This is a genomic window from Colwellia sp. KS18-150, assembly GCF_057551365.1.
This window is the reverse complement of sequence record NZ_BAAJMC010000010.1, coordinates 1-113,153: the sequence shown is the minus strand read 5'-3', so window position 1 is coordinate 113,153 and position 113,153 is coordinate 1. Positions and strand designations below refer to the sequence as shown.

Below are 113,153 nucleotides of genomic sequence, written 5' to 3'. Positions count from 1 at the left end.
AAATATGCCTCCAGATTTTCTTAAGGCTATTTGCTTTAATTATTATTTTTTCAAAGGTTAAAATTTATGTGGTATCAAGAGTCTTATGATGTAATTGTTGTTGGTGGTGGCCATGCAGGCACCGAAGCGGCGCTTGCTTCAGCACGAATGGGTTGCAAAACCTTGCTATTGACTCACAACATAGACACCTTAGGGCAAATGTCCTGTAACCCTGCAATAGGTGGTATTGGTAAAGGTCATTTAGTTAAAGAAATTGATGCCTTGGGTGGCTTAATGGCAACCGCAATTGATCATAGTGCAATTCAATTTAGAACTTTAAATGCCAGTAAAGGTCCTGCGGTACAAGCAACAAGAGCTCAAGCAGATCGTGCTTTGTATAGATCTTATGTACGTCAATTCTTAGAAAACCAAGAAAATCTAACCATATTTCAACAACCCTGTGATGATTTGATCTTAGAAAATGATCGAGTTGTCGGTGTTTCTACCCAAATGGGCCTTAAGTTTAAAGGTACTACGGTAGTGTTAACAGTAGGAACTTTCCTTGCAGGCCAGATACATATTGGCTTAAATAATTACCAAGGTGGCCGAGCAGGTGATCCTGCTAGTGTAAATTTAGCCACTAAAATGCGTGATATGCCATTTAGAATAGATCGTTTAAAAACGGGTACTCCACCTCGATTAGATGCACGCTCATTAGATTTTTCAGTAATGGAAGAGCAACCAGGTGATACACCCTCCCCTGTTTTTTCATTTATGGGATCTGTTAAAGATCATCCTCAACAAATATCTTGTTTTATTACTCACACTAATGAACAGACTCACCAACATATTCGTGACGGCTTAGATCGTTCACCAATGTACACTGGTGTCATTGAAGGTATTGGTCCACGTTATTGTCCTTCTATTGAAGATAAGATCACACGCTTTGCAGATAAAACATCCCACCAAATATTTGTTGAGCCTGAAGGGTTAACTACCCATGAAGTTTACCCTAATGGTATTTCAACCAGTTTACCTTTTGATGTGCAAATGAACTTAGTACGCTCAATTAAAGGCTTTGAAAATGCATTTATTACTCGTCCTGGTTATGCCATTGAATATGATTACTTTGATCCTCGAGATTTAAAACAATCACTAGAAAGTAAGTTTGTTGAAAACTTATATTTTGCCGGACAAATTAATGGTACCACGGGTTATGAAGAAGCGGGTGCACAAGGATTAATTGCATCAACCAATGCTGCATGTCGAGTTAAAGGACTTGGTGAGTTTACTTTAGGTCGTGATCAAGCTTATATGGGCGTACTGATTGATGATTTAGCCACTTTAGGCACCAAAGAACCATATCGTATGTTTACTTCTCGCGCTGAATACCGATTATTATTACGTGAAGATAATGCTGATATCCGTTTAACTGAAAAAGGCCGTGAAGTTGGTTTAGTTGATGATCTTCGTTGGCAGCGTTTTAATGAAAAAATGGAAAATATAGCCCTTGAACGTCAACGCTTAAAAGATACTTGGGTACAAAAGGATCAAAGTAATGTTGAGCAAGTAAATGCGTTACTTAAAAATCCAATGAGTAAAGAAGCTAGCCTTGAAGATCTTATTCGTCGTCCTGAAGTGCGTTATGAAGATCTTATGAAAATTGAAGGATTAGGCCCCGCGATTACTGATAAGCAAGCAGCAGAGCAAATTGAGATTCAAACTAAATATGCTGGCTATATTGATCGACAGCTTGATGAAATAGCAAAGAAAAAGCGAAATGAAGATACTTTGATCCCGCTTGATTTTGATTATCAACAAATATCTGGGCTTTCAAATGAAGTCGTTGCTAAATTAAAAGATGCCCTTCCTGAAACTATTGGTAAAGCTTCTCGAATTTCTGGTATTACTCCTGCGGCAATTTCGTTATTATTAGTGTACTTAAAGAAACATGGCTTATTGCGTAAAAAAAGTGCGTAAATTAGTTGTTTAGGTTTAAGCCAAAAATTTAAAAATAATGAAAGCATTAACATGACGCTAACTGTAGACCTAGAAAAACTCATTGCTAAAACATCATTAAAAGTAACAGATGAACAAGTACAATTACTTGTTCAATATGTTGAGTTACTACATAAATGGAATAAAGCTTATAATTTAACTTCGGTAAGAGATCCTCAAGATATGTTAGTTAAACATATTATGGATAGCTTAATGGTGGGTGAGGTTTTAGAGGGAAACTCATTTATTGATGTTGGTACTGGGCCTGGATTACCAGGAATCCCACTTGCTATTTTGTATCCAGAGCGAAATTTTGTATTATTAGATAGTTTAGGAAAACGGATTACGTTTTTAAGGCAAGTGGTATATCAATTAAAGTTATCTAATGTACAGCCTATTAAATCACGTGTTGAAGATTTTCAAGGGGAAGCACCGTTTGATGGTGTGCTCAGTAGAGCCTTTTCATCCCTAAATGATATGGTAAGCTGGTGTTCTCATTTAATAACTCAGCAGCAAGGTTACTTTTTTGCACTAAAAGGACAATACCCTGCGGATGAAATTGCAGATTTACCTGAAAATATTAGTTTAGTATCAAGTCATGAGATATCAGTACCTGAATTAGTAGGTGATCGTCATGTGCTTATCTTAAGAAAATTAAATTAATTGTAGGTGAGGCTTTAGTCTTGCTCGTTGTCAGCCTAGGGCTAACCTACGAAATAATAAAAAATAGAGGCGCTTGTGGGAAAAATTATAGCTGTTGCGAATCAAAAAGGTGGTGTAGGTAAAACTACTACTGCCGTTAATTTAGCTGCCTCGTTAGCCGCGACAAAACGTAAAATATTATTAATAGACCTTGACCCTCAAGGTAATGCCACTATGGCTAGTGGTATTGATAAGTACGAAGTACCTGCAACCTGTTATGAGTTACTTATCGAAGAAAAGCCAGTATCAGAAGTTGTACAAACAGAAACTTCAGGCTTATATGATTTAATTGCGGCGAATACAGATGTAACGGCTGCAGAAATTAAACTCATGGAAGTTTATGCACGAGAACAACGCTTAAAAACTGCATTGGCACCGGTAAAAAGTTATTACGATTTCATTATCATTGACTGCCCTCCCTCATTAAACATGCTTACAGTCAATGCGATGACAGCTGCTGATTCTGTACTAGTACCTATGCAATGTGAATATTATGCCTTAGAAGGGTTAACGGCATTGATGGATACCATTTCAAAGTTAACTTCTGTGGTGAATGGCGATCTTCATATTGAAGGTATTTTACGTACTATGTATGATCCTCGTAATCGTTTAGCGAATGATGTATCTGAACAATTGAAACGTCATTTTGGCGATAAAGTCTATCGTAGCGTTATTCCTCGAAATGTTCGTTTAGCTGAAGCGCCTAGTTTTGGAGCACCTGCAATGTATTATGATAAATCAGCAACAGGCTCTAAAGCTTATTTAGCCTTAGCTGGTGAAGTATTACGCAAGAATGCACCAATTAAAAATGATCAAAACACCAGCAGTAATCAAGAACCTAAACAAAAACAAAGTACTGTAGAGTAACTTCAAGGAATATTATGAGCCCAGCAAAAAAAAGAGGTTTAGGCAGAGGTCTTGACGCACTACTTACTCCACAAGTTAGAGATTCAGTACCAGAAGAAAATATAGAAGATGGCGATGTAAAACCTAAAGATGGTGACTTAAGAAAAATTGCTATCGACAGTTTATCGCCAGGTAAATATCAACCGCGTAAAGATATGTCTGATGCGGCACTTGAAGAATTATCATTATCTATTCAATCACAAGGTATTATTCAACCAATCGTTGTTAGGTTAATTGACACCAATGATAAAGAAAATTATGAAATTATCGCTGGTGAACGTCGATGGCGTGCAGCACAGTTAGCACAACTAACCGAAGTTCCTTGTTTAATCAAAGATGTACCTGATGAATCAGCCGTCGCTATCGCTTTAATTGAGAATATTCAACGTGAAGACTTAAATGCGATGGAAGAAGCGGTAGCATTAGAGCGTTTGTTAACTGAATTTGATCTAACGCACCAAGAAGTTGCTTTAGCAGTAGGGAAGTCACGCACCACAGTAACAAACCTATTACGGTTGAATAATCTAAACGAAGAAGTAAAAACCTTTCTAGAAAATGGTGATATAGAAATGGGGCATGCTCGTGCATTATTAGCACTTGCTGATGGTTTGCAAGCTAGTGCAGCTCGAACTATAGCTGCCAAAGAGCTTACAGTTAGAGAAACAGAAGCTTTAATTAAAAAAATCCAAAACCCAAGTGAAGACAAGCCAGCAAAAGAGAAAGATCAAATAAGTGTTAACATTGAATCGGATCTGAGCGATAAAATAGGGATGAAAGTTGCTGTAAGCCATAATAAAAAAGGTAAAGGTAAATTAGTCATCTCTTACGCAAATTTAGCTGAGCTTAATGAGTTTATTGCAAAAATAAACTAAAACTAAAGGCTTTAACCTAAGTTTACTTCCTACAAATACTTTTATGTAATAAGAGCTGAACGCGTACAAATTAATACCTTATTCAACTTGTATTAGCTCTTTAATAGTATTGATAAAAAAAATATTAAATATTCGCACAAATAAAGGGCGTTCGTTGCCCTATTTTCTTGCAAAAAAAGCCAAGTTAAGTATACTTGCGCAAACTTTTTAGTGTTAAAGTTTTTACTTTAAAAAAGAACACAGACTACGATTTTATTCGTATTCAGAGCAATTAACTTTAGCTTATAATTTTAAAAGTAATATTTAACTAATAATAATGAATAATAAATTAACTCATGCGGGGCGAAAGTTTGCCCTTTACCAAATATTATTCACACTGTTTATTGTATTGTTAGTAACACTTGTAACTTATTTTATATGGGGTGCAATTCATGCAAAATCAACTTTAGTTGGTGGCATTGTTGCTGTTGTGCCCAATATTGTTTTTGCTCTTAAAGCATTTAAATATGCAGGAGCACAGTCATCAAAAAAAGTGGTTGAATCTTTTTTTAGTGGCGTGAAATTGAAGATGGTTTTAACGGCTTTATTATTTGCACTCGCCTTTAAATTTTTAGTGCTACTGCCGGTACCGTTTTTTGTAATGTTTACTTTAGTTATGGTTATGCCATTAATAGCTCCGCTTTTATTAAGCAAAGTTATTAACAGTAAACCTTAACTCGAAAATTTTATTTTTAAACTTTAATCATTGGGATAATTAATATGGCTTCAGGTGTTGAAATTACTAGCCAAGAATATATTAAGCATCACCTTCAGAATCTAACCATTGGAGAAGGCTTTTGGGCTCTTCATATAGATACTTTAGGCTGGTCAATATTTTTAGGCTTAGTTTTCATTTTTTCATTTCGTGCAGTAGCAAAGAAAGCAACTACTGGTGTACCCGGTAAGTGGCAATGTGCTGTTGAAATGATTGTAGAGTTTGTTGATGATAGTGTTAAAAGCACTTTTCATGGAAAAAACCCAGTTATCGCACCATTAGCATTAACAATATTCGTTTGGGTATTATTAATGAACGCTATGGATTGGGTACCTGTCGATCTTATTCCTCGAATTTTTGAGTTGTTTGGTGTTCATTATATGAAAGCAGTACCAACAACCGATCCAAATATGACTTTCGCATTAGCGCTTGGTGTATTTGTTCTTATTATTTACTATTCAATTAAAGTTAAAGGTGTTGGTGGCTTTATTAAAGAGCTTACTACTCAACCTTTCGGTCACTGGTCTTTATACCCAGTAAACTTTATTTTAGAAATGGTTACCTTATTAGCACGCCCTCTATCTTTAGCCTTACGTTTGTTCGGTAACTTATATGCGGGTGAGTTGATATTTTTACTTATTGCGACAATTGGCTTGTTCCAATTGCCAGTACATTTTTTATGGGCAGCTTTCCATTTGCTGGTTATCCCATTACAGGCGTTTATCTTTATGATGCTTACTATTTTATATTTGAGTTTAGCACACGAAGATCACTAATTTGCATGGAGCAAATTAGCACGAATTTATTCGGCCCGTAGGGTGGAGGGCAGGAAGCCCAAAATACTAAATTTATAGGTTGGATTTATCCAGTCTAAAATAAGAGTTTTTGTACAAATTTTTAATTTTTTTTAACTTTATAACTTTAAATAATCGGAGATAAATATGTTATATATCGCTGTTGCGTTACTAATCGGTCTAGGTGCTTTAGGTACTGCGATTGGTTTTGGTTTATTAGGTGGCAAGTTCTTAGAATCTGCTGCTCGTCAACCTGAATTAGCACCACAACTTCAAGTAAAAATGTTCATCGTAGCGGGTCTTATCGATGCTATCGCGATGATCGGTGTTGCGATTGGCTTATACCTATTATTCGCAGTTGGTGCTTAATTCTAAGTCCATTGTTTAACCGCGAATTTAAATAGGAGGTACTATAAATGAATCTTAATATGACCTTAATTGGTGAATTAATTGCATTTATCGTATTTGTAATATTCTGTATGAAGTATGTTTGGCCACCAATTATTGGTGCCATCGAAGCCCGTCAAGCAACTATTGCTGATGGACTTGCTGCTACAGACCGTGCTGCGAAAGATCTTGAGTTAGCTCAAGAGAAAGCCAAAGCTCAACTAAAAGAAGCTAAATCTCAAGCTGCGTCTATTGTAGATGCTGCTAAAAAGCATGAAGCTAAAATTGTTGAAGAAGCTGCTGGTAAAGCACAAGCTGAGAAAGAAAAAATCTTAGCTTCAGGTCACGCAGAAATCGAAACTGAACGTAACCGTGCTAAAGAAGAACTACGCCAACAAGTGGCTGTTCTTGCTGTAGCGGGTGCCGAGAAAATTCTTGAGCGTTCAATAGATGCTGCTGATCACAGTGACATCTTAGACAAACTCGTCGCTGAGCTTTAAGGGGAGTACGCGTATGTCAGATTTGACAACTATCGCTCGTCCTTACGCTAAAGCTGCGTTTGATTTTGCTGTTGAAGCAAATGCTGTTGACAGTTGGTTAGAACAACTAACTTTTGCAGCACAAGTTTCACAAGACGACACAATCCAAACTTACCTTAATGGTGGTGTTTCGGTTGAGCAAGCGACAACATTATTTTTAAATGTTTGTGGTGAGCAAGTTGAAAGCAAAGGTCAAAACTTTTTAAAGTTATTGGCTGAAAATCATCGTTTGCTGGCGCTACCAGAAGTTTTAGAACAGTTTTGCGAATTAAAAGCAGACTATGAAAAAACGGTAAATGTTGATGTTACTTCTGCTATTAAATTAAAAGCAGCTGAAACTAAAGCATTAAGCGCCGCGCTTGAAAAGCGCTTGGCACGTAAAGTAAAGCTCAATTGTAAAGTTAGCAAAAAGATCATCTCAGGTTTGATTATTCAAGCTGGAGACATGGTTATTGACGGTTCTGTACAAGGTAAATTGAACCGTTTATCGCAAACATTACAATCCTAGCACTGATTAAATAAGGGAACAGAGCATGCAACTGAATTCCACTGAAATCGCTGAACTGATCAAAAATCGTATTGAACAGTTTGACGTTGTCAGCGAAGCTCGCAACGAAGGTACTATCGTTTCTGTAACAGATGGTATCGTTCGTATCCATGGCCTTGCCGATGTAATGCAAGGTGAAATGATCGAACTTCCTGGCAGCCGTTTTGCTATCGCATTGAACTTAGACCGTGATTCGGTCGGCGCGGTAGTTATGGGTCCGTACGCGGATCTAGCTGAAGGACAAAAAGTAAAAGGTACTGGACGTATTTTAGAAGTACCAGTAGGTCGCGGTTTATTAGGCCGTGTAGTAAACACTTTAGGTGAACCAATTGATGGCAAAGGCCCAATTGACAACGATGGCTTCTCTCCTGTAGAAGTTGTTGCACCAGGTGTTATCGATCGTAAATCAGTTGACCAACCAGTACAAACTGGTATCAAATCAATTGATGCTATGATTCCAATTGGTCGTGGCCAACGTGAATTAATCATTGGTGACCGTCAAATCGGTAAATCAGCGATTGCACTTGATGCCATTATTAACCAAAAGAACACAGGTATTAAAAGTATTTATGTAGCGATTGGCCAAAAAGCCTCTACTGTTGCAAACGTTGTACGTAGCTTAGAAGAGCACGGCGCGTTATCAAATACTATTGTTGTTGTTGCCTCAGCTTCTGAAGCTGCTGCACTACAATACCTAGCTCCATACGCTGGTTGTTCAATGGGTGAATACTTCCGTGACCGCGGTGAAGATGCGTTGATCGTATATGATGATTTGTCTAAGCAAGCTGTTGCTTACCGTCAAATTTCATTACTACTACGTCGTCCACCAGGTCGTGAAGCTTACCCAGGTGACGTTTTCTATCTTCACAGTCGTTTATTAGAACGTGCTGCTCGTGTAAACGAAGCATACGTTGAAAAATTCACTAACGGTGAAGTAAAAGGTAAAACTGGTTCTTTAACTGCCTTACCTATTATTGAAACACAAGCGGGTGATGTATCTGCATTCGTACCAACGAACGTAATCTCAATTACTGATGGTCAAATTTTCCTAGAGTCTGATTTATTCAACTCAGGTATTCGTCCTGCGGTAAATGCTGGTTTATCAGTATCTCGTGTTGGTGGTGCAGCGCAAACGAAAATCATCAAGAAACTTGGTGGTGGTATTCGTTTAGCACTTGCTCAATACCGTGAATTAGCAGCATTTGCTCAATTTGCCTCAGATTTAGATGACGCAACTCGCGCTCAATTAGAGCATGGTCAGCGTGTAACTGAATTGATGAAGCAAAAGCAATACAGCCCACTATCAGTAGCTGAAACTGCCGTATCATTATTTGCTGCGGAAAAAGGTTTCTTAAACGACGTTGCTATTAACAAAGTTAATGACTTTGAAGACGCGTTACAAGCCTACATGAATAGTGATCAAGCTGAGCTTATGGCTACTATTAACGAATCAGGTAACTACGATAAAGACATCGAAGCAGGTTTGACGAAAGCACTTGAAACTTTCAAGTCTACGCAAACTTGGTAAGACGTTTTTAATTAAGTAATCTTTTCGGAGAAGAGTCATGGCCGTTGGTAAAGAAATAAAAACCAAGATTGCGAGTGTTCAAAACACTCAAAAGATCACAAACGCTATGGAAATGGTTGCCGCTTCTAAAATGCGCAAAGCGCAAGAAGGTATGGCAGCCTCTCGTCCATATGCGACAAATATACGTAACGTGATCGGTCATATTGCGCTTGGTAACTTGGAATATCGTCATCCATATATGGAAGAACGTCCAGTTAAGCGCGTTGGCTATATTGTTGTATCGACAGACCGTGGTTTGTGTGGTGGTTTAAATATTAACTTATTTAAACAAGTGCTAGCTGATGCTGCTAAATGGCAGGGTCAAGAAGCTGAAGTTGAATTTGCGGTAGTGGGCTCTAAAGCTACTTCGTTCTTCAACAACATGGGCGCTAAAGTATCTGCACAAATATCTGGTTTAGGCGATAACCCGTCACTTACTGACTTAGTTGGTAGTGTACAGGTTATGCTTAAAGCTTATGATGACGGTGAAATTGATAAGTTGTTCATTGTATATAACAAGTTTGTTAATACTATGACACAAGCACCAACAATCGATCAGTTATTACCTTTACCTAAATCTGACGATGAAGAAATTAAACATCGTTGGGATTACATATACGAACCAGATGCTAACGTATTGTTAGATCAATTATTGGTTCGTTATGTTGAATCGCAAGTATACCAAGGTGTGGTTGAAAACCTAGCCTGTGAACAAGCTGCCCGTATGGTAGCCATGAAAGCTGCAACAGATAATGCTGGCGAGCTGATTGATGATTTACAACTGGTATACAACAAAGCGCGTCAAGCGGCAATCACTCAAGAATTGGGTGAAATTGTTGCTGGTGCAGCTGCGGTTGGTTAAAGAGTAACTAGCTTTACTTTATAAGTGAAGCAGATAACGTTTTCGTAATTTAACGACAAGCTAGTCTCGCAAAGCGATGGTTAGCTTAAATTAAGAGGAATAAACATGAGTACAGGTAAAGTCGTCCAAATCATTGGCGCAGTTGTGGATGTTGAATTTCCACAAGATGCCGTACCTCAGGTATATGACGCATTAAATGTAACCGAAGGTGACCTTGAAGGTTTAGTACTAGAAGTACAGCAGCAGCTTGGTGGCGGCGTTGTACGTACTATTGCAATGGGTACCTCAGACGGTTTGCGTCGTGGTCTGAATGTAGTAAATACAGGTAATAATATTCAAGTTCCTGTTGGTGTTGAGACTTTAGGTCGCATCATGAACGTACTTGGTGAGCCTATCGATGAAGCGGGCCCAATTGGCGAAAAAGACCGTTGGTCTATTCACCGTGAAGCACCAGCTTACGCAGAACAAGCCATGTCTAACGAATTGTTAGAAACAGGTATCAAAGTAATCGATCTAGTTTGTCCATTCGCTAAGGGTGGTAAAGTTGGTTTATTCGGTGGTGCTGGTGTTGGTAAAACCGTAAACATGATGGAACTTATCCGTAACATCGCAATCGAGCACAGTGGTTACTCAGTATTTGCTGGTGTTGGTGAGCGTACACGTGAAGGTAACGATTTCTATCACGAAATGAACGATTCTAACGTACTTGATAAAGTATCGTTAGTATACGGTCAGATGAACGAGCCTCCAGGAAACCGTTTACGTGTTGCCATGACAGGTTTGACTATGGCAGAAAAATTCCGTGACGAAGGTCGTGACGTATTATTCTTCGTAGATAACATCTATCGTTATACACTTGCAGGTACTGAAGTATCAGCACTTCTTGGTCGTATGCCATCAGCGGTTGGTTATCAACCAACACTTGCTGAAGAAATGGGTGTATTACAAGAGCGTATTACTTCAACTAACAAGGGTTCAATCACTTCAATCCAAGCGGTATACGTACCTGCGGATGATTTGACCGATCCAAGCCCAGCAACTACCTTTGCTCACTTAGATGCAACGGTTGTACTTTCTCGTTCTATTGCTGAGCTAGGTATATACCCAGCGATTGACCCATTAGATTCAACTTCTCGTCAGTTAGACCCATTAGTGGTTGGTGCTGAGCATTATGAAGTAGCTCGTGGCGTACAATCAGTATTACAACGTTACAAAGAACTTAAAGATATCATCGCCATCTTAGGTATGGATGAGTTATCTGAAGAAGATAAGCAAACAGTATCTCGCGCACGTAAGATACAACGTTACTTATCTCAGCCGTTCTTCGTTGCTGAAGTATTTACCGGTTCTCCAGGTAAGTATGTATCATTAAAAGACACCATCTCAGGCTTTAAAGGCATTTTAGCTGGTGAATATGATGATATGCCTGAGCAAGCATTCTACATGGTTGGTTCTATTGAAGAAGCCGTAGAGAAAGCTAACAAGATGTAATCATCGGGTAGGCGCTTAAACTTTTAAGTGCTTACCGTATAAGAGGTCGAGTCAAATGGCATTATTTACTGTAAATCTAAATGTTGTTAGTGCACACGAAAGTTTATTTTCGGGTAGTATTAAATCATTACAGATCACAGGTAGTGAAGGTGAGCTAGGTATTATGCCTGGTCATGCACCTTTATTGACCTCACTAAAACCTGGTATGGCATTAATCACTAAAGAAGATGATAGCGAAGAAGTTATTTATCTTTCAGGTGGTATGTTAGAAGTTCAACCTAATCAAGTTATTGTACTTGCTGATGTAGCTTGTCGTGCTGATGAATTGAACGAAGAAGCTGCTTTAGAAGCGAAACAACGTGCAGAAGAAAATATGAGTGGTAATACCGCTGATGTTGACTATGCCGCTGTTGCTGAAGAGTTAGCTCGTGCTGTAGCACAATTACGTGTTATTCAAGCGTCTAACAAAAAAGCTAATTAATTTCTGTCTTTAAGAAATTAATCAAGGTTTAGTGTATTAAAAAAAAGCCCTGTCACAAATATAGTGACAGGGCTTTTTTGTTGCTGAGTATATAGTTATTTACTAACACTATAACCCTTAGCGTCTAAGCAAACAGCACGGGCTTTATTATAATTTTCTAATTCATCATTAGATAACTGTTGAACTTGTGTTGCTTGTTGCTTTGCAGCTGCTTGTGCCTCAGCCTGTTGTTCTGCCGCTTGCGCTGCAGCTTTCCTACTTTGTCTTCTACCTGCAATCGCACCGACAGCAGCTCCTTTAGCAGCGCCATTACTAGCATCATTATCTCCAATTTCAGCGATAATAGCCCCGGCAGCAGCACCACCAATGGCTCCTCTCATACCTGATCCTGGTTTTGGACCTTGCGGAGGTGGAGTAGTAGCCGTTGAAGGGGGCTGTGTACTTACCTCTTGGGTTTTAGTTGGATCGACACCTGTTTGGGTGACTGCCCAAGAATGACAGCTATATTCATCTTGTTGCTGCTGCTCTATGCTTTGCCCATTTTGTGGGAAAACGAACTGCTGTGCTTGTACATTGGCGATGAACAATGATGTAACTAATACCAGTAGACTCTTTGTTGATGAAGTTAACATGAAATATCTCCTTAATAATTGAATGTATCCAAATCGAATAAGCAAACTATAGTTATGAGTAGTTATGAAAACAAATGAAGAAATATCATGTTTGTTATGCGTTTGGTGCATTTATGTATGGGAGTTATAAACGACAAGGCTATGCACATAGTGCATAGATGTTATGCTTAATAGTCGCTTTAGTAATAAGTGAACAACCTATAAAGTAGCTGCAATGACGTGATGTAGAGGATTATATACCCTGCACATCAGCCTTAAATTAAATACACCATAGAAGGAAAGATAAAATGAAGAATATATTAATACTAATGATGCTATTAACTAGTGCTACCATTTCAGCTGAAACATTAAGTAAATCACAAAGTAACGAGATTGAATCATTACTAGCTGAATCAGCAAGTAAATTAATATACTTAGAACGTGATTGCGGGAAAGATATGGATGTAGATAAATTTAAAGAAATAGCAAAATTAAAAGCTTTTTCAGAAGGCTATACAACATTAAACGGAATTAGCTGGACTGATGTTAAGGAGCAGGCACATCAAGATTATGGTGTATTAAGAGCTGAAGCGCCGGCAGGTGAGTTATGCCATGCTTATGAAGAGCAGATTAAAGGAACTTATAGGTTTTTAAAAGCCAGTTAAGCTAACTAATAGTAAAATAAAAGAGCCTGGCGACAGGCTCTTTTAAGTATATGCATTACCAAGCAGATCCTGCTTGAATGTAAAAGACAGTGTCTTCGGGCCCTTTAGCAATATCAATACCCATATTAAAACCATAACGGCGAGCGATTAAGTATCTAAATCCAACCCCTTTACTTATACGACTGGCTGTAGAGCCTAACTCTGAAAATGTATTACTGGCTTTACCAAGACCTGCAAATATATTGGCAGCCCATCGTAGATTAAACTGATAAGTTAATTCTACTTCGCCCATGGCAACAGACTGACCTTGATAACGTGCAGCAGGAATACCTCTTAAACTGATAGAAGGAGTGGCATAAGGGGGTAATAAAGCATCTGAGTCAGCATAATTAACCTCAAATCTATACGCACTACGCCAGTGTTTACCATGTTCAAAATAGTGTAAGCCAGTTAATTCTGTTAATTGGTAATCAATATCAGAGCCGACACTTTCGTCGAACCAAAGGTAATTGAGTTGGTAGTCAATTCCTTGAGAAGGAGAAAATATATTGTTGCGCGAATCATACTCTAGGGTGAAACCTACACCTGACGTTGTTACATCAATAGTAAGCAATTTAGTCAATTCTTCTTGCCAGTTAGGAGGAAGATTGCCGACTAAATCGCTAAGTTTATGAGGAGATAATTCAGCGTTAATATATCGATGTGTTGGCCCTAGATAAAAATTACTTTGTGCAAGTTTAAATTTAACTGTCTGCATAACCATACTAGCTTTAGTTTTTAACTGCAGTGGCTTATTTAACGTTATATCTCCAAAACCGAAGAAGTCGAGGTTGATATCACCGTAACCGGCCCCGCCCATATAGCGGATTTTACCCTTGTTAAAAAAACCTAAATGGCCACCACCGGCAAAATAAGAGTCATTACCCGTGTAAGCACCTGCTAATGCAGAAACACTTGGCGGTAGTAGATGCTTAGCTGCATCTTCAGAAGTCCCCATTGCTTTAAGTCGCGCAGCTTTTTCTTGTTCGGTTTCATGAAAAAAAAGCCCCATTACTCCGAGACCACCATCAACAGCAGGATCAGTGATAATGATAGGTACAGGTAAAAAACCATATGCATTTTCAGATAAATATTTAGACGCATCCAACATGCCATCGAGTGGGTCGATAAACTGGCTGGCGCTAACGGTTATGGGATAAAAACAGAATTGAAATATGGCAACAGTGAAAAATCTTTTTATGGTGAACATCTAAATTTCCTAAAACCTATAAGTTGCTGAAGCAATGAAACTTTCTCTACTACCACCAAATCCTGCCTCGCTATGAAAAGACCAGCTTTTAGTGACATCCCAATTAAAACCAATCAAATAGTTATATTTATCAGCGTTTTCTTGGTTAATAACAAAATCTAATGTTGTTGTGTCACTGGCGGTTGGTACATCGGCAGTGTTAAAGCTAAGTTTGCCGCTAACATCAAGCTCAGCATCTAAGTAGGTGATACCAAAAAATGTCGATATTGTTCCCCATTCACCAGCATCTGCAGAGATACCAATGCGAGGTGAAATTTGTAATGCCTTAATCGTATCATCTAAAATATTAAGATCTGTCATTACGTATGTGACCGGAAGTGTGACAAAAAATCTATCCCATCCCATCGCTAAATTAAAGCCTAATGATAAGTTATTGCCTTTATATTCAGGATTAGCTATAGCGTTGAAAGAACGGTGACAAGCGTCTGGTTCAAATATTCCGCCATTGCATTCAACGCCGATAAATTCGAGTAAATCTTTTCCTTCTATAGCAATAGGAGCATCCGCTTCTCCTCGCATTTTCCCGTAAGTAACATAGAGGTTTAAAAAAGGAAACAACCAAACATCTGCTTTAATCTGCAGGTTGTTATTATGTGCTCTTGCACTACCAAACTGAACGAAATCAATTGCGACCATTTCAGAATCATTAATACCCACCTTTAAGTTTTTCAGCGTCAAATCTTGGCTAATGGTATTAGGGATAATAGCGATACCAAAGGTTTTGGGTAAATCAAAGCCTAAGTCCAATACTTCTTGAGCAAAAAAAGGTAATGCCCGAGGCCATATTTCCTTTTCTCCTTCCTTATTAAGTAATGCTTCGCCAATTTCTCTGCCTTGTAAAGAAGGGTACTGCTTGGTTACATTAATTATTTCTTCTAAAGAGCATTGGCATTTATCTTGTGCATCTTCAGTTTGTTTATTTTGTTCTTTAGTATGAGCGAAGGAGGTAGATAGAACTAAAAATATAGCAATATTAATAATGTGTTTAAATGCGCGTATAACTGAAAACATATTTATATCCTTATATTGCACAGACTAAAAGTTTTGCTTGATTACTTTGTCTTTAAGCCATTGGTGAGCTTTACTATTTTCTATTCTTTGGTGCTCAAGTAAATATAAATTAATGTTGTTTATTTCGGTTTGCTCAAAGCTATAAATAACATCAAAATTATCTTGGTATTCTTTAGTATTTAAAAAGAAGTGAGGAGCAATTAATAAATGGTCAGTACTTTTTAACACTTGGGTTAATATGCTTAGTTGGCTACTTTTTAGGTGAATATCTCGTTTAAAGCCTTGCTTAGAAAGTAAAATATCAATTGGGTTGGTAAATAATATATTTGTGTCATTTTCAATATGCAAATCAAGGTAACTATAATTAAAGCAATCTTGTAACTCGACTTTTTTACTATTAGATAAAGGGTGTCCTTTTCTAGCATAAATAACTGGGGTAACCACGCCTAAATGTATGGAATTAAAGCTATTATCTGAAGAGGCTTCGACATGTATTGCAAAGTCTAAACTACCTGATTCTAAATATGAATATGGGTTGATCTTAGCCGGGTGCTCAGTAAGTTTTATCTTTGGCGCTTCATTTTCTAATTGCTGTAATAAAGGCAATAGAAAGGCATGGCTCATTAAAGCAGGCACGGATAGATTAAAATGCTGCTGACAACTTGCTGGATCAAACTCATCATCTTGAAATACTGACTCTAATTTTTGAATTAAATCTGGCAATAAGGCTTCAATATTTTGAGCTTTGACTGTTGGAATAATGCCTGTAGCTGTTCTATGAAAAAGCGGGTCATCAAATAAATCACGTAGTCGCTGCAGGGTACGACTCATAGCTGACTGCGAAAGATATAATCTCTCTGCAGCGCGACTAACGCTTTTTTCCTTTAGCAGCACACTCAGTGAAACAAGGAGATTTAAATCAACTCTAGAAAGCTTTTGCTCTGATATTTGCATTAAATGACTCGCTATGTGTTTAGGTCATATTGATAATAACGAATAAGAAACTAAATGCATAACCTTATTAATATTAGACAAATTAATATCCTTTAAACTCTTCTCCAGGCTTAATATTTCTATATTTTGCCATACTTGTTTTCAGGGCGACTATTTTTTTCATAATAGGCTCCATTACCCAGCCGTGCGTATAACCTTTGTTTCCCCATAATTCATAAGCTTCTTTTGGATCGTTTTTAATATCAAATAATTGTGGGAAGGTGAATCTCTTAATAACCGGTGAGTGTGTAGATTCTGTGGCCATAAAGTGCATTTTCATATTTCGCCATTTTACTGCGAATAGATCATCACCTACAAAAACGATGAAATGTTCACGGTTGGATGTTTTTTGTTTTCCTAAGAAAAAGTTCTTTTGGTTTATACCGTCAATAGGCCTATCTGAGGGAACTAGATTATCAGCGTTAGCAAAGCTTGCAATAGTGGTATACATATCTATATCGCCAATGATTTCGTCAGAAACGCGTCCTGCAGTTATTTTCTCAGGATATCTAATCATAGCTGGCGTTCGAAGGCCACCTTCATAGGCGGTACTTAACCCACCACGCCATGGACCATTAGAGCCGCCGCCACCATCTTCACCTGAAGCTAGCGATGAACCCTGTGGAAAATTACCTGCGCCATTATCACCAGTTAAAATAACCAGAGTATTATCTGCGATACCGGCTTTATCTATTGCTGATAAAATTTGGCCTATATTGTGGTCCACTTCCATTTGCGTATCAGCATAAATACCTGCTTTAGATTTGTTATCAAAATCAGGATGTACAGTAAAAGGAGGGTGAAAATGAGTAAAAGCAATATAACTAAAAAAAGTGTTGCCAGACTTTGCTTGTTTTTTGATGTTTGCAATAGCTCTTTCGGTTATTTCATTATCAAGGGTTACTTTGGCTGGAATATCGAAAACTTTCACCTTTTTTGCATCACTACCTTTTATTCCCTCATAAATATAGGGGGTTGTAGCTACTGTTGGGTCCCATTGAGGAGTGGCAGTATAACCGGCTGCATTAGTACCTTCTTGTGTACCCCAAAAGTAATCATAACCTTGATAATTAGGAAGCTTTTTAATATTGGCGCCTATATGCCACTTACCAAAGAGTGATGTGTGATAACCCGCATCAGATAAAAGTTCAGGTAGTGTATATTCCCAATATGCCATGCCATCAGGCTCACCAGGTGCAGGTACTTTTTGATTGCCTGTTCGTATAGGTAGTCGACCTGTGTGTAAGGCAGAACGTGTTGGAGTACACTGATTTTGTACATTAAAATTTGTTAGTCGCAAACCTTGTTGTGCAAATTCATCTATGTTCGGGGTTTGTATTGTACTGCCTTGAATGCTTAAGTCTCCCCAGCCCCAGTTGTCCACCAAAATATAAACGATATTAGGTTTGCTACTTGCGTAGGATGAAAATGAGCACAGCGTAACAATAATAAATATAACTCTGTAAAGGTTGTTCATTTTAAATCCTTTCTAATGTAATCAATCGGTAGATGTAACTCATCTTATCTACATTCTTAAATAAACAGAAGAAAAACAAAACATGCCTAGTTGCTCAATATCAATTCATTTATAAAGATATGTGTTTTGTGCATATATTAAATGAATTTAAGTTGTTTGAATGCATAATGTTGTGAGGATATTATTATTCCAACAAATAAATACACAGTAATCAAAGCAGAGGTAATGATGAAAAATTCAATAAATAATACCGTAAAAACAATAGCTAAATTAATTATTATTCCAGTCACATTAATTCTTGGTGCGTGTTCTACAACTTACACACCGGAAACCGATCAAAGTAATAGTTATGACTTTGCTGCAGTAAACAGTTATTACGTTGTTGGAGATGAACAATTAAAAAACCCAATGTTCAGTGATATTGATAGAAAGCGTTTAGAAACGGCAATTGATAGCCAAATGCAACAAAAAGGTAAAGTAGAAGTATCAGAAAACAAAGCCGATATACTGATTAGCTACTTCATTGTCACTAAGGATAAAGTTAAAGTAAACACTCACTATAGTGGTGGCTATTATGGAAGTGGATGCTACCGTTGTGGCTATGGGTATGGCGGTGGAGTAAGCCATGTTAGCACTAGAGATTATATCGAAGGTACCTTGGTGATGGATATTATTGATAATGATACTAAACAAAGCGTTTATAGAAGCGTATTAACTAAGCCAATGAAGTCTTTTGATACCGTACAAGAACGTGAAGAGGCGTTAAACAAAGTCGTAACCGATATGATTAAACCGTTACCGTTAAGTTAACAAATGAGTCAATTGTATGGCTCGAATTGGACGAAAACCACTGAGAACAAAACGTGGTTTGATAAAGCTTGGGTGCCAAGTGACTTTGAACTAATTAAGTAATAAGCTAAATCAACTGTAAAAAATATACCCCAGTAAGTTATGCTTATTGGGGTATATTGTTTTAGTCATTTTTAAATAAATACTTAATAAATAACAAACTGAAAGCAAAAGGAAAGAGAATGAAAAGAAATATATTCATAGCGCTTATTATTGCTAACACAACCAGTATCGCTGCAAATGCTGATGATTGGTCATTTGAAGTAGAGCCGTACCTCATGGCAACGAGTATAGTTGGCGATGCGAGCATTGGTCGAGTATCAGGAGCCGATGTTGATGTTGATTTTAAAACCATATTAGACAACTTAGATATGGCAGCCATGGTTCATTTTGAAGCACACCATAAAAGTGGCTGGGGTCTTGCAATGGACTATGGGTTTATGGATTTAAGTCAGAAACATACCAATAACCGTGATGGATTCTTAAAGGTAGGACTTAGGCAGGGGGTTTTAGAAACTCTTGGTCTATATCGAGTTAAATATGGACATTCGAAAGTCGATTATTTTGCAGGTGTTCGTTGGTGGGACAATGATATGAGTTTGACTTTAGATCCTGCCGTTGTTTCCGGTAGTACGGATATTAAAGTGAAAGAAGACTGGGTTGATGTTGTGGCGGGCGTTCGGTGGAATAGCAAAATTAATCGCCAATGGAATTTTATTACTCGGGCTGATATTGGTGGCTTTGGTTTAAGCGCTGATTTTACTTCAACACTCGAGGCAGGATTCACTTATAAAATTAGTAAGCTAATGACCTTAGACATGAAATACAAAGCTTCTTGGGTTGATTATGAAAATGATGAAGAGGCAGGCGAGGTGGGACATTTTATTTATGACACCATTACTCACGGGCCAATTATAGGGTTAAATTTTACTTTTTAACCAGCGCCATTTGAAATAGAGTTGTAGCTAACTCTAGTATACAACTCTATTTCTCCCAGCACTTTTTGCTTTATATAAGTTTACATCGGCTTGTTTAATTATTTTTTCTATATCGATTTGCTCACCTACAAAGCTAGATATACCGATACTAATGCTCATATTTAATTCGATATTATTGAAAATAGCAGGTGTTTGTTGGATATGTTTACATAGGTTTTTAGCTATTTCTTTAGCTTTTTGTAGATCAGTATTGGTTAATGCTACTAAGAACTCTTCACCACCCCAACGGGCAATTAAATCGGTTCTCCTTATCTTTTGTTTAATACTGCTACTGATATGCACTAGTGCTAGATCACCAATATCATGCCCATAAAGATCATTTACATCTTTAAATTTATCTATATCGATGAGCATTACCACAACTAATTCACCAGTATATCCTTCTCTTCTATCAATGCTTTGTAGCGCTTCTTTTATAAATCGTCGATTACCAAGCCCGGTTAATTCGTCGGTTAAACTGGCTTTTTGAAGCGCTTTTCTTGCTTGGTTTAGTGATTGAACTAATAACTCTTCGGCGTAGATGATAATGAAAACAAAAATATTTAAGAGAATAAAAGTAAATATAAAGCGGGTTTGTTGTGTGTAGGTGTAATCGGCAATTACCACATCTAAAGGGTTAAGCATAAAGATGAGCGTTGCAAAAAAGACTAATAACATATTGAGGGTGATGCCAATTTTAGCACCATAAAACATGTATAAAATAATACTAAGGGGATAACACCATAAAGCGCCGGTCTCATTTAAACCGCCGCCTATCATTAAATATAAAGCGAGCAATACAATGGTAAATACCAATAACTCTTTAATGAAAGGGATTTGCTTATTGCGCTTTTCTAAAATAAGTACAATTAAACATAAAGCAAAAACAATCAGTAATACAAAGCTGCGTTCTATGTTGCCAGCTAACCATGAAGAAAAAGCCATTGTTGGTAAAATTATGACAGCAAATAAAAGCACTAAAAGTATGCAGTGGTGGCTTTTATGGCTCAATAACGAAGAAATATTGTCTTCATTTAGAAGCAATGAAAATAGATGCTTTTGAAAACGCCTAAACCAGGCAGTTATAGTCGACACAAAAGCCCTCGAAGCGTAAAGAATGTACTATTAAAGTAGAACAAAAGGATAATTAGATCAATTAATCAACCAAAGTGTTATGCGCCTTTATTATAATCATTACTTTTTACATTCAGCCTTTAATATGTTGACTCGCTTACAATTAATGCTAAATTTAATAGGTGTCTATTTTTACAACTTTAATACAGGGATAAACAAATGACTATAAAACATTTGGCGTTAGCAGTTGTTACTTCAAGCTTTTTGCTTGGTTGCGCTACGGGAAATACTCCAGCGGCTAAAAAAGCCAATGCCCAAAAAGAAACGGCTGCCGCTTTACAGCAAATATATGATGATCACCCAGCAGCAAAAAACAAAATACCAAAAAGCTTGGCTTATTTAGTTTGCACCGGTAGTGATAGCTATTTATTTGCAGCCTCTACAGGTGGTGGTGTTTGTGTATTAAAGGGGGGAGGGAAAACTGATTATTACCGCTTTGCTTCTCTTGGTGTCGGAGCAGGAATTGGCTTTAAAAAAGTAGCTTTTGTTTATGCATATAATGATGCTAAAGCACTTCGTCGCTTTAAAGAAGAAGGCTGGGATGCTGGAGCACGCGCAGAAGCAAGTGCCAAGCATGAAGAAGAAGGTGGGCAAGCAGCCGCGAATACATCCTATGATGTTGAAGGAGTTACTATCTATCAATCTGCTTTATGGGGAGCTGCGGCACAAGCGACGGTTCAAGGTTATAAATTTTGGCCAACAGACTTCACTGATGATGTGATGCAAAATTCTGAGTAAATTATTAACCGCCATGCATTAAACATGGTGGTTAAGTCGTCCTATTTAGTGGGGTTTAAAAAGAATGAATACAATTTACGTTAGGTCTTTGTTCATTCTTTTTGTTTTTTTGTTAGCACCTAAAGTGTTAGCACAAAAGGAGCCTGTCATTAATATTGCTAAGACGAAAGAAGTCACAAATAACATACTTATCAATCATGTTACTTTAGTTGATCCAGATGGCGACAAAAAGAACATTGTTGCCAATATTTTAATTAAAAATAGCTTATTAGAATTGATCTCTCAGGATGATCTTGAAGATGAATCAATTACTCAAGTCATTGACGCACAAGAAGGCGTTTTACTCGGTACTCTAGAGCCAGGTAAAGCGCCTAATTTTTTAGTGTTAAGTAAAAACCCACATAAAGACTTTAACGTTTTGCTAGACACGAAAAAGTACGCTGTTCTAGCAATACATGAAGGTAAAGTTGTTAAAAATACAATTAAAATAGCCTCCGTCGCCATCCCTTTAGCTAGAGAGAAATCAAAGCCTAAGCCTAAACGTGCTGCTTGGCTCGCCTACTCACCACCTTCTTTTATCTTGCCTTCAAGCTATAAAAATAAACAATGGAACTTTTATAAAAATAAGCATTTTTCAACACTATTTACTGGCGTGGTCGCATTTGATCGGCAAAAATGGCTTAATCAAGATAGTCATAGCCGAGTACAAGTAGGTGATTTGTCTGAGTACGATGGTAGTGAGATACGTGCATTTCGTTTTGGTATTGCAGGAACACTGAACGACTTTGAAAAGCCTTGGGTTTATAGCATAAGTGCAGCAACAGCAACTTTTGATAAAGGATATGACTCTGATGAGACCGATAGTTTAAACTTCCTTGATTGGCGCTTAGATATTCCTATTTTTTCAAACAGTACCTTAAGTATTGGCAAACAAAAAGAGCCGATATCAATGGAGCGATTAATGACATTGGTGCACGTACCCATGCAAGAGAGAAGTGTTGGGGCAGACACTCTACTTCCCTCTAGAAATATTGGCATGGTTTTCAGCACACAAGCATTTGATCAGCGATTTACTGTCGCCGGTGGTGTTTTTAATAATTGGTTAGATACAGATAATAATTTTGGTGATAATGCCACACAAGTTATCGGTAGGACTACTTGGCTACCCTATTTAACTGAAGATGAACATGAGTTAGTGCATTTAGGCTTTGGTTTGCGCTATTCAAATACTCAAGCAGAATTAGCCTATTCATCTTCACCTGAATTTAATAATTCACCAGATTTTATCGATTCAGGTAATATTAGTGCCAATGACAGCTTAACCTATAATTTGGAGGCCTCGTGGCGGAAAGGCCCATTGTGGCTATCAAGTGAGTATATACAATCAAATATAGACTCAACTGAGCAGGGTAATCCAACATTATCAGGATATTACCTTAGCGCTGCTCTTTCACTAACGGGTGAAATGCGTAGTTATAATAAGCGCAATGGCACTTTTGCTCCGCTAGCCGTTTCTCAATCTGTAGAGCAAGGCGGTATTGGTGCGTGGGAGTTAACGAGTCGTTGGTCTGAGTTTGATGGTAATAATGCCGCACTATCCAGTGGTGAAACAGGTATATTTTCATTGGGTTTATTTTGGTGGTTAAATCCTAAATTTAATATCAGTGCTAACTATCGTTGGATAAACTTAGAGCGTTGCAGCCTTATTGTTAATACCTGCCAATTTGAGAATGAATATTTACAAGGCAAAAGTAGTGGTATTAACTTTCGCCTAATGCTTATGCTTTGATATGTATACTCGCGTAACCATCGTTTTTGATCTACCTAACCATTAGTCATTGAATTAACATCAGGTAACCTCAACTTTTAATGCACAATTTTTGCACATTGCTTTGATATGCTTAGTGAGTATTAAAATTAAACCATAATAGCTTTATTTGGAACTGTAGCGATTAAATGAAAATTCAAAATAAACTATTTTTGATCTTATTCGGCTTTAGCCTTTTTCTAGTGGGCTTTTTGGTTGTGCTTATGCAATGGAGCATAGACAAGGGCATGATCGAATACGTAAACACCAAAGAAATAGAAATGTTACAGCCCGTGGTGGTTGAGTTAGCGCAAGAATATGGCTACGAAAATAGCTGGCGAGGTATTAAGGGTAAACACAAGAAGTTTCGCCGTATAATTGATAAAACAATGTCTACAAGTGACTTTTCACCTTTATCTCTGCGGAATCCCCCTGCAAAACTTACTAGAGAAAATAATAAGCGACCACCACATGAAGGCCGGCCGCCTCCAAACACTAGGCCTCCACGAGAGAGTCGTCCACCACCAAGGGGGCATGATGCACATTTAGCGTTGCTTGATAGTAATGAAAACTTGGTTGTGGGTGATTACCCTAAAGCATTTGAATACAATAAAACCCCGATAAAAGCTAATAATGAAATAGTGGGTTTTTTAGCTGTCTCTATGCGTAACCGCTTAACTCAAGGGTATGAAGTTGACTTTATTAATCAACAACAAAACTATTTATGGTTAATTGCTCTCTCGTCGTTAGGTTTTGTTGCACTAGTAACATTTCCCCTAGCTCAACATGTTGTAAAGCCAATTAAGCTGATTACTCAAGGCATGCATGCATTAACTCAAGGGGATTATCTTCAATCTATCAACTTAAAAAGACGTGACGAGCTAGGACAATTAAGTCGAGATTATAATGAATTGGCATTAACGCTGGCGGAAAATGAAACAGCAAGGAAGCGTTGGTTGGCTAATATTTCTCACGAGCTGCGCACCCCTGTGGCTATTTTACGAGGAGAGTTAGAGGCCATGCTGGATGACGTTAGACCGCTAAGTAAAAATAATATCACTTCTGCAAATGATGAGGTCAAACACTTACAACGGCTGATTGATGATTTACATCAGTTAACTAGTGCCGATATCGGAGGTATGCATTACCGCAAGCAACAATATTGTTTAAGTGAGCTTATTCAGGGGGAATTAGATAAGTATCGAAGCTATTTATCTGACGCAGGTATTGCTCTTAGTGCCGATATTGATAGTAACAAAGTTAATATTTATGGTGATAAAACTCGTTTATGCCAATTGTTTGAAAATATTATTAATAACTCTGTTAAATACTCGAAAGCTACGGCGATGAATATTTCACTCACAATAGATGAAAGCAAGAGCAAATCTATTGCCGTAATTAAATTTGAGGATAATGGAATTGGTGTTGATAAAAAGCACCTAGATAACCTCTTTGAATACCTGTATCGAGTTGATGACTCTCGTAATCGTAAATATGGTGGCGCGGGTCTTGGATTATCTATTTGCCGTCAAATTGTTAATGCTCACCAAGGTGAAATTTCGGCGCAGAAAGCAAGTTTGGGTGGCTTAGCTATTATTATAACGCTTCCGATCAGTTAAACACTTGAGTAACACATATTGAAAATGATGAGAATTTGAAAATTATGATAAACACTATTTTGGTTGTCGAGGATGAAATTAAGTTAGCTAAGTTATTGGTAGATTACTTTACGCAGGCAGAATATGACACTCATATGATTCACCATGGCGATGAAGTTGTTGCCTGGGTGAAAACTCATCAGCCAACAGCTATTTTGCTCGATATCATGTTACCAGGTAAAAACGGCATCGAACTTTGCAAAGAAATTCGTCAATTTTCCAATGTTCCCATTTTAATGGTGACCGCTAAAGTGGATGAAATTGATAGATTATTAGGGTTAGAGTTAGGGGCAGATGATTATATTTGTAAACCCTTTAGCCCAAGAGAAGTTGTTGCTAGAGTGAATGCCGTACTTAGGCGAACTCAAACTACCGTAAATACTGTCGATGGATTGCAACTTGATGAACACCGTTTTACCGTAGCCTTTAATCACCAAGAAGTCTCTTTGACTTCAGTGGAGTTTCAACTGTTGAAACCGCTGGCGGACAAACCCGAGCGGATTTTTACCCGTGAACAGCTGATGCAGAATATGTATTCCGATCACCGTATTGTTAATTATCGAACTATAGATAGCCATATTAAAAAATTACGTAAAAAGCTGGCGGATATTAGTGAAGATAAAGACTGGATCCAGTCTGTATATGGCACAGGTTATAGGTTAGTTCTTTAATTTAACAATTTTTATTCACTTCCTCTTTTCTTGCACAATGTTTGCAATTTCTATTGTTATGCTCAGATGACTACTTTGATTAACGATAGGAATCACGATGAATACTCAATCAAAATTGATACTCGCACTTATATTATTGTTTGCGATAACAACTCAAGTTCAGGCCTATAAAAGGCCTCCTGGTGATGGCGAGCGCCCTGAGCGACCAAGCTTTTCGTCAATGGACAGTAACTCTGATGGTGAAGTTAGCTTTGAAGAGTTTTCATCACAAGAAATACCTTTTGGCGACTACCAAACTGTCTTTGATAGTATTGATGCCAATAGTGATGGCATCATAAGTGAAGAAGAATTTAGCAGCCATAAACCTCCTCGCCCACAAAGAGGTAAAAAAGATGATTAATTCTATAGATGCGGGCATGTCAATGCCACCACCAAGAGTAGAGCAAAGTTTAACGGATGAGCAGCAATCTTTGATCAGCGAAATTTTATCAGAGTTTGATGCGGATAATTTGAGTGAATCAGATGCAACAAGTATTGTTGAAGCATTTTCTCAAGCCGGAATACAGCCTGGAATAGCATTAGAAGGAGCTATGTCTGAGCTAGGCTTTAACGCTAAAAGTGTTGGTGAACTGGCTGGTGTTAGTGAGCAAGGAAATCGACCGCCTCCACCACCGGTACAAACATCTGAAGAAATTTCTACTATGGTTGAGTATTTAACTGAGCTGATGGAAGAAAAGTTTGCCGCTAGTAATAGTAATGAGCTTAGCGATGAAGATAAGCAGTCTATTTTACAGCAAGTTTTTGAAAAGTTTTCAATTGAAGAGAGTGATTCAATTATTGATATCAACGCATAATTGTTTATTCATTGAAACCACAAGCTAACTTTATAGTTAATTTTGAAGTTTGCAGGCTACATAGAAACAAAAAGCACTGATAAAATTTATCAGTGCTTTTCAATGTCACTACTTAAAGAATTGAGTAGATTTATTTTTTTAAGCGACGAGCAGCTAAACCAAACACACCTAATGCAAAAATAGCAATGGTTGATGGCTCAGGGATATCGTTATATTCAACAATTGAACCAATAGCAACGTTGTACTGAGGAGTACCATAGTCATTCCATTGGCCAGATGCATTCCAGTTCATTGCCGCAAAATCTTCACCACCTCTGTGGTCATTTGGTTCACCTGATGCCCAGTAATCAAAACTTAATACTTGACCGCTTTCTGGACCGTCTAACCAAACCCAAACGCCTTCATTGGCAGTATCGCTTGCGCCGATCCATGCTTGTGCGTTAGTTAATGTTTCAACAAAATCTTGCTCTTCTTGAGAAGTAATTGTTACTAAGTAACCAGACTCACCATTATGTGAACTAGCTAAAGCATTCGTTCTAGCGTCAAACTCATTAGTAGCTGTTGCAACAAACTCGTACCAATGACCATTACCACCATCAGCAATTTCCCATTGAATAGGTGTTGCGTTAGCAACATTGCTGAATAATAAAACTAAAACTAGGCTAAAAAATGATTTTTTCATCGAATATTTCCTACATCTATATTTGAAAGTTACTTGTATTTAGCAAAAGTCGGACCAGTTTTGGTAATTCGTTTATTTTCAACTGTTTATGGTGTCTTTCGGGAGGAGGTAAATAAAGGGCTGTAAAGTATTCTGACATTAAATCATTGTATTATATTCAATTGTTCTTACTTTATAAAAGCGGTTCCTTTAAACTTTTCACATTTGGTGCACATTGTTTGCACTGTCTTCTCATATGTTTACATTTCGAATAATAAACAACGAGACAAAAAATGAAATGTAATCCCTTATTGTTGTGTTCATTACTGTTAAGTAGCAGCCTATTAGTTGCTTGTGGTGGCTCTAATGAAAGTAGTGATGCCGCTGATGATACAACAGGCTCTGATAGTGATACCACAACTCCCACTTCTGCATCATTAGTCATTAATGAGGTTGTTGCTGATGCGGAGGATGATGGTAATGACTGGATTGAGCTTTATGCTGTAGAAGGCACAATAACATTAGCCGATTACACCATTGTAGATGATAGCAGTGATCATACGCCGCAAGCACTACCCGATATCTCTCTAGCACAAGGAGAGTTTATTGTTATTCAAGCTATAGATGAGGAAGATACGCCGCCTGAAGAGGGCTATTACGTTACCTTTAAATTAGGTAGTGATGATGCGGTCACCTTATACAAAGATGATGAGCAAGTTCATCAACTTGACTGGTTAGAGGGGGATGCTGATGAGGGGACAAGCTATGGCTTGTATCAAGATGGCACGGGCAGTGCGCAAACCTTATCACCGACACCAGGGGCAGAAAATGAAACTACCACATCGAATGTAGTTAGAGATCTGATTATCAATGAAGATGCTCCGATTCGTATCAATGAAGTGGTAGCAAAAGATAGTGAAGATGGTTATGACTGGATTGAGCTATATGTTAGTGGTTCCACGTCAGTCAATCTGAATGATTACACCATCGCTGATGACAATAACGAATTAATGAGTTTACCTGATGTAACACTTGCAGCAGGAGCGTTTTATCGTCTTTATGCCACCACAGACACACTTGAAAATGAGTCCTCAGTCGCGTTTAAGTTAGGTGCTAGTGATGAGGTAAGCCTGTATTTAGGTGATGATTTAGTTGACCAATTGAGTTGGAATAAAGGCCAAGCATTAATTGGCTACAGTTATGGCCGCTTTCCAGATGGTAGTGATGGTACTCAAACCCTTACTCCATCCCCACAGTTAACAAATGTCACGGCAATGCATGGTCCGTTAGTGATTAATGAAGTCGTCGCTAATGATATTGACGGCGGTGATGACTGGTTCGAATTATATAATAGTGGTGACGAGAATCTCTCTTTAGCTGATTATCAAGTGATAGATGAAAGCGATGATATCGAGCCAGCAACTTTACCCGATGTCACATTAGCCCCTGGTGAGTATATTGTTATTTTTGCTACCGATTCAGAGCTAAATGATTATTACGTACCTTTTAAACTAGGTAACACAGATGAGCTTAGCTTAATTCTTAATGATGAAACTGTTGATTACATAGATTGGGACGATAGTGATGTAAATACTGGCTTTAGCTATGGTTTAAGTACCCCAAGTAGCGATGAATATAGCTGGGCGAAAGACTTTTTAACACCAACCCAAGGTATTGAAAACGAACTTGCGACCGCGTTTAACCCAAGTATTGTTCGAAACTTAGCAATCGATATCAGCAGCGAAAATTGGCAAAGTATTTTAGCTAATTCAACTGATGAGGAGTATCACGAAGCAAGTATAACTTTTAATGGCGTCACCTTAGACAGTGTTGCCATTAGAACGAAAGGAGGCTCAAGTTTACGAGCGGTTGCTCAATCTACTAGTGATCGCTATAGCTTTAAAATAGATATCAATGAATATGTAGATGGCCAGAAGTTCTTTGGTTTGAAAAAGTTTACCTTACAAAATTCATACAACGACCCAAGCTATATGCGTGAAGCTATCGCCTATGATTTATTGAGAGAAATGGGTATAGCAGCTCCTGAGCATGCTTATGTCAATGTATATATCAATGGTGAATTATTTGGTTTTTATTTAATGGTGGAAGTCATTGATGGTGAGTTTTTAGAAAATCATTTTGCTAATTCAAATGGAGATCTTTATAAGCCCGATGGCACCGGAAGTGATCTGCAATGGATAAATGACAGTATCTCTAGTTATAGCGATATAAACCTACAAAATAATGAGGAAACTACCGATAACGGCGCTTTTATGAATTTTGTAGAACAAATGGATGATGGCTCTGAAGCGGTAATTGATGTTGATGCACTATTGAGGTACATGTCAGTCAGTGTTTCTTTATCCAATTTAGACAGCTATCACGGAACGTTAGCTCACAACTATTATATCTACGACCAAGACGGTGTCTTTACCTTATTACCTTGGGATTTTAATGAGTCTTTCGGTACCTTTAGCATGGGCTGTAGTGACGATATTCGTGGTTTATACATTGATGAACCTACTAGCGGCTCACTTGCCGATAGACCTATGGTCGCTAATGTTTTCGATAACCAAGACAATCTTGATACCTACCACAGCTATTTATGGCAATTGATCAATGGCGCTTTAACTGAAGATGCTTTTGCTGCAAGAGTTGCCGAAATTGCTGAAGTTATTGATGAACATGTGGAAAATGATCCTAGTGGTTTTTATGGTTATTCATACTATTTGCAAAACTTAGACAGCACAGTAGGGCAGTTCTACGGTTTGACATCATTTATGACCTATCGTGTTAACAATATGACACAGCAACTCAATGGTGCTCTGCCCTCTGCAGGTACTGGCCGTGGTTATTGTAATTAGAAACAAAACTAACTTGGTAAGCCATATAGCTTTGGCTTGCCAACTTAATTATCTATAAAACACCAATAAAAAGAAGTGACTATGATAAACAAAACCCATAGCAAGCTTGAAAGTATCTTTGACAGCATTCTTGAAAACAACAGTGTCAATAAACTAGCAAGGGTAGATAAGCCTCATGAAGGAAAAGTTAATGAACAATCCTTATCTAGAGTATTAAATAAATTTAACAGTCATGGTTTGGAAGATCTTAATAATGCTCAGCTAATGAACAGAGTAGATAGTAAGTTTATTTTACCAATAGCCTTTTTACCTGATTTACTCGGTCAGCTCACCGATTATTACAGCATGTTAGAAATTGACAATAAAAGGGTGTCTACTTATTACAACCAATACTTTGATACTCCGCATATGACATTGTATCAAGATCACCACAACGGTAAGTTAAATCGATACAAGGTGAGACGTAGGCACTATGTTGATACCGATACCCAGTTTTTAGAAGTTAAATTTAAAAATAATCAAAAACGCACTATTAAGAGCCGAATAAAACTTACCGGCAGTGTTGGAGAACACAAGCTTTGCTCACAATTTATTGATGAGCAAATGGATAACAATAGCTATAGCCTTGATATTAGCCAGCAAGGTGGTTATCAGCGTATCGCCCTTGCCAATGAAGCACAGGCAGAACGATTAACTATCGATTTTGATCTTTGGTATCAGCATCGCCGTGGTAATAACAAAATAGCACTACCCGGTTTTTTTATCGCCGAGTTAAAACAACATAAAAAATCTAAGCGTTCACCTTTTTATCAATTGATGAGCGCCAATAATATTTTTCCAACTTCGTTTAGTAAATACTGCATCGGCTGTGCGCTCTTGTATAAATCGGCGATTAAAACCAATCGATTTAAAGCGACTTTGTCACGTGTAGAAAAATTAAATAAAAGCCAACCCCTTTCATTGTTTAAGAGTAATTAGTATGACCGAATTAGATATCCTTTTTGTTTCCCGTTTTTTAGTTAACCTGCTGTCATTAGTACTACTTTGCTATGTCTGTTACTACCGAGTCAGTAAAAACTCTACCGTCGCTGGCTCTTTTATTTTGTTTGGTGTTGGCGTGTTCATCATCACCTACTTACTCCATGGAGTCGATATGTCGATGGAGTTTGCTTTTGGTTTATTCGCTGTATTCACCATGCTGCGCTATAGAACGGAGTCAATTTCCATTAAAGAGATGACTTATCTGTTTTTGGTTACTGCAATAGCATTGCTAACCTCAGTGGGACAAATGAGTTTGATTGATTTAATGACGCTCAATAGTGTTATTTGTTTACTGGCATTTGTCATTGACTCAAGCCTATTAGGCAAACGCTACCAAACTCAAAGTGTTTGTTATGAGCGTATTGAAAATATAACGCCACAAAATAGAACGCAACTAATTGATGATTTAAGAACAAGGACAGGCTTGCAAGTGGAAATGGTAGCCATTGAACATATTGATTTCTTGCGAGATACCGCGCAATTAACCGTGAGCTATGTCCCTAAAAATGACTGCATGGAGCAATACGTAAGTGAAGATAATGAAATTAAGGTCGCTTCATGAATATAAAAACTTATACCCCAATTATTGCACTTGTGGTGACAGGTATTTACATGCTTTTCAGTGCAGAACTTTGGGCAAAAAATATCAAAATCACTGGTGATCTGATGTTAGATCATGACACCTTTGATTCAGGTTTTATGGAAGATAATGATGACTCCCAATCAGAATCAGAAATTCGTCGTGCCCGCCTCAGTTTTAAAAGCAAGATAACTGATGATTGGAAAGCCAAATTGAAAGTGGATTTTTCTAGTGATGAAGTAGATATCAAGGATGCTTATATAAAGTATAAAGGCTTAGACTGGGCAGATCTTACGCTAGGTCAGCAAAAGGAAGGCTTTGGATTAGAGAAGCTATCACATTCACGTGACGCCATTATGATAGAACGCAGTTTAGTTACCACCGCTTTAACTCCTGGTCGTTCTATAGGAGCTAGTTTAGCTGGTGGTGCTTCATCTTATAATTGGCAGCTTGGCGTTTATCAGCCAGATGATAGTGAAAGCTCCTCGGCCATTACTGGTAGAGCCGCTTGGCTGCCGTGGCGAGAAGAAAATGAACTTGTGCACATCGGCTTTGCTTTTAGTGAGCGAGATCTTAATAGTAGTGATTATCGCATCAATGAAAAACTAGAAGTACATACATCAGATTCATTGTTTGAAGGTGAAAAACTTACTGCAGAAAAAGAATCATTACAGGGAGTTGAATTACTATGGCAGCAAGCAGGTTTTACCACCCTCGCTGAGTGGCAACAAAGCACGGTGACTGATATTAATAATGCTGAATATGATTACCAAGGCGGATATGTACAATTTAGCTATCAACTTTCGGGTGACAATAGAGCTTATAAAAAAGGTGAAATAGGGGCTGTCTCTACGCCAGGTTGGGAGTTCACCAGTCGCTATAGTCAATTTGAGTTAATAGAAGAAAGTCGAGAAGCGCAAATCTACTCGGTGGGGGTAAATTATACTGTTAACAAACGCCTTAAATTTATGGCTGATTACATCAAAGCAAAACAATTTGAAGGCGGAATTGAGTATGATACCAGTGACGCGGTATCTTTACGCATACAATACAGCTTTTAGGTAACCTGAACTTGGTTTAAGAGATATTTAACTCCCAATAAGGAGTATCCCCAAAGTGTTGAGCAAAGTAGTCAATAAAGGCTCTTACTTTGGGGGCTAATAAGCGTGAACTTGGATAAACTGCCCAGATATCAGTATTTGATACTAAGGGATAGTCTTTGAGTATGTGAACTAACTGACCTTGTTTGATATGCTCAGAGACACTCCAAGTTGAGTTAATGGTGATCCCTAAACCATTAATACAAGCGTCGCGCACGGCTTCGCCATTATCAGTACTTAGACTTCCTTTAGCTTTGATATCCACTTGTGTACCGCCATGACTAAAGGTCCATTTTTCAAGCCCCATTAAGGTGATACATTGATGAGCTGCTAAGTCAATAGGCGACTTCGGCTCACCATGTTTTTTTATATAATTCGGCGAGGCGCACAGAATTCGATGATCTGGGGCCAGCCTCTTAGCGATTAAACTAGAGTCTTTTAATTGCGAGTTACGAATGGCGATGTCAAAACCACCTTCAACCAAATCAACGATAGTGTCAGAGAGCTTTAAATCGATGTGTAAATCAGGGTATTTAACTAAAAACTCTGTTAAAGCAGGTAATAAGTGCATTCTACCAAATGATGCTGGAGCAGTTACGCGTAGTGTACCGCTTGGCAACAAGTTACCTGCACCGACTGATGCTCTTGCTGCTTCAATACTGGCGAGCACATCTTCAGCATGAGGAAGAAAGGCAATACCTTCTTCAGTTAACGACACTTTACGAGTAGTGCGATGAATAAGGCGAACTCTTAGTGTGTCCTCTAATTTATTGATATGGCTACTTGCAACAGCTGGCGACAAGCCTAGTTCTTGCCCCGCCTTACTGATGTTATGAGTAGAGGCTATGCGTACAAAGAGTTTTATATGATCAATATTCATCTATTATCAACAAAATCTAAAAAGTAATTCCTTATCTTGCTCTATTATCAATTTAATTTCTAGTCCTTATACTTACTTCCATTGAAAGACAGGAGAGAAATTATGATGAAAGCGATGATAGTTAACAATTATGGCAGCGAAGATGTATTTCAAGCTGCTGAAGTCACTAAACCTGAAGTAAAACCAAAACATGTACTGGTAAAAATAGCGGCTACGAGTGTCAATACTGTTGATACTATGATCAGAGCTATGGGTGAAGAGTTACCTTTATCGCCTGCACTACCAGCGGTATTAGGTATGGACTTTGCTGGCACGGTTGAGGCTATTGGTGAAGGGGTTACTGATTACAAAATTGGCGATGAAGTTTATGGTTGTGCGGGTGGTTTGGCTGATCTTCAAGGAACTTTAGCTGAATATATCGTTGCTGATGCATTATTGATTGCTCGAAAACCTAATAACTTATCTATGCGCGAAGCAGCTGCCCTTCCTTTAGTTGCTATCACAGCTTATGAAGGTTTAATGCGAGCCAATATTACCGAAAATAAAAAACAGCAAAAAGTGCTCGTTCATGGCGGCTCTGGTGGTGTAGGGCATGTTGCTGTACAACTTGCTCGTCACTTTGGCGCCAAAGTATATTCTACAGGTGGTGGCGACGATCAATTAGCGTTAATAGAGCAACTCGGCGCTACCGCTATTAATTATAAAACCGAAACTGTTGCTGATTATGTCGAAAAGCATACTGCCGGTGCTGGTTTTGATATTGTTTTTGACTCTGTCGGTGGCGAAAATATGGCTAATTCCTTTGAAGCGGCTGCATTAAATGGTCACGTTGCTTCAACCGTTGCTATGGTGGAGTTAGATTTATCGACTGCTCATTTTAAAGGTTTATCTTTACATGTAGTGTTCATGTTAATACCCATGTTACACAACCAAAAACGTGAGGAGCATGCTCACATATTAAATGAAGTAACTAACATAGTTGAAGCTGGAGGTTTGCGCCCAGTATTAGATGAACAGCGTTTTTCACTTATGGAAGTTGGTCAAGCACATGCCCGCTTATCAAGCGGTGAAGGCATGGGCAAAGTAGTTGTAGAAATATAAGGAGAAAGATAATGTCATATTTTTCAGTGTTGGCGGTAACTCCAACTAATGATGATTGGATTGCAGGCTACATAGGTTCAGCCAATGCTTTAGTGGCAAAACATAATGGTAAATACTTGGCGAGAACCTCTAGTCATGAACGCTTAGAGGGAAAAGGTGAAAACTCTTCACTGCGGATTATTATTGAGTGGCCGTCTAAAGAAGCAGCAATATCGTTTATGGAAGATCCTGAATATGTGCCACATTTACAAGCACGAACAGCAGGCTCAATTAGTGAACACTTTCTTATTGAAGGTAGAGATGATTTAGCTAGTTAATTACTGTTTTGAATATAAATAACATGGTTAGCACTAAGTTAAGCTAATCTTGGTTTGATAGTTACATCCTTTAAAAGGTTATTAGTATGAAAAAAGTTATTTTAATTACAGGGGCCACAGACGGAATAGGGTTAGCCACAGCTAAGGTGTTAGCAACACAAGGGCATGATCTATTAATCCATGGTCGTAGTGCTGATAAACTAGCAAAAGTTGCCACGATACTATCTGAGCTGCCGAATTTAGGGGTAATTAGCAGTTATCTCGCTGATTTATCAAAAATAAATTCAGTAAAGGTTTTGGCTGAGCAGATAAGTAAAGATCACCCGGCTATTGATGTCATTATCAATAATGCAGGTGTATTTAAATTGACTAACCCTATTAACCAAGCGGGATTTGATCTGCGTTTCATCGTTAATACTATAGCGCCATACTTGCTCACTAAGCTGTTATTACCCGTGATGAGCAAGTCGAGCCGAGTAGTCAATTTGTCATCAGCAGCCCAAGCACCGGTTGATTTAAAGGCATTGCTAGGGCAGGTTGAGCTTTCAGATATGGCTGCTTACTCGCAAAGTAAATTAGCCATTACTATGTGGACCCAACATATGGCCGAAAAGCTAAAAGGACATGGGCCGATATTCTTCGCGGTCAATCCTGGCTCTTTATTGGCAAGCAAAATGGTGCAAGATGGCTTTGGTGTTGCTGGCAGTGATATAAATATTGGTGCAAAAATATTAACACGCTTATCAACAGAGCAAGGGCTCGCTGAGCATTCAGGTCAATATTTTGATAACGATAAAGGCCAGTTTTCAGCACCGCACCCTGATGGTTTGAATAAGCAAAAATCGGCAAAAATCGTTGAAGTTATCGAAGAGATATTGACAAACCATTAATTTAAACTACATATAATGCGTGTGCTGTAAATCAGACTGCACATGCATCTTCCCTAGCTGAAGTTCAAACTCCCATGATAAAAGTGAAAGCCTTTCTTTCTTGTGTTAGATTCTATTGATAACGTTATAAGGCTAATGACGGCCAATGAACTAATCAATGACAAAATACACCTTAATTCCATTATATATTGCTCTATTTAGCATCACAGCCTTGCTCCCTTTAGAGTTATACGCTCATGGTGTTGATGAAAACACCCGTAATTTTTTACTCAACAATACTGGCGTGCAATTTATTGCTTTTATTTATATTGGCGCAAAGCACATGGTGACTGGTTATGATCATTTACTATTTTTAGTAGGTGTGATTTTCTTTCTATATAAGAGTAAAGATATTTTACTCTATGTCAGTATGTTTACTTTAGGCCATAGCATTACTCTACTGCTAGGGGTGTTATACAATGTGCCAGTTAATGCCTATCTAATAGATGCCATCATAGGGTTTTCTGTGGTGTATAAAGGCTTTGATAACTTAGGGGGCTTTAAACGTATATTTGGCTCTTCTCCCAATGCAAAACTTATGGTGCTAATTTTTGGTTTATTTCATGGCTTTGGCTTAGCTACAAAATTACAAGAGTTTCAACTACCACAAGACGGTTTATTGGTGAACCTAATTGCCTTTAATCTAGGGGTGGAATTGGGTCAGTTCTCCGCGCTTATTATTATTCTCTTGGTGTTTAGCTTTTGGCGTAAACATCCTTCATTCGAACGCTTTTCAGCAGTAACCAATACCTTACTAATGAGTGCAGGTTTTATGCTTATTGGTTACCAGTTAACGGGATACTTTGTAAATTAAAGTCCTTAAATTAAGAGATAAACATGCAAAAAACACTACCGACAGCGACGTTAATTAAAACAACATTATTGGCAATGGTTATAGCAGCAATTGCGTTAATTACCGTTATTTTACCTGCCGAGTATAATATTGATCCAACAGGAGTTGGGGAAAAACTAGGCTTAACCTTATTGGCGACTCCAACAGTTGAAAACTCGGTAAATACTGGCTTTGAACCATCATCACAATCTGTTGAGATATCCGTACCTGCAGGGCGTGGTGTTGAATATAAGTTTGCCATGGTACAACATCAGAAAATGCAATATGAATGGCAAACGACAGGAGAGGCTATGTATTTTGACCTCCATGGTGAGCCAGAAGGCGATACCACAGGGTATTTTGAAAGTTATGCTATAGCGACGGTAAATGAAATGAAAGGAAGTTTTACCGCTCCATTTACCGGCTCGCATGGGTGGTACTGGAAGAATCAAACAAACAAACCCATTGTTGTAACACTGTCTGTGACTGGTGAATATACTGTGATTGGCTTAAAAAAATAACAGAGAATTTCTATTCTTTAGTTTGGTATTTAGGGTGTAATGATAAATAATCACACCAAGTACTGAAGTTTTGATGGTTAAAACTTGGATCTGTCGCGCGATACCACTTTGACGCTTGTCTAGGGGCTAATTTAAATTTTATTTTATGGCCATTGATAGCAACATGGCAAATCAAAGCTTTCGCTGTTTGATTGGTCAGTTGTATTTCCGCAAAATTATTTATATCTCTTTGATGTTTAATTAAAATTTTAGGTTTTGCTATGCTGCTAAATGGTAAGGCTAGCAACATGGAAAACACGATTAACACTATTTTCATGGTGACCGCCTAAGGATATCTTGATAAAAAAGACAATTATTTTTAAGTTTAGCATTGAAAGCGAAAACAGGTGTCTCCATAACTTATACAAGCAAAGAATAACGCAGTAATTAAAACACCAGTTCAATTACATTATTATAAAAATGTGCACCTATATTCAAGTTAATTAATAGCACAACAAGACAGAGATTTAATCATGGCTAATTTCGTTCCAGTAAGAAAAGAACAACATCAAAACTTAAAACTAGCAAAAGCACGTGATTTATCTCACGTTGCTGGTCAGCACATTATCCCAGTAACTGCAGCTGAATATGCACAAGCATCAGCAAGCTTTCCAGTAGTACTTGTTAAAAACCCTGATTCAGAGCGTTACCGTAGTGTTGCTATGTTAGGTTTAGAAGCTGGAGAAAACTTATACCTTCAAGATGAAAAGTGGACTGCATTATCTTTACCGCAAAGTATTGCCATGGTGCCTTTCTCACTAGGTCTTGATCCAGAAAAAGAAAATACTCTTACTGCTTGTATCGATCTAGATAGCCCATTTGTAGGTGAAGACCAAGAATTAGCATTATTTGAAGAAGACGGTAAAGAATCAGAAGTTTTAGATAACGTTCAACAAGCACTTGGCCGTTTATATGACAACGAAAGAATGACAGAGAACTTCATCAAAGAACTTGAAGCTAATGAATTATTACAAGAGCTTGAGTTAAACGTTGCATTAAGCACTGGCGAAAAGAAAAAGTTAGTGGGTATTTTTACTATCAATGAAGATAAGGTAAAAGACTTATCTGATGAGAAGGTTATTGATTTCCATAAACGTGGTTTATTTGTTCCTATTTATTCAATGCTTGGCTCATTAAGTCAGGTTAATCGTTTAGTACAGTTACGTAATCAAGTATCTGAAACTAAAGTAACTGGCGTTCAAATTTCACCTGTTGCAAAAGCAGAAACGCAAGAAGCTTAGTTTTAATAACGAATATCAATAAAAAGGAGCTTTTTAGCTCCTTTTTTTTATTTAACTATAAATATAATCAAATGCTTATTTCGATAGCTGCATTCTTGTGCTAATTTAATAGGTACTCGAAGTTGATAATGGAAATGTAATGGCTGGAAAAGATAAGCTTTCCAAGGATGTAGAAGAGCAGATTCAAAGCTTAGCAAGTGATGTCTATATTCAAATAGAAGAAAAGCTCACGCAACTTATATCAACGGCTGTACCTCAAACAGCAAGTAAAAACCTTTCTATTGAACAAGACCCTGCCTATCTGGCTTTACAAAATGATTATCAAGCTAGCCAAGACGAATTGGCGGAAAAAAGTAAAAATTTCTCAGAAAAAATATCCCAATTAGAGCAAGAAGTTTCCGCTCATAAAGATCAAATAAAAGAACAACAAAAACAGCAAAAATCGGCTGAAAAACTGTTGAACTCTCACGATAAAGATTCAGCAGATAAAATTAGCCAACTCACAGATGAGCAGAGTAAAGTTGCAAAAGATCTTGAAGATGCGCTGGCAAAACAGGCGGAAGACGAACAAAACTTTCAAGTGGAGTTAACGCAAAATAATATTAATTTTACTGAAACCATTGAGCGTTTAGAGCATGAAAACAAGTTATTGAAAAAGAGTTTATCGGATGAACAAACTAAACTGCAATCTGAGCAGCAAAGTTTAAAAACAGAGCTCTCTGAACAAGGTCAAAATTTACAGCAAACTATTGATAAACTAGAGCAAGAAAGTAGTGCCCAACAATCGCAGTTACAACAAGAGCAAGAGAAATTTAGCAAGCAAAAGCAAGCCTTAGAAAGCAAAATTGCAGATTACGAGAAGAGCCAACAAGAACAACAACAAGAAATTTCTACCTTAAATGAAAGTTTAGCTGTGTTAGCTGAGCAGGAACAAACGCTTACTGAGCGGTTAGATATTGTTGAGCAACAAAGAGATAATAGTGATCACAAGCTGCAAAAAGCTGAGATTACTTGGCAAAAAACCGATGAGTTGCAAACTCACTCATTAATTGAGCAAAAAAATAAAATTGTTACCTTAACCAAACAACTCAATATAGCCAATAGCGACTTAGAACATATTCAGGAGCAACATACACAAGAGCTCAGCAATAATAATCAAGGCGCTGAAGGAAAGATAAATCAAATATCTGAACAATTACACCAGTTGCAAACCGAATCAGAGCAACAACAGAAAACCATTGAATCACAACTCAGCACAATAGCAGAGCAAAAGAATCAACTTGTCGAGTTAGGGGCTCAACTAAGTGCATCACAGGAAGATTTAGCTCAACACCAAGAGCAATATAGACAACGTACTGAAAGTAATAAACAAGATGCCGAGCAAAAAATTAATCTGTTAACAGAGCAATTACAGCAAACGCAAACAGCATTGGAAGAGCAGCAAAAATCTAATGAATTACAAACGGGTATTTCATTGGAACAAAAAAACCAAATAGAAGAGCTTGCTACTCAGCTTAATACCTCACAAAATGATTTAGCAGAGCATCAAGAGCAATTGAAAACCTTGCAAACTGAGTCAATACAACAACAAAAAACTAATGAGTTGCAAACTGGCATCTTAGCAGAACAAAAAAGCCAAATTGAAGAGTTAACCACGCAATTAAATACTTCACAAAGTGATTTAGCAAACCACCAACAGCAGCATAAAAAGCAGTTTGCTGATAGTAATCAAGAAGCGGCGAAAATAATTGATCAGTTAACAAAAGAAACACAGCAGCTGCAAAAAGAAACAGACTCTCATAACAAAACCATGGCTGAGCAATTAGAGAAGCTATCTTTCTTAGAAGACAAAGTAAAACAACACGTCAAGATTGCTCAAGAATATAAACAAGAGATAACTGAGGGTAATGAAGAACTTTCTAAGTTGAAACAGCAGCAGCTTGAAGATAAAAAGTCATCTTCATTGCAGTTGAAGCAGTCTCATCATGAGCAAGAAGTTGCTGAGCAACAACTGTCACAATTAGTGGAAAAAAATCAAGAACTCGCAAACAACTTAATTACAGAGCAAGCTGATATTAAGCTGTATCAAAAAGAAGTTTCATCGTTAAAATCACAAGTTAAATTGGCGCAAGAGGGACAAGAAAATATTCTTAATCGCTTTAATGCTAATCGAGAAAAACAAGAGAAAGAAAATAATCAAGTTAGGGAAACCATTAAATACTTACGGGATGAAAATTCTGACATGATTACTCAGCATAACGAAAACAAAGAGCAATTGATGGAACAAATTCATGATCTTGAAAGTAAGTTAACTGAATACCGTCTTAAGTTCGAGTATGCGCAAAAACAATTAACCCAAAACGGCTAAGTTTTGCGTATAATTGTCGCCTGTTATTTATTCTATTGAGAAAAACTTGGCGATACATCTTCCTTTTGCGACATTAAGTCATTGGCAGCAAGTTGCTTTTTCAGCAGCTATTTTGGAGCGTATGCTCCCTAATTATCAAATGTTTTCCGATGCGGCTAAATTCGGTGAATTTTCTTTAGTACGTAACCAGTTAGACCTTATTTGGCAGTGGTTAGACAAAAATAACGGCACTAAGATAAATATAAACGCACAATTAAATAAACTCGAGGAGCAAACCCCTGATCCTGAAGCGTTTGATTCTTTTGGTGTCTTTCCAGCACTTGATGTTTGTATGGCGATGATGTCAGCATGGCAGCTTATGCAAAGTAATGGTAAAGATAAAAGCCATGATGATATTCAAAGTGTTAGCAGGTTGTCTCATAACAGCGTTAGTTATTATGTGGAGTTATTAATGGCAGAATATGAATCATTAGTTGATGAAAACCTTGCCACCACGATTGATTCTCACCCGTTAATGGTATGGGAAAAAGCGACTCAAAATGAGTTGTTTGATTTTTTAAAGTTTGCTGCAGAAAATAAGCGTTCATGCCAGATAGCAAAAGAGATGGTGCTATCAGAAGGCTTATCTAATTTAGGTATCGAAATATCTTAAAATAGTTATTATTTTTCTATTTACCCAGTACTTTAATTAATTTAGCTTTTACTGAGCGCCAATGAGTCATCGGCTCTGTCGGCGCTTTAGCTAATATACTTCGAAAATCATTTGCTGTTAATTCAACTTCCCCGCCGTGAGCTAAAATATAACTGTCTACGTTTAAATTGGCGACCCTTTCTAATGATTCTCTGTACCGTTTTGGATAGAAAAGCGGAAAAGGGGGAATATAACCTTTTTTAATTTTCACTATTAAATCGGCAATATATATCTTGTTGCTAGGGATGTGATGTAAAGATAGGTCTCGATCAGTATGCCCCTGAGTTGCTAAAGCTTGCCATTCATCAAAACCAGGTAAAAAATCACCATCTTCAAGTTTAAAGTCAGGCTTCAAGGTACTTGAATACCACAACCAGCGTTGTTTTTGATTTTTTCTATTGGCAACCCAGCGAGTTAATAGTAAGTCAGTAATATGCATCATTTTACCATCTAAGCCGCTATACCATTGACCAGGCACATTTGCACAAACAATCTTAGCACCGGTTATTTTTCTTAGCTTATGTGCCGCACCGGCATGGTCTGGATGCATATGAGTTACGACAATTAATTTTAGATCTGTTAACGGTCTATTTAAGGTATTAATAATAAAGTGCTTTATTTTTGTTACATCAGCACGACAGCAACCATCGAGCAGGAGTAATTTATCAGGATACTCTGCTAATAATATGGCTTGAATGTAGCCTTCGAGTTGATGTAATTTGATCATAATAATACTTTTTTTATGCAACTTGGTATAAACGGTAGGCAACCTGTCCAGCAATTTTTTCTTTAACTAGTTGCCAATTATTTGGTAAAACCTGTTCGCCTTCTGCTTCCATTTCAATATATATTAATGCTTGTTCACTAAGCCAGCCATTTGTTAATAACTGTGCTGTTTTGGCTACCAATTGTTGGCGAAAAGGTGGGTCGATAAATACTATATCAAAAGTTTGTTTGGCTGTGGCTGTTAAAAACTCCATTACATCGCCATGACTAACGGTTAAGTTGTTGGCTTTGAGTAAGTCTTTATTCGCTTGTAGTTGCTTGGCGGCAGGTTTATTTAACTCAACTAAGGTAACTTTATCTGCGCCACGTGACAATGCTTCAAAACCTAAGCTTCCGGCACCTGCAAAACAATCTAAGCAATGGGCTTTTTGCATATAAGGCATTAACCAGTTAAAAACTGTTTCTTTCACTCTGTCTGTGGTCGGCCGAAGACCTTCTGCCATCAATACAGGTAGTTTTCTTCCTCGATGTTTACCGGCAATAATGCGAATACTACCTGTTTGTAGTTTTTTATTATGTTGCTTTTTACCTTGACTCATATCCTGACAGCTTGGGGATTTGATGCTAATATATCGGCAATTTTACACCATTATTATCAATACTGTTAGGTCGAAGAAAGTGTCTAAGAAGAAAAAAGGTATGTTTTCCTGGTTAGGCTTTAATCAGGACGAGAAAAAAAACGCGGTAATCGATCAAGCTCAAATGCCTGCAGATAAGGTTATTGAGGATGAGTTATCATCAGAAGTCGAAGCATTTTCTTCCAGTGAAGATAAAGTGCTTGAAAAGGTTGAGCAAGCCATTGAAAATAATCTGCCAGAGCCAGAGCCAGAGCCAGAGCCAGAGCCAGAGCCAGAGCCAGAGCCAGAGCCAGAGCCAGAGCCAGAGCCAGAGCCAGAGCCAGAGCCAGAGCCAGAGCCAGAGCCAGAGCCAGCTGAAATAGCTAAGCCTGAATCGAAAGTCGGTTTTTTTGCTCGCTTAAAGCAAGGGTTAACTAAAACTAGAGCCAATATTGGCGGTGGTTTATTTGACTTATTCCGCGGTAAGCAAATCGATGATGATCTATTTGAAGAATTAGAAACTCACCTATTAATGGCTGATGTTGGTGTTGAAACCACCATGAAAATCATAGATTCATTAACACAAAGTGCTAACCGCAAGCAGTTAAAAGATGCTGAAGCACTTTATGAGTTGTTAAAAATAGAACTTAATAAAGTTATTGAAGAAGTGAGTATTCCTTTAGATATCACCAACGATGATGGCCCATTCGTTATCTTAATGGTTGGTGTAAATGGGGTTGGAAAAACCACGACTATAGGTAAATTAGCTAAGCAATTTCAAGCTCAAGGTAAATCTGTGATGTTAGCGGCAGGCGATACTTTTAGAGCGGCAGCGGTAGAGCAGTTACAAGTTTGGGGCGAGCGAAATGACATTCCAGTCATCGCCCAACATACTGGTGCTGATAGTGCGTCGGTTATTTTTGATGCTATTAGTGCCGCTAAGGCTCGAAATGTCGACGTGATTATTGCCGATACGGCTGGGCGCTTACAGAATAAAGCCCATTTGATGGAAGAGTTGAAAAAAGTAGTCAGGGTAATGAAAAAACTTGATGTTAATGCTCCTCATGAAGTGATGCTTACTCTTGATGCAGGCACAGGGCAAAATGCCTTAAGTCAAACTAAGTTGTTTGACGAAGCCGTTGGCTTAACAGGTTTAACGCTAACTAAGCTAGACGGCACCGCTAAAGGTGGTGTTGTGTTTGCTATAGCTGACAAACACAATATTCCTATTCGCTATTTAGGTGTGGGTGAAGGTATTGATGATCTAAGACCGTTCAATGGTAATGATTTTATTGATGCGCTTTTTGATAAATAGTAATAGACTGAATAAAAAATACATAATTAAAAACAATAATATATGATCAGTTTTAACGGTGTTAATAAAACTTACCCAGGAGGATTTCTTGCGCTAAAGCAAGTTAACTTTACCTTACAAGCGGGTGAAATGGCTTTTTTAACCGGGCATTCAGGTGCGGGTAAAAGTACATTGTTAAAACTTATTTCCATGATGGAAAAGCCTAGTTCAGGTAGTATTTTAGTTAACCATTCAGAATTGGCTAAAATAAAATATAATCAAATTCCTTATGTTCGCCGTGGAATAGGAATGATCTTCCAAAGTCACAACCTTCTTAAAGATAGAACTATTTTTGATAATGTTGCCCTACCATTAATTATTGAAGGGGTGAGTCATAAAGAAATTCGTAAGCGTGTTGAAACAGCATTAGATAAAGTACACCTTGGCGCCAAATTAAAATGTTACCCTCATATGCTTTCTGGTGGAGAACAACAACGTGTTGGTATCGCAAGAGCTATTGTTAATAAGCCACCAATTTTATTAGCCGATGAGCCAACAGGTAACCTCGACCCTAAGTTATCACTAGATATTATTAGGCTATTTGAAGAGTTTAATGCCGCTGGCGTTACCGTATTAATTGCCACCCATGATTTGGGCTTAATTGCACGGATGAAGTACCGCACCTTAACATTGAAAGAAGGCACTATGATTAATGATGGCCTTATGGATGGGTTGAGCTCGGAAAGTGTGCCAGCGCAAGGAGCAGATGATGAGTAGTAATCTTCACTCCAGTGGTTTAAGTCAACGTAACAGCTTACTCAGAAGAATTCTCACCTTGCCTATTCGTCATGTACAGCAGGCGATTGGTAGCTTGGGGGATTTATGGCGAACACCTTTCACCTCAGTGATGACCGTCTTTGTTTTAGGCATTAGTTTAGCTTTACCCGCCACATTACATTTATTCGTAAAGAATGCGCAGCAAGTGAGCGAGCAGTGGGATAGTGCATCGCAAATAACCTTATTCTTAAAATTGTCTGTTAATGAAAAGAGTGCTCAAAACTTAGTTAAGCGCATTAGCTTATATCCAGAAGTTGATAATGTGCATTATATTTCTGCCGAGCAAGCCCTGAAAGAGTTTAAAATATTATCTGGTTTTGGTCAGTCTCTGGAATATTTGGATAAAAATCCATTGCCAGCCACTTTGCTTGTTACGCCTACGCAAAGAGCAAGTCAGGCACGTGCTGCGAATGATTTGTTAGTTAAGCTACAACAAGAAAGAGAAGTGGAGCAAGGTAAATTAGATCTTGAATGGTTAACGCGTCTAGAAGCGATGGCTAATTTAATACAAGATATTGTGATGGGAGTTGCCTTATTGCTTTGCCTGTCTGTTGTGTTAATTGTTGGTAATACTATTCGTCTCGCTATATTAAATCAAAAAGACGCTATTGCTATTATGAAGCTTGTTGGGGCAACCGATAGCTTTATTCAACGACCATTTTTATATAGCGGTATTTGGTATGGAGTCTTTGGCGGTGTACTTTCTTGGTTGGCGGTTACTTTGTTAGCACAATATTTATCGTCTGCTATTAGCCAATTAACCGACTTATATCAGAGTAATTTTGAATTACAAGGATTAGCTTTTAATGAAGCGTTAATATTGATCATGTTTGCGGTGTTATTAGGGTTAGTAGGGAGTTATATCTCTGTACTTAAGCATATTAGGGCTATCGAACCTAATGCAGACTAACCATGTTATTTGACGCTAAGTCTTTGCTAAAACAAGGCTAATTTTAGCCAGTAACAAAATTTCACAAATTATTCATCAATTAAATGAAAGATCATCTTGTTTTGCCCTTTCTATTAAGCTAATGTTTGTCTTCGCTCGACGTTGCTAGATGGTTAAAATAACTGTTTTATGTTACAATTTCCAGCGAAGGGAAGTTCAGTTTTAGCACAAAGAAAGAAGAGGTCATTTTTATGAGTAATACAATGCAGCTAGTCGTTCCACAAAGCGGCAGTATTGAAGCATACATGCAATCAGCTTATAGCATTCCTATGCTTAGCGCTGAAGAAGAGCGTGATCTTGCCACTCGCCTATATGAAGAGAATGACTTACAAGCAGCACAAAAACTTATTATGTCACACCTTCGTTTTGTTATTCATGTTGCCAAAGGTTATGCCGGCTATGGTTTAACACAAGCAGATTTAGTACAAGAAGGTAATGTTGGCTTAATGAAAGCAGTAAAACGCTTTAACCCTGAAGTAGGGGTGCGTTTAGTGTCATTTGCCGTGCATTGGATAAAAGCTGAAATTCATGAATATGTATTGAAAAACTGGCGTATCGTTAAAGTTGCGACTACAAAAGCGCAACGTAAGTTATTTTTCAACTTACGTAAAAATAAAAAACGTTTAGGTTGGTTCAGTAATGATGAAGTAAATACCGTTGCTGAAACGCTTGGTGTGAGTACCAAAGATGTTTTAGAAATGGAAAATCGCATGAGCAGCCACGATCAAGCCTTTGAGCTTTCTGCTGATGATGATGATAATGCCAGCGCAGGTAACTTTTCACCAGCTTTATATCTTGAAGATAAGCAATCTGACTTAGCTGTTGAAGTAGAAAATGCTAACTGGGAAAGTCACGCAAATAATCGTTTATCAACAGCATTAGTTGCTTTAGATGAACGTAGCCAAGATATTATTAAGACTCGTTGGTTAGATGAAAATAAATCAACGCTGCAAGAGTTAGCGAATAAGTATCAAATTTCTGCTGAGCGCGTTAGACAGCTTGAAAAAAATGCTTTATCAAAACTGAAAAACACCATGGTGTTATAAAGCAAATCAAAGAGCTTTACTAAAAACCGACTTAAGTCGGTTTTTTTATGTCTAATTTTTACAGTAAAACGCTAGCTTGCTGAAAATATCATCACCCCGATTACAAAGTTAACAATTCCTCAACACTTAATAACGAACTTTTCTGAATTGATCCTGCAGTATTTAGATTGATTAAAACAACTAAAGAAACTCAGAGTGAATTATGAAAAAAATCTCCAGTGTTAAAAGTCTCATCAATCGAGCGGTGATCCTTGGTATCGCTGCTTCTTCAGTAACGACAGTGCAGGCTTTTGCACAAGACGGAGCTGATGAAATAGAACGAATTGCGGTAACAGGCTCCCGTATTAATAGAACAGATATAGAAACTGCCAGTCCAGTAACGGTTATATCATCGGACTTTATTGTCAAAAGTGGCTATACCTCAGTGCAAGAAATTTTATCGGCACAACCCGCGGCGTCAGGCATGAGCTTAGGTGCTTCATCTAATAATGGCTCTGGTGGATCGGCCACTGTTAACTTGCGTGGTATGGGAGTTCAGCGTACGTTGGTATTACTAAATGGTAAGCGTATGGTGGCATCAGGTACCGGGGCAAACTCATCTGTTGATCTAAATACCATTCCTGTTTCAATGATCAAAACCATTGAAATTCTAAAAGATGGCGCTTCAGCTGTTTATGGCTCTGATGCCATTGCAGGTGTGGTAAATATTATTACCAAAAAAGATTTTCAAGGTACTGAATTAAAAGCTGAAGGTAGCATTACCGATAAAGGTGATGGTGAAAGTGGCGGTTTCAGCATTTTGCATGGCACAGAAGTGGCTGGCGGCAACTTAGTGGTTGGTGTTCAATATTCTAATCGTGGTGAAGTTATTCAGTCAGATCGTGATTTTGTGCCACCAGGAGAATCATCATTTATTCCTGAAGGTTCACTAGGAGGTCAAGTACCTGATGGTAATGGTGGTTGGAAAGATAGAGATAGCTCCTATGATTATACCCAAGACAGTTATGCTCAAACGCCTAATGAATTATTTAGCTTATTTAGTAGTTTTAATACAGAGATCGCATCGGATACTGAGTTAAGCGCCGACTTTATGTACACCCGCCGGGATTCAAATCAACAAATGGCACCTCAGCCAGCAAACATTGATCTTGAAATTAGTAAGCTAGACAGTAAATACACCGATCATTTTAGAGATGAAAATGGCGACTTTACTGATAGTAATGGTAACCCTATTGATGAACTAAACTATAGGCGCCGTATGGTTGATGCTGGGCCACGTATTTACGAGCAAGTGACTGATACATATTTAGCCTCAGTTGGTTTAAATGGCTACTTAGATAATGATGATCAATGGCATATGTCGGCGACATATGGACGAAATGATTCGAAAGATAAAGTTCAAAACTCAATCCATGCCGGAAATATGGAGCAAAGCATTTATGACAATCAAGATATATGGTTTAGTGGCGAACCAATCTCGCATGACTTCTTAACTTCACAGGGTGTTATGTACACTGAAGAAAATGAAGGGGGCAACGAACAATTTACTTTAGCAGCAGGGTACAGTGGTGTTAGTGAAAATGATATAGGCTATGCCTTTGGGGTTGAAAGCCGCTTTGAGAGTGGTTATTACACGCCAGATGAAATCACTCAAGCTGGAGAAAGTACCGCAGCTCAACAAGATCCAACTGAAGGTAATTACTCTGTGCAATCTATGTACGGTGAAGTATCAATTCCTGTAACGGATGCGTTTACGGTGGATGCAGCAACACGTTACGATAAATACTCCACTTTTGGTGGGGCAACAACATGGAAACTAGGGGCAACATACCGATTTACTGATGCTTTCATGTTACGCGCAGTGGCAGCCACAGGATATAGAGCACCGAGTGTTAGTGAGCTATATGGAGGAAATTCAGGCTCTTATGATTATTTAAGTGATCCATGGGACAATGAATTAGACGATCAAATTCTTGTTAATTACACCGGCGATGAAAACCTGCAGCCTGAAGAGAGTGAATCATTTACCTTTGGTGCAGTTTGGGAAATTACAGAGGGTTTATCAACGACACTTGATTACTGGCAATTCGATATAACTAATGCCATTGCTCGTGTAAATGTTCAGGAAAAATTAAATGCTTGTGAAGCTGGAGATCTTGAAGCTTGTAACAGTATCAATATTACTCCTGATGGTAATCTATCAAACATGACTTCAACACTAACTAATATTGGTGAGCAAAACACGTCGGGCATAGATTGGAATATTAGCTATAACATCGATAGGTTTACGGTTGCGTTAGATACCACTTATTTACTTGAATTCACAGAAGATGGCATCAGCTATGAAGGTCAAATTGACGGTAATAAAGGGGGCTACTCTCAGTTAAAGTCTAATTTATCAGTAACTGCCCAAGTGACGGAAGATTTAAGTCTACTGTATACAGCTAATTTCATACAAGGTATGGAAGGAAATGCTTGGGGAGATGCCTATAAAACCGATAATGTGGTTTACCAAAATGTATCGGCAGCATACTTTATTAATAACGATTGGCAAGTAACAGGCGGTATTAAAAATATTTTTGATACTGAGCCTGAGGAAGTGCCAAACGGTAATGATATGAATACAGTGCCTAATATTTATGATGTTGTGGGTAGAACATTTTTTATAAGTACTAGCTATCGTTTTTAAAACCTAGAAACTGAAGGTAAAAGTGGCAAAGGTATTGCCACTTTTTTCAGGGAAATAGAGATTGTTTACACATATGTAACTTTTTTAGTTATTAATGCTAGCCTAGCGCAGAAATTTTGATACACTTAGCGCTCAAAAATAATACTAATAAAGACTTTTATCTCTAAAATACAAATTAATTGTATTTGGATTGAAAGAAAAACATGGGAACCTTGATGGAACCAAGGACTAAACAACAGCCAAGTGCACCGCAAGAGTTGCGTAAAGTTAAGTCATTGTTGCAAGAGCTGCAACAAGCTAACGAACAACTCGAGCAAGAAAAAGCACAACGAAAAGAACTGGAACAACAGTATCGTAAAGAGCTGGAGTCTCTTGTCGCTGAACGTACCCAAGAATTACAGGCCGCCAATTTAAATTTGCGCATGCAAATGGCAGAGCGCCGCAAAGCAGAACAACAGCTTTATTTTGAAGCACATCATGATGCGTTAACCAAACTTCCTAATCGAGCTATGTTCTCCGATCGCCTTGGTTATGCTATCCGTCATTTAAAACGTCACCCCAACCAAAGATTTGCCGTACTATTTATCGATTTAGATCGTTTTAAAATGATCAATGATACTCTGGGGCATCATGCCGGTGATTTATTTTTGATAGAAATCGCCGATCGCTTACGAGCTTGTGTTCGTGATAACGATGTCCTAGCAAGGCTTGGTGGTGATGAGTTTGTTATATTACTTGATTCATTAAAGTCAGATGATGCAGAAGATGTTGCTGAACGTATTATCACCGCCATCGAAAAGCCCTACACCATAGAGAACAATACCTTATATTCAAATGCCAGTATTGGTATCGCCGTTTGTAGTACTCAATATAAAAATGCTGATGAAGTGTTACGTGATGCCGATGCTGCAATGTACCAAGCAAAAAGCTTAGGTCGCGGTAGATATGTGTTTTTCGATGACAGTATGCGAGAGAAGCTCATCGCGACAATGACGTTAGAGCAAGAGCTTCGTCTTGCTATTGAACAACAACAATTTGAATTGCACTACCAGGAAATTTCTAATTTAGATAATGCTGCTACTATAGGCTTTGAAGCATTACTACGCTGGCAACATCCGAAAAAAGGTCTGCTGACACCAAGTGAGTTTTTATTTCTTGCTGAAGAAACTGGTATCATATTGGCTATTGAAAACTGGGTTGTAGAAGAAGTTTCAAGACAACTACTTTCGTGGAAAAGCGACAGTCATTACCAGCATGCATTTATTGCTATCAATATATCAGGCAGACATTTAACACAAACTAACCAGTTAAATAACTTAATTTCTTTGATAAAAGATCAAAGTTTTGAACCACAAAAGCTGATTTTAGAGTTTAATGAGTCTGCTTTTTCACAACATAATGAAGTAGCATTACAAGGGTTGAGAAAATTAAAAGCACTCGGTGTCAGGCTGGCACTTGATGATTATGCCTCAGGCGTCTCATCATTTAGCTTTTTACATAGCTATCCGTTTGAATTTATTAAACTTGACCGTGAATTTATTCGCACCTTAAAGCACAATTCCAAAAATCTCTCATTAGTGAAAGCATTGCATGACTTAGGTGAACAATTTGGTTACCGACTTGTTGCTGAAGGGATTGAAAGTGAAGATGTAATGAGTAAGCTACACTCGGTGGGTTGTGACTTTGGCCAAGGTTACCACATCAGTAAACCCAAAAAATTATCTTTATCCCCCCTTGGAAATTCCGATAAATCGTACGCTTAACTTTAGCGAAGATCAATAAATGTGATTTTAATGCATAATTTTCTTATTGTGGGTATGCTTTTGCTCGTTTCATGAGTTGATTTCAGTGTATACTGATATTAATTAGATTATAGGAGTTTGTTATGGGCGGTATCAGTATTTGGCAATTATTAATCATTGCTGTCATAGTCGTATTATTATTCGGCACTAAAAAATTACGCAACCTAGGTGGTGATTTAGGCTCAGCGGTTAAAGGCTTTAAAAATGCTATTGGTGATGAAAAAGAGTCTGCAAAATCAGCGGAAAAAACATCAGATACACTAGCGGATAACACTACAACTAGCGAAAAGAGTGCAGAAAAAACAGAAGCAAGCCAAAAAGAAAATAGCCAGGCGTAGTTTATGTTTGATATTGGCTTTTGGGAATTATTGCTTATTGCTGTAATGGGCTTGGTTGTTCTTGGACCAGAGCGCTTACCGGTTGCTATTCGCACGGTTAGAAGCTGGATTGGTGGAGTACGTAAATTTAGCGACACTGTGAAGTCTGAGCTATCAGAAGAGTTGCGTATTCATGAATTACACGCCAACTTAAAAAAAGCAGAGCAAAGTGATATGACTAATTTAAGCCCAGAAGTGGCAGAGTCAGTTAAATCACTGCAAGATGCTGCCAATATGGTCAATGAGCCTTTTAAGCAAGTAGACCGAAGTGCTTTAGATTCTTTAATCTCTTCTTCATTAGCGACAAAAGATGCGCAATCAACCTCAGTTACTAATGATGTTGATACGACAGAGAGCAACAGCTCAGATTCGCAATCAATAGAAAAACCATCAGAGCATAAACAATAAACATGAGTTCACCTTCTCAGCCAACACCGCCGGTACAAAATTCGACATTATTTGATCACCTTCTTGAGTTAAGAACTCGTTTATTGCGGGCGGTACTCGGGGTGATTCTTGTGTTTTGTAGCTTGGTATATTTTGCTCAAGATATATATCAATATTTGGCTCAGCCGCTGTTAGCTACTATGCCTATTGGCTCTCAAATGATAGCAACTGATGTTGCCTCGCCATTTTTCGCACCATTTAAATTAACGATAGTGTTATCTATTTTTCTTGCAATGCCCTATATCTTGTATCAAATATGGTCTTTTGTTGCGCCAGGGTTGTACCGAAATGAGAAAAAATTAGTTGCTCCATTAATGTTGGGTTCAACATTGCTATTCTATAGTGGTATTGCTTTCGCGTACTTTCTTGTTTTCCCTGTTGTTTTTGCTTTTTTTACTTCGGTTGCTCCTGAAGGTGTCGTCATTGCAACGGATATTAGTAGCTATCTCGACTTTGTTTTAAAGTTGTTCTTTGCCTTTGGTGCCGCCTTTGAAATCCCTATCGCTATTATTTTAATGTGTTGGACGGGGGTTACCAGTCCGGATAATTTAAGAAAAAAACGCCCATATATAGTAGTAGGAGCTTTTGTACTAGGCATGCTACTCACGCCACCTGATATAATTTCTCAGTCTATGCTAGCAATCCCAATGCTACTTTTGTTTGAATTAGGTATTATCATCGCTTCATTAAATCATAAAAACGATGATGCAGAAGACTCTGATGAGGAAGTAAACTCTTGAATAAAATTACCTTAACACTTGTAAGCTCATTATTATGCTTATCCTCAATGGCAAGTGCTGAATCATCTTTATCTAACAAATTAAAACAGTGTGGAAAAATTTCTTCTTCTGAAGAAAGATTAACGTGCTTTGATAGTTTAATAACCGCAGACACCCAAGAGCCAGTTTTAATTAAAGAAGCCACAGTGGCGGTAGTGAGCACTGAAAATGTGACTACTAAAGAAGTGGATGACTTTGCTAAAAATCATTTGAAAAAAACCACAGAAGAACAAGGTCTAGAAAGCATATCTTCAACAGTCACCCAATTGAAAAAGCTTATCAAAGGTCAGTGGGTAATTGATTTAGAAAATGGCCAGCGATGGCAGCAAAAAGATAGTGCAAAGATCAAACTTAAAGTGGGCAATACGGTGCGACTAAAAAAAGGGGCAATGGGTGCCGTTTATTTATATAAAGAAGGTAGTCACCGTAATATTCGTGTTAAACGATTGAAGTAGTGGTATAAATTTTGATTGATATAGGCGTCAACCTCACCAATAAGCGCTTTGATAAAGATCGCACTGATGTGATATCTCGCGCGAAAGCACAGGGGGTGACAGGTCAGCTACTTACAGGTACTAGTGTCAAAGAAAGCCAACAAGCGCTCAATTTATGTCAGCAATACCAGCAACAATTCCCTAATACCCTTTATTCAACGGCTGGTGTGCATCCACATGATGCTGATGGAGTCAGTGAAGACTATATTTATCAGTTAACTCAGATAGCTAAGCACTCTGAAGTAAAGGCAATAGGCGAGTGTGGCCTCGATTTTAATAGAAATTTTTCAGAGCCAGCTCAACAGCTCAGAGTATTCAAAGAGCAAATAAACTTAGCATCACAGTTAAATATGCCACTTTTCCTGCATCAACGTGATGCCTTTGAACCTTGGTATGAGGCACTTGAGCCTTATATTGATAGTGTACCAGCCTTAGTTGCTCATTGTTTTACCGGCAATAAACAGGAACTACAACAATGTTTAAAAGCGGGAATGTATATAGGTATTACAGGCTGGTTATGTGATGAACGACGCGGGCAAGAATTGCGGGATATCGTCAACCTTATTCCTTTAGAGCAATTATTAATAGAAACAGACGCACCTTACCTAACCCCGAGAACAATTCGACCTAAACCCAAAAGCAGCCGTAATGAGCCAAGCTATTTACCTTATGTGGTTGAGCAGTTGTCAATATTGACAGCTATTGACCAAGAAGAGATTGCTTGCCAAACTAGGCTTAATGCCCAAAAGGCTTTCAATTTATAATTAAAGTGTTTATGTAGTGACCAATTTTATCCCCCAATTTAATATGTCATTTTTTCAAGGATTTAGCGTAGGCTTTGTTCTTTGCCTAATATTGTTATTTTTTTATGGCTATTTGATTAATCGTAAGAAAACGAGTGACAAACAGCATTTAGAAGAAGAACTAGCCAAAGCCAAAGTTGCCAACGAATCCTCTGAACAAGCACGGCTATTGCTATTGCAAACACAACAAGAGAGCCAGGATTTACTCGAAGAAAAAGTTCAAGAGCGCACTATCGAGCTCAATATTGCCCTGCAAGAGCTGGAAGAAGCAAACCAAGAACTTGAACAGAAAAATACTTTAGACGAACTAACTGGCTTATTTAATAGACGATTTTATGATCAAAAGATCGTTGCAGAATACCGTCGTAGCAAACGAAATTTAACGCCACTTAGTTTAGTTTTGATCGATATAGATCACTTTAAATCGGTAAACGACACTTATGGACATTTAGCCGGAGATCAGTGCTTGATGTGGTTAAGTGAGCATATTAAAAGTAGCTTAAAGCGTAGCACCGATACTGCATTTCGTTATGGTGGTGAAGAGTTTTGTTTAATCTTACCCGACACTGACAGCCAAGGTGCTATTGCTCTAGCTGAAGCACTGAGAGAGCGTGTCGCCAAACACCCGTGTCTTTATAAAGAAACAGAAATATCAATAACCATTAGTAATGGTATCAGTACTTATACACAACAGGCGGATGTACAACCGGAGCAACTTTTCTTAGGTGCAGATAAAGCCCTATATCAATCAAAAGATGCTGGTCGTAACCAAACTCAATCTTATCATTTTACAGAAGAATAGTTTTATGAGCTCAATTAACAGTGGCACATTTGGCCAATTTCCAGCACGTCGTATGCGTCGTATGCGCAAAGATGACTTTACTCGCCGACTTATGGCTGAGCATCAACTAACAGTGAATGATTTAATTTATCCGGTATTTGTTTTAGAAGGAGAAAATCAACGTGAGGCTATCACTTCTATGCCAGGTGTTGAGCGAAAAAGTATTGATTTGTTGCTTGAAGAAGCGCAAGAACTCGTTGATTTAGGCATTCCAGCTATTGCTATTTTTCCGGTAACACCAAGTGATAAAAAGTCGTTAATGGCGGAAGAAGCTTATAATGCTGACGGATTGGCGCAACGTACCGTTCGAGCTTTAAAGTCACAGTTTCCACAATTAGCGGTTATTACCGATGTTGCCTTAGATCCTTTTACCATTCATGGCCAAGACGGTATTTTAAGTGAAGACGATAATAATAAAGCTGGTGCACAAGGCTACGTTTTAAATGACGTCACAAAAGAAATATTAGTTAAACAGGCAATATCACACGCACAAGCGGGTGCTGATATAGTGGCTCCATCAGATATGATGGATGGTAGGGTTGGTGCAATACGTGAAGCGTTAGAAGACGGGGGTTTTGTGAACACAAAAATACTCGCGTACTCGGCAAAATATGCCTCAAATTATTATGGACCATTTCGTGATGCTGTTGGCTCTGCGGGAAATTTGAAAGGTGGTGATAAGCATACCTACCAAATGGATCCTGCTAATAGCAATGAAGCCCTGCATGAGGTTGCACAAGATATTGCTGAAGGTGCAGATATGGTAATGGTAAAACCAGGAATGCCTTATTTAGACATTGTACGACGTGTTAAAGACACATTTGCAGTGCCAACATACGCTTATCAAGTCAGTGGCGAGTATGCTATGCACATGGCTGCGATTCAAAATGGTTGGTTAGCAGAGAAACCTTGTATTATGGAAGGGCTGCTTGCTTTTAAACGAGCTGGTGCCGATGGCATATTAACCTACTTTGCTAAGCAAGTGGCTCAGTGGTTAAAAGAAGGTGCAGTATAAAGGCTTATTTAGCTAACATCTCGAATAATAATCCCTCACGCAGAGCACCAGAAGATAATGCCAACTCTTTAATGGCTAAGCACTGATATAAGGCGATTAGGATGCTTAATCCGCTTGCTAAAACGGCAACTCTGTCTGCGCGTAAACCTGGAAAATAAACACTGTCCACGGTTTTAAAGTCAATAAGCGCTTGTTTTATTTCTGCGATAAAATAAGCGGAGAACACAGGCTCTTGTTGACGGTGTCTTTGAATCTCCGCCAATGCTTGCATAGTACCTGAGCCACCAAGTACGCTATGCCAACCAATTGATGTAAAGCTATCAACTACAGGGGTAATTATCTTACTGGCTGCGATAATTGCTCTGTCAAAGCTGTCTGTGGTTAACTGCCCATTTTCGAAAAACCTTTGGTTAAAGCTTACGCAACCTAAATTTAAGCTAATGGCGTGAAGTGCTGTATAGCCTTCACCAATAATTAACTCGGTACTCGCGCCACCAATATCAAAAATTAAACGTTTGTTTGTTGATGTGCCATCACAGGTATGAGCAACACCACTATAAATGGTATTAGCTTCTTGTTTACCACTGAGGAGTTTTATATTAATCGGTAAGATTTTATTCGCGGCATTAATAAAGTCGTCACTATTAGTGGCTATTCTTAGTGTTGCAGTAGCAACAATGCGAATGTGTTTTTTCGGGATACTAGCTAAATGCTCCGCAAATAATGAAATACACTCAAGGCCACACCCTATGGCTTGCGGACTTAATTCATTGTCGTTATTCAGCCCCGCAGCTAAACGGACTTTACGCTTTATTTTGTCAACAACGACTACTTCATTATCAACTAGCTTGGTAATTAATAAATGAAAACTGTTTGAACCTAAATCAACCACAGCATAATGATTATCACTATACTGCGGTATCTGGGATAATTTAGACATAATCAATAAAGATTAAAATTAACGACGACCACGGTAGTTGCTATTACCACCTTGTCTATTACGTCCACCACCTTGTCTACCTGTATTAGGTCTATGGCGACGTTGACGAGGTTTAGGTCTAGGTAAATCATCTAAAAGCGCATCATGATCGTACTTTGTTACTGGCAGCTCATGTTCAATATAGCTCTCAATAGCCGGTAAATTAAAAACGTATTGTTCACAGGCTAAGCTAATTGCGTGACCTGTTGCACCAGCACGACCAGTACGGCCAATACGGTGAACATAATCTTCACAATCATCAGGTAAGTCATAGTTAAAAACATGAGTCACAGATGGGATATGTAAGCCACGTGCTGCAACATCAGTTGCCACTAATATATCTAGAGTACCATCAGTAAATTGCTCTAATATTTTCAAACGCTTTTTCTGAGGAACGTCACCGGTTAATAACCCAACACGTAGTTTATCGGCTACAAGGTGATCGTAAATCTTTTCACAAACATGTTTGGTATTAGCAAAGATAATTGCTTTTTCTGGCCAATCTTCTTCGATTAGCGTTTGTAATAGTGCCATCTTATCTTCATTAGATGGATAGAGTAATTCTTCACTAATACGTGTATTTGTTTTTTGTTCTGGTTCAATTTCAACACTGGTTGGCTCGTTCATATGTTCGAACGCCAATTCTTTAACACGAAATGATAAAGTTGCTGAAAATAGCATGCTTAAACGTTCAGTTGCCGGCGGCATTTTGCTAAACATATAACGTATATCTTTAATGAAGCCTAAATCAAACATTCTATCGGCTTCATCAAGCACTATGGCTTCAATATTATTTAAGTTGTATACGCCTTGTTTCATATAGTCGATTAGGCGACCACAGGTGCCAATTAAAATATCGACCCCTTGTTCTAACTCTAAGCGTTGGCTTTCATAACCTTCACCACCATAGACTACACCAAGGCGGATGCCTGTACTTTTCGACATTTCAATGGCGTCACGATGAATTTGTATAGCTAACTCACGTGTTGGTGCCATAATCAAAGCTCTAGGCTGATTATGAGTTGGAGCTTCTTTTTGTAATAATTGATGGAAAGTAGCGGCTAAGAAGGCGATAGTTTTACCTTCACCTGTTTGTGCTTGTCCGGCTATATCAGTGCCTTGAAGTAAAACGGGTAAAGATTTCGCCTGAATAGACGTACAATTTGTGAAGCCCATGGCTTCTAATCCGGTCACTACTTGCGGAGCAAGATTTAGGTCAGCGAATTTTGTTTCAGTTAAGTGTGTATTTTTCATGGCGCTAGCTTAGCATTTTTGTTGACTAAATAGTTGTCTAATTGAGCAATTAATTAATTTAATGCTAATGTTGTAGAAAACTTACTTGAATTATGGGTAACAAGACCTCATAAAGGTATATTATTGATATTAACAAAGTGGCAAGTGTGCCATAACAACGGAGATTAAGATGAGCGACAAAATTGTTCAGCTAACTGATGATGGTTTCGAAGCAGATGTTTTAAAGGCATCAGGTTTAGTATTGGTTGATTTTTGGGCTGAATGGTGTGGTCCTTGTAAAATGATAGCGCCGGTACTGGACGACATAGCTACAGAGTATGAAGGTAAAGTGAAAGTAGGCAAGTTAAATATTGACGAAAACTCTGATACACCACCTAAATACGGTGTACGTGGCATTCCAACATTATTATTATTTAAAGATGGCGAAATAGCTGACACTAAAGTTGGCGCGTTATCAAAAACTCAATTAAAAGAGTTTTTAGATAAAAATCTTTAAGATAAATTCAAATTAAGCCTAACCACTACTGGTTGGGCTTTTTTATTTTAATAACTCCACATGTAAAATATTTGCTTACATTTTTGTTAGCGCCTTTACCTAGTTAACATTTAATGCTAAATTTAACTCCTGAGTACAAAATAACATCTCTTTACCCCTATTCTATTGTCTTTATTTATAACTTTATTAGATAAGAATATTATATAAATACACTTAAAACATACTGTCGTCGGCAATCGCCTCAGACATAACTACTTAAAATAATTTAAGAAACCCCCTATGAATCTTACCGAATTAAAAGAAAAATCCATTAATGAATTGGTTAAACTAGCTGAGTCTATGAAGCTAGAAAACCTAGCTAGAACACGCAAACAAGACATTATTTTTGCCATACTTAAGAAGCACGCTGAAAATGACAATGACATTTTTGGTGGCGGTGTTTTAGAAATCTTACAAGATGGTTTTGGATTTTTGCGCTCTGCGGACTCATCTTACTTAGCTGGTCCTGACGATATTTATGTCTCTCCAAGTCAAATTCGTCGTTTTAGTATGCGTACTGGTGATACGATTCAGGGTAAGATTAGAGCACCTAAAAAGGGTGAACGCTATTTTGCTTTATTGAAAGTAACAGAAGTAAACTTTGATCGTCCAGAAAACTCACGCAATAAAATTTTATTTGAAAACTTAACACCAATTCATCCTAATGACCGTCTCACTATGGAGCGCGGCAATGGCTCAACAGAAGATATCACTGCTCGAGTTCTTGATTTAGCTTCTCCTATTGGTAAAGGTCAACGTGGTTTAATCGTTGCTCCACCAAAAGCAGGTAAAACGTTATTACTACAAAATATCGCGCAAAGTATTGCTCATAACCATCCTGATGCTGAATTAATGGTGCTATTAATTGATGAGCGTCCGGAAGAAGTTACCGAAATGCAACGCTTAGTGAAAGGTGAAGTTGTTGCTTCGACCTTTGATGAGCCAGCAAGTCGTCACGTACAAGTGGCAGAAATGGTAATAGAGAAAGCTAAGCGTTTAGTTGAACATAAAAAAGACGTTGTTATCTTACTTGATTCAATTACTCGTTTAGCACGTGCTTACAACACGGTAGTACCTTCATCAGGTAAAATCTTAACAGGTGGTGTGGATGCTAACGCACTACATCGTCCTAAGCGCTTCTTTGGGGCTGCACGTAATATTGAAGAAGGTGGTAGCTTAACCATTATCGCTACTGCACTAGTAGAAACAGGCTCTAAAATGGATGAAGTTATCTATGAAGAGTTTAAAGGTACCGGTAATATGGAATTACACTTGTCTCGTAAAGTTTCTGAAAAACGTGTTTTCCCTGCTATTCATATTAACCGTAGTGGTACTCGCCGTGAAGAGCTTATTACTAAACCTGACGAGTTACAAAAAATGTGGATATTACGTAAAATTGTCCATGAAATGGATGAGGTCGGTGCCATTGAATTCTTAATTGATAAATTAGCCATGACCAAAACTAATGATGAATTTTTTGACTCAATGAAGCGCAAATAAATTTAAGAAGTTTCATGGTAAAAACCAGTCTTAACGGCTGGTTTTTTGTTTATGACTAGGTAATACAGATGCAATATAAAGATTTAAGAGACTTTATCAGCCAATTAGAAAAAACTGGCCAGTTAAAACGAATTACAAAACCAATTTCTACTCATTTAGCCATGACGGAGATTAGTGATAGAACCTTGCGTGCTAAAGGCCCTGCATTATTATTTGAAAATGCTGTGGATGAACAAGGTAATCCTTATGATGTCCCGGTCTTAACAAACCTATTCGGAACCCCCGATCGCGTAGCACTGGCTATGGGTCAAGAAAACGTTAGTGCGCTTCGTGATGTTGGTAAATTACTTGCCATGCTTAAAGAGCCAGAGCCACCTAAAGGCTTTAGAGATGCTATCGGTAAAATCCCAGTATTTAAACAAGTGCTTAACATGCCAACGAAAGTGATTAAAAAAGCACTTTGTCAGCAAGTTGTCCTTAGTGGCGATGATGTTGATTTAACTAAATTACCCATACAAACCTGTTGGCCTGGCGATGTTGCTCCGTTAATTACTTGGGGATTAACGATTACTAAAGGGCCACATAAAGAACGTCAAAATTTAGGTATTTATCGTCAGCAAGTCTTGAGTAAAAATAAAGTTATTATGCGCTGGTTATCTCATCGAGGTGGTGCCTTAGATTTTCAAGAATTTAAGAAAACGAACCCAGGGGAAATGTATCCTGTTTCCGTTGCTTTAGGCGCCGATCCTGCGACTATTTTGGGAGCAGTAACCCCTGTGCCAGATACTTTATCTGAATACGCTTTTGCAGGATTGTTACGTGGTGCAAAAACCGAGGTAACAAAATCGGTAAGTAATGATTTACAAGTTCCTGCCACGGCTGAAATTATACTTGAGGGTTATCTTGATCCAAATGAAACCGCACCAGAAGGCCCGTATGGTGATCATACTGGTTATTATAATGAAGTAGACGACTTCCCAGTGTTTACCGTAACCCATATAACTATGCGTAAAGACCCTATTTACCATAGTACTTATACAGGTCGTCCGCCTGATGAACCGGCTATTTTAGGGGTTGCTTTAAATGAAGTATTCGTCCCTATTTTGCAAAAACAATTTCCTGAAATTCAAGATTTTTATTTGCCACCTGAAGGTTGCTCATACCGACTGGCAGTCGTAACAATTAAGAAGCAGTATGCTGGTCATGCCAAGCGAGTGATGATGGGTGTTTGGTCATTCTTAAGGCAATTTATGTATACTAAGTTCGTTATTGTTTGTGATGACGATGTTAATGCAAGAGATTGGGAAGATGTGATATGGGCTATGACCACCCGCATGGATCCAAGCCGTGATACAGTATTAATTGAGAATACACCGATAGATTACTTAGATTTTGCCTCGCCTGTTTCAGGCTTAGGTTCTAAAATGGGATTAGATGCAACCAATAAATGGCCGGGTGAAACCGACAGAGAATGGGGCGTTCCTATTGTTATGGATGAAGAAGTTAAACAACACATAGATGAAATCTGGGAAGATTTAGATATCTTCTCAACAGCAGAGAAAGGTTAACCGAATGAAGTCAGTTAGTTGTCAAGTAGTGTCGATCACGTCATTAACTAGCCATGTTTATAAAGTATTATTAAAGCCAAGCGAGCAAGTCACATTTGTTCCTGGGCAATATTTAAATTTTGTGATGAGTGATGAAGATAAACGCCCATTCTCTATCGCGAGTTCTCCTAATAGTGATTTAATTGAACTACAAATCGGTGCTTTTGTTGCTGATAGTTACCCTATGCAAGTTATTGAACGCATTAAGTCGGTTCAAGCTAATGATAAAACGTTAGATATTGAAATCCCATTAGGTAACGCGCAGTTACGTGTGGATAGCGATAGGCCTTTATTATTATTGGCAGGTGGAACCGGTTTTTCTTATATTAAATCGATGTTCGAGTATTTAGCCGAAGTTGGCTCAACGCGTCATATCATGGTGTATTGGGGGCTAAGGGATGAAAGTGCTTTATATGAGTTAACCGAAACTGCGGCCACCATCGCAAAATTAGCAGATGCTACTTTTATTCCTGTGGTAGAAAACCCGACAGATTCTTGGCAAGGTACAACGGGACTTGTGCATCAAGCAGCAATGAATGATATTGCTAACCTTGAACCATATGATATCTACCTTGCAGGTCGATTTGAAATGGTAGGTGCAATTCGTGGCGATTTTGTTAAACAAGGTGCGACCGTTGAGCATATGTATGCAGACGCATTTGCCTTTATTTAAACTAAATGGCTGGTATTTAAGGGGGAATTAACCCTTTTCAGGATTAAAATGAGACTTATAAGGCACTTTTAGCAATCATGACTTATCGAATTTCTGATAATAAAAATGAGATGGATATCGATGCTATCCACGCTTATCTGTCTCGCTCTTATTGGGCAGAGAATGTGCCGAAAAGTGTTGTAAGCAAAGCGATTGAAAACTCATTATGCTTTGGTGTTTTTTGTCGGCTCGATAGTCAAAAAGAAGTGCAAGTAGGTTTTGCTCGTTTAATCACAGATACGGCGACATTTGCCTACTTAGCTGATGTTTATGTACTTGAAGAGCATAGGCAGAAAGGGTTGAGTAAGCAAATGATGGCGAAAATTGTTGCACACCCTAAACTACAAGGGCTGCGCCGTATCATGCTAGCCACTCAAGATGCTCATGGCTTATATGAGCAGTTTGGGTTTACCCCAATCGAAGATGATAAAATGTTTATGCAACTTTGGACGCCTAAGGTTTATCAATAACTACAGCGCTCAATCTAAGTTACTTATTTTTACCCATACTTCATTTGCTGCTTGATGTTGACCTTCCGCGGTTAAAGCCTGTGCAAAGGCCTGCAAATCTTGTTTGTCGTATTGGCGAACATCTTGATTAGCCTCAAGCCTAATTAAACTACCAAACGCTTTTTCAGCCATTGACCATTGTTCACTCATTAACGCTAAATGCCCCAGACAACTAAGCCATTGTGCACTTTTACTGTTTTTATGTAAGTGCTTTTGTACTAAAGCAATTAATGGTTCGCTTTGTTTAATGGGTAGTGTGCGTAACTGCTTTAAGAAAGTGGTACTGGGCTGTTTTTTCAATACCGGAGTAATAAGTTGGGTTAACGGCTCAGTAATATTGTTTGCTGCTAATACTCGGCAATAAGCCAAAAGAATAGCTTCACTTTGCTTTTCTTTTCGAGATAATTTTTTCCAGTAACTTTCAAGACTTGCTTGGTCTTGTTTGCGAATAATGTCAATGAAAGCACCGTGGTATGCCTTAGCTTCCCATTGACTAATCATAGTGTCATTAATGTTTTTCTCTTTGCGAGCAGCGACTAAATGATCAACGGCGCTTTGGAAGCGCTCTTCAATAATACACAAATCAATTTCGAGGGATAATAATCTAGGATCGTGGCCGATGAATTTATGGTTATCATCTATTATCGTACGAGCTTCTTGATATGCTTCTGTTTTTTCTTGAGCTAATAATAATTTTACTTTTACTATGGTGCTGGCAATATCGGACTGGGCTGACTTCTTTGTTTCTTGTGCCAATAAATCTAAATAATGGTTAGTATTTGCATCAAGTTGTTGTTTTGAAGAAGCGACAGCAGCCAATAAGTAAGCGCTTTGTTGACGTTTAGCTGGCTCGGCGCTTTTGGCAAAGAGTTGCTCTGCCGTTTGGTAGTCCTCAAGCATAAAAGCGGCTAAACCTTTATTAAAGTTAGCAATACCTCGCCTTTGGCTGGCAAATGCCACTTTGTTCCATGCCTTAAAACTAAAGTTAAAGCCGCCACGAAGAAGTTTGAAACTGATATAAATGGTAATAGAGCAAAGGGAAATAATTATAATTGCCGAGAGTACAGTGAGCTCAATTATCGTCTCTCCCATGGCAATTAAAATATACCCTTTTTCATCAATCAGAAAAGGGCTTAAGGCAAGAACCGCAAAAAATAAAGCGATGAAGATGATAAAGCGTATCATAACTCACCCTCGTTATTTTCTGTCTCGCTGGTACCATCTCCATCTGTAGAATTTTCAATTGGAGCTTCTTCTACTGCTTTTGGTAGCTGCGCTGGCAAGGCGGTCAATGGCTTGTTAAGCACTGCTCTAATGGCTGCTAATGAAGATAACTCGCTTGGATAATCGTAACTTACATGTTGCTTTTGCAAGGTTGTTAGTGCCGACATAAAACGTTGGTTGTAGCTATGCTCCATATCAAAAAATTCATTAAGCCATAACTCAATATCTGTTAAGGTTTTGTAGTAAATATCACCTTTACGCTCGCTCGCAGCCCATAATGCGAGTTGAACTTTTAAGCTTAAATTTTGCTTTAAATGCTCTTGTTGCTCTGGTGCCATTAACGGCTCAATTGAGCCTTGCCTTTGACGGACACGAATAAAATCATCGAGAAATTTTTGCCATGTTTTGCTTAGGTTACTTTGCCAGTCGTTTATATCATCAGAAAGCACAAAGTCATCTTGTTTGTCATCTTGCTTCCCTAAATCAACTATGGCTAAAGGCAATATGTTGATTTGTTTATTCATAGCCATTAATGCCAAGACTATTTCATCAGTTTGCAATACTGGCAGCAATTCAAGTGATTTAATATCTTGATGAATAAGTTGGCGAACGGGTAAAAAAGCAGGATCATCAAGCTCGGCTAATCTTGAGTTTGCATCTTTAAGTAAACCTATTGCCGCTGTTGTATCATGCTCAAGCCATAGAGTACGAGCAGCAATACGAATGAGGTATTCACTTTCATGTAATAACCAATCACTAGGTTGGCGTTGTTTAATGCCGGCTTCTAATTGAGCGACGGTATCTTCAAGGGCAATGATCTGTAGTTGATTTGCGTTAGCGGTTTGCTCTTTCACCTGTTGTAATTGCGAGGCTAATTCAACTTTTTGTTGCTTGAGTGCTTGCTGGATTTGGTTTTGAAACAGAGTAAATTTAGCGGTACTGTCTTCATTTAATTTGTTGGTTAATGCATTGTTTGTTAGCGAAGTCTGTTGTTGTTGCCAAAAGTAATGACCAACAGGTGCTGCAATAGCAATAATTAAAGCCAAAATAGCTAGCTTGGAAATGCTATTAGTTTGTTTGGGCGATTTAATTGGTGCTTTTTCGGTAGTAGATTTTTTATCAGCGAGTTTTTGTTCAGTAACTTTATCGATAGTATTCTTCGCTTCTGTCGTGGAAGCTTGATCCTTGGTTACTGGTTTTTTATTCTCGGTCATCTTTTCATTCCGTTATTGAATATGAGTACTATACAGACTTGTTGTACGCTAAGATTTCTGTAATGGTAATGCTTGATAAATCGCTTGAGCACTAGCACCGGCACTTATGGTGATGTTGGATATTCCATATGCTTTTGCTTTGTCGGCAATACGCTGGCTAACCACAATCCATATACATTGCTTTCGCCAGAAATCTATCATTGCGTGATTATCACTTTCTCTATACTGGCTTATAGATAATTCTACAAGCTTTTCTAATATAGCGTTACTGGTAACGACAATACAATTAATTTGCTGTTGATACCATTGTTTGCTTATATCTTTCGCTAATACTCGCCATACCCGTTGGTAACTCTCTAAGTAAGATACTTGATATCCTAGCTTAATCAGAGTGTCAGCTAAATATTCTCTACCACCATTACCACGTACTATAGTGACACTTTTGTCGTTAAGGTGGTCAGATAACTGAAGTAAAGCTAATAGGCCTTCACTGTTTTCTTGGCTGGGTACTTCAACATTATTAATACCTAGTAATTGCAAAGCGTTTTTTGTCGCATTACCAACAGCATAGATTTTATTATATTGCCAATTGCTAGCAGGGTATGTTGCAGCAGCAAATTCAACAGCAGCAACACTTACAAAGACTAGTATTTCTTGAGAGGTGAGAAGTGATTTAGTGGTGTTGTAATCAGCCAGAACTTGATAATCAAATAACGGCTGATTGACACACGCAATACCTTGTTGCTTAAGTAACAAGGCCAACTGCTTTGTTTTGTTATCAGGACGTGTGATTAAAACATTAAGCATAGGTGAATTTCGCTTAGGAATTATCAGCGTAGACCTGTGCTAATATTTTATCGGCACCACGACTAAGTAACTCTTGAGCTAAGGTATCGCCAAGCACTTCACCTTGTTCGATTGGGCCGCTAATATCGCTTTCAATAAGTTGGCTACCGTCTACTGCACCAACCAAACCACGTAAGTGAATTTCTTTACCATCATTTGAAATAACACTGTAGCTAGCGATAGGAACCTGACAGCCGCCCTCTAAAGCTTTATTCATCGCACGTTCTGTTAATACTCTATGGCGTGTTTCAGTACACTCTAGCGGTGCTAAAAGTGATTTAATAAAAGCGTCATCAGTACGACACTCAATGCCAACAGCACCTTGACCATTGGCAGGCAACATTTCTTCCGGTTCGATATACTGTGCAATTCGTTCACTCATTTCTAAACGAATTAAGCCTGCGGAAGCTAGAATGATAGCGTCGTATTGACCTTCATCTAATTTTCTTAAGCGAGTGTTAACATTACCGCGTAAATCACGAATATCAAGATCTGGACGATTGGCTTTTAATTGACATTGTCGACGCAAGCTAGAAGTACCTACAATCGCACCTTGGGGTAAGTCGCTAAGTGTTGCAAAAGTATTAGAAACAAAAGCATCACGAGGATCTTCACGAGGACAAATAACTTCTAGGCCTAAACCTTCAGGAAAATCTACCGGCACATCTTTCATTGAATGTACGGCAATGTCTGCTCTGCCTTCTAACATCGCTACTTCAAGCTCTTTAACAAAAAGCCCTTTACCACCCACCTTCGCAAGAGGAGTATCTAAAATAATATCGCCTTTAGTGGTCATAGGTACTAGTTCAACATTAATATCTTGATGAAAATGCTCTAGTTGCGCTTTAACATACTCAGCTTGCCATAAGGCAAGGGCACTTTTTCGTGTCGCGATTCGTACAGTTGTCATTTTTCTTGTTCCCAATAATTATTTATTCAGCAGCTAACGTTACTTCGCAATCAGCTTGAATGCTTACAGCGGCAGATAAAAACTGCCAAAACTCATCTCCGCCACGTTTGTCTATCCATTGTTCATCGACAAAGGCAAAGTGGTGGCCATTAAATTTAGTTGCAACCCATATTTCATGCAAAGGTGCTTGTTTATTTAAAATGATTTTAGTGGTGTTTTTGAAGGTTAAGGTAAGTAAACCGCCCGTACCTTCATAATCGATATCTATACCGCAATCTTCAATAGCCTCTTCAACGGCAAGTAATAGATCTTCGGCAATTAAATTATATTGGCTATCGTTCATTGTCTTTCTTTAGTTGTTTGGGGAATAAGCATGTGAGTATAATACCAATCAACTGAGATAAATATAACAACTAAGTTAAGCTTAAAGCTTGATTTAGATGTCTTTCATGGCAAAAATAGCTAATCATGAATAAAAAAAAGCAAGTTTCTAAACTTCTAACCGCCTTTTCTTTTGCAATTTTATTGTCCGCTTGTGGCTCAAAGGGTGATTTATATCACGAAGAGCAAGAAAATCCGCAAGCAAATGAAGAGAAAAACCAACAGCATGAAGAATCGCAATCCCAAAATAAAGGGCAATAATGTTAGTTAATTTTTCCAAAATGCACGGCCTTGGTAATGACTTTTTAGTACTGGATAATGTTACTCAAAATGTCTATTTACCGAATGAACAAATAGCGAAATTGGCTGACCGAAATTTTGGTGTCGGCTTTGATCAACTCTTGGTCGTTGAGCCACCTTATGATCCTGACTTAGATTTTCACTATCGTATTTTTAATGCGGATGGTAGTGAAGTTAATCAGTGTGGTAATGGCGCTCGGTGTTTTGCTCGCTTTGTTCGTATGAAAGGTTTATGTACCAAAAACAAGATAAAGGTTTCTACAGCTTCCGGAAAAATGACTTTATTTGTTGAGCGAGACGGCAATATTTCTGTCACTATGCCTGTGCCACAACTAGAGCCGAGTAAGATCCCTTTTACTGCGCAAAAATCAGAAGGGACTTATATCTTACGTAGTGAATCTGAAACTGTATTATGCGGCGTGGTTTCGCTAGGTAACCCGCACTGTGTGGTTACTGTTGATGATGTACTTGAAGCACCAGTAGAGAAATTAGGTAAAGAGCTATCATTACATGAACGTTTTCCTGAACATGCTAATGTTGGCTTTATGGAAGTGGTTGCCCCTAATCAAATTAAACTTCGAGTTTATGAGCGTGGAGCTGCTGAAACACTTGCTTGTGGCAGTGGAGCTTGCGCAGCGGTTGTGATTGGGCAAATGCAGAAAAAACTATCTCGACAGGTAACGGTAGAATTACCTGGGGGAAAATTAAGAATATATTGGAAAGGCCCTGGGCACCCAGTAAAAATGTCTGGCCCTGCGGTACATGTTTTTGATGGTCAAATATCGTTATAAATTTGCAGTAACATTGGATTTAGAGAACAAAATGAATAAAGAACAAGATATTGTTAACACCGACGAACTACCATTAACCGACGAGTTAGTTAATGCTTACTTGCAAGATAATCCAGATTTTTTCGCTCGTAATAATGAGTTAATGACAGAATTAAGATTACCAGATGCTCAGCGAGGCACTGTCTCTTTAGTGGAAAGGCAACAGCAGCTGCTAAGACAGAAGGTGCATAACCTTGAAGATGAAATTACCCAGTTAATGTCTGTGGCCAGTCATAATGAAAGTTTATTTATGCTGTACAGTGATTTATACCTACGGTTAATTGATTGCAAATCAGCCAATGAATTATTGGATTGCTTAGCGCAAGCAACTACCGAGTTGTTATCCTTATCGGCCTTTAAATTATGGTTAAAATCCGCTGCTGATATTGAGCATGAAAGTATCACTGCTAACGATTGCCAAGGTGTTATGCAAAACCGTTTGGAAAACAGTGATTATTATTTTGGCCGTTTACAGCAAAGTGAGCAAACGTTGATTTTTAATCAGAGTTGTTCAGGATCAGTGGTGTTAGTTAAGTTAGCGCATGAAGAAAATGAACTTGGGTTTTTAGCTATTAGTAGTGATGACGCTCATCACTTTGATCCACGAATGGATACGCTACTATTAAGCCAGTTTAAGCGATTAGTCGCGAAGTTATTACAGCAACACTTAGCGCTTTAATAACACCCTCCTAGGATTAGCAGAGTTATCTTTAGATTGTAAAAACCAGAAAATACTGTTCTTTTGTACGTCAAGAAAGAACAGTTGAAGCCGATTTAATAGGAATACATGAAATTTTACCGCCGTTTATCGCCAATTAAAGCCATCAGTTTTGACTTAGACGACACCTTATACAGTAATAAACCCATTATGTTGTCAATCGAGAAAAAGATGATTGCCTATTTTGCCGATTTATTACAGCCAAGGCTTATTCAATTGGGGTTACCCGAGATATCTTTTAACTATCGTTATTGGTATAAGTTTAGGCAGCAAGCAGTCCATCAACAGGCAAACCTAACACATGATGTGGTAAAAGTGCGCTTGGTCACCTATAGATTAGGGTTCTCAGATTTAGGTTATAGCGATACTGATGCCGAGCAAATGGCGCAAGCAGCACTCGCCTACTTTATAAGTTTGCGCAGTGATTTTATCGTGCCGAAAAGCAGTATAAGATTACTCGATAGTTTAAGTAAAAAATATCCACTAGTAGCGATCACTAACGGCAATGTTGATACCAAAACGCTTGGTATTTCACATTATTTTAAACACATATATCATGCGGGTTGGCAAAGTGATGGACAGTTACTTAAACAAAAACCAGCAGGTGATATGTTTACGTTAGCATGTCGCGAGTTAGGGATCAGTACTAAAGAGCTACTGCATGTTGGCGATTGCGGTCGCGCAGATATTCTAGGTGCAGTAAGGTCTGGCTGCCAAGCTGCTTGGCTATCTTGTTATGATGTTGGCAAACCTATTAGTGTTTTACCTCATGTTGAGATTTCTTCAATTAATCAATTAACGCAACTTTAGCTCTATTTTTAATATATTCAATAGTTGTTTGCTGTATATAAAGCCAGTGCTATAATCGTGCTGCTTTTATTCATTTCTCAACTCAGTTCGATAAGGTTTTCCTGCTATGGATGTTTCTGAATTACTTGACTCCCTCAACGATAAACAACGTGAAGTTGTTGCCGCACCATTGCAAAATATGCTGGTTTTGGCGGGAGCTGGCTCGGGGAAAACCCGTGTTTTAGTTCAGCGAATTGCTTGGTTAATGCAAGTAGAGCAAGCCGCACCGCATTCTGTCCTAGCGGTTACCTTTACCAATAAAGCGGCTGCTGAAATGCGTGCCCGTGTTGAGCAAACAGTGGGTGGTAATACTCATGGCATGTGGATTGGCACTTTCCATGGCTTGGCTCACCGTTTACTGCGCATGCACTTTCAAGAGGCAAAGTTACCGCAAAGCTTTCAAGTACTTGATAGCGATGATCAGTTACGCTTAGTTAAACGTATTGTTCGCTCACTAGAGCTTGATGAGAAAAAGTGGCCAGCCAAGCAGTTCGTTTGGTATATCAATGGTAAAAAAGATGAGGGTTTACGTCCTCAGCATATCGATGCTCAGTTTGACCCGAGTGAAGCGGTCTTTGTGAAAGTTTATCAAGCCTACCAAGAAACGTGTGATCGTGCAGGTTTAGTGGACTTTGCTGAACTATTATTGCGTGCTCATGAATTATGGCTCAATAATCCTGAATTATTAGCACACTACCAGCAACGTTTTTCTCATATATTAGTGGATGAATTTCAAGATACTAACGCTATTCAATATGCGTGGTTAACCTTGCTTGGAAAAACACAGTCTAAAGTCATGATAGTAGGTGATGATGATCAGTCTATCTATGGCTGGCGTGGTGCAAAAATTGAAAATATAGAACGTTTTACTCGTGAGTTTGATGACACACAAACGGTTCGTTTGGAGCAAAACTATCGCTCTACCGCCAATATTCTTAACGCCGCTAATCAGTTGATTAGCAACAACAACAACCGATTAGGCAAAGAGTTGTGGACGGACGATGAAGCGGGAGAGAAAATCTCGATTTATACGGCTTTTAATGAAATTGATGAGGCTAGGTTTATAGCTGGGCGAATTAAGCAGTGGCGTGATGACGGCGGAAAGTTAGATGAAGTCGCTATTTTATACCGCTCAAATGCCCAATCACGTTTGTTAGAAGAAGCGCTACTGCAAGGGCAGTTACCTTATCGTATTTATGGTGGTCAACGTTTCTTCGAGCGACAAGAAATCAAAGATGCACTTGCTTACATGCGTATTATCAACAATCGAGACGATGATGCCGCTTTTGAACGCATTATTAATACTCCGACACGCGGCATTGGTAACCAAACCGTCGCTTTAGTGCGAGATGCCGCTAGAAGCCAAGAAGTTACCTTATGGCGAGCTTGCCAGCAGATGTTACAAGCGGAGCAACTAAAAGGGCGTAGTGCTAAAACCATCAGCGCCTTTATCAATTTAATTGATCAGTTAGAAGATGACTCCAGTAATTTAGACTTAGATCAGCAAGCTAATTTCGTTATTCAACACTCTGGCCTTAAAGCTATGTATCAGGCTGAAAAAGGTGAGCGAGCGGAGCAGCGAATAGAAAACTTGAATGAATTAGTGACCGCCTGTCAGACCTTTGAAAGTGATCCTGAACTGACGGAAGAGCAAACGCCATTAACGGCGTTTTTAACGCATGCGGCGTTAGAATCTGGCGAGTCTCAAGCAGATGAATATGAAAGTGCGGTGCAGTTAATGACTATGCATTCGGCGAAAGGTTTAGAGTTCCCATTAGTCTTTATTGCTGGTTTGGAAGAAGGGATGTTTCCGTCACAACAATCAGTAGAAGAAATAGGGCGCTTAGAAGAAGAAAGACGTTTATGTTACGTTGGCATGACAAGAGCTATGAGTAAGCTATACTTATGTCACGCTGAAAGCCGTCGTATTTATGGACAAGAAAAATATCATAAAGCTAGCCGTTTTTTACGGGAACTTCCAGAAAAGTGTATCGATGAAATTCGTATGCAGAGTCAAGTCTCTAAGCCTAAATCAGTAGGTAAATTTTCAAACACCTTTACGTTAGAAACGTTTGAAAATAGTGGTTTTAAATTAGGACAACAAGTTAAGCATGCAAAATTTGGCGAAGGTGTGGTGCTTAACTATGAAGGGAGTGGCGCTCAATCTCGGATACAGGTAAATTTTTCTGACGTAGGTAGCAAATGGCTAGTCGTGGAATACGCAAATTTACAAGCAGTATAGTATTGATATACATCTGTTTGGAGTTGGTAATTATATTAAGGTGGTAAAATTTATGGCACAACGATTATTAGTAGTAGAAGACAGTAAACCCATTGCCACAGTTATAAAGCAGATTGCGCAATCGCTAAATTATGATGTTGTGTTAGCAACGACATTAGCGCAAGTAGAAGAGATTTTATCTGGAGATACTGATTTTTTTGCGGCAACTGTTGATTATGCTTTGCCAGATGCAAATGATGGTGAAGCTATTGCTTGTGTATTATCTAATGGCATTCCAAGTGTGGTAATGACGGGAAAAATGGATGATGAAACAAGACAAAAAATTCTTGCACAACCTGTTATAGATTACATCCCTAAAGAAAATAGCCAAGCGTTCTTATATTTGAAACGTGTATTACATTGGCAACAAACCAATAGTGATAACTCTATTTTGGTCGTTGATGATTCTTCGGCTGCACGTAACCATATTGTTGAATTATTAAAACGACGTAATTTCACTGTATTTACCGCGAATAATGGTGTGCAAGCTTTAGAAAAATTAAAGCAGCATAAAGCCATTAAAATGGTGATAACGGATCTAGAAATGCCAGAGATGGATGGTATTGAGCTGACTAATGAAATACGTAAGAAATATTCTCGTGAGCAACTAGCTATTATAGGCATTTCAGGCGCTGAAAATGGTATTCATTCGGCTCGCTTTATTAAAAATGGTGCTGATGACTTTTTACGTAAGCCATTTTGCCCAGAAGAGTTTTATTGTCGGATTACTCAAAATATAGAAAGCTTAAATAATATTGCTCAAATTCAATATGCCGCCAATACGGACTATTTAACAGAGTTATCAAATCGTCGCGCTTTTTTCATCAATGCTAACCAACGTATTGTTGAATATGCAAAACGTAATATCCCACATTGCTTGGCTGTTATTGATATCGACTTCTTTAAAAAGGTTAATGATACCTATGGCCATGATGCTGGTGATCAGATCTTAAAGTTATTAGCACTTTATTTACGCAAACACTTTGGCTCAGGCTTAACCGCACGACTCGGGGGAGAGGAGTTTGCAGTTTTATTGCATGGTCTTGATAATGACCAACTCTATAATAAGCTTGATGACTTGAGACGTGATATTTCAATCTCATCCTTACCTGTTGGCGATAGTCACATCTCTATTACCATCAGTGCCGGTGTTGTATTTGATAGTAAAGAGGAACTGTCTAAACAAATGAATGAAGCTGACAATGCCTTATATTATGCCAAAGAGCATGGTCGCAACCAGGTGGTAATATCTGGCTCTGAAGAATAAAGAGGCTTTTTATTAAAGCTTCTTTAGCAAGTCACTAGCAATACGGCGTTATTTTTAATAGAATCCCTGCCTCATTAAGCGCTCCCGTGGTGAAGTGGATATCACGTGGACCTCCGGAGTCTAAGTCGCAGGTTCGATTCCTGCCGGGAGCGCCATCTTATTGTTTAGCCCTAATACAATAAATAATGTACTTTATTGAAAAAACTGCCTAAAGTAGTAACTATACTCAATAGCCTGTTGAATAAATTACTATTTTATTGCAATGAAAATACATTATCCCTTTTTGTTTAAAAATTTACGTCACCAAAATTTTCCTTCATTGGTATTAACTAGTCTGTTATGCCTATTAAGCTTTAACAGCAGCGCTAAAAACATGGTTGGTGAGGGGTATCAGCTATCCGAAATTTCTCCTGAGCCATACACAAAAGTGATTAAACGTTCAGGTAAAGTTAATTTCAAGCGAACGGTTAATCTTTCCTTTAAGAGTGCCGGCTTTTTAACGCAATTAAATGTTGATGAAGGTGATATCTTTAACCAGAAGCAATTGCTAGCCGCTTTAGATACGGAAGAGCTTATTGCAGAAAAAAATGCGTCTTATGCTCGATTATTACAGGCTAAGCGAAATGTAAACCGTATTAAAACCTTATTGGATAAAAGTCTGAGCTCACAACGGGAATTAGATGATGCTCTTACGGCCGTAGATACAACAAGAGCAGCTTATCGAGTCGCTTTTTACAATGTTGATAAAGCGCAAGTGTTTGCTCCTTTTAATGGTGTTGTTGTTAGGCGAAACACAGAGCTTGGGGAATTACAATCACCCAGTAAAGTAGCATTACAAGTAGCAGCTTTAGATAATAATTTAATTGTAAGTGTTGCCTTGACCGGAGAAGAAATTTCGTTTGTTCATGTTAATCAGAAAGTAAAGATTCACTTAGCGCACTTTGGCCTTATCGACGGAAAGATTAGTAAAATTCCAGCGATGGCAGACAGTCAAAGCCATCTGTTTAATATTGAAGTGATTTTACCGGCAACGAGTTTTACTCGCCCCTTGATTGTTGGACAACTCGCACAAATTCTTATTTATGCTCAAAGTCAGGATTTCGTTTATCGACTACCTATCGAGGCGCTTAATGCCGTGGATAAAAGTGGCCAAGCATTAATAGCTGTCGAGGAAAATAATAAGCCCGTACAAGAGTCTTATGCCATCTATAAAATAGACAATGAGTATTTGTATTTACAAGCTCATGAAAACTCACCTTCGCTAGCTGTAATCACCCAAGGGTGGAATAAGCTGTCGCTAAATGAAAGCGAGCAATAGTGACCAATGAAGTTACCTAGCTTAGCGATAAAAAACGCCCAATTTACGATAACTGTTGTTACTTTATTGGTTTTAGTAGGCATTGTGTCATATTTAAATATGCCACGCTCTGAAGATCCTCAGTTTGACCTTCCCATTACACTGGTTGAAGTGATTTATCCCGGAGCCTCCCCTAGTGATATTGAAACTTTGGTTGTGGATATTCTGGAAGAAGAAATCGCTGATATCGCTGACATTAAGAAAATAGAGTCTGAAATACGCAATGGTGCAGCCAGAATTACTGTTACTTTCATTTATGGTACCGACGCAGAGGCGGCTTTTAATAAAATTAAACAAGCCATAGCCACCGTAAAACCTGACTTGCCCATAGGCATTCAACAAATATTGGTATTAAAGGCAACGCCTAGCAGTGTCGCCATTATGCAGCTTGCTTTGTGGAGTGAGCCTAATGATTATAAAACGACAGAATTTTACGCAAAACAATTAGAAAAACGTTTAGAAACGATAGCAAGCTTAAGAAAAGCGGATATTTGGGGTTACCCACAGCAGATTGTTGGCATCGACTTAAATCTAGATTTACTCCAACATTATGGCATTTCAGTAACTGATATAAATAAAGCGTTACAAGGACGAGCAGTTAATATTGCTCCTGGCTTTGTAGATGCTAATACGCGCCGGTTTAATGTTAAAAGTAGCGGTAATTTTGAAGATATTGATGAACTGGCTAATACCGTAGTTTCATCAAGCGATAGCTTTGTTTTACGTTTGAAAGATGTTGCTACAGTTGCTTTTACGGATAGGGAGCCAAGCTACCTTGCCTATTATGATAACCGGCCTGTAATATTCATTACCGCAGAACAGCGTTTTGGTAGTAATATTTTTACTTTAACAGAGCAAATGAATGAAGAAATTGAAGCATTTAAGGAAAGCTTGCCAGATCAGATTAAATTAGCGGTTATTTTTCAGCAAGCAGACAGCGTAGAAACTAGAGTAAATGGTTTCTTCGATAATTTAGGGCAAGGCTTAGTCTTAGTGGGCTTACTGGCACTGCTGTTTTTAGGGCTAAGAGAGTCTTTAGTGGTTATAGCCGCTATTCCATTGTCTTTTTTAATCGCTATTGGTTGGTTAGATTTTGCTGGTTTTGGCTTACAGCAGATGTCTATCGTTGGTTTAATTATCGCCTTAGGCTTATTGGTTGATAATGCGATTGTGGTAACGGAAAGTATTCATCGCGAAAAGCGCTTTTGTTCTAATTTAAATGAAGCGGCTAAAGTCGGTACGGCTAGAGTCGGCTGGGCGATAACAAGCGGTACTATTACTACTATGTTAGCATTTTTACCTATGTTGATGCTTAGTAGTAGTACTGGTGATTTTGTTCGCTCCATGCCTGTTACTGTCGTTTTTGTACTTTTAGCGTCATTATTTATTGCGCTCACTTTAACGCCTTTAATCGCCAGTCATTTTTTTACATTAAAACCCTCAAAAATTAAAACCTTACAACATTATGTAAACGCTTTTGCGGAGGGGCTGTATCAGAAGTTTTTACAAAAAGTGTTGGCATTTCGATGGATTGTTGTTGCTATTGCAGCTGCGTGTTTATTCATGATGTTCTCTTTATTTAGTGAAGTAGGAGTAAGTTTATTCCCACGAGCTGAAAAACCGATGTTATTGATTGATGTGGAAACACCGGTTAATTCTTCACTAGCTCATACCGATAATGTTATGAAACGAGTTGCAGCTCATGTTGAAAAACAGCCTTTAGTCGCTAAAGTGGCGCTAAACGTAGGTAATTCAAATCCGCGTATTTACTACAATGAAATACCTAAGCGTGGCCGTGTTACTTATGGACAAATTTTAGTGGTGTTAGATGAGTTTGATGGGGAAAAATCTACAGAGCTTGTCAGTACCTTGCGCAGGGAGTTTTTAAGCTGGTCAGAAGCTAATATAAAAGTAAAAGAATTCACGCAAGGACCAGTCACAGATCAGCCTATTTCTATACGTTTGATGAGCGAATCTCTAGAAGATTTAGAAATAGTGGCTAATGATTTGGCGGCGAAGATGGCTGAAACCGACGGGATTATTAATATCGATAATCCGATTGGTTTAGCAAACACCGAGTTAGAGCTCAAGATAGATTATGACCAAGCTGGCTTAAGTGGTGTTGATATCAATACCTTAGACAATACTTTAAAAACCATCCTTTCTGGCACTGATATTGGCCGATTTAATGATATTAATGGTGAAGACTACCCTATTGTCGTGCGCAAAAATAATCCTGACGTAGATGGTTTAACTGATATTTATATTAATAATCATCAAGGAGAGGATATACCGTTAAAACAAATTGTCACTATGGGCTTGAAGAAAGGCCAAACTGATTTTTTTCATTATCAAAAATTACGTATGGCTAAAGTATCTGCTGATGCTGCTAAAGGGTTTTCAATCAATGAGCTCACCCTAAAAATGGTAGATTATTTAGAAGCTTATTCATTACCGCAAGGCATGTATTTTTCATTGGGTGGAGAAGAAGAATCAAGACAAGAGTCATTTTCAGGTCTAGCGCAAATAATGCTGATAACAGCTATTGGTATTTTTGGCGTTTTGGTTTTACAGTTTAAATCCTTTTTACAGCCTATTATTATTTTTAGTTCAATACCCTTTGCTATGGCTGGCTCTGTTATTGGTTTGTATATTACCGGTTTGTCTTTTTCTATGATGGCCTTCATTGGTCTTATTAGCTTATTTGGTATCGTGGTTAACAACGCCATTATTTTAATTGATACCACCAATAGGAATATCATTGGTGGATTTGACACCTTAGATGCCATTATAAGTGCCAGTGTGACCCGATTTACACCTATTCTACTAACAACATTAACGACAATTGTTGGTTTGCTACCTTTAACGATACTCGGAGGTGGTTTATGGCAACCCTTAGGTGTGGTGTTAATTTCCGGCTTATGTGTTTCTGCAATATCCAGTTTTTTACTAGTACCGGTTTTAACGCAGTTTTTTACTCGCAATGAGCAAGAGCATACCTTTGCTAGAGATAAAGCATTAGATAAACGCTAAAGAGTAATGCTGTTTTCGATGGAGGTGTTCTTTTCACCTTTGAATCGACTAAGAAGACTGACCTTAGTTAGTCTTCTTCTTGGGGTTGAAATCTAGGGTCTTTGGCATCAACTTTGTGAGGCATAGTAAGATCATCTTTTTTAAATTCTGTCAGCTTTAACCAAGATTTTTTCACTAAATGAGGTATCAGTAGCTTAAGTGGCATTCTAAGTAGGTGACCACGCCAGTAGGCAAGCTGGCAGGCGATAGAAAATTTCCAAGAAGTCGTTGTACTATGATGAACGTCAAGTAACTGGGTGAAGATAAAATCAGCATTTGTAAGATGGCGTATCTGCCCTTGATAATTATCGATAAATTTTTGAGCAGTCTCTGATAAGCCCCTTTGTAGAATTAGCTGTAAATAGCGCCAAGCATAAAATAATGACTGCTGTTGGTTTATACTGGCTGATAAGTCGATAAGTTGTTGACTAAAATCAGTTTCCTGCGATTCAAAATGACACAACAATATATCAAGATCAGATAAGCCGCGAAGTCCTTGTTCTAACTCACCTTCATGGAATAAATGTATGGCACTATGTAAAAACATTGCTGCCGGTGCTAATACATAACTAGCAGTCTCTACATTGCTTAACTTATTAACCTGCAATGCTCCAGTACTCAGTAAACCTATCTCAATTTTATTGTCATTACATACGGGTAAAATATTGTGATGAATATCTATCACAGTACCACGTAAAATATTTTGCATAGGCGGTATTTCATGCATGTAATCGCGGTAATAAGCTTGATCGTGATCATCGGTTTTTTGTGATTTCCAACCTTGGCATTTTAACGCTATTTCTACCTTGGCAATATCATCTTGCTCAAGCAAGATATCGATATCAGAAAAAGTTCGCCCATTGGCTACAGGTAATCCAGCTAATAAATAGGCTGCGCCTTTAAGGTAAATAGCCTTGATGTTTAATTTATTAAAGAGTTCATTTAACTCTTGTACTTCTTGACTCACTTGAGTGTGTAAATGAGCGACTTTTACTTGTTCGCTATTGATATGATTGAGTATTTTTTCAGGCACTAAGCTTGTGAGATTAGCTGCATCAATGCTATCTGCAATGCGTGTAAGTATTTTTGCGCTGCTCGCTTGGCGTAACAATAAGTTCCAATCTTGGTTATTAAAGTTCTTAATCAACTTTGGGCTGCGTAATACTTCAATGAGTAATGAGGCTGGTATGTTAATTGGCTAGCTCCTCAAAAAACGCTAATACTTGCTCTGTGTCACTATAAGTAAGCGTATAGCATTGAACGATATCGATTAAGTCGGCAACAGCATTAAAGCCAGGCTCAGCCAAGACACTGTAATTAAAACTGTTTTCTATAACACTCATAAATGCAGTAGCTTTGTCACACTCCTGCACCTGTAATTGGGTATTAGGCGTAAATTTTGGAAAGACGATGGCAAATGGCGCGACGGTATCTGATACTTGCGCAACACTTTGTGATGAAGGTTTTAAATGGCTAATAGTACCCTTGTTAGTATCATCAACTATTTCTCCAAAGACAGTATTCTGTGGCTGGTTTTGGATCACCCTAATTGATTCGTTCTTTAAGCTTATGGGCCGAGCAAGGGCATGTAGTTGATTTGTTTTTAAATTTATTAATGCCATTTCATCAGATAATAATCGCCAACCATTTAAAGCTAATAAGGCACATAATGTACTTTTACCTGAGCCAGATTGGGCTGGTAAAATTATAGACTTGCCATTTTTTTCTAAAACCGCGCTATGTAATAATAAATAATGATGCGCATGTTGAGCGATACACCAGTTCATGCCCCATTCTAATAGTGGAAAAGCTTGACTAGCAGGCAATGGGAGAAAGGGGCTGTAATCATCACAATAGAAATGTATTTGTGGTTTGATATATCGACGTAGTCCACTAGGCATTTTGACCGTGACATAAAAATCAATTAAATCATCTTGGCTTAGCAGTGGGAAGTTACCATAAATATTTTGTACGTTATTGGCAATGCTAGCTAAGGGGGATTTTATGCAAAAAACAAACGGACCAACGGCAATGACTAAACCATTATTCTTAAGTTGTTGTGATATTTCACTATTGTTAAGGCTGTTAAGGGTAAGTGTTTTAGGCACGACGATTTGTCTTATTTCATTAATACAAAAACTCTGACAGTAATCTTTATGAGTAAGAGTGAATTAATTTTAATTCTAAAAGGTTATTAATCATATCCTGAATATAATTACTGAGTATAGTCTTTTCGTCCTCAGGACAATCTTGCATGAAAAATTTTTCTAATACTGAATGGGAGTTTGGTGTTTCTGAAGATAACAGGTTAAGTAGTTGGTTTACATTGCTATCAAAGCAGTGTGTTTGACCTGTATTCGGGTCAAACACAATGATATGCTCATCAAATAACTTAGTGATTAAGTTATTGACCTTTTTAAAGTACATATTATAGGGTGATATTTTATGCGTGTATATCCGCCAACATATTACCTACTTTATCTGCATCAGCATCTCCCATTTCTACAGCATCTGCTATTTCATTTACATCTGAAGGTGAATAGTCATAACCTAGTGGTGCTTGCAAAGAAGCATTTAGGAATGCAGCAGTGATTTGTTTAGTATATAAGTCACCATTTCTTAGGTTTCTCGATATATTGTCACCGAAGAGCTGATCATTACTACGGAAATTTGAGTAGTGAAGCGTACCAGAAATATTGACATAATATTTCTTATAATGGTCTCGATAGATAGCTTTGATTTTGTTTCTTGTTCGCTGCCCTTGAGGAGGTTTGGTGTTGTTTATCCAATGCCAGTTTTTAGCGCCAATTTTGTCATTTTTCCACTCTTGAGGGCTTCTACCACTTCTTAAGTTACATTGAGCACCATGATCTGAAACATTGCCGGACATCATACCCGACATACAAGCTGCACCCCATGCAGGTTTGCTTGAGCTAGCAATAACAATAGGGGCACCGATCGCGGCTTTCTTCAAAAAACCACGTCTTGCATCTGTGGCAGAAACTTCTACAGTTGTTTTGCTTTGCTCCGTAGAGTTATTATCTTGCTCTAACATCTTATTCATCCTTTTCTAAATTTTAGCTGTAACTAACTTACTGTCAGCTATTTTTACAAACAGCAATGATTATATCAATATCTGTGACTAACTGCAGCTTTTATGCCTACTTGATTAAATGCATTTAAAACAATATGTTGCGACAGTCTCTGCATTACTCTAATCTTAATGTGTAAATTATCCTTACATTAGTCGAATAATCTTTACTGAGTGAGTACAATGTCATTCACTTATAGCCATTACAAGAATAAAAACAGGAATAATATTCATGGCACTCATCGGTATTTCAGGGTATATATTGGCAAGTCTTGCCTATCTTATTTTTATCCTATTATTACTCGCCGCACGTAATAATACACTATCTGGTCGCTTAGTTCTGCTAGCGAGTATTTTTGTTTTATCTGCATCAGTTGCTGCGGCTATTCAAATAGATCAAGCTTTTACTTTGCATACAGTGTTGTTGATTGAAACGTTTAAAGTTGCTATTTGGTCTTTGCTGGTCCTTTGTACTCAAAACAATATTCATTCAATTCGAGCGGCCTTGCACGAGCCTAAAATCAAGAAATACCTACTCACTTGGTTGGTGTTATCAGTGCTATGTTGGCTAGGCGCGCTATCCCAACCACAAGGTGCTAAATACTTATTCTCCTTGTTCCTATTACTAAACTTATGGTTGATGGTGTTACTAGAGCAGCTGTATAGAAATGCAGATGTTAAAGTTAAATGGGGCTTGTGGTCACTAATTATTGCCCTAGGTATGAGCACAGTTTTTGATTTTGTGCTTTTTGCTCAAGCGGCCTTAGTTAACCAATTAGACTTTAGCTATTGGTATGCGAGAGGCTTTATTGCGGCTGTTGGTATGCCGTTGATATTAATGAGTACTCGCCGCATTAAAACCTGGTCGGTGAATGTTTTTGTTTCTAGAGATGTCGTGTTTTATAGCTCTATGTTGCTTATATCTGGCTTGTATTTATTGCTACTCGCTCTCGCTGGCTATGTGATTAATTATTTTGGTGGCGCCTGGGGAGATGTGGTTAGTATCGCCTTCGTGATTTTAGGTGGAACAGTACTGGCAGCCTTGTTGGTGACTGAAAAATTACGTAGAGAAGTTAAAGTCTTCATCACCAAGCATTTCTTCGCTAATAAATATGATTATCGTATTGAGTGGTTAAAATCGATTGATCAATTAAGCCATTCAAATAATGATAATTACTATCAAAGTGCGACTAATATAATTTGTTCAACACTGAATATTGAGCAGGGGGCGCTCATTAGTAAAGCCTCTATTGCCGCTTATAAGGTGTTATATCAGCAAGATTTTGATATTGAGAATAGGCAATTGCACAACTTATCTGCAGCAGATGATTTTTGTCAAAAATATGGTTGGATCATAGATGTTCGCGAGTATGCTAGTGTAGAAAATAGTTACCCTGATTTAGAATTAAATATAGAGTTTTGTCGCTCTCAAAATATTGATATTATTATCCCTATATTCAAAGACGACCACATTTGGGGCTTCTTTTTACTGGCGCTACCGAAAGGACGGAACCTATTAAACTGGGAAGATAGAGATCTTTTGTTTGCCATTTCAAAGCAACTGAGTAATTACTTATCACTCAATGAAGCTAATGATAAGTTAGCGGAATCTAAACAGTTCGATGCTTTTAACAGGATGTCGGCGTTTTTAGTGCATGATTTGAAAAATATTCAAGCACAACTAGGTTTAATTAATGCGAACGCAAAGCGGCACAGAGATAATCCTGCTTTTATTGATGATGTTTTTGAAACCATAGATTCAGCAACGGGTCGGCTTGATAAAGTGTTGAACCAGCTTCGTAATAAGCAAGTGGCTGAGTCCAGTAAAAAGCGTGTTAGCATTAATCAATTAATGGAAAAAGTTGCCAAGCAGCGTAATATTGCTTTGCCTAACGTCACCCTTGAAGTGTCAGTAGAAATCGAAACTGTTATTGATGAAGAAACCTTTCACTCGGTAATGAATCACTTAGTACAAAATGCTCAAGAGGCCACTCCAAATGATGGCTGGGTAAAAATCAGAGCAGAGCTTATTGCAGATAATTTGCACCTAGCTGTTTTAGATAATGGTTGTGGTATGTCGAGTGATTTTATAAAAAACCGTTTGTTTAAGCCTTTTGATACGACCAAAGGTAATGCCGGTATGGGTATCGGTGTTTATGAGGCTAAACAATTTATAGAAAGCTCGGGCGGCACTATGCAAGTAACAAGTTTTGAAGATGAAGGTAGTATTTTTCATTTAACTATTCCAGCTGAATAGTTAACATGGATAAATAAGCGGATTGAATTACAGAAGGATATAGCTAAGCTATGGAAAAATTATTAATTATTGATGATGACCCTGGAATACAAAAACAACTTAAATGGAGTTTGTCAGATTATGATGTGGTGTTGGCAGACACCAGAGAAAGTGCTATTGCAGCAGTACGACGTTATGAGCCTAAAGTTGTTACGCTTGATTTAGGCTTGCCGCCAGATGAGGCTAATGCCTCAGAAGGATTAGCGGCATTAAAAGAAATTTTAATTATTGCCCCTCATACTAAAATTATTGTTATTACCGGTAACGATGATAGAACCAATGCCCTGAAAGCGATTGAAATGGGCGCCTATGATTTCTATCAAAAACCTGTTGATGCCGATGTAATTAATGTCATTATTTCACGTGCTTTTAGCTTGTCTAATATAGAAACCGATAATCGTTCGATGAAATCTGTGGCCGGCGCAGATTCAGGCATTATCGGTAGCAGTGAAAGTATCGATCGTTTACGTACCATGGTACAGCGTATCGCTCCGACGGAAATTACTGCTTTGCTGTTAGGCGAAAGTGGTACTGGTAAAGAGGTTACGGCTAAGGCCGTACATAAGGTTAGTAATCGTGCAAGTAAACCTTTTATCGCTATTAACTGTGCTTCAATTCCTGAAACCTTATTAGAAAGCGAATTGTTTGGTTTTGAAAAAGGAGCATTTACCGGTGCTCATAAAACCACTTTAGGTAAAATTGAGTGTGCTCAAGGAGGCACTTTATTTCTTGATGAGATTGGCGATATGCCCTTTAACTTACAGGCTAAGTTATTACGATTCTTACAAGAAAAGGTGATTGAACGATTGGGTGGACGTCAAGAGATCCCGGTTGATGTACGGGTTGTGTGTGCGACCAATCAAAACCTTGAAGAAATGGTAGCTAATAAAGAATTTCGTGAAGATTTATTTTATCGTATTACCGAAATAACGTTAAATATTCCGCCACTTAGAGACCGAGACGAAGATGTTTTAATACTCGCGAACTTCTTTTTGCAACAATATGCTGCTGAATATAAGCGTAACGTAAAGTCATTTTCAGATGATGGCTTGCAAGCATTAAAGAGTCATCGTTGGCCGGGGAATATTCGCGAATTGCAAAATAAAGTGAAATCTTCAGTTATTATGACCACAGGTACGCAAGTGACTGCTTTTGACTTAGGTTTTTACGATCAAGAAAATAAGGCTTATGAGTTGTCATTGAATTTAAGAACCGTGCGAGAAAGCGCTGAAACCGTAGCCATTCAAAAAGCCTACGCTTTAACCGAAGGCAACATGTCGAAAACATCAGAGCTATTGGGTATCACTAGACCTACGTTGTATTCGTTAATAGAAAAATACGAAATCCGTATTAATACTTAATATTAATATGAAGTAAAAGGCACATTTATTAATGATTTTTTTAAAAAAGCTATCAACACTTGTTGGTATAACAAGTATTATTTTTTTTTCTTGTTTTACTAAGGCGCAAGTAGATAACTATGAAGCAGCTATTCAGGCTTATTATGAGCATGATATTGATGCGGCGTTAATTCACTTAAAAAATGCTTTAAAAGAGAATAACAGTAATTTACCTGCGAAATTATTGTTGGCGGAAGTATTAATTAAACAGCATTCATACTCGATAGCAGAGCAAGAGCTTAACGATGCGCTGTTAGATGGGGCGGACTATAATTTAATTGTTGAGCCGCTAGGCAGGGCGTTGTTATTGCAGGGTAAATATAATGGTGTTTTACAACTAGATGAAAGTCAGCAACTTCATAGTGCCAGCATATTATCTGTTCAGCTACTTAAAGCTAAAGCTTATAGCGGCTTATTTAAAAATCAAGATGCTAAAAAACTATACTTAGATGTATTAACAACAAACCCTAATCATAGTGAAGCTATGATTGAGCTTGCTTCTATACATATTGCTCAAGGTGAATATTTAGCCGCCGAACGTTTATTAACTAAAGCAGAAGCTATTTCTCAAGAAAATGCACGTTTTTGGCATGTTAAAGGGCAGCTCGCCAGTAAAGAGAATGAATTAGTGGCGGCAAATAAATTCTTAGCAAAAGCTAATCAGTTAGATGCGAATAATATTGCCATTTTAAGCTCAATTACTTCCAACCATATTTCCCAGCACCAGTATGAGCAAGCTAATAAGATAGCTGATGAAATTCTCCAAATTAACCCTAGAGCTTTACAAGCTCAGTTAATGAAGGGGCGAATACTTAACGAGTTAAATAAAAAACAATTAGCTAAAGAGGTTTTGGTGAAGCTCAGTAGCCAAATATCTGCTATTGATGAAAGCTATAAGTTATCCCAGCCTCACATACTATTTATAGATGCCATGAGCAGTTATAGGCAGGAAGATTGGATTCAGGCTAAAAATAAGTTTCGTATTTATATTAATCAATTAGATGATGAACAAGATATTAGTGCAGTGGTGCTATTGTCAGATGTTTATTTGAAACTAAACCAAGCAGATCAAGCGTTAAAGTTACTGTCGAACTATGAAGCGGGCTTAATTTCAAATAAAGATTATGTATTGGTATTGGCTGAATTATATCTACAGTTTAATAAAACATTTAAAGCTGAATATGTATTAGATGCACTGCAAGAGCAACATAAAAAAGATGAGTCAGTGATATTGCTCACGGCAAAAGTTTTAAGTAGAAAAGGGCAAGATGAAAAGGCTTTAGCTTTGTTAGAAGCTGCAAAGTTTCCTAGCAGTATTCAATACCAGCACATGTTAACAACCACAGCTTTTCGAGTAAAACAATTTGATAAGAGCACTAATTATGCGCAATTATTATTAAACTTATCCCCAGAATCAATCGAATATCAAATACTGTACACGCGTATTCTTATTGCCCAAAAGAAGTTTAGTGAAGCAGAAAAGGTTATCGTTAACTTACATCAAAAACACCCTAACGACAGGCAAGTGCGATTTAATTATGCATACATGCTATTTAATCAAGATAATGCCAAGCAGGCTAAGAAAATACTATTGTCACTAGTGAATGAAGATAGCAATGATAGTGAAAGTTGGTTTGTGCTGGCTCAAATTGCTCATGACGCGGGAGATACAGAAGAAACAATAGCAATTTTAGAGCGTCAAACCAAAAGTAAAGATGAAAATTACCGCCTTAAAGCATTGAATAAATTGGCTAATATATATTATTCAGAACAGCAGTTTAATAAAAGTTTATCTGTGACTAAGGTCTTACTGCAAAACGATAGGTTAAACTCACGCGCTCTCTTGATCAAAGCTAAAAACTTAATCGCCTTAAATGAATTTGAAGATGCTAAACATCAATTAAATATTTTATTTGGTTTATGGAGTGATGATCCTCGTAATTTAGTGATTCTAAGTCAATTACAACGACAAATTAATGAGCTAGAAAGTGCCGAAGAAAGTTTAGACACTGCTTACAGCCTTGCTCCTAAAGCCTTACCTGTAATTATTTATACTACTAAAATTAAAACCAAATTGAATAAACTGAGCCAGGCAGCAGCTATAATTAAGCAAGCTGAAAGGTCTGGTTTTAAAAACAATGTTTATTTGGAAATATTAAAAGGGGATATCGAAGTTGCAAGATCAAAGCAAGATAAAGCTTTTAAATATTATCTCAGCGCGTTAAATATTGATGATAATAATGTTATTGCTTTGATGAAGCTAGTGCAGGTAAGTGATAGCGACGCATTATCAAATAAATTAATAGCTCAATTAGAGTCCATAGTTAATAAGTATCCAGAGCGCGCCATACAAAGGCATGTATTAGCAGATCAATTATTTGACCGAAAGCACTATCAAAAGGCAAAGTTTCAATATCAACAATTGATTATCGCTGATATACCATCAAACAAACGCGCTTGGGCGCTTAATAACCTAGCTCAAATATATCTGATAGACAAAGACTATCAGCAGGCTATTGAAGTCTCTACACAGGCTTATAATATGCTTTTGGCTCCTCAAATTGTTGATACCTTTGGTTGGGCATTAGTGCTTTCAGGAGATGCAAAGCAAGGTTTGTCATATCTTAGACAGGCTTACACTAAATCCTCGTTAAACCCTGCTATTAAGTATCATATTGCTTATGCGTTAGTTGAACTTAATCGTCCAGCTGAAGCAAAGCAGTTATTAAACAGTGTTGTAAACTTGGCTGATACCTTTCCGGAATACAAATTAGCAAAAGCGTTATTGCTTAGCCTCAATTAGCCAAGTTATTTTAGATTAGTAACTTAAGCATATAAGAATATTAATCCATATAAGAAAGTTATCGCTTAGTGAGTTTTAAAGGCTTTAGACAAGCCTTTAAAACTCACTATTGGGAATGCACAGATCACCATGATAACGTCACGATGTTAGTAAAAGAGAGTGAGTATATAGTTACACCTATTGCTTGTTCTAACGTCGCCTATGCCATTCTATGTGAGCACTTCTTTATACGTAATGGCACAAAGTTCACCTAAACAGTTTTATGACTAATCAATTGGTGGATATGGATGTTTTGACTAGCTAGAAATAAAAAACCATCTAACTTTAATTCAATAAAGTTAGATGGTTTCAAATTTACTTAAGGTTTATTAAATTAATTTAGACGCTTTCGATTTACAACCAAAGCAATTAACCCAAGCATAAAAACTAATACAGTTGAAGGCTCTGGGATTGGATTCGCTACTTTATTTACAACCGCTAAACGGTAATCTTCAACTTCACCTTGATCTTGAAATCCGTAAGAAACCATTTTATAACCATCAGAATATTTAGATAATGAATTCTCACACACGACTCTAGCACGAAGTAAAACTTCTGAAAGCGTATCTGGGATAGTGAATATGCCACTGAAAAAACTGGCTTCAGTGTCTTTACTATTCCAATCGCCTAGATCGCGATTCCATGCTGCTTCCCAAACACCGTTAGCTTTATCGTCTTCATCAGCTTGTGTGATTGCTGTTTCAATATTACCTTCAGAGTCTAGGTTTTTATCCCATTGAACATCAATAATGTCTTCATCTTCACTCCAAACAGAATCTTGGTTCCAATCAACCCAAGCTTTCAAGTTATCATATTGATGATTACCAGTTGTTGCGCGAGTTACATCAAACTTGAATTGAACTTCATCACCTGCTGCTATTTCATTATCAGTACCGTAGTCACTCCATACTCCACCAGCAGTTTTAACTCTCCAAGTAACACCATCATTTGTTGAAGGTGCTGATTCTGTGTTGCTATCGGCAGTCCAAGAAGAGCCAAGTTTTTGCCAACGATCTGTTGAATGACAAGCTGTGTTGTTAATGTCGTAAGCATTATCACTATAATCACCACTTTGATTAACACAGCCCACAACATTTGAGCTTGTAGCATTAGCAAACGTTATTGAACCGAAAAGGGCTGCGGAGATTGTAATGATTTGAATTAATTTCACTTTACTGAATCCTTTATTTATACATCTTTAATGGTCAGTCTAAAGCAATAACTGAGCCAGAAGTTTAATTTATTTTTGTATCAACACTTTACTGTTGTTTTTCTAAGTTTGTTAAGTTATGAAAACTTTGGAACTGTAAAAGAAACTGACAGTAAAAACACTGCTTTTAACTACTTTGCATCATTTGATGACGCTAGTTGGCTTTTGGCATACTCGCGGTTTTTTTGTTTGAGTAATTTATCAACATAACGAGCCATTTTTACTTTTTCTTTAATTGAAGACTCTAGAATCTCCTCAACTTCACGTAAGACATCTTTAATATTTTCAACATTCTCACTTGAGTTAACGACTAAAGGTTGGTTACTGCCTTCGGTACTTTCAAGCTTCTTACCATTTAGTGAGCCGGTAAGTTCAACTGACATTTCTTCGGCAACATCATTAATGGCATCTAGGTTGAAATTACTTAATTCTTCTAAAAAGCCATAAAGCAAGAGTCGATCAACAAAGATATTGATCTTACGAGGTACTCCTAGAGTCTTTTTATGGATTAAATCAAAGGTATCATCACAAAAGAGTTGTTCTTTTTCACATCCTGCTTGCTGCAAGCGGTGATTAATATAATTCTTTACTTCTTCAACACTTAAAGGCTTTAAATGGGCAGAGGCAATAATTCGTTGCCTAAATTGCTCCATATTTGGCGCTTGTATAATGTCTTTTAATTCTTCTTGTCCAAGTAAAAAACTTTGAATTAATGGCTTATCATCTAATTGGAAATTAGATAACATGCGTAATTCTTCTACTGTCTCTGCTGGTAAGTTTTGGGCTTCATCTACCAGTAATAAAGCTCTTTTCCCTTGCTGATGTAGCTGAATTAAAAATTTCTCAATACTTTGCAGAACCTCAGCTTTACTGTTGCCTTTTAAGGGAATATTAAACTCTGAAGCGACTAGTTCGAGTAATTCGTCAGGTGATAACTTAGTTGTGACTAACTGTGCAGCAACTATGTTTTCATCTCCTATTGTCGATAATAAATTCCGCGCAATAGTCGTTTTACCTGTACCTATTGGCCCTGTGATAACAATAAACCCTTCACCTTGATCTAAACCATATTGCAGGTAAGAGAGTGCTCTTTGATGGTGGCTAGTGGCGAAAAAGAACCTAGGGTCGGGGCTTAACTGAAAAGGTCGTTCGGTGAAACCATAGTAACTTTCGTACATATTAAAAATCTTTTGTAATATTAATGTAGGCGCGAACTTCTTCGTAAGTGAGTGTCGCTTGGCTAGATTCGCGCTCTAGATATTGAAGGGTAATATAAGCCGATAAAGAGGAAGCAAGCCCTCTATTGTATGTAGCAGACACTGTTTTATATATATCTTCTTGTCGAAGGTTATTAGTGATGGAGTTTTCACCGTAAATAGCTTCGCGGTAGCTAGTTAATAATTTTAAACTACTTCTCGGGCTCAGCTTTCTTGTGGCAGATAAACTGAAATCAAAATGATCATCAATATTACCCGTGCTTAAATTTTCACGCTCTCTTGTTGCAATATCAAGAGCGAAGGTTGTTCTAGATAAAGATAATGTTGAGTTCCACGCTAAACGCTTATTTAGTGTGAAATCATTACTCTCAACAGGCTCTAAACCTGATAAGGGTACTAAGATGTAGCCAGAGGTATCACTAGGCGGTTGTGATGAAGGTGAACAAGTTGTTGAATCAAATGGACCACCTACAGGGCACCAAAACTCACCTAATTCAACTTCTTCAAAACTATCTCGATCATAGATTTCTATGGTTTCATGGTAAGATATCTTATTGTGCAGCCTCTTGGTTCTATGAGAAAAATCAAGATTATATGAGTCACCAAAAAACTGTTTACTATAACCGGCCACTAAAGAAGTTCTTTGTGAAGGTTGCCAGTTAATATTTGCGGCAATGTAATCATCACTTGCTTTTTTGTCAGCAACATAATTATAAGAAACATCAAAATACAAATGCTGAGAAGCTTGCCAGCGTATACCTGGCCCCCATGAACTGGTTGTTGATTGGTCTGTTCCGGCAGCGGTGCCACTAATATCTTCATCATAAAAGCGAACAAAAGGGTTCAATTTTAAGGAGGTTATTGCGCCAACTTGTGCTTCTAAATTGTAATTAGTACCAGTTGATGTAGAGTTCTCCCTATGGCTGTATAAGCCATTTAAAGACCAAAAAACATTACGGGCAGCATTACCATTTTGACTATTAATAATGGCAGAATAACCTTGGCTCTCACCAATATTATCTTCAGTTTCAGTCAAATTATATATTAAGCTACCTTTAAATTGATGATCGCTATTGGCTGTTTGATATTGAAAGCCTGCAGTATGCATTCTTTGCTGGATGGTATCACCCGAAACAAGGTCTGCAAGAGAGTTGTTTGAACTATTTTGACTGATATTTGTTAAGCGAGATGTGGCAACTAGTTTAGGTCCATTACGCCACAAAGAAAATGCACCATCAACGCTTGCGGTTTGATAGTCGTCATTTAAGTCACTATCATGACTATAGGCTGCTAAAGTTTCTGTTCCAGAAAAGGAAAAGTCGACTTCACGAGACTTGAATTTTGCATCTATACCAGCAATAAACTGACTTACAACACTCGATTGATGATTGCTTGGTGTTAACTCAACATTATCACTATAGGTTTCAGTTAAACCTAAGTTTGGCTTAAAAGTCCACTCTCCTGCCATAGCACAAGATGAGGCTAGAGCGAGAGGGAATAATAAACCTAGCTTTTTAACGGCACTTTTATTGATTCTTTTTACCGTAACCATAGCCATAATAGCCATATACATCCTTTTTCGATCTTATCGTCTTATTCATGACGCAGCCAATGGCGATATCTTCATTAAGTTGTGACACCGCCCGCTTTACATCATCTATTTTTGTTTTAGATTCTTCTACTACGACTACAGCTTGTCCCACTAAATCTGATAATACCGGTGTTTCTGTTACTCCTAAAATAGGAGGGCAATCAAAAATAACAAGTCTATCAGGATAACGTTGCGCTAACTCTTGCGCTAATTCAACCATGCGCTCACTCGCTAGTAGCTCATTGGTTAAATGGTGTGGTTTACCTGCAGGAATTAATTTAAGGTTAGGGATATTCGTGTTGTAAATAACCTCACTTAAAGAGTTTACCTCAGCTAATAAATATTCAAGTAATCCTTTTTTACTCTCAAACTCTAGCTCTCTATGCAAGCTGGGTCTAAGAACATCAGCATCCACTAATAAAACAGTTTTATCTTGCTCAAGGGCGATACTTAGTGCCAAGTTGATTGAAATAAAAGTTTTACCTTCATTAGGGTTGGAGCTACTTACCATGATTAAGTTGCTGTGTTTCAACGTTTTGGCTGCAGGACCAAAAGCATTATTTAACAATTTACGCTTAATATGACGAAACTCTTCTTGGATATGATGTGCGCTGTCCGGGCTATAAATAAAGCCACGTTCAGTTAAACGGTCACCATTAAGTTTAATTTCACCTTTACTTTCTGAGCTGATAGGAGTCTTCGCCGTTGCAGGAGCAAGCGTTTCTTTTGGTGTCACAGCATCGGAAACAGGAAATTTGTTTTGCGAAGCTTCTTTTTGTTTAGCTAATGCTTTTTCAATAGTACTCACAGCTTAAAACATCCTTTTTAGTGGTGCTTGAATAGCATCAGGAAATAAAAAATAACTCATAAACATCATTAATACACATAACAGTAATAAATTTGAACCTATAAATATCAATGTTTTACGTTTATTCCATTTTTGCAGGCCTAGGTTTTGGTTGGCAGAAACGACACCAAATACTGGTACACCTGTTGCCTTATTTAGTTGAGTTGTCGAAGTGGCTATTGGGGTTAGTTGACTCATAAGTAGTGATAATGCCATACCAACACCAACGCCCAATACCGCTATAGCGCCAAAGAAAACAAAACGCGCAGGACCCGAAGGTTCAGTTGCTGCTCTAGGTGGATCAATGACACGGAATTGAATTTTATCAGTTGTTTCATCTGCTTGCTGAGCTAGTTGTGCAGTTTCTTTGCGAGACAATAGCTCTTCATATTTACCTTTGGTAATTTTATAGCCACGATTTAAAGCAACTAATTCTGCTTCTATTTCGGGTAAGGTATGAATTTTACTTTCTAAGCTTTTAACTCTCTGACGGTAATCAGCGGCACGTACATTTAGTGAAGCAATTAGGTTCTCTAATTGATTGACTTGAATCTGCACTTCTTGCACTACAGGGTTCTTATTAAGTGAACTATAATTTGAATTTCCGTCTTTAGCTGCAACAAGGAATTTTTCAATTTCAGCACTTCTTTGCTTATTTAATAGTTCTAAAGATCGAGATACTTCAACTACATCAGGATGTCTATCGGTATATCGCAGTTTCAAACTATCTAATTGAGTTTCAAGATCTGCGATTCGTGTATCAAAAGTTGTTCTTATAGAGCTATCGGTGGTAATTTTATTTTCATTGGAAGTATTACTTGAAAGATTTTGAGATAATTGCTCTTTAGCCGATGCTAATTTAGTTTTATTCTCTAAAAGTTCAAGTTCAATAGCTTTTAGTTTTTCCTTGGTGGAACTTAATTTATTATAAAATCCACCTGACTGCCCTGGTAACACACCACTATATTTTTGTTTGAAATTAGTTAATCTAGCTTCAGCAGCACTTAAACGGCTTTCATATTCTTTTATTTGTGCGTTGAGAAACTTTTGAGCACTGTCTGAATCACTACGAGTTTCACCCAAAGTATTTTCAATGAATACTGTCAGTGCCGACTGAACAATATTCTTTGCCATTTCAGGGTCTCTATCTTCAATTTTTAATGTGTAAATATTCTCTCGACCAGCACTAGATATTTTAATATTATTCTTAAGTCTTTTAATAATCGCTTCATATTGCTCGGTATTAGTAGCTTGAACATCTAAGTCGGTCATACGAGATATGCGTTCAAGGTTAGGACGACTTAATAATGTTTTCACCATCAAACGAATTTGTGTATTTGGGTTGGTCTCTACTGTTAGACCACGCAACAAAGGTCGTAATAATGATTGTGTATCAACATAAACGCGTGCTTCTGATTTGTATACATCAGGCATTGCTGCGACAAAATACCAACCAATTGGGCAGATAAGCCACGTAGAGATAATGATATATCTACGTTTTATCCAAATTCCTTTTAGATAATCAATTATCTCTTCAAGTATTTCTTGCATTCCTAGACCTCTATCGCCTGACTGCTATAAATAACAGGCTGTAAAACTTATACAATTATATTTCATTAACCATAATTGCCTTTAAACTAGATAGCTTAAAGGCAACTTTAAATCTGTGAACTAATATTTTAGAACCATGCTTCAGGAATAATAATGATATCACCTGGCAACATATCAACATTGGCGGCTATTTCACCATCCTTTAAAAGCTCGTCAATCATAATTTCATATTGCATTTGTTTACCGTTTTCAATTCTCACTAAAACAGCATCATTACCATCGGCAAATTCAGTTAATCCACCAACTTGAATCATGACATCAAGTAAAGTCATATGCTGAGTGTAACTAATCGCTTGTGGTTTTGCTGCTTCACCAATAACTCGAATTTGTTCGCTAAACGGGCCAACAAAGTTATTAACGGTAACGGTAACAACAGGATCACGCAAATAGGTGGATAATATTTTTTCAATTTCACGCGCTAATTCAGTAGGAGTTTTACCTGAAACAGCAATATCTTCTACTAATGAAGTAGTGATCATACCATCAGGACGTACAATAAATGATCCTGATACTTCTGGATTTCGCCAGACAAAAATATTCAATACATCACCAGCACCAATAAGGTATTTATAGGAGTTGATATCTGCAGTATTTGATGGGTGTAATGTTGCGGTATTAAGTGCTTTATCAGCGCCTGTGCTACATGCTGAGATAAGCTGTGCAAAAACTAGCACAATAAATATCTTTAGTGTATCGGTAAAACGTTTGTCCATGGTTCGACCCTTTTAACTTCAAATGGTTAATTTTTATTTTCTGGCAATGATTGTATTGTATTTTTTTGGTAGATGCACACATTTTAACTTGTGTAAATTAATCGTTAACTTTTTCAGTAATTTTGATAGAATCATTCTTCATAAAATTAGTGTGCGCACTCTATCGTTACATACACTCGTGAGATATAGCTTAGACATTAAAGTATTTTGACTTTAATGTCGGGTAGGTTAATGTTTACTGGTTTTCTAGCGTAGTAATAGAAGGAAGTCTAGCCTCATATGTCTAGCCCTAAATTTAAAGATTTATCACTCAGCAGTAAATCATTGATTCTAATGGAATTGATTCTGTTTTTTTGTGCGCTGCCATTAACCTATTACGGTAATAGTTTAGTGGGCTTCATTAATGCACATCTGATCCCTTATGACTATTTTTTCATTTATGCGATAGTCTTTGCCATTATTAACCAGTTAAGTTGTTTAGCACTGGGTTTATATAATTCAAAGTTACGTGTTAATTTCCGCGGAGTGTTTCGTCGATTATTAATGTGTATCGCCGTTGCCTTTTTCATTTTGACACTTCTTAACCCTTTGTACGGTCAAAATATTTTGCCTATAGAGATGGTCGCTCTTTCTTCACTGCTCAGTGTTGTGCTGGTTGCATCATTTCGATATTTCACCTTTCAAGTCGACTTTTTTGGTTTTAATAAACGTAAAGTGTTGATTTTGGGGGCAGGTGAACGTGCTTCTATTATCGAAAGAAGGATGCGACGTGATGTTGACAGGCAAAACTTCTCAGTACATGGCTTTATTATAATGGGCGGTGATTCTGAAGAAGGCATTAAAGAGGAAACCCGTATCGATTTGGAAGGCTCGCTAGTCAACTATGCTTTAGAGCATGAAATTGATGAAATTGTTGTTGCCAGCGATGAGCGTCGTAATAACCTACCTGTTGATGAGTTATTTGCTTGTAAGATTCGTGGCGTAGAGATCACTGAAATACTCGATTTTATCGAACGAGAAACCGGACAAATTGCGGTGAACTTGATATACCCAAGTTGGGTTATTTATTCTAACGGCTTTGCCTCAGCTAATTATCTTCGTAATAGCCTTGATTGGATTTTTAATGCCACGCTGGCATTTTTCTTATTACTTGTTACTTGGCCTGTAATGTTAATAACCATCATCTTAATTAAATTAGATGAGGGTCTTAAAGCGCCAGTGTTCTATTTTCAAGAACGAGTGGGTCTAGATGGCGAACCTTTTAATATTGTTAAGTTTAGAAGTATGCGTTTAGATGCGGAAAAGTTTGGCGCACAAATGGCTTGTGAAGACGACCCACGTATAACCAAAACCGGTAACTTCTTACGAAAATATCGAATTGATGAGTTACCACAAATTTATAATGTAATGCGCGGTGATATGGGGTTTGTTGGCCCTAGGCCAGAGCGACCTCAATTTGTTCAGCAGTTAATAAAAACAATACCTTACTTTAATGAACGTCATAATGTTAAGCCTGGTTTAACTGGTTGGGCACAATTAAAATATCCGTATGGCTCAACGGAAGCAGACTCTCTTGAGAAGCTTAAGTATGATCTTTATTACATAAAGCACCGTAGTTTTTTATTAGACTTACTGATTTTGATTAGAACGGTTGAAATTGTTTTATTCGGTAAGGGTAGATAATGATTTTCATAAATAAGCTCGAGATGAATGGTTAAGTTGTATGAGTAGTTTACCAATAAAACAAGTGATGACAGTTGATGTAGAAGACTATTTTCACGTATCGGCATTTGAAAAGAGTATTACTCGGGCAGATTGGTCAAGTCTGGAATTAAGGGTCGAGAGAAATACCTACCGCTTACTTGAGTTATTTGAGCAGTACCAAATTAAAAGTACGTTTTTTACTTTAGGTTGGGTAGCTGAACGTTGTCCAGCACTTATTAAGGCTATTGTTGATCAAGGACATGAATTAGCAAGTCATGGTTACTCTCATCAACGAGCAACGATAATGAGTGTTGATCAGTTTCACCAAGATGTTAGTAAAAGTAAGCAAATCTTAGAAGATGCTGCCGGCCAGGAAATTATTGGTTATCGGGCGCCTAGTTTTTCGTTTAATGACACTAACACTTGGGCTTATGATATTTTAATTGAGCTTGGTTTTGAATATAGCTCGAGTACTTATCCAATAATGCATGATCTATACGGCGTCCCTGATTGGCCGCGTTTTATGTATACTCGACCAGAAGAAGTGAATGGCAAAGGGATTATTGAAATTCCAGTCCCAACTTCGCGAAAAAATGAACAAAATACAGGCATTGGTGGTGGTGGTTACTTTCGACTTTATCCATATTGGCTTTCTAAAAAGCGTATTGATAATTACTTAAAAACCGAACAGCAACCTTACAGTTTTTATTTTCATCCTTGGGAAATAGATCCGCAGCAACCTAAAGTTAAAGGCGCACCAATAAAATCAAAGTTAAGACATTACTTGAATTTGTCTAGTATGGAAGGCAAGGTAGTACGCCTTTTGGAAGATTATCAATGGGACACCATGAAAAGTGTTTATTTAAATAAATAATCATATTGATAAACGGTGTAATGTTAACGCGCTTAAATATGCTTAAGAAAATATAGGCGTACAAGGCGAATAAGAAAAATTATAAAATAACAATAAGAGAATGGAAACTTGACTAATCATTGTGAAATTAAACACTTATCATCATCGCTATTTCCTCAGTGGGATGAATATGTAAAAGCTCATTCACAAGGGAGTTTTTTTCATCTTAGCGGCTGGCATACCGTCATAAAAGAAAGCTTCAACCATGCTTGTTATTTTTTATATGCTATTCATGATGGCAATATAAAAGGGGTCTTACCTTTAGTAGAAGTGAAAAGCCAATTATTTGGTCATGCACTTATTTCTACCCCTTTTTGCGTTTATGGCGGAGCAATCGCTGATTCTACAGATATTGTCGCACAGCTAGAGCAAGAAGCTTGTCAACTTGCTGAGCAACTACAAGTCGACTACCTCGAATTACGTTATAAAGATGCTCAAGAGTCAAATTTATTGTTAAAACAAGTGCATAGTACTTTTGGCTGTGACCTTGCTGAAGATAGCGATAAGATTCTTGCAGGGGTTAAGAAAAAGCAGCGAGCGGTAATACGTCATTCATTAAAAAATGAACTACTTTGTTCCATCAGCGATAGTTCATCAGCTAAATCAACATACCAAAACGACTTTTCTGATTTTTATCAATTGCTTGCTACTAGCTACCGAAATCTAGGTACGCCAATATTTACTAAACGATATTTTGAAAACTTGATGAAAACTTTTGCTGATTGCGCCGACATAACGGTGATTCGTAGTAAAGATAATCAGCCGTCTTCTGCAGTAATGAATTTTTATTTTAACGAGCAGGTTCTACCTTACTATGGTGGCGGTAATAATAGTGCTCGAGGACTTAAAAGTGCAGATTTCATGTACTATCAAGTGATGTGTCATGCTCAAGCTAAGGGTAAAACATGGTTTGATTTTGGTCGAAGTAAAAATGATAGTGGTCCATACAAATACAAAAAGAACTGGGGTATGGAGCCGAAACCGCTGCATTATTATTATCATTTAGTAAAAGCAGACAGTTTGCCAAACCTGAGCCCTAATAATCCCAAATACAAATTTTTTATTAGTATGTGGCAAAAGTTACCATTAAAAGTTAGCCAGATTGTTGGCCCTTTCTTGTCTAAGTATTTAGGCTAACTCATCATGACAGCTGCTAACAAAAAAGAGCCATTACTTTTCCTTTGCCACCGTATTCCCTTTCCGCCGAATAAAGGCGATAAAATTCGCTCTTTTAATATTTTAAAAAAACTGTCTGAACAATATGAAATTCATCTAGGTTGTTTTATCGATGATCCTTTTGATAAACAATATGTTAATGGTTTAGAAGAGTATTGCGCCAGCATTTTTCATTTAGATCAAAATAAAACCTTCGCCAAACTAAAAGGGCTAACTTCATTACTAACAGGTAAGCCGATCACCTTGCCTTATTATTTTGATAAACGTATGCAGCAATGGAGTAACCGCACTCTGTTAACTGAAAATATCAGTAAGGTGTTTGTTTATTCTTCATCTATGGCGCAGTACTGTGAAGGCGATGACTATAAATCAATTAAGCGAGTTATTGATTTTGTTGATGTAGACTCTGACAAGTGGCGTCAATATGCCGAGAAAAAAACTGGCTTAGCCAAATGGGTTTTTCAACGAGAATACCAGTTGCTAGCAGATTATGAAGATAAAATTTGTGCGGAATTTGATCACAGCTTATTTGTTTCTCCTGATGAAGCAAAACTGTTTCGAGACAGACAACCCGTAAGTGAGCAAGCTAAAGTACACGGCTTATTAAACGGTGTTGATGTTGACTTCTTTGATCCTGAAGCTGAATTTTCACCAGAGCCTTTAATCCCTAATGCGCCTTTTATTTCGTTTACTGGTGCTATGGATTATTGGGCTAATATCGATGCCGTAATATGGTTTACTAAAGAAGTATGGCCATTGGTTCTCAAGCAAGAGCCTAAGGCAATTTTTTGTATCGTTGGTGGCAACCCCAGCAGCGAAGTGAAAGCGCTTGCTCAGTTGCCAGGTGTTGAGGTTACCGGACGTGTTCATGATGTTCGCCCCTTTATTGCAAACGCTCAATGTGTTGTCGCACCCATGCAAATAGCGAGAGGTATTCAAAATAAAGTGCTAGAGGCTATGTCATTAAATAAAGCCATAGTCATTTCAAGCATGGCAATGGAAGGTATTAATGCCGAAAGTAATAACGATATCGCCATTATTGATGATGAGGCGCAATTCGCCCAACAGTGCCTAAAATTCTTTACTCAAACTAGTGATGATGTAATGAGCAGACAATGGGTATTAGGTAATTTTACTTGGCAGCAAACTTTAACGCCATTAGGTCAGTATTTTGTCGATAAGGAAGTAATAGCATGAATATAACCGATAAACGCTTCCTTGCATTGTTTTCAGTTTTATTACTTGTATGGGGCATAGTTTACCAAGATGCTATTCTAGGAATGGAAGCTATTTGGTCACGCTCTGATACTTTTGCACATGGCTACTTTATTTTACCCATCAGTATTTGGCTATTATGGCGTGATAAAGAAAACCTTTTAGCAAGCAAAGTACAAAGTACGTGGTTACCATTACCCATATTAGCCGGTTCATTATTTGTTTGGTTATTTTCATATGCCGCAGACATTAATGTCTTGGGGCAATTATCTGCTGTCGTCTCGCTTATTTGTATCGTTTGGCTGATGGTGGGTAATAAACTTGCTTGGCGTTATAAGTTTCCACTCGCTTATTTGATTTTTGCGGTGCCAATGGGGGAGAATTTAATTCCTTGGCTGCAAGATGTTACAGCTTGGTTTACGGTGGTTTTCTTAAAAATAAATGGTATACCTGTATACGTTGATGGCTTATACATTCAGATACCTACTGGTATGTTTGAAGTGGCTGTGGCCTGCTCAGGTATTCGTTATTTAATTGCCTCTTTAGCGGTAGGTACTTTATTTGCTTATCTCACCTATAACAAAACTCATAAGCAAATTATCTTTATTTGCTTCTCTTTATTTTTACCTATTTTAGCTAACGGTATTAGAGCTTATGGCATTGTTGCTATCGCTTATTACTCAGATATGAAGTATGCCACCGGTGTTGACCATTTAATTTATGGTTGGTTATTTTTTGGTGTTGTGATCATGTTGATGTTTTGGATTGGTGGTCTCTTTGCAGACAAAGATGTTAACCCTAGCAAAACACGACAATCAAAACATAGTGTAGAAAATGAGCCGAAAAGCACCCATTTTGCTTTCAAAAATACCAGTAGTATCACTGCACTGATATTGTTAGCAGTCACTTTCGCATTATTTCATGCCATTCCTGTTATCCATAAGCCCGCAAACCCACAAGCGGTATTAACGGGTAAAAGTATCGACCGTTCTGTATGGGGTATTACGTTCAAAGACGGTATTGAACGCTCGCATGTTCAAGGCAGCTCAGGTTTGGAAATTTTCAAATCAGTTTATGGTAATAAACAAACTCAAGGCGAGTTGATAAGTTTTGATAACGTATTACACAACCATGATGCTTGGACAATTATAGAATCAAAGCAAGTTAATATTGCTAATGAGCCTGCTTTGATTGTGCATCTTAGAAATATTCAAGGCGCACCCGCTAGTTATATATACCAATATAAAGTGGCTAACTTTAAGAGTATTTCAGGTACTAAAGTTAAACTTATGCAGGCGGTACAGAGTTTATTCAGGCAGTCTGATTTTAGCGAGTTAAATGCTGTTTTTATTGCCGGGGAAGCTAATTCACCTAGTTTAGAACAAAAATTACAGAAAAGTTTAGCTCAACTTTTAGCAAAGGGTGACTAATTGAATTCAATTAAACACTCTAATAAAGCCGTTATTGTGCACCTTATATATCGTTTTGATATTGGTGGACTGGAACGGGTAATGGTTAACTGCATTAATGCCATGCAAGATCATAGCTTCAGACATGTAGTCATCTCGTTAACGGACGTTTCAGATTTTGCTAACCATCTTAATGAGTCGGTTGAAGTACATCAGTTGAATAAAAAATCTGGTAAAGACCTTGCTAGCCACTGGCGATTATTTAGCTTATTAAGAAGCATTAAGCCCGCTATCTTGCATACTTATAACTTAGCCGCGCTTGAATATCATGTAATCGCTAAATTGGCGGGAGTTAAAGGTCATATTCATGCTGAGCATGGAAGAGATAACTCTGATCCACATGGTTTAAATAAAAAACATAATTTGTTGCGTAAGTTAGTTTCACCTTTTATTCATTATTTTGTACCTGTTTCTACAGATTTAGCACAATGGCTTGAAAGCACAGTTGATATTCCATCTAAAAAAATAGTATTAATTCGTAATGGTATCAATACTGAAAGTTTTAACAGAAAGAGAACAGCTAAACTTCGAGAACAAGATAATACAATCAAGTATATTCATGTTGCTCGTCTTGATTTAGTAAAAGACCAAGCCGGATTAATCACTGCATTCGCCAAGTTAGCTCAATCAGATTTACACGAGAACGAAGTAAAATTAACGATAGTTGGTGATGGCGGGCAAATGGCGTCATTACAGCAATTAGCCAAATCGCTTAACGTTGAAGAAAACATAGAGTTCACCGGGGAAAGAAACGATATTGCCCAGTTACTTGCTAATGCCGATGTCTTTGTATTATCTTCCATTGCCGAAGGGATTCCGATGACCGTATTGGAAGCCATGGCATCGAGTTTGCCAGTTATATCCACGAGTGTTGGTGGTTTACCTGAGTTGATAACTAATGAGCAAAATGGATATTTGGTGGATAAACAAAATATTGAGCAGTTATACCAAGCAATGAAAGCATATGTAAATATGCCCAGTTTAATCGAACAACATGGTAAAACGGGTAGTGCTTTTATTGAAGCTAACTTTTCTGAAAAAAATATGGTTAATGAATACTTAACCCTTTATAACAATTCTTTAGGTCGATAGTCATGTGCGGTATTAGCGGAATCTTTAGTTTTAACAACGACTTTGACATTGATGCAGACTTGCTGAAAACAATGAATAATGTGCAAGCGCATCGTGGTCCAAATGATCAAGGTTATCATATTAAATCTGGAGTAGGGCTTGGGCATAGAAGACTGTCTGTTATTGATTTAGCTGGCGGACATCAACCTTTATACAATGAAGAGAAAAGTGTTGTTGTGGTATTTAATGGTGAAATTTTTAATCACCATGAACTTGCCGAGCAGCTAACTGCATTAGGTTATAATTTTCAAACAAAAAGTGATACCGAAACTATTGTTCACGCTTGGCAAGAGTGGGGTGTTGATTGTGTGCACCATTTCCGTGGCATGTTTGCCTTTATCCTTTGGGATGAAAAAAAGAAAGAGTTATTTGTTGCTCGTGATCGCCTTGGTATTAAGCCGCTGCACTATAGTTTATTGTCAGATGGCAGTGTGATATTTGGCTCAGAATTAAAAGTTTTACGTGAGCACCCTCTTTGTTCAAAAAGTATCAGCCCACAAGCCGTAGAAGATTATTTAACCTTCGGCTATGTACCTGATCCAAAAACAATATTTACTGATGTATTTAAATTAGAGGCCGGTCACTTTTTGCATTTGAAGCAAGGAGATGTTCCTGAAAAACTGGTATCAACTCAGTATTGGGATCTTCCATGGCAAGCAAGTGAAGAATTAACTGAGGCAGAAGTTGAAAAAGAGTTAATAAATCATTTGAAAGAAGCGGTGAATATCCGAATGGAGGCAGAAGTGCCTTTAGGCGCTTTTTTATCCGGTGGTGTTGATTCAGGCGCCATAGTTTCTATGATGTCACAGCTACAGGACAGCCCTGTTAATACCTGCTCCATCGGTTTTGATGTTCCTCAATTTAACGAAACTGATTTTGCTAAGTTGGTTGCTGATAGATACGAGACTAATCACCATGTCGAAATGGTAAACCATGAAGACTTTGATTTAATTGATAAGCTTATTGATATTTATGATGAACCTTATGCTGATAGTTCAGCCCTACCTACTTATAGAGTATGTGAGTTAGCAAGAAAACATGTAACTGTTGCATTATCAGGTGATGGCGGTGATGAACTTTTTGCGGGTTATAGGCGATATAAACTGCATATGGCAGAGCAAAAATTACGCGATAAATTACCTTTGTCCATTCGTAAACCGGTATTTGGTTTGTTGGGAAAGGCTTACCCTAAACTTGACTGGGCACCGCAGTTTTTAAGGGCAAAAACCACATTTCAATCTTTAGCGCTTTCTAATAGTGATGCCTACTTAAATAGTATGAGTAAACTAAGGGTAGATGAAAGAGCCAAACTCTATAGCAATGAATTCAAAGCTAAGTTAAATGGTTATAACTCCTCAGAAGTATTCAATAAAGCCCTTGAAGGTAAATCATTTGATGATCCCTTAAAAGAAGCACAATACTTAGATTATAAAACTTGGATTACCGGTGATATAAATACCAAAGTAGATCGTGCCAGTATGGCGCATGGTTTAGAAGTTCGGGTACCAATATTAGATCATAAATTTATTGAGTGGGGCTTCAAAGTACCATCGAATCAAAACCTAAATAAAGGTGAAGGTAAGGCAGTGTTTAAGAAACACCTTGAACCTCACGTACCTCATGATAACTTATATCGTAATAAAATGGGCTTTAGCATTCCTTTAGCACAATGGTTACGAGGTCCATTAAAAATTAAGTTACAAAAGCTATTAACATCACCCGCATTTATTGAGACAAAAATATTTAATACCGACAAAGTAGAAAAAATGCTTACTGAACACACTAGCGGGGTTAAAGATCATGCCGCGTCATTGTGGACATTAATGATGTTAGGTCAGTTTATTGAAAGGGAATCTACTAAGTGAATATCTTAACCATTAGTAGTTTATACCCCAATAACAAGGATCCTAAACATGGGATCTTTGTTGAAACCCGCCTGCGTAATTTAGTTGCAGATTTCCCTGATATTAAACCCGTTGTCATTGCGCCAGTACCTTGGTTTCCTTTCTCTTCATCTCGATTTGGTGAATATGCAAAATTTGCTGGGGTTGTAGATAAAGAAGTTAGAAATGGCATAGAAGTACATCACCCCAAGTATATTGTAATACCTAAAGTGGGGATGTATTTAACGCCTTTGTTTATGAAGTTAGCTATTACAAAATCTATCAAAAAATTGAAAAAGGAAGATAAAAAAATTGATGTCATTGACGGGCATTATTTTTACCCTGATGGCGTCGCCATTGAAAAAGTTGCCGAAAAATTTAAGATTCCGTTTACCTGCACTGCAAGGGGAACAGATATTAATTTAATTCCTGAGCAGCCAAAAGCACGAAAAATGATACAGTCCGTATTTAACAAAGCTGCACATATGATGACAGTTTGCCAAGCGCTAAAAGATGAAATGCTTAGCTTGGGTGCAAATAATGCTGATGTTACAGTGCTTAGAAACGGCGTGAATCTGGAACTATTTAAACCGTCAAACAGTGCTGAGCAGCAACAATTAAAATCTGAGCTAAACATAGACACTAAATTAGTGATGTCAGTGGGTTGGTTAATAGAGCGAAAAGGGCATTACCTGATCATTGACGCTATTCAATCGTTAGATAATGTTACATTAGCCATCGCGGGTAATGGCCCTGATGAGAAAAAACTTCAAGCTCAAGTAAAAAGGTTAGGTTTAGAAGAAAGAGTGATTTTTCTCGGTGCTTTATCGCAAGAAGCGCTGAATAAATGGTTTAGGGCTGCAGATATTACAATATTAGCCTCTAGCCGCGAAGGTTGGGCGAATGTATTGTTAGAGTCAATGTCGTCAGGTACGCCGGTAGTAGCAACTAAAGTGTGGGGTACGCCTGAAGTTGTTGCGAGTAAAGAAGCAGGTGTGTTAGTTGATCGAAATGTTGGATCAATTAAAGATGGTATTAGCCAATTATTGAAAAGCCTACCAAGTAGAGAGGCAACAAGAAAGTATGCTGAACAGTTTGATTGGTACTCAACCTCTGCTGGTCAACATGAGATCTTTAACCGGATAATAAACACATAATGAAAATTTTATATCATCATCGAATCGCCTCTAAAGATGGCCAATATGTACATATTGAAGAAATTACTAAGCAACTGCTAGCGCAAGGGCATGAAATTATCATGGTTGCCCCTAATGTTGCACAAACCAGTGACTTTGGTAGTGATGGTGGTTGGGTATCTAAGTTACGTAGTAAACTACCTGACTTTGTTTCTGAGTTGCTAGAGTTTGCATACTGTTTTTATGATTTCTTCAAGTTATGTAAAGCCATTATAAAACACAAACCCGATTGTATTTATGAGCGTTGTAATTTGTACCTTCCTTCAGGAATTTGGGCTAAAAAACTTTTTAATTTGCCTTTTATATTAGAGGTGAACTCTCCGTTATATATTGAGCGCTCGACTTACACGGGTATTTCAATAAACTGGCTTGCTAAGTGGAGTGAGCATTATGTCTGGCGCCAAGCTGATTTAACTTTGCCTGTGACAAAGGTTCTTGAGGGTTATTTGATTGATGCTGGTGTGACTAAAGATAGAATTTCAGTAACGCATAATGGCGTTGATACCAATGTTTTTAAAGCTAAAAATATTGGTAATCGTGCTGACAAATATAAAGGAAAGTTAGTTATTGGCTTTGTTGGATTTTGTCGTGAGTGGCACCAATTAGACAAAGTAATGCAATTATTAGCTAAAACAAAACGAGAAGATTTATTTTTCTTAGTGGTTGGTGACGGCCCTGTTATTGGAGAGCTGAAGCAACAGGCCATCGACTTGGGCTTTGATAAGCAGTTTGAATCCACAGGCTTAGTTAAAAGAGCTGAAATGCCATATTGGCTTGATCAAATGGATATAGCGTTGCAGCCGGCAGTAACGCCATGGGCGTCTCCCTTAAAAATGATGGAATATTTCGCTAAAGGCTTAGCTATAGTTGCCCCAGATACAGAGAATATTAAAGAATTAATTGCAGATGAGAAGAACGGTTTATTATTCCGATCAGACGATTTAACCGATATGGTACGCAAATTAGAATTATTACTAGCTGACTCTGAACTAAATGACGCTATTAGTGAAAATTCATTTAACTCGATTCAAGAACAAGGGTTGTTGTGGCAGCTTAATGCCACAAAAATTGTTGATGAATTTACAGTGTTATCGAAGGGGTAATACAGTGGATAGTTTACTTTTTTTGGTTAATTTGATTGCTATTACTTACCTTTGTTATTGGGCAGTAAAAAACGATAAGGAAGACAAGTAATGCGCGATATATTCATGCTAATCGTTTTCCCTATATTGCTCTATTTCATTTTTAGACGCCCTTATATAGGTGTTTCTTTATGGATCTGGAGTGGTATGTTTTTCCCTAATGGTTGGGTCTGGGGGATAGCATCTAGTCTTAGGTATAACTTATTGATTGCTTTGGCGACTTTGATTTCATTCTTAATTCATAAAGATAAAATTAAAACAGATCTATCAGGTATAACCATAACCATTATTCTGTTTTTTTTCTGGGCAACTATTTCAAGTTTTATAACGCTTTCAAACCCCGATGTAGTGTGGCGAGAATGGAATCTATTTATGAAGATTATAGTCTTCTATATTTTCTGTATTCTTACCTTAAAAGAAAAACACCATGTTAACGTTTTTTTATGGGCTATTGCTCTATCTGCCTCCTATTTTGGTGCTAGCGAAGGGATTAAGTATGTCATCAGTGGTGGCGGGCATACCTTGCGAGGTATTGAAGGTAGCCGATTAGAAGATAGAAATGAGCTGGCATTGGCGATAAATATGGCCATTCCATTATTAATATTTTTGCTAACACAAACTAAAGATAAAATTTTAAGACTCGGCTTGATGGGGGCAATTGCATTTAGTGCTATTGCTATTGTTGGCTCTTTCTCTCGAGGTGGGTTACTGGGTTTAATAGTGGTTGGGGGGTACTTCTTCCTCCAAAGTAAACGGAAGCTTATAGTTATATTCATGTTATCTATAACAGTAGCTGGTACTGTTACCTTTGCGCCTGATAGCTGGTTTGAAAGAATGGATACCATAGAAAATATGCAACAAGACGACTCTTTTCTTGGTCGTATTGCTGCATGGAAGCAAGCGGTATTAATGGCATCGGATAATCCAATATTTGGTGCTGGATTTAAAGCCGGACAAAACTATGGAATGTGGCACCTCTATGAGCCTGAATTTTCTAAACTAGATTTTATTGTCGATACAAGTAGTTATAGAGCTCCCTTTCCTAAGGCAGCTCACAGTATTTACTTTCAAGTATTAGGGGATCATGGGTTTATTGGTCTTTTCATATTTTTATTTATTATATTATTAACATTTAGGAAGTTATCCTGGATAGTGAAGTCGTCTAAAGATGAGTGGGCTATCGGTTTGGCTCGGATGCTAAAGGTTTCATTAGTCGCTTATTGCGTCGGTGGGGCAGCACTAAGTTTACCTTATTTTGACTTGTCATTTGCTTTATATGCTTTAACGCATTGCTTAGGTAGTATTGTGGCAAGAAATGAATTAGGGGTTACTTCTGCAATCATGCATAATCGTTATCAAAACGGTGGTTCAGGAAGATGATTTTACAGTTTTTCCTGAAAGTCGTGCTAAAAGTACTTTCTTTTTGTACTACTAAAAACCGTTTAGGGGTTTTAACCTATCACCGTGTAGGTAATGTAAATAATATAAAGAATCAGCTTTTTACTGATGAAATTTTATTTAATAAGCAGCTTTCTTGGTTGGCGAAATACTTTACCGTTCTAGATTTAAAAGAAGCTTTAACATTAGTAGAGCAAAATAAGTTGCCTAGCTTAGCCATAGTTATCACAGTTGATGATGGCTATGTTGATAGCTATGAAACAATTTTTGGTTTGTTAAAATCACATAACCTTTTAGCAAGCTTCTTTATCTCAACATCTGGCTTTGAAGAAGGGTATTTATGGGACGAGTTGGTTTCAGAAGCTATTATGCAAATACCTATAGACAGAGAATATATTAAATTTCAGGATCAGACATACCCATTAACCACTTACAATGAAAAGCTCGCATCACTGAAGAAAATATTAGAAGCAATTAAATATAACCCTTTAGAAAAACGGCAACTGTTAATTGATGAATTATTGAGTATTACGGGTAAACCTAAACTAGAGCCTCAATTCTTAAATAGTCAGCAAATTATTACAATGAAAGAAGCTGGAATGACTATAGGAGCTCATACCGTTAATCATCCTATCTTGAAAGTAGAAACGGATTCTGTGGCGCAGCATGAAATTACTGAATGTAAAAAAAAGTTAGAATCAGTTATCAATACTGAAGTAGAGTTTTTAGCTTATCCTAATGGAAAAACCTCTAAAGACTTCACACCCATACATCAAAGCATGGCAGAAGCAGCCGGCTATAAAGCGGCATTCTCGACAGATACCGGCAATATCAATAACGTACAAGCAGATAAGTTTGCACTGAAGCGTTTGTCAACTTGGGATCATACAGAGATTAAATTTGTTTTAAGGTTAGCTTATAGCCTTATAGGTAAAGGCTAAATAAGTTAATGGTAAAGCAAAAAAATAAAACAATATTAATGATCGCGCTAGATTTTCCCCCTTGTCAAAGTGCAGGGGTGCAGAGAACATTAAAGTTTGCTGAGTATTTAAGTGAGTTGGGTTGGCAGCCTGTAGTCTTAACTGTGAATGAAAATGTTCACCAAAGGGTTGATCCAGAACAGCTTGTTGGTAGTAATATAAAAGTTTATCGCAGTCATGCATTAGATGCCTCTAGAGACCTCTCTATTAAAGGTAAATACTTTGGCTGGAGCAAGGTGCCTGATAAGTGGTGGAGCTGGGCGATTACAGCAATTCCATTAGGTAAAAAGTTAATTAAGAAATATCAACCGGAAGTTATTTGGTCAACTTACCCTATCTCTACAGCTCATTATATCGCCTATAAGTTGCAAAAAAATAGCAAAATACCTTGGGTGGCTGATTACCGAGATCCCCTTCAATGTCGATACGACAGTAATGTACAAAAGTATAGTGCTGTTGCTAAATGGATAGAGAAAAAAACCATAGAAAATTGCGAGAAAGCTGTTTTTACCACTTCAAGAGCCGCACAGTTGTATCATCGCTTATACCCGAATGAATTATTGAAAAAATTCCAAGTGATTGAAAATGGCTTTGATGAAGCCAACTTTGATGGCTTAACAGCTAGTAAACAAGACTTAGATGATAAGTTTGTTTTATTACACAGTGGCTCTGTCTATGAAAATGGCCGAGATCCAACGGCATTATTTGAAGCATTACACCAGTTGAAAAAAGAGGGTGTTGTTGATGAAACTAATTTTGTTTTAGCTTTTCGCGGGGCTGTAAATAATGGGCAGTTTGATAATAAACTTAATGAGCTCGGCATAAGAAACTTGGTTGAATTTAGAGGCATGCTGCCTTATAAGGAATCGCTCAAAGAAATGATGACGATTAGCGCATTACTACTAATACAAGATTCTTTGTTTGAAAATCAAATACCAGGCAAAGCTTATGAATATATTAGAACCAATAAACCTATTTTAGGTATCACCAAAAGAATGAGTGCCACAGGTGAGCTTCTGGAAAATGCCCAAGGATGTGTAATCGCTGTTACTGTCGATGAAATATCTCAGGGAATAAAAAGCTTATTAAGCACTAACTTTTCTTCTCGCGGAAATGTGCAGCAATATTCTAGGTATGTAAAAACGCAAGAATTGGTGCAATTGTTGAATCAGGTTATATCAAATGGAAAATAATCTTAAATGGAGTAAAAAAAGCTTCCTTTATAAAGCATCATCAGGAATTTACAACTTATGGAGCACTAAAAAATATGTCGCTTTTTATGCTCCCCACTCATTCCATGCAACACATCTTCGCCCTGTAATTGACGAGTTACTATTAGCCGAAAACATACATGTTTTATTAATTGGTAAGTTTGAATCCTTACCTGAAAATAAAAAAGTAAGCCTTTACAATAGCGTAACTGATATTCCATTCTATTTGAAAATTTCTATCTATATTTCAACTGAATTTGGCGAGGAACCTTGGTGGATAACCTGTCCTAAAGTTTATTTTGGTCATGGCATGGGACCTAAACTAAATTATGCAGTGAGCCCTGAGTTAATAAAATATGATTATAGTTTTGTTGCTTGTGAGCCGACCTATCAGGCTCAACTTGAGACATCAAAGCACTTGTCGATAGAAAAGATAGGGCTGCCAATAACCGATACAGTGGTTAAGAACAAAAGCCATCTTTGTAACAAACTAAATCTGGATGATGATAAAAAAACAATAGTTTATGCTCCTAGTTGGTGTGGTAATTCTGATTTTATTGGACCTTTAGATAAAGCGTTAGCCGTTTTAGCTAATATTAATTTTGCGAATGTCGTCGTAAGCCCACATCCTAATTTATTCAAACCTGAATTATGTGGTGGTAAAGATTACTTTAAAGATATATCCCAAAATATTACCTTAAACTCCTCTGACAGTGGTATCACAACATTAGAGCTTTGCGCTAATAGTGAATTAGTGATAAGTGATATTAGCTCGATATTTTTTGAAGCAATGTCTTTAGGTATAACTGCAGTATTTGATGGCAATGATGCGCTTTATAAATATAGTCAGGCTGAATTTTTATTAACAGATATTTATGATGCTTGCCATGTATTATCTTGGCAAGCAGAAGATCTACCTATGCTTGAATCTTTACTTTCATCGAATAAGAAAAAAGATGAGCAGAATAGTTTTATAAATCAATACGCCTTTAATGTAGGTACATCGACCCATGCTTTTGTAAATTGCATGTTTCAAATAATGAAATAGCAGTGAATTTATGAACAATATAAAAAAACCTTTAATTTCAGTTATTGTACCTGTTTACAATCAAGCTCATTATTTGACTGAAACAATAGAGTCGTTAATAAATCAAGCTTATGAAAATATTGAGTTTATTTTTGTAAATGATGGCTCTACTGATAATTCGCTTTTTATTTGCCAGAAGTTTCAAGCTCGAGATAGCCGAATTAAATTAATAGATAAAAAAAATGAAGGTGTCAGCAAAGCAAGAAATACCGGCTTAAAACAAGCTAAGGGCGACTACATAGCCTTTTTAGACTCAGATGATGTTGCGGATAAAAATCGTTTTTCAATGGTCGTAAATACCATAAATAACTTTCCAGAAGCTGACGTTATTTTTCATGATATGTTTTATATTGATAAAAATGGCAAGCAAATGGAGGGGAGTTACTTAGGGAACGTCAATTTTTTAACTAATGCGGCAGAGTATTTAACAAATACAGCTACAGGTGCATATTCACTGTCGAATACCTTCTACAAATTCATGATGCTCAACACCGTTGCTTTGCACACAGGCTCTGTAGTATTTAAAAAATCAGATCCTGTGATATTATTTGATGAAAATCTTTATGCTGGTGAAGATGCTGATGTATGGATAAAGCTTGTAATGGCAGCTAAACAAGTTCTTTATATAAACTCTCCATTAACGGCATATAGGCAGCATGAAGAAAGTGTTACCAAGAATTATTCATATTTCTTCAAAGGTGTGGATATTTATCTTAATAAACAACTTGAGCAATACAGTCACCTTTTTAGTAAAGAAGAAATAGGGTTATTTGAAAAGAGAATTTATGAAAATAGGTATAACTTAGGTTACGAGCTAAGGAAATCAGGAAAACCAAAGGAAGCCGTACCTATTTATGCTAGCCTTTGGAAAAGTAATAAGAGCTTTAATATGATCTTTAATATTATTAAATGCTACCTTGAAGTTTTACAACTGAAAAAGAGGCCTTAATATTTAGACAAGTAGTGTTTTT

The 113,153-nt window shown here is 37.7% G+C and carries 104 protein-coding genes and 1 tRNA gene; 78 read left to right on the top strand and 27 right to left on the bottom strand.

Annotated elements, in window-relative coordinates:
* The first annotated feature begins 66 nt into the window (after window positions 1–66).
* The 13 genes from mnmG (at window position 67) to AC27IF_RS13235 (ending at window position 11,879) form a co-directional block, all read left to right on the top strand.
* A complete protein-coding gene (gene mnmG, locus AC27IF_RS13295) occupies window positions 67–1,959 on the top strand; it encodes a tRNA uridine-5-carboxymethylaminomethyl(34) synthesis enzyme MnmG (RefSeq protein ID WP_487054824.1) in 1,893 nt (630 codons plus the stop codon).
* 51 nt (window positions 1,960–2,010) lie between these two features.
* Complete coding sequence (rsmG, locus tag AC27IF_RS13290) at window positions 2,011–2,640, top strand: 16S rRNA (guanine(527)-N(7))-methyltransferase RsmG (RefSeq protein WP_487054823.1); 630 nt, start codon at window positions 2,011–2,013, stop codon at window positions 2,638–2,640.
* A gap of 75 nt (window positions 2,641–2,715) precedes the next feature.
* Window positions 2,716–3,546, top strand: coding sequence for a ParA family protein (locus AC27IF_RS13285; RefSeq protein WP_487054822.1), 831 nt, complete (start codon window positions 2,716–2,718; stop codon window positions 3,544–3,546).
* A gap of 14 nt (window positions 3,547–3,560) precedes the next feature.
* Complete coding sequence (locus AC27IF_RS13280) at window positions 3,561–4,457, top strand: ParB/RepB/Spo0J family partition protein (RefSeq protein ID WP_487054821.1); 897 nt, start codon at window positions 3,561–3,563, stop codon at window positions 4,455–4,457.
* 316 nt (window positions 4,458–4,773) lie between these two features.
* Complete coding sequence (locus AC27IF_RS13275) at window positions 4,774–5,172, top strand: ATP synthase subunit I (protein WP_487054820.1); 399 nt, start codon at window positions 4,774–4,776, stop codon at window positions 5,170–5,172.
* 44 nt (window positions 5,173–5,216) lie between these two features.
* Complete coding sequence (gene atpB / locus AC27IF_RS13270) at window positions 5,217–5,987, top strand: F0F1 ATP synthase subunit A (protein WP_487054819.1); 771 nt, start codon at window positions 5,217–5,219, stop codon at window positions 5,985–5,987.
* A 165-nt stretch (window positions 5,988–6,152) separates the two neighbouring features.
* Complete coding sequence (gene atpE, locus AC27IF_RS13265) at window positions 6,153–6,374, top strand: F0F1 ATP synthase subunit C (protein ID WP_076417406.1); 222 nt, start codon at window positions 6,153–6,155, stop codon at window positions 6,372–6,374.
* A gap of 47 nt (window positions 6,375–6,421) precedes the next feature.
* Window positions 6,422–6,892 (top strand): F0F1 ATP synthase subunit B, encoded by a 471-nt coding sequence (gene atpF / locus AC27IF_RS13260; protein ID WP_487054818.1) that lies wholly within the window; start codon window positions 6,422–6,424, stop codon window positions 6,890–6,892.
* A gap of 13 nt (window positions 6,893–6,905) precedes the next feature.
* Window positions 6,906–7,439, top strand: coding sequence for a F0F1 ATP synthase subunit delta (gene atpH, locus AC27IF_RS13255; RefSeq protein ID WP_487054817.1), 534 nt, complete (start codon window positions 6,906–6,908; stop codon window positions 7,437–7,439).
* A gap of 25 nt (window positions 7,440–7,464) precedes the next feature.
* Window positions 7,465–9,006: a F0F1 ATP synthase subunit alpha gene (gene atpA / locus AC27IF_RS13250; RefSeq protein WP_487054816.1), complete on the top strand. Its 1,542-nt coding sequence runs from the start codon at window positions 7,465–7,467 to the stop codon at window positions 9,004–9,006.
* A 37-nt stretch (window positions 9,007–9,043) separates the two neighbouring features.
* Window positions 9,044–9,907 (top strand): F0F1 ATP synthase subunit gamma, encoded by an 864-nt coding sequence (gene atpG / locus AC27IF_RS13245; protein WP_487054815.1) that lies wholly within the window; start codon window positions 9,044–9,046, stop codon window positions 9,905–9,907.
* A gap of 105 nt (window positions 9,908–10,012) precedes the next feature.
* A complete protein-coding gene (atpD, locus tag AC27IF_RS13240) occupies window positions 10,013–11,398 on the top strand; it encodes a F0F1 ATP synthase subunit beta (RefSeq protein ID WP_487054814.1) in 1,386 nt (461 codons plus the stop codon).
* Window positions 11,399–11,453: 55 nt separating this feature from the next.
* Complete coding sequence (locus tag AC27IF_RS13235; protein ID WP_487054813.1) at window positions 11,454–11,879, top strand: F0F1 ATP synthase subunit epsilon; 426 nt, start codon at window positions 11,454–11,456, stop codon at window positions 11,877–11,879.
* Between the two features lie 95 nt (window positions 11,880–11,974).
* Here AC27IF_RS13235 and AC27IF_RS13230 read toward each other — a convergent pair whose 3' ends face one another.
* A complete protein-coding gene (locus tag AC27IF_RS13230) occupies window positions 11,975–12,511 on the bottom strand; it encodes a hypothetical protein (protein WP_487054812.1) in 537 nt (178 codons plus the stop codon).
* Between the two features lie 287 nt (window positions 12,512–12,798).
* Here AC27IF_RS13230 and AC27IF_RS13225 point away from each other — a divergent pair, with 287 nt between their 5' ends.
* Window positions 12,799–13,155 (top strand): hypothetical protein, encoded by a 357-nt coding sequence (locus AC27IF_RS13225; RefSeq protein ID WP_487054811.1) that lies wholly within the window; start codon window positions 12,799–12,801, stop codon window positions 13,153–13,155.
* 55 nt (window positions 13,156–13,210) lie between these two features.
* On the opposite strand, the gene AC27IF_RS13220 is transcribed toward AC27IF_RS13225, so the two are convergent.
* From AC27IF_RS13220 to AC27IF_RS13205, 4 genes are all read right to left on the bottom strand, one after another.
* Entirely contained in the window at window positions 13,211–14,404 is a 1,194-nt protein-coding gene (locus tag AC27IF_RS13220; protein WP_487054810.1) for a BamA/TamA family outer membrane protein, read from the bottom strand.
* Window positions 14,405–14,413: 9 nt separating this feature from the next.
* Complete coding sequence (locus tag AC27IF_RS13215; RefSeq protein ID WP_487054809.1) at window positions 14,414–15,475, bottom strand: hypothetical protein; 1,062 nt, start codon at window positions 15,473–15,475, stop codon at window positions 14,414–14,416.
* Between the two features lie 24 nt (window positions 15,476–15,499).
* On the bottom strand, window positions 15,500–16,429 hold the full coding sequence (locus tag AC27IF_RS13210; protein ID WP_487054808.1) for a LysR family transcriptional regulator: 930 nt from the start codon (window positions 16,427–16,429) through the stop codon (window positions 15,500–15,502).
* 82 nt (window positions 16,430–16,511) lie between these two features.
* On the bottom strand, window positions 16,512–17,945 hold the full coding sequence (locus AC27IF_RS13205; protein WP_487054807.1) for a sulfatase-like hydrolase/transferase: 1,434 nt from the start codon (window positions 17,943–17,945) through the stop codon (window positions 16,512–16,514).
* A gap of 225 nt (window positions 17,946–18,170) precedes the next feature.
* Between AC27IF_RS13205 and AC27IF_RS13200 the strand changes: the two genes are divergently transcribed.
* Window positions 18,171–18,755: a DUF4136 domain-containing protein gene (locus AC27IF_RS13200; protein WP_487054806.1), complete on the top strand. Its 585-nt coding sequence runs from the start codon at window positions 18,171–18,173 to the stop codon at window positions 18,753–18,755.
* A 221-nt stretch (window positions 18,756–18,976) separates the two neighbouring features.
* On the top strand, window positions 18,977–19,732 hold the full coding sequence (locus tag AC27IF_RS13195) for a hypothetical protein (RefSeq protein ID WP_487054805.1): 756 nt from the start codon (window positions 18,977–18,979) through the stop codon (window positions 19,730–19,732).
* Window positions 19,733–19,765: 33 nt separating this feature from the next.
* Here the strand turns inward: AC27IF_RS13195 and AC27IF_RS13190 are convergent, their stop codons facing one another.
* The gene (locus AC27IF_RS13190; protein WP_487054804.1) at window positions 19,766–20,866 is read right to left on the bottom strand and encodes a GGDEF domain-containing protein; all 1,101 of its coding nucleotides are present in this window, start codon (window positions 20,864–20,866) and stop codon (window positions 19,766–19,768) included.
* Between the two features lie 198 nt (window positions 20,867–21,064).
* On the opposite strand from AC27IF_RS13190, the gene AC27IF_RS13185 reads away from it, so the two are divergent.
* The 6 genes from AC27IF_RS13185 to AC27IF_RS13160 all read left to right on the top strand — a co-directional run bounded on the left by AC27IF_RS13185 (window position 21,065) and on the right by AC27IF_RS13160 (window position 26,633).
* On the top strand, window positions 21,065–21,643 hold the full coding sequence (locus AC27IF_RS13185) for a lipid-binding SYLF domain-containing protein (protein ID WP_487054803.1): 579 nt from the start codon (window positions 21,065–21,067) through the stop codon (window positions 21,641–21,643).
* Window positions 21,644–21,767: 124 nt separating this feature from the next.
* Complete coding sequence (locus AC27IF_RS13180; protein ID WP_487054802.1) at window positions 21,768–23,432, top strand: OprO/OprP family phosphate-selective porin; 1,665 nt, start codon at window positions 21,768–21,770, stop codon at window positions 23,430–23,432.
* A gap of 167 nt (window positions 23,433–23,599) precedes the next feature.
* Window positions 23,600–25,069, top strand: a complete 1,470-nt coding sequence (locus AC27IF_RS13175) for an ATP-binding protein (protein ID WP_487054801.1) — start codon at window positions 23,600–23,602, stop codon at window positions 25,067–25,069.
* 44 nt (window positions 25,070–25,113) lie between these two features.
* Complete coding sequence (locus tag AC27IF_RS13170; protein ID WP_487054800.1) at window positions 25,114–25,779, top strand: response regulator; 666 nt, start codon at window positions 25,114–25,116, stop codon at window positions 25,777–25,779.
* A 97-nt stretch (window positions 25,780–25,876) separates the two neighbouring features.
* Complete coding sequence (locus AC27IF_RS13165) at window positions 25,877–26,179, top strand: EF-hand domain-containing protein (RefSeq protein ID WP_487054799.1); 303 nt, start codon at window positions 25,877–25,879, stop codon at window positions 26,177–26,179.
* Window positions 26,172–26,633 (top strand): hypothetical protein, encoded by a 462-nt coding sequence (locus AC27IF_RS13160; protein WP_487054798.1) that lies wholly within the window; start codon window positions 26,172–26,174, stop codon window positions 26,631–26,633. Before AC27IF_RS13165 ends, AC27IF_RS13160 begins: the two co-directional genes overlap by 8 nt.
* A gap of 130 nt (window positions 26,634–26,763) precedes the next feature.
* On the opposite strand, the gene AC27IF_RS13155 is transcribed toward AC27IF_RS13160, so the two are convergent.
* Window positions 26,764–27,315 carry a lectin-like protein gene (locus tag AC27IF_RS13155; protein ID WP_487054797.1) on the bottom strand — a complete coding sequence of 184 codons (552 nt, stop codon included), beginning with the start codon at window positions 27,313–27,315 and terminating at the stop codon, window positions 26,764–26,766.
* Window positions 27,316–27,587: 272 nt separating this feature from the next.
* On the opposite strand from AC27IF_RS13155, the gene AC27IF_RS13150 reads away from it, so the two are divergent.
* The 4 genes from AC27IF_RS13150 (at window position 27,588) to AC27IF_RS13135 (ending at window position 32,840) form a co-directional block, all read left to right on the top strand.
* On the top strand, window positions 27,588–30,158 hold the full coding sequence (locus AC27IF_RS13150) for a CotH kinase family protein (RefSeq protein WP_487054796.1): 2,571 nt from the start codon (window positions 27,588–27,590) through the stop codon (window positions 30,156–30,158).
* A gap of 81 nt (window positions 30,159–30,239) precedes the next feature.
* Window positions 30,240–31,136: a polyphosphate polymerase domain-containing protein gene (locus AC27IF_RS13145; protein WP_487054795.1), complete on the top strand. Its 897-nt coding sequence runs from the start codon at window positions 30,240–30,242 to the stop codon at window positions 31,134–31,136.
* A 1-nt stretch (window position 31,137) separates the two neighbouring features.
* The gene (locus tag AC27IF_RS13140; protein WP_487054794.1) at window positions 31,138–31,761 is read left to right on the top strand and encodes a DUF4956 domain-containing protein; all 624 of its coding nucleotides are present in this window, start codon (window positions 31,138–31,140) and stop codon (window positions 31,759–31,761) included.
* Complete coding sequence (locus tag AC27IF_RS13135; RefSeq protein WP_487054793.1) at window positions 31,758–32,840, top strand: OprO/OprP family phosphate-selective porin; 1,083 nt, start codon at window positions 31,758–31,760, stop codon at window positions 32,838–32,840. Before AC27IF_RS13140 ends, AC27IF_RS13135 begins: the two co-directional genes overlap by 4 nt.
* A gap of 16 nt (window positions 32,841–32,856) precedes the next feature.
* Here the strand turns inward: AC27IF_RS13135 and AC27IF_RS13130 are convergent, their stop codons facing one another.
* Entirely contained in the window at window positions 32,857–33,759 is a 903-nt protein-coding gene (locus AC27IF_RS13130) for a LysR family transcriptional regulator (RefSeq protein WP_487054792.1), read from the bottom strand.
* 105 nt (window positions 33,760–33,864) lie between these two features.
* On the opposite strand from AC27IF_RS13130, the gene AC27IF_RS13125 reads away from it, so the two are divergent.
* From AC27IF_RS13125 to AC27IF_RS13105, 5 genes are all read left to right on the top strand, one after another.
* The gene (locus AC27IF_RS13125) at window positions 33,865–34,860 is read left to right on the top strand and encodes a zinc-dependent alcohol dehydrogenase family protein (protein WP_487054827.1); all 996 of its coding nucleotides are present in this window, start codon (window positions 33,865–33,867) and stop codon (window positions 34,858–34,860) included.
* 11 nt (window positions 34,861–34,871) lie between these two features.
* Window positions 34,872–35,177: a DUF1330 domain-containing protein gene (locus AC27IF_RS13120; RefSeq protein WP_487054791.1), complete on the top strand. Its 306-nt coding sequence runs from the start codon at window positions 34,872–34,874 to the stop codon at window positions 35,175–35,177.
* Window positions 35,178–35,263: 86 nt separating this feature from the next.
* Window positions 35,264–36,067: an SDR family NAD(P)-dependent oxidoreductase gene (locus AC27IF_RS13115; RefSeq protein ID WP_487054790.1), complete on the top strand. Its 804-nt coding sequence runs from the start codon at window positions 35,264–35,266 to the stop codon at window positions 36,065–36,067.
* A 157-nt stretch (window positions 36,068–36,224) separates the two neighbouring features.
* A complete protein-coding gene (locus tag AC27IF_RS13110) occupies window positions 36,225–36,920 on the top strand; it encodes a HupE/UreJ family protein (RefSeq protein ID WP_487054789.1) in 696 nt (231 codons plus the stop codon).
* A gap of 23 nt (window positions 36,921–36,943) precedes the next feature.
* A complete protein-coding gene (locus AC27IF_RS13105) occupies window positions 36,944–37,459 on the top strand; it encodes a hypothetical protein (protein WP_487054788.1) in 516 nt (171 codons plus the stop codon).
* A 10-nt stretch (window positions 37,460–37,469) separates the two neighbouring features.
* On the opposite strand, the gene AC27IF_RS13100 is transcribed toward AC27IF_RS13105, so the two are convergent.
* Window positions 37,470–37,775 carry a hypothetical protein gene (locus tag AC27IF_RS13100; protein ID WP_487054787.1) on the bottom strand — a complete coding sequence of 102 codons (306 nt, stop codon included), beginning with the start codon at window positions 37,773–37,775 and terminating at the stop codon, window positions 37,470–37,472.
* A 196-nt stretch (window positions 37,776–37,971) separates the two neighbouring features.
* Between AC27IF_RS13100 and AC27IF_RS13095 the strand changes: the two genes are divergently transcribed.
* The 3 genes from AC27IF_RS13095 (at window position 37,972) to AC27IF_RS13085 (ending at window position 41,759) form a co-directional block, all read left to right on the top strand.
* Window positions 37,972–38,739, top strand: coding sequence for a SapC family protein (locus AC27IF_RS13095; protein WP_487054786.1), 768 nt, complete (start codon window positions 37,972–37,974; stop codon window positions 38,737–38,739).
* Window positions 38,740–38,878: 139 nt separating this feature from the next.
* Window positions 38,879–41,107: a coiled-coil domain-containing protein gene (locus tag AC27IF_RS13090; protein WP_487054785.1), complete on the top strand. Its 2,229-nt coding sequence runs from the start codon at window positions 38,879–38,881 to the stop codon at window positions 41,105–41,107.
* A 46-nt stretch (window positions 41,108–41,153) separates the two neighbouring features.
* Window positions 41,154–41,759: a YjaG family protein gene (locus AC27IF_RS13085; protein ID WP_487054784.1), complete on the top strand. Its 606-nt coding sequence runs from the start codon at window positions 41,154–41,156 to the stop codon at window positions 41,757–41,759.
* Window positions 41,760–41,775: 16 nt separating this feature from the next.
* Here AC27IF_RS13085 and AC27IF_RS13080 read toward each other — a convergent pair whose 3' ends face one another.
* Both AC27IF_RS13080 and rsmD read right to left on the bottom strand, forming a co-directional pair.
* The gene (locus tag AC27IF_RS13080; RefSeq protein WP_487054826.1) at window positions 41,776–42,522 is read right to left on the bottom strand and encodes an MBL fold metallo-hydrolase; all 747 of its coding nucleotides are present in this window, start codon (window positions 42,520–42,522) and stop codon (window positions 41,776–41,778) included.
* Between the two features lie 16 nt (window positions 42,523–42,538).
* Complete coding sequence (gene rsmD / locus AC27IF_RS13075) at window positions 42,539–43,123, bottom strand: 16S rRNA (guanine(966)-N(2))-methyltransferase RsmD (protein ID WP_487054783.1); 585 nt, start codon at window positions 43,121–43,123, stop codon at window positions 42,539–42,541.
* Window positions 43,124–43,223: 100 nt separating this feature from the next.
* Here rsmD and ftsY point away from each other — a divergent pair, with 100 nt between their 5' ends.
* From ftsY to hemB, 13 genes are all read left to right on the top strand, one after another.
* Window positions 43,224–44,456, top strand: coding sequence for a signal recognition particle-docking protein FtsY (gene ftsY / locus AC27IF_RS13070; RefSeq protein ID WP_487054825.1), 1,233 nt, complete (start codon window positions 43,224–43,226; stop codon window positions 44,454–44,456).
* Between the two features lie 42 nt (window positions 44,457–44,498).
* Window positions 44,499–45,212 (top strand): cell division ATP-binding protein FtsE, encoded by a 714-nt coding sequence (ftsE, locus tag AC27IF_RS13065; protein ID WP_487054782.1) that lies wholly within the window; start codon window positions 44,499–44,501, stop codon window positions 45,210–45,212.
* The gene (gene ftsX / locus AC27IF_RS13060; RefSeq protein WP_487054781.1) at window positions 45,205–46,182 is read left to right on the top strand and encodes a permease-like cell division protein FtsX; all 978 of its coding nucleotides are present in this window, start codon (window positions 45,205–45,207) and stop codon (window positions 46,180–46,182) included. The genes ftsE and ftsX overlap by 8 nt, the downstream gene beginning before the upstream one ends.
* 230 nt (window positions 46,183–46,412) lie before the next feature.
* On the top strand, window positions 46,413–47,267 hold the full coding sequence (gene rpoH / locus AC27IF_RS13055) for an RNA polymerase sigma factor RpoH (protein WP_487054780.1): 855 nt from the start codon (window positions 46,413–46,415) through the stop codon (window positions 47,265–47,267).
* 202 nt (window positions 47,268–47,469) lie between these two features.
* Window positions 47,470–49,956 carry a TonB-dependent receptor plug domain-containing protein gene (locus tag AC27IF_RS13050; RefSeq protein WP_487054779.1) on the top strand — a complete coding sequence of 829 codons (2,487 nt, stop codon included), beginning with the start codon at window positions 47,470–47,472 and terminating at the stop codon, window positions 49,954–49,956.
* A gap of 215 nt (window positions 49,957–50,171) precedes the next feature.
* The gene (locus AC27IF_RS13045; RefSeq protein WP_487054778.1) at window positions 50,172–51,719 is read left to right on the top strand and encodes a putative bifunctional diguanylate cyclase/phosphodiesterase; all 1,548 of its coding nucleotides are present in this window, start codon (window positions 50,172–50,174) and stop codon (window positions 51,717–51,719) included.
* 122 nt (window positions 51,720–51,841) lie between these two features.
* Complete coding sequence (gene tatA / locus AC27IF_RS13040; RefSeq protein ID WP_487054777.1) at window positions 51,842–52,096, top strand: Sec-independent protein translocase subunit TatA; 255 nt, start codon at window positions 51,842–51,844, stop codon at window positions 52,094–52,096.
* A 3-nt stretch (window positions 52,097–52,099) separates the two neighbouring features.
* On the top strand, window positions 52,100–52,543 hold the full coding sequence (tatB, locus tag AC27IF_RS13035) for a Sec-independent protein translocase protein TatB (RefSeq protein WP_487054776.1): 444 nt from the start codon (window positions 52,100–52,102) through the stop codon (window positions 52,541–52,543).
* Between the two features lie 2 nt (window positions 52,544–52,545).
* On the top strand, window positions 52,546–53,322 hold the full coding sequence (gene tatC, locus AC27IF_RS13030; RefSeq protein ID WP_487054775.1) for a twin-arginine translocase subunit TatC: 777 nt from the start codon (window positions 52,546–52,548) through the stop codon (window positions 53,320–53,322).
* Entirely contained in the window at window positions 53,319–53,816 is a 498-nt protein-coding gene (locus AC27IF_RS13025) for a hypothetical protein (protein WP_487054774.1), read from the top strand. Before tatC ends, AC27IF_RS13025 begins: the two co-directional genes overlap by 4 nt.
* An 11-nt stretch (window positions 53,817–53,827) precedes the next feature.
* Complete coding sequence (locus AC27IF_RS13020) at window positions 53,828–54,619, top strand: TatD family hydrolase (protein ID WP_487054773.1); 792 nt, start codon at window positions 53,828–53,830, stop codon at window positions 54,617–54,619.
* A gap of 16 nt (window positions 54,620–54,635) precedes the next feature.
* Window positions 54,636–55,460 carry a GGDEF domain-containing protein gene (locus AC27IF_RS13015; RefSeq protein WP_487054772.1) on the top strand — a complete coding sequence of 275 codons (825 nt, stop codon included), beginning with the start codon at window positions 54,636–54,638 and terminating at the stop codon, window positions 55,458–55,460.
* A 4-nt stretch (window positions 55,461–55,464) separates the two neighbouring features.
* On the top strand, window positions 55,465–56,514 hold the full coding sequence (gene hemB, locus AC27IF_RS13010; RefSeq protein WP_487054771.1) for a porphobilinogen synthase: 1,050 nt from the start codon (window positions 55,465–55,467) through the stop codon (window positions 56,512–56,514).
* Window positions 56,515–56,518: 4 nt separating this feature from the next.
* Here hemB and AC27IF_RS13005 read toward each other — a convergent pair whose 3' ends face one another.
* The gene (locus AC27IF_RS13005) at window positions 56,519–57,454 is read right to left on the bottom strand and encodes a Ppx/GppA phosphatase family protein (protein WP_487054770.1); all 936 of its coding nucleotides are present in this window, start codon (window positions 57,452–57,454) and stop codon (window positions 56,519–56,521) included.
* Window positions 57,455–57,472: 18 nt separating this feature from the next.
* On the bottom strand, window positions 57,473–58,747 hold the full coding sequence (gene rhlB, locus AC27IF_RS13000) for an ATP-dependent RNA helicase RhlB (protein WP_487054769.1): 1,275 nt from the start codon (window positions 58,745–58,747) through the stop codon (window positions 57,473–57,475).
* Between the two features lie 169 nt (window positions 58,748–58,916).
* Here rhlB and trxA point away from each other — a divergent pair, with 169 nt between their 5' ends.
* The 5 genes from trxA (at window position 58,917) to AC27IF_RS12975 (ending at window position 63,571) form a co-directional block, all read left to right on the top strand.
* Window positions 58,917–59,243, top strand: coding sequence for a thioredoxin TrxA (gene trxA / locus AC27IF_RS12995; RefSeq protein ID WP_487054768.1), 327 nt, complete (start codon window positions 58,917–58,919; stop codon window positions 59,241–59,243).
* A 279-nt stretch (window positions 59,244–59,522) separates the two neighbouring features.
* Window positions 59,523–60,782: a transcription termination factor Rho gene (rho, locus tag AC27IF_RS12990; protein WP_487054767.1), complete on the top strand. Its 1,260-nt coding sequence runs from the start codon at window positions 59,523–59,525 to the stop codon at window positions 60,780–60,782.
* 68 nt (window positions 60,783–60,850) lie between these two features.
* On the top strand, window positions 60,851–62,350 hold the full coding sequence (gene ubiD / locus AC27IF_RS12985; protein WP_487054766.1) for a 4-hydroxy-3-polyprenylbenzoate decarboxylase: 1,500 nt from the start codon (window positions 60,851–60,853) through the stop codon (window positions 62,348–62,350).
* A 4-nt stretch (window positions 62,351–62,354) separates the two neighbouring features.
* On the top strand, window positions 62,355–63,062 hold the full coding sequence (fre, locus tag AC27IF_RS12980; protein ID WP_487054765.1) for an NAD(P)H-flavin reductase: 708 nt from the start codon (window positions 62,355–62,357) through the stop codon (window positions 63,060–63,062).
* Window positions 63,063–63,139: 77 nt separating this feature from the next.
* Window positions 63,140–63,571, top strand: a complete 432-nt coding sequence (locus AC27IF_RS12975) for a GNAT family N-acetyltransferase (protein WP_487054764.1) — start codon at window positions 63,140–63,142, stop codon at window positions 63,569–63,571.
* A gap of 9 nt (window positions 63,572–63,580) precedes the next feature.
* Here the strand turns inward: AC27IF_RS12975 and AC27IF_RS12970 are convergent, their stop codons facing one another.
* Genes AC27IF_RS12970 through cyaY form a run of 5 tightly spaced genes read right to left on the bottom strand, consistent with a single transcriptional unit; the run spans window position 63,581 to window position 68,147 of the window.
* Window positions 63,581–64,795 (bottom strand): heme biosynthesis HemY N-terminal domain-containing protein, encoded by a 1,215-nt coding sequence (locus tag AC27IF_RS12970; protein ID WP_487054763.1) that lies wholly within the window; start codon window positions 64,793–64,795, stop codon window positions 63,581–63,583.
* Window positions 64,792–66,048, bottom strand: coding sequence for a uroporphyrinogen-III C-methyltransferase (locus AC27IF_RS12965; RefSeq protein WP_487054762.1), 1,257 nt, complete (start codon window positions 66,046–66,048; stop codon window positions 64,792–64,794). Before AC27IF_RS12965 ends, AC27IF_RS12970 begins: the two co-directional genes overlap by 4 nt.
* Before the next feature lie 48 nt (window positions 66,049–66,096).
* Window positions 66,097–66,855: a uroporphyrinogen-III synthase gene (locus tag AC27IF_RS12960; RefSeq protein ID WP_487054761.1), complete on the bottom strand. Its 759-nt coding sequence runs from the start codon at window positions 66,853–66,855 to the stop codon at window positions 66,097–66,099.
* Window positions 66,856–66,868: 13 nt separating this feature from the next.
* The gene (gene hemC / locus AC27IF_RS12955; RefSeq protein ID WP_487054760.1) at window positions 66,869–67,804 is read right to left on the bottom strand and encodes a hydroxymethylbilane synthase; all 936 of its coding nucleotides are present in this window, start codon (window positions 67,802–67,804) and stop codon (window positions 66,869–66,871) included.
* A 22-nt stretch (window positions 67,805–67,826) separates the two neighbouring features.
* Entirely contained in the window at window positions 67,827–68,147 is a 321-nt protein-coding gene (gene cyaY / locus AC27IF_RS12950; RefSeq protein ID WP_487054759.1) for an iron donor protein CyaY, read from the bottom strand.
* Between the two features lie 125 nt (window positions 68,148–68,272).
* Between cyaY and lptM the strand changes: the two genes are divergently transcribed.
* From lptM to AC27IF_RS12905, 9 genes are all read left to right on the top strand, one after another.
* Window positions 68,273–68,446 (top strand): LPS translocon maturation chaperone LptM, encoded by a 174-nt coding sequence (gene lptM, locus AC27IF_RS12945; RefSeq protein ID WP_487054758.1) that lies wholly within the window; start codon window positions 68,273–68,275, stop codon window positions 68,444–68,446.
* Window positions 68,446–69,276, top strand: a complete 831-nt coding sequence (gene dapF, locus AC27IF_RS12940; protein ID WP_487054757.1) for a diaminopimelate epimerase — start codon at window positions 68,446–68,448, stop codon at window positions 69,274–69,276. Before lptM ends, dapF begins: the two co-directional genes overlap by 1 nt.
* A gap of 31 nt (window positions 69,277–69,307) precedes the next feature.
* Window positions 69,308–69,994: a DUF484 family protein gene (locus AC27IF_RS12935; RefSeq protein ID WP_487054756.1), complete on the top strand. Its 687-nt coding sequence runs from the start codon at window positions 69,308–69,310 to the stop codon at window positions 69,992–69,994.
* A gap of 108 nt (window positions 69,995–70,102) precedes the next feature.
* Entirely contained in the window at window positions 70,103–70,843 is a 741-nt protein-coding gene (locus AC27IF_RS12930) for an HAD-IA family hydrolase (protein WP_487054755.1), read from the top strand.
* Between the two features lie 106 nt (window positions 70,844–70,949).
* A complete protein-coding gene (gene uvrD / locus AC27IF_RS12925) occupies window positions 70,950–73,124 on the top strand; it encodes a DNA helicase II (protein ID WP_487054754.1) in 2,175 nt (724 codons plus the stop codon).
* A 52-nt stretch (window positions 73,125–73,176) separates the two neighbouring features.
* A complete protein-coding gene (locus AC27IF_RS12920; RefSeq protein WP_487054753.1) occupies window positions 73,177–74,430 on the top strand; it encodes a diguanylate cyclase in 1,254 nt (417 codons plus the stop codon).
* Window positions 74,431–74,510: 80 nt separating this feature from the next.
* A tRNA-Arg gene (locus tag AC27IF_RS12915) sits at window positions 74,511–74,585 on the top strand.
* Window positions 74,586–74,713: 128 nt separating this feature from the next.
* The gene (locus AC27IF_RS12910; protein WP_487054752.1) at window positions 74,714–75,748 is read left to right on the top strand and encodes an efflux RND transporter periplasmic adaptor subunit; all 1,035 of its coding nucleotides are present in this window, start codon (window positions 74,714–74,716) and stop codon (window positions 75,746–75,748) included.
* 6 nt (window positions 75,749–75,754) lie between these two features.
* A complete protein-coding gene (locus tag AC27IF_RS12905) occupies window positions 75,755–78,820 on the top strand; it encodes an efflux RND transporter permease subunit (RefSeq protein ID WP_487054751.1) in 3,066 nt (1,021 codons plus the stop codon).
* A gap of 67 nt (window positions 78,821–78,887) precedes the next feature.
* Here AC27IF_RS12905 and AC27IF_RS12900 read toward each other — a convergent pair whose 3' ends face one another.
* The 3 genes from AC27IF_RS12900 to AC27IF_RS12890 all read right to left on the bottom strand — a co-directional run bounded on the left by AC27IF_RS12900 (window position 78,888) and on the right by AC27IF_RS12890 (window position 81,914).
* Entirely contained in the window at window positions 78,888–80,006 is a 1,119-nt protein-coding gene (locus AC27IF_RS12900) for a nucleotidyltransferase domain-containing protein (protein ID WP_487054750.1), read from the bottom strand.
* 43 nt (window positions 80,007–80,049) lie between these two features.
* Window positions 80,050–80,967, bottom strand: coding sequence for an HprK-related kinase A (locus tag AC27IF_RS12895; RefSeq protein ID WP_487054749.1), 918 nt, complete (start codon window positions 80,965–80,967; stop codon window positions 80,050–80,052).
* Between the two features lie 335 nt (window positions 80,968–81,302).
* The gene (locus AC27IF_RS12890) at window positions 81,303–81,914 is read right to left on the bottom strand and encodes a hypothetical protein (protein ID WP_487054748.1); all 612 of its coding nucleotides are present in this window, start codon (window positions 81,912–81,914) and stop codon (window positions 81,303–81,305) included.
* A gap of 268 nt (window positions 81,915–82,182) precedes the next feature.
* Between AC27IF_RS12890 and prsK the strand changes: the two genes are divergently transcribed.
* From prsK to prsT, 3 genes are read left to right on the top strand one after another with little or no spacing between them, the layout of a single operon-like run.
* Window positions 82,183–84,207, top strand: coding sequence for an XrtA/PEP-CTERM system histidine kinase PrsK (gene prsK, locus AC27IF_RS12885; RefSeq protein ID WP_487054747.1), 2,025 nt, complete (start codon window positions 82,183–82,185; stop codon window positions 84,205–84,207).
* A 50-nt stretch (window positions 84,208–84,257) separates the two neighbouring features.
* A complete protein-coding gene (gene prsR / locus AC27IF_RS12880) occupies window positions 84,258–85,607 on the top strand; it encodes a PEP-CTERM-box response regulator transcription factor (protein ID WP_487054746.1) in 1,350 nt (449 codons plus the stop codon).
* Window positions 85,608–85,638: 31 nt separating this feature from the next.
* Window positions 85,639–88,449 carry an XrtA/PEP-CTERM system TPR-repeat protein PrsT gene (prsT, locus tag AC27IF_RS12875; RefSeq protein WP_487054745.1) on the top strand — a complete coding sequence of 937 codons (2,811 nt, stop codon included), beginning with the start codon at window positions 85,639–85,641 and terminating at the stop codon, window positions 88,447–88,449.
* A gap of 373 nt (window positions 88,450–88,822) precedes the next feature.
* Here the strand turns inward: prsT and AC27IF_RS12870 are convergent, their stop codons facing one another.
* From AC27IF_RS12870 to AC27IF_RS12845, 6 genes are all read right to left on the bottom strand, one after another.
* Window positions 88,823–89,659, bottom strand: a complete 837-nt coding sequence (locus tag AC27IF_RS12870) for a PEP-CTERM sorting domain-containing protein (protein ID WP_487054744.1) — start codon at window positions 89,657–89,659, stop codon at window positions 88,823–88,825.
* A 170-nt stretch (window positions 89,660–89,829) separates the two neighbouring features.
* On the bottom strand, window positions 89,830–90,876 hold the full coding sequence (locus AC27IF_RS12865; protein WP_487054743.1) for an XrtA/PEP-CTERM system-associated ATPase: 1,047 nt from the start codon (window positions 90,874–90,876) through the stop codon (window positions 89,830–89,832).
* Window position 90,877: 1 nt separating this feature from the next.
* Window positions 90,878–92,482, bottom strand: a complete 1,605-nt coding sequence (locus AC27IF_RS12860; RefSeq protein ID WP_487054742.1) for a TIGR03016 family PEP-CTERM system-associated outer membrane protein — start codon at window positions 92,480–92,482, stop codon at window positions 90,878–90,880.
* On the bottom strand, window positions 92,442–93,314 hold the full coding sequence (locus AC27IF_RS12855; RefSeq protein ID WP_487054741.1) for an XrtA-associated tyrosine autokinase: 873 nt from the start codon (window positions 93,312–93,314) through the stop codon (window positions 92,442–92,444). The genes AC27IF_RS12860 and AC27IF_RS12855 overlap by 41 nt, the downstream gene beginning before the upstream one ends.
* Before the next feature lie 3 nt (window positions 93,315–93,317).
* The gene (locus AC27IF_RS12850; protein ID WP_487054740.1) at window positions 93,318–94,904 is read right to left on the bottom strand and encodes an XrtA system polysaccharide chain length determinant; all 1,587 of its coding nucleotides are present in this window, start codon (window positions 94,902–94,904) and stop codon (window positions 93,318–93,320) included.
* A gap of 128 nt (window positions 94,905–95,032) precedes the next feature.
* Entirely contained in the window at window positions 95,033–95,677 is a 645-nt protein-coding gene (locus AC27IF_RS12845) for an XrtA/PEP-CTERM system exopolysaccharide export protein (protein ID WP_487054739.1), read from the bottom strand.
* A 279-nt stretch (window positions 95,678–95,956) separates the two neighbouring features.
* On the opposite strand from AC27IF_RS12845, the gene AC27IF_RS12840 reads away from it, so the two are divergent.
* The 14 genes from AC27IF_RS12840 to AC27IF_RS12775 all read left to right on the top strand — a co-directional run bounded on the left by AC27IF_RS12840 (window position 95,957) and on the right by AC27IF_RS12775 (window position 113,131).
* Complete coding sequence (locus tag AC27IF_RS12840) at window positions 95,957–97,360, top strand: TIGR03013 family XrtA/PEP-CTERM system glycosyltransferase (RefSeq protein WP_487054738.1); 1,404 nt, start codon at window positions 95,957–95,959, stop codon at window positions 97,358–97,360.
* 40 nt (window positions 97,361–97,400) lie between these two features.
* Window positions 97,401–98,255 carry an XrtA system polysaccharide deacetylase gene (locus AC27IF_RS12835; protein ID WP_487054737.1) on the top strand — a complete coding sequence of 285 codons (855 nt, stop codon included), beginning with the start codon at window positions 97,401–97,403 and terminating at the stop codon, window positions 98,253–98,255.
* A 108-nt stretch (window positions 98,256–98,363) separates the two neighbouring features.
* Window positions 98,364–99,431, top strand: coding sequence for a FemAB family XrtA/PEP-CTERM system-associated protein (locus tag AC27IF_RS12830; RefSeq protein ID WP_487054736.1), 1,068 nt, complete (start codon window positions 98,364–98,366; stop codon window positions 99,429–99,431).
* A 6-nt stretch (window positions 99,432–99,437) separates the two neighbouring features.
* The gene (locus AC27IF_RS12825; RefSeq protein WP_487054735.1) at window positions 99,438–100,667 is read left to right on the top strand and encodes a TIGR03087 family PEP-CTERM/XrtA system glycosyltransferase; all 1,230 of its coding nucleotides are present in this window, start codon (window positions 99,438–99,440) and stop codon (window positions 100,665–100,667) included.
* On the top strand, window positions 100,664–102,115 hold the full coding sequence (xrtA, locus tag AC27IF_RS12820) for an exosortase A (protein ID WP_487054734.1): 1,452 nt from the start codon (window positions 100,664–100,666) through the stop codon (window positions 102,113–102,115). Before AC27IF_RS12825 ends, xrtA begins: the two co-directional genes overlap by 4 nt.
* A complete protein-coding gene (locus tag AC27IF_RS12815; protein WP_487054733.1) occupies window positions 102,116–103,246 on the top strand; it encodes a TIGR03088 family PEP-CTERM/XrtA system glycosyltransferase in 1,131 nt (376 codons plus the stop codon).
* A 2-nt stretch (window positions 103,247–103,248) separates the two neighbouring features.
* On the top strand, window positions 103,249–105,150 hold the full coding sequence (locus AC27IF_RS12810; RefSeq protein WP_487054732.1) for an XrtA/PEP-CTERM system amidotransferase: 1,902 nt from the start codon (window positions 103,249–103,251) through the stop codon (window positions 105,148–105,150).
* Window positions 105,147–106,325 carry a glycosyltransferase gene (locus AC27IF_RS12805; protein ID WP_487054731.1) on the top strand — a complete coding sequence of 393 codons (1,179 nt, stop codon included), beginning with the start codon at window positions 105,147–105,149 and terminating at the stop codon, window positions 106,323–106,325. Before AC27IF_RS12810 ends, AC27IF_RS12805 begins: the two co-directional genes overlap by 4 nt.
* Window positions 106,325–107,467 (top strand): glycosyltransferase family 4 protein, encoded by a 1,143-nt coding sequence (locus tag AC27IF_RS12800; RefSeq protein WP_487054730.1) that lies wholly within the window; start codon window positions 106,325–106,327, stop codon window positions 107,465–107,467. Before AC27IF_RS12805 ends, AC27IF_RS12800 begins: the two co-directional genes overlap by 1 nt.
* 90 nt (window positions 107,468–107,557) lie before the next feature.
* Window positions 107,558–108,886, top strand: coding sequence for a putative O-glycosylation ligase, exosortase A system-associated (locus AC27IF_RS12795; RefSeq protein WP_487054729.1), 1,329 nt, complete (start codon window positions 107,558–107,560; stop codon window positions 108,884–108,886).
* Entirely contained in the window at window positions 108,883–109,845 is a 963-nt protein-coding gene (locus tag AC27IF_RS12790) for a polysaccharide deacetylase family protein (protein WP_487054728.1), read from the top strand. The genes AC27IF_RS12795 and AC27IF_RS12790 overlap by 4 nt, the downstream gene beginning before the upstream one ends.
* Window positions 109,846–109,853: 8 nt before the next feature.
* A complete protein-coding gene (locus AC27IF_RS12785; protein ID WP_487054727.1) occupies window positions 109,854–111,077 on the top strand; it encodes a glycosyltransferase in 1,224 nt (407 codons plus the stop codon).
* Complete coding sequence (locus AC27IF_RS12780) at window positions 111,067–112,143, top strand: CDP-glycerol glycerophosphotransferase family protein (protein ID WP_487054726.1); 1,077 nt, start codon at window positions 111,067–111,069, stop codon at window positions 112,141–112,143. The genes AC27IF_RS12785 and AC27IF_RS12780 overlap by 11 nt, the downstream gene beginning before the upstream one ends.
* Before the next feature lie 10 nt (window positions 112,144–112,153).
* A complete protein-coding gene (locus tag AC27IF_RS12775; RefSeq protein ID WP_487054725.1) occupies window positions 112,154–113,131 on the top strand; it encodes a glycosyltransferase family 2 protein in 978 nt (325 codons plus the stop codon).
* Window positions 113,132–113,153 lie beyond the last annotated feature (22 nt).

What these genes read in the sequence shown, in the direction of transcription:
- mnmG (WP_487054824.1), top strand. Translation starts at nt 67, where the DNA reads ATGTGGTATCAAGAGTCTTATGATGTAATTGTTGTTGGTGGTGGCCAT.
- rsmG (WP_487054823.1), top strand. Translation starts at nt 2,011, where the DNA reads ATGACGCTAACTGTAGACCTAGAAAAACTCATTGCTAAAACATCATTA.
- AC27IF_RS13280 (WP_487054821.1), top strand. Translation starts at nt 3,561, where the DNA reads ATGAGCCCAGCAAAAAAAAGAGGTTTAGGCAGAGGTCTTGACGCACTA.
- AC27IF_RS13275 (WP_487054820.1), top strand. Translation starts at nt 4,774, where the DNA reads ATGAATAATAAATTAACTCATGCGGGGCGAAAGTTTGCCCTTTACCAA.
- atpB (WP_487054819.1), top strand. Translation starts at nt 5,217, where the DNA reads ATGGCTTCAGGTGTTGAAATTACTAGCCAAGAATATATTAAGCATCAC.
- atpE (WP_076417406.1), top strand. Translation starts at nt 6,153, where the DNA reads ATGTTATATATCGCTGTTGCGTTACTAATCGGTCTAGGTGCTTTAGGT.
- atpF (WP_487054818.1), top strand. Translation starts at nt 6,422, where the DNA reads ATGAATCTTAATATGACCTTAATTGGTGAATTAATTGCATTTATCGTA.
- atpH (WP_487054817.1), top strand. Translation starts at nt 6,906, where the DNA reads ATGTCAGATTTGACAACTATCGCTCGTCCTTACGCTAAAGCTGCGTTT.
- atpA (WP_487054816.1), top strand. Translation starts at nt 7,465, where the DNA reads ATGCAACTGAATTCCACTGAAATCGCTGAACTGATCAAAAATCGTATT.
- atpG (WP_487054815.1), top strand. Translation starts at nt 9,044, where the DNA reads ATGGCCGTTGGTAAAGAAATAAAAACCAAGATTGCGAGTGTTCAAAAC.
- atpD (WP_487054814.1), top strand. Translation starts at nt 10,013, where the DNA reads ATGAGTACAGGTAAAGTCGTCCAAATCATTGGCGCAGTTGTGGATGTT.
- AC27IF_RS13235 (WP_487054813.1), top strand. Translation starts at nt 11,454, where the DNA reads ATGGCATTATTTACTGTAAATCTAAATGTTGTTAGTGCACACGAAAGT.
- AC27IF_RS13230 (WP_487054812.1), bottom strand. Translation starts at nt 12,511, where the DNA reads ATGTTAACTTCATCAACAAAGAGTCTACTGGTATTAGTTACATCATTG.
- AC27IF_RS13225 (WP_487054811.1), top strand. Translation starts at nt 12,799, where the DNA reads ATGAAGAATATATTAATACTAATGATGCTATTAACTAGTGCTACCATT.
- AC27IF_RS13220 (WP_487054810.1), bottom strand. Translation starts at nt 14,404, where the DNA reads ATGTTCACCATAAAAAGATTTTTCACTGTTGCCATATTTCAATTCTGT.
- AC27IF_RS13215 (WP_487054809.1), bottom strand. Translation starts at nt 15,475, where the DNA reads ATGTTTTCAGTTATACGCGCATTTAAACACATTATTAATATTGCTATA.
- AC27IF_RS13210 (WP_487054808.1), bottom strand. Translation starts at nt 16,429, where the DNA reads ATGCAAATATCAGAGCAAAAGCTTTCTAGAGTTGATTTAAATCTCCTT.
- AC27IF_RS13205 (WP_487054807.1), bottom strand. Translation starts at nt 17,945, where the DNA reads ATGAACAACCTTTACAGAGTTATATTTATTATTGTTACGCTGTGCTCA.
- AC27IF_RS13200 (WP_487054806.1), top strand. Translation starts at nt 18,171, where the DNA reads ATGATGAAAAATTCAATAAATAATACCGTAAAAACAATAGCTAAATTA.
- AC27IF_RS13195 (WP_487054805.1), top strand. Translation starts at nt 18,977, where the DNA reads ATGAAAAGAAATATATTCATAGCGCTTATTATTGCTAACACAACCAGT.
- AC27IF_RS13185 (WP_487054803.1), top strand. Translation starts at nt 21,065, where the DNA reads ATGACTATAAAACATTTGGCGTTAGCAGTTGTTACTTCAAGCTTTTTG.
- AC27IF_RS13175 (WP_487054801.1), top strand. Translation starts at nt 23,600, where the DNA reads ATGAAAATTCAAAATAAACTATTTTTGATCTTATTCGGCTTTAGCCTT.
- AC27IF_RS13170 (WP_487054800.1), top strand. Translation starts at nt 25,114, where the DNA reads ATGATAAACACTATTTTGGTTGTCGAGGATGAAATTAAGTTAGCTAAG.
- AC27IF_RS13165 (WP_487054799.1), top strand. Translation starts at nt 25,877, where the DNA reads ATGAATACTCAATCAAAATTGATACTCGCACTTATATTATTGTTTGCG.
- AC27IF_RS13160 (WP_487054798.1), top strand. Translation starts at nt 26,172, where the DNA reads ATGATTAATTCTATAGATGCGGGCATGTCAATGCCACCACCAAGAGTA.
- AC27IF_RS13155 (WP_487054797.1), bottom strand. Translation starts at nt 27,315, where the DNA reads ATGAAAAAATCATTTTTTAGCCTAGTTTTAGTTTTATTATTCAGCAAT.
- AC27IF_RS13150 (WP_487054796.1), top strand. Translation starts at nt 27,588, where the DNA reads ATGAAATGTAATCCCTTATTGTTGTGTTCATTACTGTTAAGTAGCAGC.
- AC27IF_RS13145 (WP_487054795.1), top strand. Translation starts at nt 30,240, where the DNA reads ATGATAAACAAAACCCATAGCAAGCTTGAAAGTATCTTTGACAGCATT.
- AC27IF_RS13140 (WP_487054794.1), top strand. Translation starts at nt 31,138, where the DNA reads ATGACCGAATTAGATATCCTTTTTGTTTCCCGTTTTTTAGTTAACCTG.
- AC27IF_RS13135 (WP_487054793.1), top strand. Translation starts at nt 31,758, where the DNA reads ATGAATATAAAAACTTATACCCCAATTATTGCACTTGTGGTGACAGGT.
- AC27IF_RS13130 (WP_487054792.1), bottom strand. Translation starts at nt 33,759, where the DNA reads ATGAATATTGATCATATAAAACTCTTTGTACGCATAGCCTCTACTCAT.
- AC27IF_RS13125 (WP_487054827.1), top strand. Translation starts at nt 33,865, where the DNA reads ATGAAAGCGATGATAGTTAACAATTATGGCAGCGAAGATGTATTTCAA.
- AC27IF_RS13120 (WP_487054791.1), top strand. Translation starts at nt 34,872, where the DNA reads ATGTCATATTTTTCAGTGTTGGCGGTAACTCCAACTAATGATGATTGG.
- AC27IF_RS13115 (WP_487054790.1), top strand. Translation starts at nt 35,264, where the DNA reads ATGAAAAAAGTTATTTTAATTACAGGGGCCACAGACGGAATAGGGTTA.
- AC27IF_RS13110 (WP_487054789.1), top strand. Translation starts at nt 36,225, where the DNA reads ATGACAAAATACACCTTAATTCCATTATATATTGCTCTATTTAGCATC.
- AC27IF_RS13105 (WP_487054788.1), top strand. Translation starts at nt 36,944, where the DNA reads ATGCAAAAAACACTACCGACAGCGACGTTAATTAAAACAACATTATTG.
- AC27IF_RS13100 (WP_487054787.1), bottom strand. Translation starts at nt 37,775, where the DNA reads ATGAAAATAGTGTTAATCGTGTTTTCCATGTTGCTAGCCTTACCATTT.
- AC27IF_RS13095 (WP_487054786.1), top strand. Translation starts at nt 37,972, where the DNA reads ATGGCTAATTTCGTTCCAGTAAGAAAAGAACAACATCAAAACTTAAAA.
- AC27IF_RS13090 (WP_487054785.1), top strand. Translation starts at nt 38,879, where the DNA reads ATGGCTGGAAAAGATAAGCTTTCCAAGGATGTAGAAGAGCAGATTCAA.
- rsmD (WP_487054783.1), bottom strand. Translation starts at nt 43,123, where the DNA reads ATGAGTCAAGGTAAAAAGCAACATAATAAAAAACTACAAACAGGTAGT.
- ftsY (WP_487054825.1), top strand. Translation starts at nt 43,224, where the DNA reads ATGTTTTCCTGGTTAGGCTTTAATCAGGACGAGAAAAAAAACGCGGTA.
- ftsE (WP_487054782.1), top strand. Translation starts at nt 44,499, where the DNA reads ATGATCAGTTTTAACGGTGTTAATAAAACTTACCCAGGAGGATTTCTT.
- ftsX (WP_487054781.1), top strand. Translation starts at nt 45,205, where the DNA reads ATGAGTAGTAATCTTCACTCCAGTGGTTTAAGTCAACGTAACAGCTTA.
- rpoH (WP_487054780.1), top strand. Translation starts at nt 46,413, where the DNA reads ATGAGTAATACAATGCAGCTAGTCGTTCCACAAAGCGGCAGTATTGAA.
- AC27IF_RS13050 (WP_487054779.1), top strand. Translation starts at nt 47,470, where the DNA reads ATGAAAAAAATCTCCAGTGTTAAAAGTCTCATCAATCGAGCGGTGATC.
- AC27IF_RS13045 (WP_487054778.1), top strand. Translation starts at nt 50,172, where the DNA reads ATGGAACCAAGGACTAAACAACAGCCAAGTGCACCGCAAGAGTTGCGT.
- tatA (WP_487054777.1), top strand. Translation starts at nt 51,842, where the DNA reads ATGGGCGGTATCAGTATTTGGCAATTATTAATCATTGCTGTCATAGTC.
- tatB (WP_487054776.1), top strand. Translation starts at nt 52,100, where the DNA reads ATGTTTGATATTGGCTTTTGGGAATTATTGCTTATTGCTGTAATGGGC.
- tatC (WP_487054775.1), top strand. Translation starts at nt 52,546, where the DNA reads ATGAGTTCACCTTCTCAGCCAACACCGCCGGTACAAAATTCGACATTA.
- hemB (WP_487054771.1), top strand. Translation starts at nt 55,465, where the DNA reads ATGAGCTCAATTAACAGTGGCACATTTGGCCAATTTCCAGCACGTCGT.
- AC27IF_RS13005 (WP_487054770.1), bottom strand. Translation starts at nt 57,454, where the DNA reads ATGTCTAAATTATCCCAGATACCGCAGTATAGTGATAATCATTATGCT.
- rhlB (WP_487054769.1), bottom strand. Translation starts at nt 58,747, where the DNA reads ATGAAAAATACACACTTAACTGAAACAAAATTCGCTGACCTAAATCTT.
- trxA (WP_487054768.1), top strand. Translation starts at nt 58,917, where the DNA reads ATGAGCGACAAAATTGTTCAGCTAACTGATGATGGTTTCGAAGCAGAT.
- rho (WP_487054767.1), top strand. Translation starts at nt 59,523, where the DNA reads ATGAATCTTACCGAATTAAAAGAAAAATCCATTAATGAATTGGTTAAA.
- ubiD (WP_487054766.1), top strand. Translation starts at nt 60,851, where the DNA reads ATGCAATATAAAGATTTAAGAGACTTTATCAGCCAATTAGAAAAAACT.
- fre (WP_487054765.1), top strand. Translation starts at nt 62,355, where the DNA reads ATGAAGTCAGTTAGTTGTCAAGTAGTGTCGATCACGTCATTAACTAGC.
- AC27IF_RS12975 (WP_487054764.1), top strand. Translation starts at nt 63,140, where the DNA reads ATGACTTATCGAATTTCTGATAATAAAAATGAGATGGATATCGATGCT.
- AC27IF_RS12970 (WP_487054763.1), bottom strand. Translation starts at nt 64,795, where the DNA reads ATGATACGCTTTATCATCTTCATCGCTTTATTTTTTGCGGTTCTTGCC.
- AC27IF_RS12965 (WP_487054762.1), bottom strand. Translation starts at nt 66,048, where the DNA reads ATGACCGAGAATAAAAAACCAGTAACCAAGGATCAAGCTTCCACGACA.
- AC27IF_RS12960 (WP_487054761.1), bottom strand. Translation starts at nt 66,855, where the DNA reads ATGCTTAATGTTTTAATCACACGTCCTGATAACAAAACAAAGCAGTTG.
- hemC (WP_487054760.1), bottom strand. Translation starts at nt 67,804, where the DNA reads ATGACAACTGTACGAATCGCGACACGAAAAAGTGCCCTTGCCTTATGG.
- cyaY (WP_487054759.1), bottom strand. Translation starts at nt 68,147, where the DNA reads ATGAACGATAGCCAATATAATTTAATTGCCGAAGATCTATTACTTGCC.
- lptM (WP_487054758.1), top strand. Translation starts at nt 68,273, where the DNA reads ATGAATAAAAAAAAGCAAGTTTCTAAACTTCTAACCGCCTTTTCTTTT.
- dapF (WP_487054757.1), top strand. Translation starts at nt 68,446, where the DNA reads ATGTTAGTTAATTTTTCCAAAATGCACGGCCTTGGTAATGACTTTTTA.
- AC27IF_RS12935 (WP_487054756.1), top strand. Translation starts at nt 69,308, where the DNA reads ATGAATAAAGAACAAGATATTGTTAACACCGACGAACTACCATTAACC.
- AC27IF_RS12930 (WP_487054755.1), top strand. Translation starts at nt 70,103, where the DNA reads ATGAAATTTTACCGCCGTTTATCGCCAATTAAAGCCATCAGTTTTGAC.
- uvrD (WP_487054754.1), top strand. Translation starts at nt 70,950, where the DNA reads ATGGATGTTTCTGAATTACTTGACTCCCTCAACGATAAACAACGTGAA.
- AC27IF_RS12920 (WP_487054753.1), top strand. Translation starts at nt 73,177, where the DNA reads ATGGCACAACGATTATTAGTAGTAGAAGACAGTAAACCCATTGCCACA.
- AC27IF_RS12905 (WP_487054751.1), top strand. Translation starts at nt 75,755, where the DNA reads ATGAAGTTACCTAGCTTAGCGATAAAAAACGCCCAATTTACGATAACT.
- AC27IF_RS12890 (WP_487054748.1), bottom strand. Translation starts at nt 81,914, where the DNA reads ATGTTAGAGCAAGATAATAACTCTACGGAGCAAAGCAAAACAACTGTA.
- prsK (WP_487054747.1), top strand. Translation starts at nt 82,183, where the DNA reads ATGGCACTCATCGGTATTTCAGGGTATATATTGGCAAGTCTTGCCTAT.
- prsR (WP_487054746.1), top strand. Translation starts at nt 84,258, where the DNA reads ATGGAAAAATTATTAATTATTGATGATGACCCTGGAATACAAAAACAA.
- prsT (WP_487054745.1), top strand. Translation starts at nt 85,639, where the DNA reads ATGATTTTTTTAAAAAAGCTATCAACACTTGTTGGTATAACAAGTATT.
- AC27IF_RS12865 (WP_487054743.1), bottom strand. Translation starts at nt 90,876, where the DNA reads ATGTACGAAAGTTACTATGGTTTCACCGAACGACCTTTTCAGTTAAGC.
- AC27IF_RS12860 (WP_487054742.1), bottom strand. Translation starts at nt 92,482, where the DNA reads ATGGCTATTATGGCTATGGTTACGGTAAAAAGAATCAATAAAAGTGCC.
- AC27IF_RS12850 (WP_487054740.1), bottom strand. Translation starts at nt 94,904, where the DNA reads ATGCAAGAAATACTTGAAGAGATAATTGATTATCTAAAAGGAATTTGG.
- AC27IF_RS12845 (WP_487054739.1), bottom strand. Translation starts at nt 95,677, where the DNA reads ATGGACAAACGTTTTACCGATACACTAAAGATATTTATTGTGCTAGTT.
- AC27IF_RS12840 (WP_487054738.1), top strand. Translation starts at nt 95,957, where the DNA reads ATGTCTAGCCCTAAATTTAAAGATTTATCACTCAGCAGTAAATCATTG.
- AC27IF_RS12835 (WP_487054737.1), top strand. Translation starts at nt 97,401, where the DNA reads ATGAGTAGTTTACCAATAAAACAAGTGATGACAGTTGATGTAGAAGAC.
- AC27IF_RS12825 (WP_487054735.1), top strand. Translation starts at nt 99,438, where the DNA reads ATGACAGCTGCTAACAAAAAAGAGCCATTACTTTTCCTTTGCCACCGT.
- xrtA (WP_487054734.1), top strand. Translation starts at nt 100,664, where the DNA reads ATGAATATAACCGATAAACGCTTCCTTGCATTGTTTTCAGTTTTATTA.
- AC27IF_RS12810 (WP_487054732.1), top strand. Translation starts at nt 103,249, where the DNA reads ATGTGCGGTATTAGCGGAATCTTTAGTTTTAACAACGACTTTGACATT.
- AC27IF_RS12800 (WP_487054730.1), top strand. Translation starts at nt 106,325, where the DNA reads ATGAAAATTTTATATCATCATCGAATCGCCTCTAAAGATGGCCAATAT.
- AC27IF_RS12795 (WP_487054729.1), top strand. Translation starts at nt 107,558, where the DNA reads ATGCGCGATATATTCATGCTAATCGTTTTCCCTATATTGCTCTATTTC.
- AC27IF_RS12790 (WP_487054728.1), top strand. Translation starts at nt 108,883, where the DNA reads ATGATTTTACAGTTTTTCCTGAAAGTCGTGCTAAAAGTACTTTCTTTT.
- AC27IF_RS12785 (WP_487054727.1), top strand. Translation starts at nt 109,854, where the DNA reads ATGGTAAAGCAAAAAAATAAAACAATATTAATGATCGCGCTAGATTTT.
- AC27IF_RS12780 (WP_487054726.1), top strand. Translation starts at nt 111,067, where the DNA reads ATGGAAAATAATCTTAAATGGAGTAAAAAAAGCTTCCTTTATAAAGCA.
- AC27IF_RS12775 (WP_487054725.1), top strand. Translation starts at nt 112,154, where the DNA reads ATGAACAATATAAAAAAACCTTTAATTTCAGTTATTGTACCTGTTTAC.